The sequence below is a fragment of the Candidatus Tumulicola sp. genome, assembly GCA_036490475.1.
GTDB lineage: Bacteria > Vulcanimicrobiota > Vulcanimicrobiia > Vulcanimicrobiales > Vulcanimicrobiaceae > Tumulicola.
The window spans coordinates 343,813-459,155 of the sequence record DASXDT010000005.1; the positions used below are offsets into that span (position 1 = coordinate 343,813).

Genomic DNA, 115,343 nt, shown 5'->3' on the forward strand with positions numbered 1-115,343 from the left:
CTGGTGGAGCACCGCTCAAGTCGTTCAGCGCTACGAGCAGATTGACAACCGCGTCGCGTATTGAGTCTGAGCGACTGAACCGGATGACATTTGCTTCTAGCGGTCCGAAGAGCTGAAGACGCGCCGCCGCCCAACCCATATCATGAAACAGGTTCACTCGCTCAGGTGTCGGCGAGTGCTGGTCGGCTATCTCCAAAAGCGACGAGGTATCAACGGCCCGTAGCATTCGTTTAATCCGCGTCCTGCTTTCGGGATCGAAATAAACCGGCAGCTGCAATGAAAATAGCGAATCAAATGGCGGTGCGACGCCGGCGGCCAGCGCCAAATCAAATAGCAGCGACGCGTCGGTTATCGCTTCAGTCACCTCGTCGAACGTAATCGTGTTTCCGACGGGCTCCCACTTCGCCGTAAAGGCGCTGCACTCGCGTTGGAGACGAAGATGAACAATCCAATTCGCGAGACGGTGTCCAATGTTGTCGCTCGCGGTTCCGATTAGCTGCGAAAGCAGTTTGCTCCAAGCGCTCTCGAGACCGTCTGACGTCTTCGCTTCGCATGCTAGCTCGTAAATATACAGATACACGTAAGAAGCGTCCGCGTCGAGCCGCGTACCTTCTTCGTACCGTCGACGCCAATATCTGAAGTACGCTTGCTGGTCAAGGTCCAGCATCCCGTAAGCCGTGTAGTACATGACGCACCGTGGCATCCTGACCTCCGGTGCATCGTCACGCGGTGGGAATTTCTGCGGATCGACGCCACGCACGCTACGACTGACAGCGGTTGCTGCACGCAGCGACGTTCGAGGTTTCGGACTCGCTTTGTCCGACACCGAGCGCTGGCTCGGGTGCCACCCCGCGGAGGAGCGGCTCGGCCGCGGCGCTGGCGCCCGGGCATGCCGAACCAGCGCCACCACGATCCAGACGGCTATCCCCACCAGCAGGATCCACACGCGCTCCCTTTATTGGTCCCCCGTCTCACGACCCGCTCGGTTGGCGGCGCGATATTCAGCCGGGCCGTCGCGAGGAAAATCGGGCGCCTTCCCCGAGAGTTGACGCAAATTCCCGACGCTGCCGAACGAGAAGTGCCAGGCGTATGGCACGACACCGTGCTAGATCTGGTCACATGAGCAACTGCTCCACGGCAGCCGACCCGGAAACGCAGTACACCCGATGCGGCTGCCCGAAGGATACCGACCGACCTCGCGCCTCTATCGAGGCGCGGTGGCTGCCGTTGCGGGGGAAGGGCGAGCCTCGATGAGCGATCAGATCGTCGATCCCACGACCACGGAAGGCTCCGAAATTTTCGTCGAGCCCTGGTCGAGCGCGTACGACAGCCCCATGCAGATCGACGAGGATGCCGAGGCCGGCGGCGCAGAGATCATGCCCGAGGAAGGCTTTGCGTTTGTCGCGCCGACCCCCGCCGAGCCGATCGCGATCGCGTTCGTTGATGGCGTCCGCCGCCAGGAAGCCGCCGTTTCGACCTACGTCGACGGGCACGTCTTACCGGGAATTACCGGCGCCTATGGAGTCGGCGCGGTAATCTGCGAACCGGACAAGACGCCGATATTTTCGTCTGAAATCGTCGAGCGACTCCTCGTCTGGTCACGTGGCGGTAAGGGAACCTTACTGCCTCTGGCCGGCGGGTGGTCGTGGAAGGAGGCCGTCAGCTCCGATGCCCACCCCGGAGCGCCGATGCGCAGACTCCAGGAAATGATGCGGCAGAAGGAAGCGACCCTTGGCGACCAGCTCGCCCAGGAAGGCTATCTCGTCCTTCTGGACGGCACACTGTGGTTCGCTTCTACCTACGACAAGCGCAACATCGCTGGCTACGTCAAGACCCACCACGTCCGGCTTCTCCCCGAAGCTGAATCAAAGCAGCTGCCCGAGCTGCCCGCGGGTTGGCGAACGAGCCTCTTCCGGTTAACGCGCTCGAATCGATACGGCCTGTATCTCCGCCTAGCTCCCCGTGGTCCGTATGCTCCGCCGATGGCCGGTATCGTGCGCTTGGAATTTGCTGGGTCGTTGCCGCTCGACGAAGCTCGCGCAATGGCACACCGCTTTGCCGTTACGCTACCGCGGTTCGCCGGTGTCGCACACGCGGACCCGCGCGCGCCGCAAAACCTACAGCCCATCGGAGCGCTCGAAACTCGCCTACGCCACCTTCTCGGTGATTCGCAACTCGCTGAACGAGCGGCGCGCGACGCCGTGGCCGCCCACGCCCGCAACGGTAATGGAGAACGTCATGGAACGTAACGACAATCTTCTCGGGTACATCGATGGCTCTACTAACGCTACAACGCAGCGCTTCGAAGTGGTGCTGGCCGACCACGCGGTCGTTCAACTGGACGATCTCGTCGTCGTGCGACAAACGCTCGCCGACGGATCGGGCGAATTGACGCACTTCGGAATCGTCGTCGAAGGGGTGGGTCTCATCGAAGGCGCGCGGCTCGCCAGCGATACGCAGCGCATCTGCGGCACGAAAACAATGCCGGGCCAACGGGTTCGCAAGATCGTCGTTCAGATTCTGCGAGTGGACCCGGAGCGATGGATGCCGCCGCTACCCGGTGCGCGCGCCGAACTCGCGCGCGGTGTACAACGTGAGATGGCGCTCTTCCAGGATCGTATGGAAGAAAACCGCTTGGCGCTGGGCCTTGACCACCTCGACGAACCGGTCTACGTAGATTGGAGCTTCTTCAACGGCGACAAAGGCGGCCATCTGTCAATCAGTGGCATCTCGGGCGTTGCGACCAAGACGTCCTACGCACTTTTCGCTCTCTATATGTTGCTGGAGACGGATGCCGGTCGGCGGCTACTCGGCAATTATGTAGGACGCACTAAAGCGGTAGTGTTCAACGTTAAGGGCGAGGACTTGCTGCACATCGATCGTCCCAATCGCAAGTTCGAAGGCGACGCTCGGGCTCGCGAGATGTGGGCGGCGCTAGGCGTCGACAATCCACAACCGTTTCGCAGCGTACGTCTCTTCGTGCCCCCGCTGCCCGGTGCCGGAGACGGCCCACTAGCGGCTCGCGTCGGACATCGTCGCGACAGCGAATACACGATTTACGGGTGGACGCCGGTGGAATTCGTCCGACGTGGGCTGCTCCAGTATGTCTTTGCCGACGCGCGCGAACAAAACCAAGTCTCCTTCGTCGTCGAGCATGTTCGTGCGCTGCTCGCTCGCCACGCAGTCGCATCATCAACGCATCCGGGCGCCGTCATTCTCAAGGCATACCCAGTGGCCGGCCGCGGGCGGGATTTCGAGCGTGCCTCGGACCTGCTCAACCGCGCGGCCGCCGAACCCGAAGAACCGGGCGACACCGTCATTGAGGATTTCTCTGATCTTATTTCGGCGCTCGAAGACCGGTTCGATGATAATCTGGGTGCTCCGTGGGCCTCGGCACGTCTGGCCCCCGCTACGATCGATGCGTTCCTGCGGCGCTTGATCGCCATGAGTCGGCGCATGGGTCATCTCGTGAATCGCCAAGCGCGCACGCTTGAGCTCTCGGACACCGTCAACGTCGTCGACATCCACAGCCTGCATGACGACGCGCAGCGCTTCGTTGTAGGCTCGCTTCTCGATCAGGTCTGGCAAGAAAAGCAGACGGGCGGGCGCGAACCGCTGCGCTTCATTGTCCTTGATGAGCTCAACAAATACGCGCCGCGCGAGGGTCGCAGTCCGATCAAAGAAATGCTGGTCGACATCGCAGCGCGCGGTCGCAGTCTTGGCGTCATCCTCGTCGGGTGTCAGCAGAACGCCGGTCGCGTTGAGAGCACGATTGTCGACAACGCCTCCATCAAGGTTGTCGGGCGTCTGGACGCAAGCCACGCCGACGACTACAAATTCCTTTCAGCCGAACTACGCCAGCGCGCGGTGCGCTTTTTGCCGGGAACGATGGTGATCGACCAGCCCGTCGTACCGGCGCCGATTCCCATTGTGTTTCCCTTCCCGCCGTATGCCACGAACGTCGCCGAGGACCCGATCGGCGCGAACGATATGCCGGCCGGCATCGACCCGGTCGACCAGGTCGCGCCTTAGGATGCGACTGCTCCACACGTCTGACTGGCACATCGGCGTCGCTCACCACGGCGTTGATCGGCGTGCCGATCACGAACGGGTTTTTGCGCAAATAAAGGCGCTCGCGATTGAGGAGAAAGTCGACGCTATTCTCAATACCGGCGACCTCTTCGACAACCCTTATCCAAACCTAGACACGTTAATGTTCGGATGGTCGGTGCTGGAAGAGCTGGCTTCATTGAACGTTCCGATGATCGTCGTCTGCGGGAATCACGACAGCGAGAAGCTCTTCCAGTTGATGAGTACGATCCTGAAGAGACGCTTGAAGATTTACTTCATCGATCGCTCGACGCTTCAGGAGCGCCAGGCAGGCGTCGTTCATCTCCCGACAGCGGCCGGCGAAGTCCTCAAAGTCGCCGCAGTGCCATTCGTTAAGCGCAGCAGCTACATCCGCGAGTATCTGGAGGGCGATCCGGATCGCGCGAGCCTGAAATACGGTGATGCCGTCGGCTCTCTTGAGAAAACCGTTGGCGACTGGCTCAAAGTCGATTACGATGCGAAACGCGACGTCACGGTCTTCGCTGCTCACCTTCTGGTCGACGGGGCGCAAGTCGCCAACAGCGAGTATGAACTCTATCGTTCACGCGACTTCGTGACGTTTCCCGAGCGCATTCCGAATGCCGACTACATCGCATTCGGGCACATCCACAAACCGCAGCAGATTGGGAATTTGGAGCACGCGCGATACGCAGGGTCGCCGATTCCGATCGATTTCGGCGAGGTCGGTGATCGCAAGCTGGTATATCTCGTGAGCGGCGAGCCGGGGCGCCCCATGAAGATTGAGGAACGCACGCTCGATATCGGCAGACGCCTCATCGACATCGAGGGGACGCTCGACGACATACGCGCGAAGGCGGAAGCCTATGCCGGCACGATCGCGCGCGTAAAGGTACGCGTTACTGAACCAATCCCTCAGCTGGAGACCCAAGTCGCCGAGCTGCTGCCGGATACGGTGATCTGCAGGGTAAGTGCGCAGTTTCCGCGGCCGGATGGCGCGATCACCTTGGATGGGGATACCGGGTGTTCGGAACCTTCAATGAACGAACTCTTCGAACAGTATCTCCAGGAGCATCCCACTCTCGGCGATACCGAGCGCATCGCGCGCTACTTCCGAGAGCTCCTGTCGGATGTGGAACATGGTGATGACGGCAACGAGCGCTTCGCCGGTCTTGACGAGATGATTCCATGAAGCCCATTGCCATCTCGCTGCAGAACTTTCGCAGCTTCCGCACAAAGCGCGATCTTTCGTTCGAGGGCAAAACCATCTTCGGGTTGGTCGGTGATACCGGCGTCGGCAAAACGTCGGTCCTCGAGGCCATCACATACGCGCTCTACAACCGTTCTACGTGGGAAGGCCGCGGCGTTACCGATCTCATCGCCAAAGGCACACGGACGATGTCCGTTGAGTTCGCCTTCGAGGTCGACGGGCAGAAATACACGATCGTCCGACAGACCGGCCAAGCCGGAACCAACGCCCGCATTTGGTCAGAAGACCGTACCGTTGATACCAGCAACGCCGACGCGGTGACCGAGCAGGTACGCAAGATTCTGCACATGGACGCCGAGACGTTTCTCCACACCGTGTTGCTTCCGCAAGGGCGTCATGCGGAGTTGCTAACCGCGAAGTCGCGCAACCGAAACGAGATTCTCATGGACCTCTTTCGGCTCAAGGATCTCGCAAAGGTGCTGGAGCTGACGCGTCGTCACGAGGCCCGGGCCGAGACCGAGCTGCGCCTGTTGGGCGTGCAGCGCGCAGAGTGCGGAGCGAATCCGCATGAAGCTGAGGAAGCGACGGCGGTGGAACTCACGCGCGCGAAAGCGCGTCTTAAAGACATCTCCAAGGCGGTCGTGCGCGATACCAAACTCGAGCAGGACGTTGCGAAGATCAACGAGCAGCTCGCCGGCGAAACGCGGCTTCTCTCCACGTTCGAGCAGACCGCTTCGATTCTCGATGGGCTCGCCACGATCGCCACGAAATCGACTGAGCTTACGGCCATCGTCACCGCAGCAAGGCAACGCGCGCTGCAGGCGCAGGAGATTCTGCGAGTAGCGCAAGCCGGTGCTGAGGAACTCCGACGGGTTGAAGCCGATGCAGATACGTTGCGGACGATTCAGCGTTCGCTTGAGGCGCTAGCGGCGGCGGCTCGGACGATAGAAGGGCTTCGGGCAGACATCGAACGCCACGGCCTCTCAATCGCCCAGAACGAAACCCAACTTGCCGAGCTGCGCGATCCGATCAAGGCGAAGACCAAAGAGCGCGTCGATGTCGAACGCGCTATTGATCAGGCCGACAAACAGGCCGCTGCCTTGCGGACACGTCGTGAAACGCTCGAGACTACTGCGAAGGCGTTTCAGGATGCTCAAAGTACGCTGACGATTGCGCAGGCGAGCGTCGCAGAGACTCGAGCACGAATAGAGGGGCTTCGGGCCAAGCTTTCGGCCGCGCAGCAGGCCGTGAGCGAAGCGGCGGAGCGACGTGACACTGCCGACGACGCGGCGCAACGGCATCGTGTCGGAAACGAGATTGCGGCGATCGCCGGTCATCTGCACGTCGGCGATGATTGTCCGATATGTCATCGAGCATTGCCGAAGGCCTTCCAGACGCCGCGCAGTGAAGACCTTGAGGCAGCCACGAAGGCAGCAACGGAAGAGCGTACGGCCTTCGACATCGCGCAACGACACGCAAGTATGATCGAGGGAGAGCTCAAGACGCAACCGCCGCAGTTGGCTCGTTCCGAGCAAGCCTTGGCCGCCGCCGAAGCGACACTCGCTCACGTGCAAAACAAAATGGACGCCGCACGCGCGGAGGATTTACGAGAGCCGGAGCTGATTGCTTCCGAGCTGCGACGAGCCTTGGAAGAGACCGAAGAGCGGTTGCGCTCGTCCCGTGAAACGATATCGCAGGTCGATGGCGAGCTGAGTCGGATGCGTGGCGTCGAGATTCGCCTGTCGACTAGCATTGAGAGCGCGCGTATGGAACTGACTCGCGTACAAGAACAGCTCGACGGAGCCGTTGCTAAGCAGCAGGCGCTGCGCGACGGGATTCCACAGAAGTACCGCGCGAAAACAGCCGACGAACCGCTGAACACGTACCTCGCCTCTGTCGCAGCCCGTATAGTAGAGGCTGAGCGCGTTCGCGACCGGATTGAAAAGGCGACGATGGATGTCGCTTCGTCGGTCCAAGTGCAAAGCGAGGCCGAATCTAAATACACGGCTGAAGTCGGCGAACCGCGAGTGCGCGCCTTCGAACAACTCAAGCCGATTGCCAAAGCTGCCGGGTGCGCTGATGCTCCGAAGACTGCCGGCGGCTTGGACGCCTGGAGCTTTTCGGTTTGGGAAACGGTTCAGCTCCGAATAGCCGACATCACGAAAGGCGTGGAGAGGCACCGCAGCAACATCGAGAAGGCGGTGCTCGAACGTGCGGCGATCCGTGAGAAACTCGACGGCAAAGAGCCGCGACCTGCAGAAACCGCCGCAACGATTCACAAGACGCAAATGGAATCCGAACTCGAACGCGTACATGGATTAGCTTCGCGAGCCCGAGAGTGCGACGCGAAGATTGAACGTCTCGATCGCGTTCGCGCCGGATTAGCTGGACTGAAGGAAGCGCTCGGGGGCCGCGCACGTGCATTTCCCGCCTACGCCACCGCGCAACGACAGCAGCGACTTCTTCAGGAAGCCAACGTCATTCTACGCGAAATGAGCAAGCAGCGGTACGAATTTACCGGCGACTTCGACCTTCTCGATTACGAAAGCAACGAGCAGCGCCCATCGCAGACGCTTTCGGGCGGGGAAAAGTTTCTCGCGAGCCTCGCGCTCTCTTTGGGCGCGGTAGAGATCGCTTCAAACAGTGGCAAGCGGATCGGGGCAATCTTTCTCGACGAAGGCTTCGATTCACTTGACGTGCACCGGTTGCGCTTAGCGATGCTGGAGCTACGCCGCCGCGCCGAGAAGGGCCGAATGATTGGGGTGATTACGCACGTTGAAGAGGTAAAGGAGTTTCTCAACGATACAATTGTTGTCTCTGCGGGACCCGATGGCAGTTACTTCACCGACACCGATGCAGTCTCAGAAGACGACGGTCTAGTACAAGGCCTCGTGTCACACCTTTCGGACGGCGGACCACTTACCGCCGCTTAGAGAGGCGCGGATCTGCCCACTTGTCCGCGAATCTTCAGCGATAGCTCTGGTAGCTGTCCTTTCCAAAGGAAAATGTCGAACAGTAACCATCGTTTAGGATGGTCGCTCCGGGCATCCCAGTCATTTCGTTGAGATCCCTGTACCACATGAGCTTCGGCCAATCGGCGCTCTGTATGATCTCCAAGACCTCCTGATTAACACCGACGAATCCATGTGCTCCAAGGCTTCCCACCGCGCCCTCGGATCCAACCGAAAAGCGCCGTCCTGCGTAAATCGCGTTACCTATTGCAAGCCTCTCCTGAGCGTCATCCGGATTCAATTGAGTCGGGAACCGGTAAATGGCTTTCGGAGGAAACCTTCCATCGTGAGTCAGGATATGCTGCAGTACAGCCTGCACTATCTCTGCATGCGATACCAAACCAGCGTCCTGAAGAATGCGCTCATAATTGGACAAGACAGCCGAACGCCGCCGGATGGCCGGAATGGGGTCGACGGGTTCCTCCTGATCAAAGATTACGATTCTCGATCGTGACTCCGGGCGTGTTTTATACGGCGGTCCATACTGCAAAATTACGCCCAGAATATTTTGAAAGCCATATGCAGCTCTCGCCCCTACTTTCTTGTCGGTTATTGGCTTAATATCGTACTGCATACTCAACTTCGGACTATGCTGCCGAAGTCTCGCTTCCACTCCGACCATTCTCTTCTTTGCAACGTGTATAGGTAAGACGAAATCGGGACGCGACAGGCCGCCGCCAGCAAAAAATTCACACCTCGCAACGCGAACACTAGGTAACCGACTCGCAAGAAGAAGGGAAACGCCGCCTGCCATGTGTTCCCCTGACCACTTATGATGTTCCGACGAGTAAACGGATTGTGAACTGAAAGCCGTGTTGATCATGGGAACTGCCATGTCGACATCCCAAAACGTTTGGAGGTGCCATGCGAGTATAACCTTCCACTCATGAACCAAGTCACGTTCAGGTCGAGATTTTCCGCGAACGTACATGTAGCGTGACGCGGCTTCGATAATATCGCGGATCGTTAATGTAAGCGAGGTTGTTCCGCGCAAGGGGCCAAAGCGACCGCGAAGCGGCTTGCGGGTATCTTCTACAACGGAGAAGGTCGCTGCAGTATCCAGGTCAAGGTACACGGTGAACGCTCTCCACTTTGTCTGATGACTGGCGACATTCAGGCATTACGAGCGTCAGACCCTTGAGAAAGTGGATTTCCCGAATCCGGTGTACCCTGAAATTGGATTTCTCGAATCGAGCCCATTTACGGAACAGAGCCCTAAATAATCCTCATTTCTATTAAACCGCTCGGGACGGCCGTCAACCCGAACTGTTCGGCGGCCGTACCATCGTTAGACGCACATGAGACGCACATGGTTGCTCCCGCGCGGCAAGGCTCATTGCTGCCTTCGCTTACGTGGAACGCGATGCGTCACTTTGTGAAGACGTACCAACCGCAGCATCGGTTACCGCTGGCTCGAAAGGCAACCACCCTTTCGAGTGAAGGACATCAAAAGCCAGTTTTATCTGCCGTAACGAAAAATTCTTCTTACGTTCACTCCATTCGTAAACGCGAGCCACGACATCGGCCAACCTAGTTGCGCCTTCGCGCGTCGCAACCCAGTGCACAGTAGATAGCAACTCGAGACCAAACGGACTTTCAAAGCCTGCAACGAGATCGGCGACCCTCGCGAAGCGTTCCTTTGAGGCTGCGTCACCATCAAGGAGCTGCATCGCCTCTGGGACCGCACCCGGAACAAGCTCTAGGCGCTTGTCTGGAGCATCGCCTCCGTCGAAGTAACCCGCTATTAAGTGGCCCTCTGCTGCGTGCAAGACATGACGAAGATTCTCTGCATACGGCCCATACGGAGCTTTCGTGTATCGAAGCCGAAGCGATTGCCCCGCTTCCTGCATGAAGTACATGAGCTTATGCACCTCAAGCAACGAAATGAATGGATCAAGCAAACCAGCCAGATAGCGATCGATCAGCACTACTAGGGCGCCTCGTCCTAAGCTCATCTTAGGGACCTCTTGCGTCCGAGCCATCACGCGCGCATCGGGAGCCTCGCTAGGTTCATATATCGTGACGTGCACGCCTATAAGCGGCCTCATGGCGTCCTCTATGAGGATACGCACATCAGGCCAGTACAGACCACCTAATCCACTGCCCAGCGGCGGTATGGCAATCGAATTGATCTTACGCTGTTTTATTTCAAACACCAGCGACGTAAGCCCGCTCGCAATGTCAGACAAGCGGCTTCGTCCGCGCCAATGTCGCTTGGTAGGAAAGTTGATGATGTATTTCGGATCGGTCATGCTGCCGGTCTCGAACACAAACACTTTCCCGGGTTGGATTTCTTCGCGATTACACGCTGCCTTGTACATTTTGAAATTCTGTGGAAAAGCGTTCTTGAATTGTAAGGCTATTCCGCGTCCCATGATGCCGACGCAATTAACGGTATTCACAAGTGCTTCTGCGTCCGACTTGAGGATATCGCCCTGTGCGCACTCTATCATCCCATCGCCCCTAGTAATACCATGAGGTCTTCACCTCAATGGGTGGCCGGTGCCCGCTCAATTGTAAAGCCGAAGCGGCGCGGTGTCCAACAGCAGCCGAGTGGACTCCAATCCGCTCGATGAGCTCCCACGGAAAGGATTCCTCAACCAAAAACTCGGCTTGTTTCGCTTCCTGTGTCGCCGGATTCGACCAATCATTGGTCTTCACGGCCGTCCAGTCAATCTCACACAACTGGGCCGTATCGCAGCGATCTTCGAAGTAACGCGAGCCTGCGTTCGAAAGAGTGAACGCCCAACGTTGCCCAACCGAATTCGCCCAGCGTATCGCCTTGTTAAGGTCGCATTCGAGATGCACGATTGGTTCTTGCCCACCACGGTACGATAGGTCTGGGTGGTTTGCCCGATATATCAGGTACAACATCACCGAGCGAGGACAAAAGTAGAATGGAACGCATTCGCCAACAAAGAGCCCTGGGTGGCTACGCAATTGCAACTCATTGAGACGTCGACTTTTGATTGAGCTCATGCCAATTACGGTCCCGGATTTTGAGCTGACATTGACTACGGCGTCGGAGCACAATCGCCCGTCGTGAATTATGGATGGCAGCCGATCGACATGTACAATGTGGTAGATCTTCGGATGAGTGGCAGCCATGTATGGCCTGGATTCCGCGCGCGACCGCCCACACACTTTTGGGGGCGACGTCAGCTTCCTCGACGGAGGGCCGAACCCGACTGATCATTGTCACAACTCCCTCCGCTGTCCGGCCGCAAGCCCTCAAACAGTCTCATCCTGGCGTGCGAACATCCGTTCGCCACTAGGTACACGGCCGCCTATCCATCGCTTTCAATCGCAGATCATACACGAAGTCTCCCAGTCCGAAAGTCAACCGTTTTCGCCAGAGGTGTAGAAAGCCACGCCCGCTTGCCAGCTTACCCATATATAGTGGGTAAGTTGATATGCGAGCACAAGGAGTCCGGTGCGATAGGGAGAATTGCAATCTCCCTTCTTTCGGAAAACCGGGGCTCCGCCGACTTCGGCCGCCAAGATCCGAAGGACATTCCTGAGGATGCTTCTCGCCCAATGCCCGCAAATTTTTGAAAAGACTAAACGGCAGCGGCCCCCGGGCCGACGGCACAACATGAGCGGTACCCGCGGGGCGGTTTCCGCTCGATTGCGCGGCGATGACTTTCAGGGGCGCATCTTCTGGACCGAAGCCATGCGCATGTTCGATCGCCATCCTCGGGTTGAACGGGTTGGAATCGAGGTCTCGAGCTATAAGCACTTCGACGATGTCGTCGTGCTGTACCGCGATGGCCACGGGCGCGACTGCGACCTTGAGTTGCATCAAGCGAAATACCACGTTCGCAACGATGACACATTGAGCTGGGACGCAATGATGGACCCGGGTTGGCTCGGTGTGGCCAACCAGTCACTCTTGCAGCGCCTCCTGGAAGCGCACCGCCAGCATCGCGGTCGAGCAAATCTGTATTTCACGACGCCGTGGACAGTCGACCCCACCGATTCGCTGAGTAAATTAATGACGGGCTTCTCGAACAAGCTGAACCTCGACCTACTGTTCAACGGAAGGCCTCGATCGGTCCAGGCTAAGGTTCGGAAGAATTTGCTCGGTCATCTCAACTGCGGCGAGCAAGAGTTGCGCGCTGCCTTATCACGTTTGCAGATCCGTGACCGCGTTAAGCTCGATCCGATGCAGGCGTTTTTAGACGAACGGCTCGAGCGACATAACTTCGTTCCGGTAGGCGACTCGCCCACGAATATGTACGACGAGCTCGCACGCAAAATCATTCAAGCCGGACCCAACATCTTCAATGCGCCCGAACTGCGAGCTCTTCTCGAGAAGGCCGGATTATCCGACTCCGCTATAGCCCCCGGCTCAGGGGCACGCCTCGTCGGCATTCGTTCATTCGAACGGCAGGCCGTGTATCTCGACGAGGAGATGGACGAACTGCTCGACTTTCTGCCGTTCTTCGAGGACCGCTCCTTGCGTCGCGATTTTTCTTGGAACACTGACATTGGACCGCGCGTGCATCAGTTCATGACGCGAATCGACGACGAGCGTCGCACCGACGTCGAACTCCATCTCCATTGCAAGCTATCGATCGCATACAGTGCTGGCGCAGCCATCTCACGTAAGTCTTCAACGCGATACTCATGCCGTCAACCCGGCCATCGCGGGGTGGAGCTCTGGCGCGTTAGTGAAGGGGCTGGTGCAAGGCCGGAAGAGACGTGGATAGTGGAAGACATAACGCTGAACCACGATGCTCCCGATGTCGCGGTTGCGGTGGCTGTCAGCAACGACTCCGCCAAAGACGCTCGGCTTTACGTTGAACGCAATCTTCCGACGGTTGGGCGCCTGTTGATTCTTGAGCCAGTGAACGGCATCGGACAACGCGCCGTACGAAATGGCGCACACGCGTATGATATGGGCGAGACATTCGCTACCATGGTCAATGATAAACGCACGCCAGAGGAACGCAAGGCTCTACTTCATCTGCTGCCGTCGGTGCCCGCCAGCGTCGCGTTTACGATGGGTCGCGCCGGTAATCGCCTGGGCCCAACACAACTGTACGAGTTCGCTCTGAAACGCAATGACCCTGAGGGCTACTCGCCCTCCCTTTTACTCAACACCGCATAAAGGAACGGAAGTATAATGGAGTCCAACGAATCGTTCAAAGAATTTCTTTCTGAGATTAGACTGCCAGAGGATCTACGCGAAGAAGCTAAGCTCGCACACGTAGACTTTCGCGCGGTCGTCGAAAGCGACGAATTGCTCAAGCCAATCATCGTCGACACTTTCTTACAAGGTTCGTACCGCCGTCATACCGGCGTAAAGCCTGAGCCAGGTAAAAAGGCCGATGTCGACATTGTCGTCGTCACGAACTTGAACCGCAACGAGATCTCGGCGCGCGAGGCGCTCGACCTGTTCATTCCCTTCCTCGAAGTCCACTATGCTGATGCCTACGAGAAGCAGAGCCGTTCGTGGGCTGTGCACGTCGGTAACATCAAACTTGATCTCGTGCCGACCTCCGCACCATCCGAAACGACGCGGAAAGTCCTTGAAAAGGCGCGCGCCGTTCAGGGCGACGAATTTATGGGTAGTCTCTCACGCGAGAGCTTGAACTATGTCAAAAAAGCCGCCGGCGTTCAGGACTGGAAAAACGAATCGCTATGGATTCCTGACCGCGATGCTGCGACGTGGGACGAGACGAATCCGCTTGAACAAATTGCCTGGACCGTGGAAAAGAACGCTTACACGAATATGCACTATGTGAACGTGGTCAAGCTCGCGAAGTGGTGGCGTGCTTACAACTGTGGCGGGAAATATCCGAAGGGATATCCACTCGAGCATCTCATTGGGCAAAACTGTCCCAATGGCATCGAAAGCGCTGCGGAAGGTTTCACGCTGGCTCTTGAACATATCGTGAGTAACTACTACCTCAACCGCCTCACCGGCAGCGTGCCGCATCTAGCGGATCACGGCGTACCGTTACACGATGTCTTTGCGCGCATCACGCCGGAACAATTCGCGGCTTTTTATGACGCCGTTCAACTTTGCGCGCCGCAAGCGCGTTTGGCGCTCGACAATGACGACAACGATGCAAGCGCCGACGCGTGGTTCGCCATCTTCGGCGAACCGTTCCCAAAGCGGGCTTCGAAACAAACAGCTTACAGCAAACCAACGGCGTCGGCAGTGCTGACGAAGGGACACTTCGCTTAGGACGTGACCTCGCTGCCGCCGCCAAATCTCCGGCTGGGCATCAGTGCGCTATCTGGGATACCGGGCGTTGAGATTCTCGAACTGCCGACCTACGACGAGGAAGAGTCATTGTGGGTTCTGCGCATTCGCCTGACAATCGAAACGTCGTCGGATTTCGTTTCGGTAGCGACGGACTGGTACGTACTGATCGACTCCGAGTACCCATCCGGGCGCGCCGATTTCCATCCGGCGCAAGAAGGTGGTATTCACGCTACATTCCGGCACATGAAACGCAATCTGCCAACTGATCGAGCTTGGCAAAGCGGCGTGTTGTGCCTTGATCGCCCAGGCCGATGGCTCGGGAACGCCGCTCTATCGGGTCAGCCGAATGACGCTGTCGGGAAGCTGCGCTTTTTCGTCGGAGCCGCCTTGCGGTGGCTTGATTTTGCAGCTCGCGATGCCCTGACAGAAGATGGCGAACGATTCGAACTTCCGAGCTTCGCCGGGTCAAGAAGCTTAGAGGTTATAGGCTTCGACGAGTCGCCCGACCGGTTCACGCCGTGGACGGAACTTCTAGGTCGAGCAGGTCGCGCAAATGTGCGAAAATTAACGGATGTGGCTGGGGTCGTTGAGCAATTCACGTTGGGCGATGCCGTCGTGCAACCGTCGCGATGGGGAGTCCACGTCTCTTCCTTGACCGATTTCATGAACGCTTCATGGATCACGCTTCCGAGTATGCCAGTAGTCGCGCCTTGGGCAGCTCCGAGGACATGGGGTGAATTTCGCACCGTAGTTCGAGCGACCGGTAGCGGCCTAAATTTAGACGAGCTGCTCAAGATCGTCTATCGACGTATTCGCCAAGGCGACAACGCGGATGGTCATGTCCTGCTCGTCGGCTTTCCAATCCCGCATATCTATGACAGAGCGAACGTACAGATGCACTGGCAGCCGCTCTTATTGCCGGAAGCCGTCTGTGGTAGCAAGAGCTCGCTGAGGCACGCCCGCGACAAGCTTGTTTGGATGACGCAGCGCGCCAGAAGCCTTCACGACGATGCCGTCATTGAGTGGTTATCCAGCGAGAACTGGAGCGAAAATACATTGAGTATCCGTGGCAGGCTGCACGAACGCCTTTGCGACGCGCGCATCGCCCTAGTTGGAGGTGGCGCACTAGGTTCATCGCTCGCTGAAATGCTCGTTCGCGAAGGCTGTCGCACTATTGACCTTTTTGAGAACGATGAAGTGCAAGTTGGAAACCTTCGTCGGCATACCCTTGCGCTAAACGACATCGGGCGAGATAAGGGAAGCGCACTTGCCGAACGGCTAAACGCTGTCTCGCCATTCGCGAGAGTCCGTGCCTTCCCGCGCCTTCTCGATTCAAGCGGCCATCTCGATGAACTCCGTAGCGCGGACATCATAGTTGATTGCACCGCAGACGAGGACGCTATAGCAACGCTTGCTCGTAAGTTGACGGACGGCAAGACGCGCTGGTTCTTCTCCGGCGCTTTTGGCGTCGACGCCGAACAGCTGTTCCTGTACTCGGAATATGGCCTCGGTGTCGACGTCGGCTACTACCACGCTCAAATGGCCGAGGCGCTCGCCAGAGAGCGAAGGAAGATCGAGGAGCGCGGACTCAACGACATGCAAAATGCGGGTTGCTGGAATCCGGTGTTTCCAGCAAAATGGTCTGCGATCCAAGCGCGCGCGACCGAGATGCTCAACGCAATTGAAGCTGCCGTAATTTCCCACCCGACAGAGGAAAAGACACTGTCCATCATCCCGCCAGCCGCTGCCTGATATGCATTTTGCCAGCAACGATGGGACGTTTCAGCTTGAGCTTCCATCGGAGGTCGCGCGCTACATCCGCCTGCAGTCGACGTTAGCTAAGGCCAATGAAACCGGCGGCATTCTCATCGGCAGATACTCGGCAAACCTTTCTTTAGCAATTGTTTCGCGTGCGACTGCGCCGCCGGCAGACTCGCGGGCTGGAGCCACTTGGTTCGAAAGAGGTACGACCGGCATAGAAAAGTTGCTTACAGAAGTTTGGAGCAAAGGTTTGCATTATCTAGGCGAGTGGCACTACCATCCGCGCGGTGCCCCTTTTGCAAGTTCGAAGGACGAAGCACAGATGCGCAGGATCGCAGCTGACGAGCTTACGAGGTGCAACGCCCCTATTCTGCTCATACTCGGAGAAATTGGGGGGAGGCCCGAAATTGGGGTTTACGTCGAAGCTAACGGTTATTTGGTGCGACTCGATGTCGCGTTTAGGCGAAAAGATCGGCGTCAGTCTTATGCGAGCCGCTAGTCGAAATAGTCGTCCGAGAAGCGTCGAGCGTTATGAGCCACACTGGCGTCGATCCCACGCGACGACACTCGGGCTTGCTAGTAGAACGACGTCACCCGATTCCATGGACGCCTCGGTGACCCGAAGCCATCGCAGGCGCTCTAACCGGTTGCTCACCAGCGCGTAATCGAACGCCGAAGCCTCTCATCGATGAGTTTACCTCGACGAGCAAACCCTAGGATCGGAAAGGCGGCGACAAGCATCTCATCATCGGACCGCAAGATACCATCACTGGCAATCCAGTTAAGTATTGCCTGAATGTCCGATTCAGGGTAGTCGCCGATCCTGTCGTAGACGTGAGAGTCTGGACGATGCCCGCGTTGCTCCGGACCAATCACACCACTTTTGGGATCCCCGCACCGTGCGCCACACGGCAGGTTTCGCTGGACTATCCACTTCTGCGAGAGCTGACTCATAGGCGTCCACGGCTCAATCGATCTCGCCGACGCGGTCGTCATGCCAGTCCAGAGACCATATGCGATGAAATCTCCAGCCGCGACTCTCCCGTCCCCCATCATGAAAGTCTCAAGGAGTCTCCGCTAACGCTGGTGTTCTCAAAGCGCTCCCCACCATCTTAGACTGTAACTCACATTCGAAACCTTATTAACCGTGAAGCGCTTTCTTGCGACGTCGCGAGAGCTAAAATGGGTTCTTACGATACTCGTATTGAAGTGGACCATTAATATCGTGATGTTATCAGGTCGCCGTTGGGCGAGCCAATGTTTGAGACAACAGATCTGCTCCGCGATTCCTAACCACATGCTACAGAAAGCAGAAGGGCGCACCCGTCGGGCATCATGAACGCCGCACTCAGGCGGATACAAGCTCTATGCGCCAATGGCCATGAAGTAGAACATACCTAGTGTCGCCGCTCCCATTAACGTTACGCTGAACCAACCCCAGGCAACGGCGACACGCGAGCTGCGCCAGTCTCGCATGATCGACTCATTCGATGCGAGCTAGACAATGACCGCAATCAGTGGTACGGCGGCAACGCCATTGAGAATAGCTGACCAAAAGAGCGCCTTGATCGGATTGATCTTCAGCAGATCCATGACCACGCCGATGATAATCCCCGCGACGATAACGGCGTAGAATTGCCTGGCACGGCTGGGCTTTTCGCTCAAGCCCTCGCGGAATTTGAACGTCTCCGCCGCGACGTATGCCGAGGATGTCGCTAACACCGGAACAGCGAGAACGCCGGTCCCGACCATCCCGAGTGTGAATAACAACGCAGCGAAATTGCCAGCCAGCGGACGTAGGGCCTCCGCTGCGTCCTGCGCCGTCGCAATGTTGTGTTTGCCGTGGGCGCCCAACGTCGCGGCCGTGGTCACGATGATGAAGGCCGCCACGATATTCGAATAGATCATCCCCGCGTTGATATCAATGTGCGCATCCTTGATCGATTGTTCGTCCGTGCCCCTCCGCGATGCAACGGTCGCATGGCCGGCTTTCTTCTCTTCCTCCACCATTTCCGCGGATTGCCAGAAGAACAAATACGGGGTAATAGTCGTGCCGAGGATAGCGACCATCGTCGACAGCCACTGCGATTGAAAGTGCACGGTCGGAATCACGAAGCCCGATAGAACTTGGGGCCACGGCGGGTGCGCGATGAACGCGGTGATGACATAGGCGAAGAGAACGACGGTGAGCCACTTAAAAACCGACGCGATCATGTTATACGACAGCCAAACCTGTGCGGCGATCAACGCAATCCCAAAGAACATCACCCATACTTCGACCGGTATTGGGATGAGTAATTTCGCTGCTGCAGCCATACCGCCAATGTCGGCGCCAATATTGAATGTGTTCGCGACGATGACCAATGCCGCAAGCGGATACATGAGCGAACGCGGCAACCGTTTGCGCATCAATGTCGCCAGACCCTCGCCCGTGACCATAGAGATGCGAGCGCACATGCCTTGAATGACCGCCATCATCGGCGTCGAGATGAACGTGAGCCACAGCAACGAGTAGCCGGTCGTGGCGCCGGTGACTGAGTAGGTTGAGATCCCGGACGGATCGTCGTCCGCCGCTCCGGTGATCAGCCCCGGCCCCAGCGTTCGAAAAAAATGGGCGACCCGAGATCGCAGCCCCGAGTCCTTCATGGGGCCAGTTTCCGCAAGCTGCTTATTGGTGACGGGCGCGATGCAGCAACGGCATCACAGGGACGTAGCGACAGTAGGCGGGCCGGTCCATGCGAGATCGGCCAGCCCGCTGCCGGGTCAGTAGTCTTCGGCGTCGAGAACTGCCTCCGGCGCAGTACCGGATTGAAAGGGCGGCGCCGTTATAGGAGTGAAAGCGCTGGGTGCCTTCTTAAAGTTAAACGCATCCATCAAATCGTCCGAACGCATGTCGGTACCATGTAGAGAGCCCTTCTTGATACCGAAAGTCTTCTCCGTAAAGGCGAGGATGCTCGCGAACTCATGTTGGCGATGCGAGACATAGCCTTTCTTGGCGTACGGCGAAACGATGATCAGCGGTACCCGAAAACCAAGCTCGTAGGCGTTGTAGATTTTCGGCGGCACATGGTCGTACCAGCCTCCCCAGTCGTCCCAGGTAATGAAAATCGCCGTGCTGTTCCAGTATTGGCTTTGCCCAATGGCATTAACGACCGCGGCAACCCACGACGGACCCGCGGTACTCTTGTTACCCGGATGATCCGAATGCAAATTGTCGGCGGGCATAACCCACGAAACTCCCGGCAGATTGCCGGTCGAGATGTCCGTCAGAATCGATGCCGGCGGCGTAACAACGTTGGCGTAGTCTGGGCCGTACCGGATGTGTTTGATCGAATCAAAGGCGTGCCACCAGCCCGGCCCGAGCTGGCGCTGGTAATAGCGCCATGTGACGCCTTGATTGTCTAGGAAGTCGGTCAGCGAGGGGCGATCAAAGCACGGGAATAGGTTCGGACCACCGAGTGCGGTATGAAGATTGATGGTGGCGACCAGCATTTCTTGTGGAGAGTCGCAGCCCGCGGGCCCCTCCTTTCCATTGGGATAGGTAGGTCCACCCGCGATTTCGTCCTGGGTTTCCGGCAGCGCGCGCGCGGTCGCGCTAACGATGTATTGGTGCGATGGGTAGCTGCTCGATTGATCAGTTTCGAACATGTGATCCGCGAAGGCGTATTGCGTCGCCATGTCCCAGTATGGCTGCGCCTCGTTCGCCGGAACGTAGGAATACGGACGCCATGCGAGCTTCACCGGTTCGACGAGGTTGAATCCGTCTTGTTTACCCTTATCCCATTCAGTTAAGAAAGTCTGATGTCCGTGGCCAATGTCCCATGGAGCGGCCAGAGACTGCGGCTGCAGCTGCACCGTCTCGCCCAGCGAATTTGGACCGCTCTGTGCTATCGTCGCACCCTCGGAGATCAGACTTGGCGACTGGAACAGGTTGTCGGGCGTGCGATTCTCTTGAAAAATAATAACGACATGTTGAATCGGCGACGTTCCGGTGAACGCAGCTTTTGCACGGGCGTTCGCGGGGTTCGAGCTCGCTGGCAACGATCCGTTTTGCGGAGCGGCGCACGAAGCGAGCACTACGATCGTTACCAGCGGAATAAGCCTGTTGCGTTTCATTGATTGCTCCCTTTAACTGCCGACTACTGCGTGTCGACTGGATCGTAGTCCGGCGGCTGGCGCAAGAAGTAGTTCTTGTCTAGGCTCGACGGGATGGAGACGAATGCGCGCGGTTTGCTCTTGAAGTGAAAGAGCGTCGTTAGACTATGAGCGCGCACGTCGTTGGAGTGCAAGCTGCCCAGCTTGAACGTCTCCTCGACGTATTTCACGACGCTCGCGAACTCGAACTGCGTGCTTACGACTTGGCCTTTGGCGACGTACGGCGAGATGATCAGGAACGGTACGCGGAAACCGAGACCGCCCTGGTTGTCGATGAACGCCGGCGGAACGTGGTCGTAGAAGCCGCCCCAATCGTCCCATAGAATAAGGACCGTCGTATTGTTCCAATATTGGCTCTGGCCTACGGCGTTGACCACCGACGCGATCCATTCGGGGCCGTGATACGTGCCATTTAGTTTATGCGGATGGTCGGAATCGACGTCGCTCGGAACGATCCAGTTCATCTGTGCGAGCGTTCCGTTGCTGAGATCGCTGAAAATGTTCGTCTCCGGCATAGAGATGTTGGTGGCCCATTCCGGCCCGTTACGCACTGCGTCGATTGCGTCGAACGCGTTCCAGATATTGCCGGTATCACCGCCGCCTTTGTGTGGTGGTGAATAGTATCGCCAGCTTACCCCCTTAGCATCGAGAAGGTCACGCAACGTTCCGGTCGGGTAGGTGAGGCACGGGAACGGCCCTTGACCCGATTCGAGTTTGAGCTTAGTCGTGAGCAGGTCGGTGACGGTTCCTTTGTGTGAATCGCAGCCCCAATGGTCGTTATCGGAGGGCACGTTAACGATGCTGTGCGAGCTGTCGATCTTGCTCCAGCCCGCGATAAAGTCTTGATGTGCCGTGAAGCTCCCGCTGCCTTGCGTCTGGAACATGTGATCGCCGATCGCGTAGTTTTGCGCGATGAACCAGTACGGCTGGATCTCGTCGGGATTGGCGTACTGATACGGGTAGGTCGGCTTCGCTGGGAACTGGCCGAGGTAGGTATGGTCGAACCCATCCATCTGACAGACGCTGCCCTTGAGATCGCAGTCGATCTGATACTGGGGGCGCATGTGATTCATGTCGAGCGCAGCAAGGTGCTCTTCTTTGAGCGCGATGACCTTGCCGTTGCTTTCCTTGCCGGTCGTCGTGCCGTCAACACCGGGAAACGTAGCGAAAAAATCATCGAAGGTACGATTCTCTTGAATCATGACGATGATGTGCTGGACCGGCGTGTTGCCTTTCACGAGGTGAGGCTGCAAGTCGGCGCGTAGCGCTTGTTGCTGCGGGATCGCTGAAGTCGAGGATGCGCCACCCGCGTTACAGCCGCCGCACGCGAGTACAGCAGCCAATACAAATAAAGAAGACGTCCGTGTGCGACTATTCATGAAAAGCGTGTTTTCCGTGGCAGGTCCTTTCCCTCTCGGATATTCGGGAGCTAGTTACAGAAAAGTCGGAATGAGGTCGCACATTATAAAACACCAACGAATTTGAAATAACTACAGTCATCTTTCACGCGACTAGCAGAATGGCAGGGTCTTCTCCCAAAATAGTACCGCCGCGGATAACGAAGGCGGGCAAACACCGTCTTGATCGCGTGCCTAGGCATTTCCGTGCCGGGTTTTGGTAGCTCACGTGACGACTTTTGCATATGTTCCGACAGCAGTTACAACGGCCCCCGCGGCTCCAAGTGCAAGAGCCCATCGCCAGGGGCTGCCGTGTAGCGCACAGCTCAATACGATTCCTAGACCGCTAAGCGTCGCCAGGCCGAACGCCACTGCCAACCATTGTTCGTGAGGGAATAATCCCGCGAGTAACAGTGGCAGCAATGAACCACAGAAGGCGGCCGCACTTGATAGCGCCGCCGACGCGAGACTCTCTCGTAAGATCGCATCCCCTAGCCGGCCAGTCACGAAGCGACCTCTACTTGCGAGATTAAGTTCTTGCTCTGCATGACCCAGCTCGCTGCGTAATTCTGAATATCGCGCAACGAAAAACGCGACAGCGCCCGAGAGTAGGGCGACCAATGCAATTCGAAACGCTAGTCCGGGCGATAACTCTTCGTTCGAACTGGTCAGCCGGCCCGCGGCCAGTGCAAGTGCGGTGAGGACGCCATCCACAAGACCGAGTACAATCGGAAGCATCAACGGCTTCGCTTCACTCCCTCGACAAAGCGCCGACCAGAAACAAGTTGATCGAGGCTGTGAACCACCGCACCCGTCGATTCTATAGCGCGCACAATGGCGTCGTAGTCCAACCCATCGCCCTCAATCGTGATGTCCATTCCGACCGTCTCGACATCGATCTCTGTCACAGTGATGTTAACGGCTTCAACGTTAGGCGAGGACTCGATACCCTTTGCAATGTCGATTAGGCTAGGACGCGCGATAGCCTTGTCCACGTCGAGCACGAGTCTACGAACATTCATAATGCTTAAATTCCTTTCGTACACACTACGAGAATTCATGGAGAGTCCGACGGCCTACCAATGAGCGTCGCACCGGCTGTACTTCGGTTTTCTCCGATCGCGAACATCTCCTTAGCTCCGCCCGTGCGAAGCGATCAATCGCTCTGTTGTACGCGCGATACATTGCTAGATTCGATTGTCGATTGTAGAAAATCGTCTGCACCATTCGTTTCGAGATTGTTGCACCTTTCTGTGCCACGTTAGGACTATAATCCGGCACTACCGTCTGACCTAGGTCGCCGATGCGTGGCGGCAGCAACTTACTGGACTCGATTCCGCTCGAACCTCGTTCTAAGAGTATCTTGAGCAAGACTAGGCTACGAGCGGCTGTCGTCGACTACCCTCTTCTCGCAACCGGCCGACACACGGCTGACGAGCCGCTCTTGGCGCCATCGTGTCTGCGCCTGCTTTATGCCATCGACCGCAGCTTTCGGCGTAGAGGAACAGAGGCGGGATGCAACCGAATACCTTCGACACAGATTCGCGATGGAGCTCGCGTAAGCCCGAGAGGGATGACGGCTCCTACTTCGGTGCCTTAGCATGGAGTTGGCGAATTGTGGCTATCCTCTTAACCTTTCCGTGGCATGGTCTTGCTGAGCAGGGCTGCATGGCGCTAAGCTGCCTGCCTCCTGACTATACGCGCAGGCGCGCTGGCAAAGTGCAGAGACCGCCGTTGCAGTGCCAACTCGAGGATAGGCAGTCCTGTTGAACGGACTTGAGCCGCGCGACCGCTATGCGGAGTTGGCGCTCGATTTACTGCGCCTACTATTCGGGGACGCGTTCGCTCGCGATTTCGGTGTCAAATTATGGAACGGAACAATCGTAACCGCATGTGGACCCCTAGCGCGGTTCACGCTCCACATCAAACATCCCGCGGCGCTGCGCGAAATGCTAAGGCGACCAGTCGACCTCGGTGGAGGACGGGCTTTTGTCGCAGGTCTGATAGATGTTGAAGGCGATCTGGAGCTGGCAATCGATGCGCTATTGCAGGTGACCGCAGTCGATACCTTACGCGCGTTCCGAATAATGAGTCTGGCGCGTCGGCTTCCGCGAAGTCCAATCGCCCTATTGCGCGAGGCCCGTCTTCACGGCCGTGCGCATACCCTTGAACGCGATAGAGCGGCTATCGGATTTCACTACGATCTTCCGATCGAATTCTATCAGACGTTCCTCGACGATAGTCTTACGTACTCATGTGCGTACTTCGACGAAGGTATAGAGACTCTTGACGCCGCTCAGAGGGCAAAAATCGACCACATCTTCCGAAAGATTCGCTTGGAGCGAAACGAGCGCATTCTGGACATCGGCTGCGGTTGGGGCGGTCTCGTCGTGCGAGCTTCATCCGTGTTTGGTGCAAGGGCAACCGGCATCACGTTGAGCGAGCCGCAGTTTCAAGAAGCTCGCCGGCGTGTTGCCGCCGAAGGCGCGCGTGCTGACGTACGCCTATGCGATTATCGGGAGCTTAAGGACGAGACTTTCGACAAGGCCGTTAGCGTTGGCATGTTCGAGCATGTCGGACGCCGCAATCTCAAAACCTACTTCAAAGCAGCATTTGCGGCCTTACGCCCAGGGGGGCTATTTCTTAATCATGGGATCGCGAATCAAAATGTTTCAACACGAGATAATGCAGAGCGAAGTTTCATCGGTCGATTTATTTTTCCAGACGGTGACCTGCTGCGAATATCTGAGGCATTGCGTATCGCTGAATCCGTTGGGTTCGAAATTCGTGATGTCGAGAACCTCAGACAGCATTATGTGCGGACCCTTGCAATGTGGGTAGCAAGTCTCGAGCGCAACCGTGAGCGTGCCATTTCCGTGGCGGGAGAGCAAACGTATCGCGCTTGGAGGCTGTACATGGCTGGCAGCGCACAGGGTTTTCGGTCAGGACGGCTGGGACTTTATCAAGTTTTGCTTGGCCGGCCCGACAATACCGGCAGCCTAGACATCCCGGCGACACGACGCGACATTTACCGAGCACCTATCGAATCATTCGAGAGGAGAACAGTTTGAACCTCGAACGTTTACTATTCGCAATGAAATCGACGCGTGTAACGTTTGAACTGACTTCTGGGAAACCCATAAGCGGCGAAGTAACATTCCTCGGTAGCGACTTCGTTGCGCTTAGCATTAACGCCGAACGCGTCGTTTCGGAAATTGTGCCCTTCTCGAGCATCGCCAGCGTTCACGCGGTATCCGACGAGCTCTTGCATACGAAGCGGTGAAGAATGCGGCTCAGCCTCGTCCCGGCTGGGTCTCAGCGAGTAAACGCGCAGCGAACAGCAAGCGCCGAGGTTCGGTTAGGTGCGCTACCCATTAGACTAGATGAATATGCGGCCAAGGATATTTCTTTGCGAACGTCGCGCTTCTGAATCGCCGACGCCCGCTGACGACGGCCAAGTGAAGCATGGTGATGAACGCGGATTGATGATCGTCGCCGCCCGCGATTGGTCGCTAGTAGGTGTCTCCAGGCGTGTCGTCAGCGTGCGTCAGGAAATATCGAGCGTCCTCGCCGGCCTTAATGGGCACGAACGGGATTGGCTGCTGCGTGAAATCGAACATATCATCGAACCCATCGGCCCGTTGATCGGCGTATTTATGGTGCGAGCCGATAAACGGTAAGCCAAATGTTTCTTCGATGAACCGTGCAGTGCTCGCGATCTCGTGTTGCTGGTGTGAAACGTATCCAGCTTTTGCGTACGGCGAAACGACGATCACCGGAACACGATATCCGAGACCCTCAAACGCTCTGGTCTCGGGATCCGAGTATTGTTTCGGACGAACCGGATCGAACCACCCACCCCACTCGTCCCACATAATAATGATCGCAGTGCTGTTCCAATACTGACTCTCACCGACAGCGTTGACGATCGATGCAACCCAAGACGGGCCTAAATTACCTGGCACTTCCCCGGGGTGATCGGACTTATGCCCGCTCGGGGTGACCCACGATACATTGGCTAAATTATTGCTCGCGATATCCTTGAGGACCACCGTGTCGGGTGTAATGATGTTCGCTCGATCGGGGCCTGTCCAGATTGGATTATTGGCTTTGAACGGATCCAGGTTGCTTCCAGAGTCCGCCTCTTGCGTGTAATATTTCCATGTAACGCCGGCTGCGTCGAGACTGCCGACGATCGTCGCATACGTGAAGCACGGGAACGGTCCCGGAATTTCATGACCGGTCAACTTTGAAAATACGGCCGGCGTCGCTTGGCCATACGCCAGTAAATTGACTGTCGTTGACTTGTCCTGAGCGTTGCAGCCCCACTGCGGGCCATTGGGCACCTCAGTTGCATGGCCGGATTGACCAGCAACCATGTACTGGTGGGAAGGAAACGTTGGGCCATTGTTAGAGGAAAAAGTATTATCGCCAAGCGCGTATTCTCGGGCCATTGTCCAGTACGGTTGAATGTCGGAATGTTGTACATAAGAAAATGCCATCTGTTTGAACTTTTCGTTCTTCGAGATCACCCAACATTGCGGTTCGTTGTATGCGTTAACCTTGGTGCATACCGAACCAGAGTCTTTGTTGCCGACGATGTATCCGTCGAAGCCGTCGCTCTTGCCCTGATCATAGTCTTCGAGGAACTCCGCGTGTGAATGGGTCATTTCGTACGGCCAGGTGAGCGGTATCTCTTGAAGCTTATACCGCTTACCGTGGCCCATGCCACTTCCGGCCGATTCCGCGCCTGGAAAGCCATAGAATAAATTATTGAAGCTGCGGTTTTCCTGCATGATAACGATGACGTGTTGAATCGGTGTCGATCCGATGGAGTGACGTTCGAAGCTTCCCGTTATTCTTGGAGAGCCGGGACTCGTTTGCGTATATGAAGAATTGCAGGCGGTTAGGGCTGCCAAAACGAGTATAGAGAGCCGCTTCAAGAGAATTCGCGGTAGCACGTTGCCTCCAGTCATTATGATTTTGCATGCTACTGCGTTGAGCAAAATTCCTTTGAGCCGCTTGACTGTTGGCGGCAAGCCCTCTGCTCGGTTGGTGATCCTTCGGACTAGGTAGTTGCGAAAATCGTAAGGCATCATCAAGCGCACTCGGTGCGACGCTTGTAAGGAGCTGATCCCCGCCGTACGGGCGTTCGACAAGTCGGCCGGCCCACACAAGGAACTGTCTTGCTGCGAGCTGGTTCAAGGCAAGCCGCCCCTAGCGCACTCGAAGAACAGTCTTTTGATCGCGCAGTTTCAACGTTCCTCGACAACATTCACGTCCTATCGGTTAAGCGGAGTTCAGCGAATTGCCAGGCGCACACAAGATCCGCCAAGCGCGGCGCCGGTCAGCCCGAGGACGATAGATAGCGCAACGTAGATGGTCGGAATTAACCATCCCTGCTCAGCAAGGGTCACGCCATCGAGTGCGAACGTGGAGAATGTCGTATAGCCCCCAAGTATGCCCGTTGCGGCGAAGATTCGGACGGCCGGGGTGGCGCCCATCGCCCGCGACGCCGCGAGTTCAGCAATAATCCCGATAAGAAAACTCCCAGTCACGTTAATAAACAAGGTCCCATAAGGAAAGCCAGGTCCAAAGCGCTGAAAAAATAGCTGTCCTACGACGTACCGCAGCACACCCCCGATGGAAGCTCCGATCGCTACGAGCACGATAGCGCGAGGCTCTATCATTTTGACTGCCTCATCGCATCAAGGATGCGACGAAAATAAAATCGAACGCCCGCGGTATTCCGATCTGTCGTGAGGGTGTACCGCAGCTCGCCATCACAAATGATGGCCAACGACATGCAGTGTGGTTCGCGACTACGAGCGGCCCGTTTGTCGCAACTATTCGGGCATACTGCTCGGAATGGAGGTGACGCACAAGACGTCTATACTTTGTCATACGAGGGCGCGCACATCATGTTGCGGCTCAGCGCTTCGCGCACAGGATGCGCATTTGAATTCGTTCTAAGGTGATCAGCCCATCTGGAATCATCTCGCGTAGTTTGGGAACGGTTTCTCGTATTTTCTCCTCGGTTTCCGCAACCTCGATAAGAATTGGCAGGCTTGAGGCGCTGTCGATCACACGCATCGAATGCACGCGCTCGTGACTTCCGAAACCTTCGATGCCGCGAAGGACCGTGGCTCCGCCGAATCCGCGATCGCGCAGCTCGTCGACGATTGCCATGAACAATGGTTTCTTGTGGTAGCGCTCGCCCTCGTCGACGAAGATCCGCATTAGGGTAGCGGTCTGCATCGCGTCCATAAAAAAGCTCCTATCTGAAGGCGTGTGCTTCGTCAATAGGAGCCATCAGCCGCTAGCGGCGGGTAAAGGCGGCGCTCCATCGCCTTGAAAGAACTCTTCGCGCCCCGCGTGCCGCCACCTCGTCAGGCAGGGGATTCGGGCTTGTTGGCTGTTCGCTTACCCGAGCGCGAGAGCTTCAGGTATTCAGCGGCCTCTAGCGTGATTAGTCCTTCACCTACGAAGGATTCCAATTCGGGAATGAGTGCTTCAATTTTGTCGGCGTCATCGACGACTTCGATGAGGACCGGCAGATTTGGAAGCCACGAAAATATCTTTGCGAGGTGAATCTCACGATGTTGCCCGAAACCCTCAATACCGCGAAAGACTGTGGCGCCGGCCACGTGCTTGGAACGCAACAGCTCGACTACTGCTGTGTACATCGGTTCAATCCCATGGCGGTCCGTCTCGTCGACGAAGATGCGCAGCAATCGGCCTTGCTTGAACCCGTCCATCACCTAACCTCGTTCCGCTCGTATGATACACCCTGGGCAGCTTCTTGTCACTCAGAGCACGTGCTGAGCTCCGGTCACATTCGAGTCTGCAGACATTGCGGCCTTGGGGAGGCGCGAGGTGGGCTTATCTTCCCAGGACGTTAGTCGGCTAAGCTATTCAGGTGCTCTGTGTCGTTCATACGTTCGAGCCGAGTTCCCATTTCGGTCAACACAAGCTCGTTTAATGCGCATGGTGCTTGAGCGAGCTTCCAGTAGGACGCGAGTGGCGCGCTGAGCGCATAGAGTAACAACACGCGGATGACGGTGTCATGCGTAACGAATACGACGCGATTGCCCGGAAAGAACGAACGCATAAGTCGTAACGCGTCAGCTGCTCGAACGCCGACGTCCTGCAGGCTTTCACCTCCGGGAAACCTCACCTCGTCCGGGGCGCTATACCAGCGAGCCAAAGCATCGGGATCTCGACGGCTGAGTTCTTCAACCGTTTGCCATTGCCATTCGCCGTAGTCAATATCCGTGAGGCATTCGGCTACTTTCGATTCGAGTCCGCATAGTTCTGAAATCTTAGCAGCAGTCGCAATGCAGCGCCGTAGAGGACTTGCGTAAATAGCGCTCGGCGTGCCGGCCGCCACAACTGCCCGCGCGAGCGCGGTAGCTTGCTGCAGCCCTCGTTCTGTAAGCTCGACATCGGTGCGCCCGCGAAATCGCTCGGGCGAAATTCCTTCGACCTCACCGTGTCTCGCGAGAAGAACGGTCACGCCAAAAGTTGCAGAACGTTGAGGTTGCGGAGACGTAAAATAGCGAGGAAGTCTCGACCTGCTCGGCTCGGGAGTACTGCTTGAAATCAACGAAACGGGCCCTCCGATTCATCATTGTTTTGGGCGTCGTCAGCCTCTTTGCTGACTTTACGTACGAAGGCTCGCGGAGCATTGCAGGCCCGTACTTAGGACTCCTCGGCGCGAGTGCAGTGCTCATCAGCATCGTTGCTGGCTTCGGAGAACTGCTGGGCTACGGTCTACGGCTCGTCTCTGGGCCATTGGCGCAGCGGACAGGTCGTTTTTGGCTTATCACGATCGCAGGATATGTTCTTCAGATGAGCTCCGTTCCGCTCTTGGCACTCGCAACCAATTGGCAAACTGCTGCAGTGCTCATCGTCCTCGAGCGAGTCGGTAAAGCGGTGCGCAATCCCCCACGCGACGTCATGATTTCGTACGCCGCCAAGGAAGTTGGTTATGGCTACGGCTTTGGAGTGCACGAGGCGCTCGACCAGCTCGGAGCGTTGATTGGTCCGCTGCTTGTGGCGCTGGTCCTAGCGACGCATCATGCGTTTCGGGCGGCGTTCGTCGTCTTAGCGGCTCCGGCAGTCGTTACGATCGTTGCCGTCATCGCGGCGCGTGTTATTTATCCGCGACCGCACGACTTTGAAAGGCCCGAACGAACCCCTGTCGCTCGCGCTCGACGCGACCCGGCGCTCATTCTGTATCTGTCGGGAGCGATACTGGTGGCGGCCGGTTTTGCCGACTACCCTCTCATCGCGTTTCACTTTCAGCGGCATCTCGGTATGACCACATGGCTTCCGATCGCCTATGCTATCGCGATGGCGACGAGCGGACTAGGGTCACTGCTCTTCGGACGCCTCTTTGACCGTACCGGGCTCACTATATTAGTTCCGTTGACGATTCTAAGCGCAATATCGGCGCCGCTCGTCTTTCTGGGTGGCTTCTGGCCTGCAATTGTCGGTGCGGCACTTTGGGGCATCGGCATGGGCGTTCACGAATCGATCATTCCGGCAGCCGTCGCTCGAATGGTCCACCCAGAGAATCGCGCGACGGCGTACGGCGTGTTCACCGGCCTTTACGGCGTGGCTTGGTTTCTTGGAAGTATTGCAATCGGCGTTCTCTATTCCAGGTCCTTACCGTTACTGGTCGCGTTCTGCGTACTCGTCCAGCTCGCCGCAATTCCGTTCTTCATCGTCGTGGCACGAATTATCGACCGGCGCTCACGCGGAGAGGACCGGAATGGCGGCGGCCGAATCAGCTCGGTAGGCGATGGAGCGCCGCCTAAACCGCCGCATCGTGGCTGATGGCTCCTGTTCGAATGGAGACCTCGCTACGACGTGAGCGCCAAAATACGGCCGCCCGATTCGCTCCTCAACGCTGTGCAGTCACTGGCCGATCTCGCCTACGAACTGCACGATCCGTCGTCCGAACATCTCGCGCTCGACCTCGCAGAGCAAATCCCCGGCTCGGCGATCAATGTCGTCATTGCAGGGCAGTTCAAACGCGGGAAAAGTTCGTTAATCAACGCGTTTCTGCGCTGTGATCTTTTGCCTACCGGTGCACTCCCCCTGACAGGGGTCACGACGGCTATACGATACGGTGAATGTCTGCTGATCGAAGTCCGGATGCATGGAGAGCCGCAGGCGCGCCGCATTGCGCCGGCGGATCTTGCGCTTTTCGTAACGGAAAAGTTTAATGCAAGAAACGCTCTTGGTGTCGAGCGAGTCGACGTCTATTTCCCAGCAGACATCTTGCGCGGCATTTCGCTGTTCGATACGCCTGGAGTAGGCTCCGTATACGAACATAATACGGCAACAGCATTGGCGACCTTGCCGCGCGCGGACGCGGCAATATTAGTCGTCGGACCGGAACCTCCAATCTCGCTTGAGGAACTCGAGTACGCGCGTAAGGTGCTGGCATCGTCGGAAAAGTTGTTCGTCGTCGTGAACAAGTCCGATTTAGCTGGCGACGCCTTGGACGAAGTGTTAGATTTCACGCGTATCCAGCTGCGTCAGACCGTTTCTTGCGAGACCGACGTGTTGTCTGTCAGCGCGACGAAAGCTCGAACAGCGCAGATTGCTGAGTCGGAAGATCCCGAGTTCACCCGCCTCGAAGCGGCACTGCGCTCATTCGTCGCCCAATCCTGGCCACAGACGCGTTTAGTATCGCTTCGACGTCGATCCCTTCGTATAGTCGAACGCTTGGACGTCGTTGCGTCCTTGCGGCTCTCGATGTTGAACATGCCCACCGAGGAACGACTGCATCGGCGAGACGCACTCGAGCAATCCTTGCAGCTACTTGACGACCGCTCCCGATTGCTCGAATTGGCGATGAACGACGACGTTCGACAGCTGCGCGCAGAACTCGACGAATCCCTCGATGGTCTGTATGGCTTTGCTCTCCCGGCATTCCGCGCAAACGCGGAAGGAATGGCCGCTCTGCCGCGCGATGCTCGTGAAGGCGCGTTCGGAAAGATGCTTGAGGCCATTCTCAACGAATGGCGTCAGGAAACCCGGGCACTGGCCGATGCTGCACTGCGAATTTCTGCCGATACGTACGCACGTATGGCCTACGAAATCGAAGCGTCGATGTGGAAAGCGGGCCTGGAAGCCGCGAGCCTCGACGCCAGTTCGCTGGTCTTGGACGACGTGCATTTCGAGCCGCCCAATCTCGAACTCATCACGTCTTTCGTACCGACGACCGCCCTCGAGTTGCTCGCCGGGGCGGTCATAGGCGCGCTACCGCCAGTGCTTCGAATGCCATTGTTACGACGGCGCTATGAGCGTCTGCTGGAGCAAGAGTTAGATGCGGCGAAGGGCAAATTCCGCCACGGCATTGCGAATGAATTGGAATTGTGGCGGCGTTGCACGCGAGATGCTATCCGTTCGTCGCTCCGGACCGCGCGCGAGATCGTGCTAAGCGCCTTCGAACAACCTACGACGGATCGTCCCGACGACGAAGCCGTTCGGCGCATGGAAACCGTTCGATGCAAGCTCGAGACGTTGCGAGAATGGATTGGAACCTTCGATATCTCGATTGCAGAGGCTGCGCCATGAAACCGGAGAGCGTAGCCCGGCTTCGTGACGCCGAGCGCGCTGCGGCGCGCGTCCTCGACCACGGCTGCATCGAAGACCTAACCGAAGTCGAGCGGTTTCTCGCGCGACCGCTGCGCGAAGCTGAAACAGAGTTGCGAGAAGCCCTTGAATCGCTCGGCAGTCTCGATCCGTTCCTTCGGCGCAATGTGGTGCTGCAAGCAGCCGAGCAAACGATAGGACGGTGCTGGGAAAAGGTCTTTGCGAACGTGGCGCTCCGTTTCTGTGCGCGCTTTTCAATTTACATCGACGCAGTTGTAGCTGCTGAAGAACGCTTTTTGGCCGAAAACGGGACGGAACATCCGTGCCGGGTGAAGCCCCGCCGCATAGCGGCCCCACGTATCGTAACTCCGGATGTTCCCCATGTCACAATCGATGTCGGCGAAACAGAATCGATCGTCACAAGGTGTCTTGTGCAAGTCGAACGGGATCTCAGGGAAGCGATCGCCGCCGAAGTCGAGGATGCCCGACGACACCTGATGGATCGAGCTATCCTCAACTTAGCCCGCACGCACATTGCGACGCTCTTAGGCGCTTGAGCTAGCCTCACCAAAAATCACTCGATAGACATCGGCGCCGTAACTCGTTCGCTCCGGGGCAGCTTCGACGAGTTTGAACGTTCGCGTCCCGTCGTCCAGCCGCTCTGCGCGCAGAAAAAGGACGTCCGGTTTTCCGAAGTATGCACGTGCGAACTCGTACTGATGGCTCACAAAGAACACGCGAACCTTTGCCTCCAGAAGCGCCGTTACAATCTGGCGGGCGACCTCAGCGCCTTCACGCTCGTTCGTGGATGAAAAGGATTCGTTGAAGAGCATGACCGTGTGTGGCCCCACAGTATCGATAATGTCGCTTAGACGATGCAGCTCTTCATCCAGCTTACCGCTCGTCATTGCAGCGTCCTCTTCGCGTCGGTAATGCGTGAACAGACCAGTGCAAAGGGAGGCCTGTGCTGAGGAAGCCGAGACGAACATGCCGCACTGCATCATGAGATAGAAGAGCCCCACGCTACGCAAGAACGTGGACTTGCCGCCCTGGTTGGCCCCCGTGATGATTGCGAGATCTTTACCACCGGCATCGACTGTGTTAGTAACCACGCTGCTACCCGTGTTCAACACCAAACACGGATCGTACAGTTTCTTTATTTGGAAGACATCATCTTCGGCAGCACGTACTTGCGGAAAGCAAATGGGAACGTCCAGCTCGCGCAATCGAACAAGCAAGTTCAGGCATCCAACGTAAAACGCCAGTTCTGCCCGCAAGACGAAAAAAAAGCTCACCAGATGATCGCAAGATTGCGAGATCGCGTTGGCAACTAAGTTCAGTCCCCGATCGCGTAGCTCGGACAATGCTCGCAACCCCGCTTCGTCTCGCTCGTGAATGTGAAACGTATATCGGTTTCGATCTGCGGTGTCGAACCAACGCGCGAACCAGCCCCCGTCCGTTCTTGCAGGTCCGCGAAGCACGTAGTCCCCGGCCTTATTTCCTTCGCCGAGATGAGCGCTCATTTCCAGGCCACTTCGAAACGACATTTCGTAAAGATACCGTTCGACGGAAGAAAGATAGTCGTCGGCCAGTTCTGCGTGCAGCATCGTAAAGAGCGTCCGAAACGCCTCGGAAGTGAAATCGTTAAGATGGTCGTCGGCAATCGCGCGTAAGCTACGCAATGATTTCGCTAGGAACTGCAGCAACCCGCTGCAGCGGTATAGCAAGGAGCTCGGCGATCGGCCGAGCGAAAAGAACCCTTTGTGGGCTCCTTCAACCACGCTATCGGCCAGCGCAAAGATAGCTCGCACAACGTCTTCTCGGTCGATACAATCTTTAAGGGCGCACTGCCGGTACTCAATCGCTGCAACGTCGGTTAATGATTGCATAATCACCTTCGGGAGCACGGACGCGACGATGGCATCGCCGGCAGACATTGCGGCGAAAAGCGTGCGCAAGTCCAGATCAGCTATAGACGCGGTAGAAGAGAGCGAGGGTGTCGTCTCTGCGCTGATGTCTCGGTCGGCGAACAGCAGATGAGGTTTCACGATGGGAGTCGCTTCTTGAGAGATGCGTACGTCAAGCCGTACTTCTCGGCAATCGATTCGGCATATGAACGGCCGCCAGCGGGAGCTCGTCGAAGTTTAAACGTTCGAGCTTCGGTGTGCCCGTCGACGACTTCGCTTACCAAGCTAACGACAGACGGCCCTAGCCTCGACAATTCAATCAAGAATGTCACGCAGACGCACAGCGCGTCCAGGGCAATAATACGATCGAAGGTCTTCGTCGCCAGAGTAATCGCGTCTTCGACGGTGGTCGAGCTGAAGATCTCGTTCATGATAATGATGCTGCGTGACGTAGCGACCGCAAGAAGATCGCGTACCCGAATAAGATCGTCCTGCAATTTGCCGCGCAGCGTCTCGGCGCTTTCCACACGCTCGAAATGGGTGAAGATACGGTCAAAAATAAAGAGCCTCGCGCTGGAGCCGGGTACCGGTAGTCCCAACATGGCCAAATGATGCAACTGCCCAAACGTTCTCGCGAACGTCGTTTTACCACCTTGGTTCGGCCCAGATATAACGAAGACTCGCTCGCATTCTTCTAGATGGAAGTCGTTGCAGACGATCGAGCCTTCAGTATTGGCTAAGCTAGTGGCTAGAGCTAGGTCAAACGTATCGGTCGCATACAGGGCTTTATCTGACTCGGCGAGATCGGGGTAGCAGAGATTCAGGCCGCTGATAGCGGCTAGTTCTGATACGTGTTCGAGGTAGGCAAGATAAAAGCGGACTTCGCGATCGAATCGCTGGACTAAGGGGTCGTTGAAATCCCCGTGTTCTGCGGCAAACGTCCGTAAGGCGCCGAATTCGATTGGAAACAACGTGGCGACGCCGGCAAGGATCTGCTCTTCTACGTGGTTCAGATACGGCCGCTCGTAGAAAGTCGTTAGATGAGCTGTGACGTTTCCTTGTCGGAACTTTTCAAAGATGGCCGTGATTTCGGCGGTATAATCCGGTTGCGATTCGTATCGTCTGACCGTGACTGACCCGCTGCCGACGGTCAGATTATACTGGATTGCGCCGAGCGCTTCTGCGACGCGCTGCCCGCCGTCCGATAGGCTGGTAAATCCGTTAGAGGTCACATACTGATCGAGGTATTTCATGAGCATGGACAAGCCTTGGGATTGCGGATTGGCAAGGGCAAGCGATGCTGCTAGCTTGCGTACGCAACCGCAATACGTCTCGACCGACCGAGCGAACCATCGTGCGGTTTGGTCGGCATTTCGCAATTCGTCGGCTTGCCGAAGTTGCTCGCGCATGCTCGTCATTCCGGCGCAAAACTCGGCCACGATACTGCGTACATCCTCGCGCTCGAGATCGCGTGCGATTTCCTGACGATATCGTATTGCCGCACTCGAGGTCAGACTTTCGTAAAAGAAGGGCGTGACATCGAACTCGGGTGCGCGCTTTGCGACTGCGACGACGATCTGATCCAAGTTGAGATCTCGAAAATATGCCGGTTCCTCGGTGGCTACCACGACGTCATCGAGTGAAAGAATGCTGTGAAACTCCATTGCCGTTAGGCGTAGCGCGGCTGCGCGAAGCAACGGCAGCCTGGATGGAACGGCGGAATCCAGTGAAGACTTCGCTCACGCTGGCCCCAGCGCTCGCGACACAAGGTGCACGAACCATCGTATCCATGGACGTCAAAGCTCGCGCACCGAATATGGGTTAAAAGGCGCTCGCGATCGGCGAGCCGCCACAACCAGTTTCCGATGATTTCCACGAGCGCGAGATCTGTGACGAGCTCCTCGGGCGATGCAACCGCGGCGAAACGATACTTTTCTGGGCCTGTTCTCGCGGTCCATCCATGTTCCATTAAGGCTTTCAGTCCGGATCGATACGTCGAAGCTCGCATATCTAGACTCCACGCCGTGGCCCGCGCGACAATCATGCGATTGAGGTCACCGGCACGTGAACGTACCAACCGCGCCGCAATCGAAAGCGATCGCCAACGCGATAAATCCAAGTGTGCCGATGGTCGGAGGGCGAACATCCATAGATGCGGGCGCTCACCCGAGGCAACGCAATAATCTCTGTACCGTGCGAGAGGCTCCCGCCAAAGGTCGAGCCCGATTAAACAGGCGGCGACATCCGTGCTACTGTATGCACCGGGTGAGCGCGCGAGTGTCGTGCGTTCTTCCTGAGGAATATCGGGAAATACGTTTGCGATCGTGGCGTGCGGTTCTTGCAACGCAAGGCTCCTCTCTCTCGTTTCTTAGAGTATAGGAGCCATCAGCCGATTCGATCGGCGGTTGCGGGCGGCGCTCCATCGCCTGAACTGTGCCTTTGCCGACGCACGCATCGTCTCCTCGTTATACAGTGGTGCTCGATAGGACGCAGAACCGCGTGAGTTGAAGGCCCGCCTGAGAGCAGTGCGAGATTTTCAAAACGGCAGTTTATGCCGCTGTTATTGAGCGGTTTCGCTCGCGGCATGTAGCAGGCACAACCACCTTTCGCGGAGTCCAACAGGTCGGCAGAGGGCATAACCCGCATAGAGCAGCCCTTCACTGGCGTCGCCAACATTGCCGATCATCGACGAGGTTGTCGACCTACCCGAAAGGATTGCATCAGTGCTTTCACACGGCCGGGAAGCGGTCACAGACGGGCCCGTCGCCGTTGAACAGGTGCAGTTTTTGAGCATCCCAAAACCTTAGGGTACGCACGATCTAAAACAAGTCCGGGCGATGGAGCGCCGCCGATGTAACCGCCGGGCAGACTGGCTGATGGCTCCTACATAAATCGCAGTTTATGAGGAGCAGTTAATTGAACGTCCGGCAGCGCGTCACCCTGATGCGAATTTACCTGAGCGAAGACGTGCGCCATGGGAAGGATTTACTCTACGTAGCCATCGTCGAGGAATTGCGTTCTCAGGGTTTTGCTGGCGCTACCGTATTGAGAGGCATCGAAGGGTACGGCGGTTCCGGCGAAATTCGTTCGTCGCGGGCACGAGATACCCCCAAACGCCTGCCCGTCGTCATCGAAGTAATCGATAGCGACCACAAAGTGCGCTCCGCCATTCCAACGCTGCGAGCTATGATGTCGAGCGGCCTCATTACGACAGAGCGCGTTCGTATAAAAGTTCTAACTTTGAATCCAGGATTCGAAAACCAACACGACTTAGCCGCTCGAGGACGCCGGGAACCCGACGCGACGGTGTTCGAACTCTTTCATGAGCTTGCGCGCCACGACAGAAAACTTATAAATGACGCGGTCGGTTCCGCGCATGCCGGCTCGGATATTGCAGCCTGCCTTCTAGGGCTGAACTTGTGGCGTGGGCCGTTGGCCAGGTACCGCGATCATTTGCTCGTAACGCGCGAACGACCGCCACTCTGGGCTTTCACCCTAGGACCGTCCGCAGAGTGGAACGCTGCGCTATGGTTGACTCTCCCTATGGTCGCCCGGCTCGTCCGGACTCGTGTGGGGCGTGTTGACGAGTCCATTCGTACCCGGCCCACGGTCGATAGTACCGGACTCACTGCGGCCCTTCTCCGCGACGGTTTGCGCCATCTCAGTCAGAGCGCGTACCTCCGCAAGGGTCCAGAGGACATTCACGACTTCGCACCAATTGCACTACCGAGCGCCATCGCAACCGATCTCGCATTGGTCGACGTGATAGCGCACTGGCTTCTTAGACTTTCCGACCGGCACCATCTCTTAGCGAAATCAAGCGCCGAGCAATTCGAGATCGGCGGGTATAAAGGAGGTTGCGGTTCCTGTCGCACTCGCTGGGGATCGCAAACTCGTGACGAGCAAGCGGTTCCCCCATTTCATCCCGGCTGCCGGTGCTTCGCTAGTGCAAAGCGATGAAAAAGGCGCACGTTCGAATTGCGGTAAACCCAGTCGTTTGCTTCGCTGCGTCCGGGTCGATCGCAGGCGAAGCGATACTATGGTGCGTTTTCCCGACTTTCGGCGAGGAAACGACCTCGCATGGAAGCCTCGAGCATATCCGCGTGCGGTAGGTGCAGCCGGACGTCGCTGTGCTCGAAGGGTAACCATTCGACAGCGAAAATCCCGTCGTGACGCATTTGGGGATGCACTGCTTGGTTCGTAATCTGCGCGTAAAAGCAAACTTCCAGATAAGCCCCGCCCCAGCGTTCTGTTCGCCGCTCCGCGACGAAGGCAATCTCGCTAGTTATGACATCATAGCCGGTCTCTTCGCGAACCTCGCGAACGGCCGCCGCCTGTAACGTCTCTCCCATTCGCGGCGTTCCGCCAGGCAGGTTCAGAACCGTAAGCGCCCGCTTCCGCTCGCGTACGATCAGCAATTCGCCTGGCGCTCGCGAGACGGCGGCCGACACTCTAACGCGGTAGGTCTCAGCTTCGTTCAAGCCACTGTCGGCTGGCAAAGAAAAAGCTCCCATTCGACATCCTCGCTTTCGAATAGGAGCCATCAGCCGTTGGCCGGCGGTTTGGGGCGGCGCTCCATCGCCTCGAATACTTAAGAATTCACCTCATTTCTACCCAATCCTTCGCGATATATGCTTGCGCGCGACAGCGCTTTGCGTCATCCTAAGCATAGGCCTAAATCGGCCAGGCGTTGGGGCTCGCCGCGCACTAGACCGCTCGTCAGGATGATGGCTCCTACCACCTTTGGAGATCCACGCTGTGGAAGTTCCTCGTCCCTCAAGGTGGGCGTCTCTCACCGAGCGAGTCCGGCGCTGGCTGGATAGAAAAGCGTGCCAAGATGCCGAATCCATCGCGGCGTTAGAAGTCGAGTGTGCCGGTCTGCGCGAACGCTTGTCCGAAAGCGAACGGCGTGGGCGCGACCGGAGTGAAAGGCTTTATGAGTTGCAACGTCTGTATTCGGCCGAGCACTTTGAATATCAAGAGGCGTCGCGCAACCTCAATATCGAGCGTCTTCGCAATGCCGGAATGTTTGGCGATCGAGACATTCTCATTTCGCGTTCCAAGGAGCTCCAACGTCGCATTCGATACCTGAAGGAGCGACTACGAAAATACGAAGAGGTCGTGGATATCCATGAAGATGAAGCGCCAATTGTCATTGAAAGTGAGGCACCAGGAGCCTCACCGGCACGATAGAAAGTGACCGCAACGGCGGAGGAGTTCGCCGGCGAGTGCAACTCGCGAAAAGCCATTCGGCCAATGACTCCTGACGAACGAATACGCTGGCGTTACGTTGGGAGAACTGTTTGACCCTCACCCCTACCGCGGTCCAGGCGGCACAGGTGCTGACCTTAGTGCTGTTGTCTCCGTTACTGACTGGGTTCATCGCCCGGCTAGAGGCTGTGGTCGCCGGCAAGCGGGGGCCATCGTTCGTTCAGCCCTACCGCGATATTGTAAAGCTCTTTCACAAGCAGTCCCTGGTACCCGAGCCATCGTCCTGGGTTTTTCGGACGGCTCCATACGTAGCGTGCGGCGCGTATGCGACAATCGCGACATTGATTCCGGTGTTGACGACGTATCCGCTGCCAGGCGCCACCTTCGGCGACATCCTTGCCGGCGCGTTTCTGTTCGCGTTAGCGGGATTCGTTACCGCGTTGGCAGCGATCGACTCCGGTTCGCAGTATGCCGACATCGGTAGCAGTCGTGCGACAATGGTCGGCATCCTCGTCGAGCCGACGCTTATCTTTGTTTTCTTTTCGGTCGCATTCATAACTGGAACAGATCTGCCGTATGCGATGAACGCCGCGTTGCGCCATTCTGCGGCAAATGTGCTTCGCCCGGCCCACGTCCTGGCTACTGCTGCATTCTTCATGATGATGCTTGTCGACACCGGCCGCATACCTATCGAAAGTTCCTCCGCAACCGTGGAATTCGGGATGATCGATGACGCGCGCTGGTTCGAGCACTCAGGTCCCTGGATGGCGCTCTTTCGGTGGGGCTCATCCATGAAGCAGTTTCTGCTGTACGTCGTCTTTGTAAACGTGCTGCTGCTTCCCATGGGGCTTTCGTCAGATGGAAATGTCGGCTCCGTCGCATGGGCTGTTGTCACGCTCCTACTAAAAATGCTCCTCATTGCTGTCGTGGTGGTCGTCATAGAAACGTCATTTGCGAAACTGCGACTCTACAAGATTACGGAATTCATTGCGACCGGCTTGCTGGTGGCAGTTTTAGCCGTTTTTGCCTACGTGGTTGGGGTCGGATGAGTCTGCACGAGCTCACTGTGCCACAAGCGATGGCGGGCACGATCGCCATGCTGTTACTGCTCGTGCAGCTAGCATTGTTCCGGTCGGTCGTCATCCCGGAATTCATCCGGCTCTACGCAGTCCAGTCGTGGCTCGTTGCGGCGATTTGTCTCGGCGCCGGTATCACCGAGCACGCCTGGGATCTGATCGTCCTGGCTATCCTGACCGCCCTGTTTAAGGGACTGCTTCTTCCTGGATACATGCGCGCGCTAGTTCGAGGCATTTCGATGCGAATCGAACTGCCCGCCCGAGTAAACGTTCTGTTGTCCTTGATTATCGCGGGAGCGTTGATCGGGGTCTCGATTTTAACAGCAGTGCAGTTGCCGCTGCTGGGCGGCATCTTCTTAGCAAATGCCGACCTTGCAACAACGCTTTCAATAGTTTTCACGGGATTTCTTCTTGCGATCTTACGGCCAAATGCGGTGGCGCAAGTCATCGCCTTTCTGACGCTCGAGAATGGCTTATTTTTCGGTACGATCACCCTTGCTCCGGGTCTGCCGTTTATCATCGGCGTCTTGCTGTTGATTGACGTGCTCGCGGCGGTCGTCGTATTCGCCATTTTGGTTCGAGCGTTGGTGGGGTCGCAGGCCGCCGCATCCGTTTCGCTCTTTGAAAGGCTGCGAGGGTGAGCGCGCTATCGTGGGTTATTGTTGCGATTCCCTTGGGATTGGCATTGGCCGTTCTCGTGGTGCCCTCGCGCGCCGGTCGTTATGCGACTGCCATCGGATCGATTACGTGCGCCGCATGCATCGGGGTGCTGCTTGTGCGCATCGCCGGCGGGGAAGGCCGTTTGGACGCTCTCTCGGCGCTGTTTCTCGCTCCAGTCGCGATCGTCTACGGGTCAGTAGGACTGTATTGCCTGTGGTATGTGCGCGCAGAGCCGATCGGCGCGAACGGAGAGGAGCGCTACCGTCGCGAGTTTCTTGCGCTGACGAATGCGTTCGCTTGCGCCGAAATCGTCGTACCCCTTTTGAGCAATATGGCCGCGCTGTGGGTGGCGCTCGAAGTGACCACGATCCTAGCGGCATTACTCGTGCGTTTGCAAGGCTCAGACGCGGCTCTCGAAGCGGCGTGGAAATACCTGTTAGTTGCGTCTTGTGGTTTGGCACTCGGTTTGATCGGGGTCGTTGTACTCTACGCGTCGGGTACGGGTGCTCTTGGGAGTCATTACGCCCCGCTGTGGTCTTCCTTTATGGCGGTGTCGTCGAAACTCGATTCGAACGCATTGCGACTCGCTTTCATATTCGCGCTGATCGGCTTTGGAACCAAGATGGGTCTGGCTCCGATGCACACCTGGCTTCCCGACGCACATGGCGCGGGCCCAACGCCGACGAGCGCGATGTTGTCCGGCGTGTTGCTATCGGATGCGTTATACGTGATTCTCCGCTTCGCGGCAATTGCGAACGCCGCGCTCGGAACGGGCATGACGCAGCGCTCATTCTTCATCGTTGGACTGCTGTCGTTGTTTGTTGGTGCGTTCTTCTTGCTACGCCAACGTGACATTAAACGAATGCTCGCCTATTCGAGTATCGAGCACATGGGCATCATCGCATGCGGCCTCGCATTTGGGGCACCCTTGGCGTTGGCTGGGGCGTTGTTACACGTCGTCAATCATGCCGCAGCCAAGGCACTGGCGTTCTATGGGGCTGGCCGGTTGGCGGCACGGTACGATACGCGAGAAATAGAACGCATTCGCGGCGCAGCTACGATCTTGCCCATATCGGGAACGTTGTTTGCAATGGCGGCGCTGGCCCTGGCGGGAATGCCCCCATTCGGTCCATTTCGTAGCGAGCTAATGATCCTCTCCGGAGGTTTCTCCGGATTGGCGTGGCCGGTCGCCATCGTCGTTGTCGGATTATTGCTGGTTGCTTTCGCCGGTATTACGCGTTGGACGATCGCGATGACGGCCGGTGCGGCGCCGCAAGGCGTGCAGCGCGGTGATCGTGATCCGGCTGCGATCGCGGCGATGGTAGCAGTGTTTACGGTGGTTCTCGTAATAGGACTCTACGTTCCAACTCCGCTCGCCGTGCTCATCGCCAATGCTGGAGCCATCGTACGAGGACATCCGTGAAGGCCTCAGACGCACTCCTTGAGACGCGCAATGCGCTCGCTGCCGGTGCGCGCTTTGCGTGGCTGTTCTTCGAAGCGGTTGGGGGCGCCACGCGCGCCCATTACGTGGTCGATGATGCCGGCAAGCTGCACGATTGTGCCGGTGACGTCGAAGGAACGTTACGGTCGCTAGCCTCCGCCACGCCTGCCGCAGAATGGTACGAGCGCGAAGCCATCGAGCGCTTCGACATTTCGTTTTCGGAGCTTCCGCTGGCGGCAACGCTGAGCTACCCGGTTGCGGCCGAGGAGCTTCGCAGCTATTCCGCTTCTGCCGAGGTCTCCACGGTGCTCTATGGTCCCGTGCGTTCGGGAATCGTTGAATCCGCGCGTTGGAATGTCGGCACGGCTGGCGAAGATTTCATCGACGTCTGTCCATCGATGTTTTTCAAGCATCGCGGGCTGGAAGAACGTTTCGAGGGCACGCCGCTGCAGCTGGCGCCCTACGTGGCCGAGTACGTCTCGGGAGCAACGGCATCGAGCCACGCAGCCGTGTTCAGCCGTGCGGTCGAGGCAGCGCTCGGCATTCGCGTTCCCGATCGTGCGCGTGCCGCGCGAGCCGTACTTGTCGAGCTCGAGCGGATTCACCAGCATCTTGACTCGTTGGCAAAACTCGCCGATGATGGCTCGCTGTCGGTTGGAGCTGCCATGACATTTGCGGCGAAGGAGCGCGTTCACCGTTTGCTCTGTGAAGCCACCGGTAACCGATTCGCGCGTGGAACGATCTGCGTCGGAGGAACGCGATTCGACGCGCTCTCGCGCCTGGCCGACGCGTGCGAACGTGCGCTGGACGAGGTCCAACAGCAGGCGACGCAGACCGTCGCGGGATTGGTATCGACGCCGTCGCTCATAGATCGCCTTATCGGAACCGGTCGATTGGACGAGTCGACGATTCGTGCATACGGTGCCGTCGGTCCGGTGGCGCGCGGCAGCCACGTTTCTAGCGACGTCCGCGCCTGTGACGGCTACCTTTACACGCCGCTTGATGGTGAGGAGACGCGAGAGCAAACCGGCGATGCCGCGGCCCGCGCTCTGGTACGAGTCGGGGAAATAACACGTTCGTTCCAGCTCATCCGCAACGCCCTCGATGCTGACCCTGCCGGGCCCAGTGTAGTGGCGTATACTCCACAAGACGGATCCGCTATCGCGCGGGTCGAGTCACCGCAGGGCGAGCTATTGTATTTCGTCCGCATCGAGAGCGGTATTCTGTCGCGTGTTGCGATCCGATCTGCGTCCTTTGCGAATTGGCCAGCGTTCGTGCCTTCTCTGCCCGGAAACATCTTTACCGACTTTTCGTTTATCGAGCACTCCTTTGGAGCGATCCAGGCAGAGGTCGATCGATGAGCTGGCTGATGCGCGGTATACGAGGTGGTATTCTCACGACGCGCTATCCGTCCGGCGGCGACGAGATGCCGCAAGCGTACCGCGGCGCGATCGAAGCGTTGCCGGCAGACGTCGACGTCCAGCGTCGTGCCGCTGCGGCCTGCCTATCTGGAGCAATCATACCGAGCGAGGGCCGTGCCGTCATCGACCCAACACGCTGTTTTCAATGCGGAGAATGCGCACGCGCCTTTCCGGAGGCGTTCCAAACGACTTCCACGTTCGAGCTCGCGCTGACGGGCGGCGATCCGCATTCGATCCAAGAACGGCTCGCCAAACGGGTGCGCACATTAGGACGATCGATTCATCTTCGTCATGTCGACGCAGGCAGCGACGGTTCTGAAGAGCAGGAGCTTGCAGCAATTTTCAATCCATACTACGACGCAAATCGCTTGGGAATCTTTCTCACGGCGACGCCCCGACATGCCGATGTGCTCGTCGTGACCGGTGCTGTGACGCAATCCATGCGCGAGCCATTGCTGCGGACGTTCGACGCAATGCCGAATCCCAAAGTCGTCATCGCACTCGGAACCACGGCGTGCTCCGGCGGAATCTTTGCCGCCGCAGGCGGCGCGCCCGTCCCGGTACGCGCGGTGCTCGACGTCGATGTCATGATCCCAGGAGCACCACCTGCGCCGCTCTCGATTCTTCACGGCCTCTGGGTCGCGCTCGGTCGCTCAGATGCACGAGGAACGTTCTTGTGATTGCTTTGCTCGTCGCCTTTGCGCTGTGCATTGTCGGCATCATTCTCGTCGTCGCGATACGCGGACCGCTCGGTCGGGCGATCGGCTTTATGTTCCTTGGCGCCGCTGGGATCGCATCGCTCATATCGGCTGCGACCGCCCTTCATTCGAGTAGATCGTATGCGTCTGGCCCGCCGGATGCACACCTGCTGCTACGCATGGACGCAGTTTCGGGATTCTATATCGGTCTAATCGGAGCAATTGCCGTAATCGTTGCGGTGTTTGCGTTGGGCGGCCGCAGTGCCGACGAACGAGGCGCTGGTCACACGGCTGCGGCAAGTTCCTGCGCTGTCCTACTGGCGTCGTTAGTAACGTGCGCGGCCGGCGACGTCTTTTTGTTTCTTTTCGGCTGGGAATTGCTCGCATTGGCGTTTTTCTGGTCAATTGGATATGCAGGGACGGACGAATCCGCGCCGCGATCTGCGTACGTTACACTCGTCGTTACACATGTTGCAGGCGGCTGCCTACTTGCCGCGTTATTGACGCTCGCCCACGCTGCGGGCAGTTTCGAGGTCGGAGACGCGATTGCGGCCGGAACCCACTTTGTGGGCGCCTCCGGCGGCTTCATACTTGTACTACTCGTTATTGGGTTCGGCGCGAAGTTCGGCATGCTCCCGCTACAGGGTTGGATGCCCTACGGTTATCGAAGTGCGCCGAGTGCGGTTGCGGCGTTGATGGCTGGCGGTGCACTCAACGTAGGCTTTTACGGCATATCACGTTTCGTGCTTGCGTTCCCCCAGGCGCCTCTGTGGTTAGCCATCGCAGTGATTGCCGTCGGTTCTGTCGGCGCATTTTTTGGCATTTCATGGGCTGCTGGGCAACGAGACATGCGCGCGCTCGCTGCCTACTCAAGCGTCGAAAACAGCGGCATCATCTTTGCTGCCTTCGGCGTCGCGATAGCGGGTCGGGCGCTTCACGATCCGATGCTGATGGGATTCGCGCTGGCAGCAGCCTCAGTGCAAATCGTTGCGCACGCCGTGGCCAAGAGCACCCTATTTCTGACCATTGCTTCAGTGAATGATGCGCGTTCAAGCACCGACCTGGATAAGCTCGGAGGCTTAGCGCGCGTACTTCCGTTGACAACCCTTTCCGCAATATTGTCCGGCATGTCGCTAGCAGCGCTTCCGCCGCTTGCTGGCTTTGTCGGCGAGTGGCTCGTGCTTGAATCGCTCATGCAAGCGTTTCGTACCGGAAACGTTGCTTCCGAAGTCATTTTCGCACTCGCCGGCGCAATCATTGGCGTTGCGGCTGGCATTGCGATCGTGACGTTCACGAAGTTTGTCGGCATTGGTCTGCTTGGCGCTTCACGCTCAGTAACGCTACAGAGGGGTTTCGTTGTTCGAGCTCCGCTGCGCGGGGTGGGGTTGCTTCTCGGCTGTGCGGCGATTGTCGGAACCGGCGTGTTCGCTCGATCCTTACTTTCCACCATTGCACCGAGCATTGACTCGGCTTCGCACAGCGATGCAGTTGCCGCGATGATCGGAGTTTTCCCGTTAGTCGCGCCTGCCTTCGGTGGCTTTTCGTCGGTCTCGCCTGGGGGAATGGGCCTAGTGCTGGCAGGGTTCACGATCATGTTTTGGATCGTTTCAAAGCTATTTTCGCGGCCGGCGTCGTCAGCGACCCCCGCTTGGACATCGGGCGAGCCGTACCGCTCTTGGACGCAGTACGGCGGCACAGGTTATGCCAATCCAACCCGGGTCATTTTGGACGTCGTTACACGAACAACGCGAGCCGTCAATCCAGAGATACGTACGTACGACAGCTCGGTTCGGCCGTTTTTCGAGCTGGCATGGTATCGCTGGCTTTTTACACCTCTGTTGTGGATTGCATCCGCCGTACGAGCGACGCAGTCAGGCAGCATCGGTGCCTACTTGGCCTACATTCTGACGTTTACAATCTTAATGCTATTACTATTTCCCTCGATCCGCCATTGGTAGGTGTTGTATGTTTTCACACATTATCGTAGCTTGGGACGGTTCCGAGTGTGCTCGTCGAGCTTTCGAGTACGCAATCGAGATTGCGAAACGGTTCGAGTCGCGTTTGCAGCTCGTTTCCGTTGCGCAGCCGGCTGCTTATGCTGAAACATCCGCAGAAGTGGAAAACGATAGAGCCAAAGCGCACCGATTTTACGAAGGCAGTGCGGCCTCGCTCATCGACCTGAGCCGTGAACGAGGTGTCGGGACAGAATTGCTGATCGTCGAAGGCGGCCATCCGGCTGAGGGCGTGGTCGACACTGCCTCGAAGATTGGAGCTGATCTCATTGTCGTGGGCCGCCGCGGGCTCTCAAGCGGAATCACGCGTTTCCTGATAGGGAGTATCTCCGACCGAATCGCGCGTTATGCGCACTGCCCAGTATTGTTAATTGACAACCCGCAGAAACGATCATGAGTGTTCCGGCGCAAGCAAATGTCATCCACAATCAGAACGACGGATACTACTCAGCCGCGTAGCCGAACGTCTCCCGGGCACCGGTTCGGTTACCTCCGTGGAGACGGAAAGAAAGACGTGGCTCCCCAAACAAACGGGCGTTCGTGAGAAACAAGACTGCCCACTGAGGCTGTCACAAGATTGCTCAGTCATGCTGTTCAGGCGGCGAAAGCCCAGCGGGCACTCGGGTTGCAATAACGTTTGGAATATGAGCGCATCTTAACGAATCACTTGACACTGCACGGCGAATTTTATGGTATGTCCCGACGCGAAGCTTTTGCGGGCGAGCTCAGCGGGCTGAACGCCGCAGGCGACGTCGTACTTGATCGCGCGCATACCAAACTGCTCGACTGCTCCTGCATCGAAGTACCATCCGCGAATTCGTCGAAAAAGATACGCCGATATGGCGAAGAAGGAACAGTCCAATGCTCAGCGCATCCCGAAATCGAAGATAAGGTAACCGTGGGAACGCGTTTCGCTCCATGTCACCGGTTTGGTGAAAAGGAAGGTGGGCACACGCCGCCTTGGCGGCATGTTTAAGGGGGCGGCTTCTCCAGCGCGAAAGCTCTGAGTATGAGGTAGTCCGTCAGTAGTAGTTCGTCGCAGTTCGACGCGGCCACCGAGTGTCAGATGGTTCTGCACTCTTATCCTATGATTTAATCTGCTTGCTGGTCGCCAGTTGGGGAGAATCGACCCGACTGGTGACCAACGCTTTACTCATTCCCCGAAAATGGAGCGCACCACAACGATCGCGACGCGCGAGCAAAACCGCAGCCGTCGAGCACGAGCACTACGGCCTCGGGCCGGCCAACTGCGGAGGTCCAGACCGCGAGGTCCGCACATCGCTACCGGCGTAGGGCCACCGATGACGAACGATCAGGTCCGAGCAAACGCTTTAGGCTATTGCTACGAACGGAATAAAAGCAGCCCGGGCAATTACATCCAAACTAGTGAAATTGTCGCCGCGACCGGATTTGGGCTCGCGGAGATACTCGAAGCGCAGCAATATCTGGTCGACAAGGGACTTCTCGCCTCGCGCGAACATGGGCAGCAGATTCGGAGCTTGGGACATGGCCTCGTAGCGATGATGGCTCGGATTACCGCTGATGGATTGACTTCGTCGAACATCCTGAGGACTTTCACGGATCCCGCTTACCCGCAGCCCTAATCAACATCTTTGCACAAGGCGACGTATCGAACGTTCACGTTGCCGGCGGCAATCAGCAGAACGTCCACGCGCACAATATCGGTGCTCCGGTTGTGCAATCGTCCACGTCGTACCCGCCGTTTCCACTCGAGCAGTTACGTACGGAGTTAGCGCCGGATGCCATAGCAGTCGGCCTCGTCGAAGAACTTGCTCGGGAATTGCAGAGGCCGATGCGTGCGTGGGGCAAGATTTTGTCGCTCATTGAGACGTTTAACAATACTGTGTCGGTAACAACGGGTACTGCGACGATGGTTCAATGGTTTTTGCACAACCCCTCGATCCCAGAGCATGTCGTTCAAACGATTCGCTCGATTACTGGCGGTTGACCCATACTCGAAACCGACGGAGCAGCCGTGCAATGATGCAGTCCTTCTTGCCCGATGGACTTCTCCCACCAGCAAACTATAATCACGGAACTAGCGAAGCGATGGTGGAGATCTTCCTGCGCATCGGATGAGGATGAGAAGTGCATGGTCACTATCTGAGAAGAGGCGCTCCTTCGAACTGACGGTGCGAGCGGTCCGCGGTGCCGTTCGAGACCTGACATCCAGTCGAAGGCTGTGCACCGAGACTGGCGCCAAACGGCGGTCCCAGAGCAGTCGTGCAGCAACGTCATAGGTCGCAAAGAGTGGGACCACACTTGCATCTCCCTCGATTAGGTTAAGTGCTTCCAGCATTGGTTGTCCGCTTCGGTGCGAGACCCGCAACGAGCACGAGTCGGCGCAGATATCGAACAGCCACTCCCTGCAACCACTGACTTCCACTTTTTTCACCCTTCGTAAAATTGACGAGTGCTGCTGAGCGGCTTCATAATAATTAGCTCGAGTTAAATAGTGCCCTGGAATTTAATTACGCCCACAGCATTGATCCCGGTTGAGGAATTTTCTCCGCGGCGAAAGCCAATCCCGACGCCAGGCGCCAGTGACCTGTTCGAATCAGGCCCCGAATTTTATAGTCCAGGAAGTTCCGCCAGGTTCGTTCCTTCAGTCGTTTGGATTGTCTCGAGCGCATTTCTTGCAAGCTCGTGCCCTCCGTCATCGTGTTCGGCTGATATACAATAATGCATCAGGATCAGTAAGGCCGAAAAAGCACCACGCACCGACCGCTGGCATTGCTCAGTAAAAGGGATTCGTTGAGACGCTTGAACTCCAACGTCTCTTGTATCTTGCGCAAAGACCTGCAAGCAGCGACAAAGCTGCTTGCTGAGTGGTGGATATATGCGAGCTCTTGCGGCTAAACGTTGAGCCTGCCGAAGCATCTTGCGTGCTCGATCGAACATTCCAGCATGGCAATACCAGTTTCCGCACTCGACGACCGCCGCGATCTGAAACGGCGACATCGCCACGTTTCAGCGGTAGCGAGTTCTCTTATCGCGTCCACAGGCAGGTCTCGAAAGCGTCGATCCGTAGCTTAGGTCTTATGAAGCCGCATCTCTGGGCTGCCGCCTGTCAATGCGCCAAAGGCGGCCGAACCGACTTGCGCCGCGTACTTTGCAAGGACTCCGGCGCTACAACGCGGCGCCGGTGCAGTCCAGCTGGCTGAACGTAACAGAAGCTCATCAGGAGATAGATCTACGTTGAGCTCGCGTGCCTCGACATCAATCGTAATGAGATCGCCGTTACGCAGAAGGGCAATAGGGCCGGCACAAGCGGCCTCGGGCGCCACGTGGCCCACCATAAGCCCGTGCGTGCCTCCAGAGAAGCGTCCATCGGTTACGAGTGCCACCTTGTTCATCAAACCGGCACCAACGATCGCACTAGTTACGCCCAGCATTTCACGCATTCCGGGTCCGCCCTTCGGGCCTTCGTACATGATGACCATGACGTCACCGCTTTGGATAGTTCCATGCATGACTGCCGCCATCGCGTCCTCTTCACATGTGAAGACTCGCGCCGGGCCACAATGGTAAGAGTGCTCGCGTCCAGCAATCTTGAGCACCGCTCCATCCGGAGCAACGTTGCCTTTCAGGATCGCGAGGCCGCCGCGCGGTCTAAACGGGCGTGCCACTGTAGCCACGACGGTTTGTTTTGGCGACTCCGTCGCAAGTGCCACCGTGTCCTCGAGCGTCCTCCCATCGGCCATTCGGACCGAGCCGTGCAACAAGTTCGCATTCAGCAATCGTCGCGCAATCAGCGCCGTTCCTCCGGCGCGGTCGACGTCGAGAGCGACATGTTTTCCGCCGGGCCTGAGATCTGCAATAATTGGCGTCCGCCGGCTAATCGCGTCGAAGTCATCGATCACTAAATTAACTCCAGCTTCATGCGCGATCGCCAGTAGATGAAGCACCGCATTGGTCGAACCTCCGGTCGCGGCCACGACTGCGATCGCGTTCTCAAAGGCCTTGCGCGTGAGGAGGTTCCGCGGTCGTACGTCGCGCGCCAACAGATCTAGAACTGTAGCGGCAGCCGTCTGCGCCCACCCCAAGCGACGATCATCAGTAGCGCCGGCAGTGGCGCTACCCATGGGGGCCAGGCCGAGATGTTCGATTGCCGTCGCCATTGTGTTTGCCGTGAACTGACCTCCGCAAGCACCGGGTCCGGGACATGCGCTATCTTCAATCTTGGCCAACTCTTTGTCATCGATGGTTCCGATAGCGTGTGCTCCGATCGCCTCAAAGACATCGATGATGGTAATATCGCGGCCGCGATGACGTCCAGGAGCGATAGGCCCACCGTACAACATCACTGAAGGCACGTTGAGGCGCGCAAGCGCCATCGCGGCGCCTGGAATTGTTTTGTCGCAACCGACAAGCGCCACAATGCCATCAAACATGTAGCCCAGTCCCATTAGCTCGATCGAATCGGCGATGACTTCGCGACTCACCAATGAAGACTTCATTGCTGCGGTCCCCATTGCAATACCATCGCTGATGGCAATCGTATTGAATTCCATTGGTGTACCACCCGCTGCTCGGACGCCGCGTTTCACATGCTCGCTAAGGTGTCGGAGGTGAAAACCGCACGGCATGGTTTCAGTCCATGTGTTCGCGATGCCGATAATCGGTCTTCGCAGGTCATCGTCGGTGAAGCCAATTGCCTTGAACATGGCACGCGCAGCCGCTCGTTCTACCCCTTGCGTGATCGTTGCGCTGCGCGCGTTGAGCTGCGTCACGCGGATCCCACCGCGGGGAGTGTTGCTAAAATGCCAAGGTCGTTGAGTTGCCGTACGATCGCGTACATGTCGTCAGGCTTCCGTAACTCGACAGTAAGGTCCAGCTGCATGCACTTGGCTAGCACATTAGGAAACGTCCTGCGGTGAGATACTTCGAGCACGTTGGCGCCATTGCGCGCGACAACCTCGGAGACTCCAGCCAGGCCACCAGGAACGTCGAGCACTTCTGCGCGCAAGCACACGACGCGCCGTTCCCGCAAGCGCACGCGCGAAATGACATATGCAAGAAGCCCTGTGTCAATGTTGCCGCCTGAGAGTATAAGTCCAACGCGCGCGCTACGGAAACTGGCGCGGTGTTGGAGAAGTGCAGCGACGCCCAAGGCCCCAGCTCCCTCCGTAACCGTTTTCTCGTCCTCCAGGAGTAGGTGTACTGCAAATTCGAGCGCATCTTCATCGACAAGGAGGACATCGTCTATAAGGGCTTTGGCCATTGATAGATTCAAGTCGCCGACTCGCGCCACTGCGACGCCTTCAGCCAGCGTAGCGCCGCCTACGGGCGACGGCAGGTTGTTTAAGGCATTGTGCAATGCTGGATAAAGTGTGGTCTGAACGCCGATGACGCGAATGTGGGGATTAAGTGCTTTCGCGATCAGAGCGACACCACTGATAAGTCCACCGCCTCCCACTTGAACTAGTAGCACGTCAAGATTCGGAAAGGCTTGCAGTAGCTCAAGCCCTACCGTTCCTGCCCCCGCAACAATCACCGGATCGTCGAAAGGGGAGATAAACGACTTGCCGTTACTCTCAGCGATTTTGACCGCCTTCGTGGTTGCTTCTGAGACGGTCGACCCGTGCAGTAAGACCCGTCCACCGTATGCCTCGGTGCTGCGTATTTTACAGTAGGGGGTGCCATGGGGCATGACAATCGTGCTACTCGTACCTAGCTGCGAGGCGCTAAATGCCACGCCCTGCGCGTGATTACCGGCCGAAGCGGTGACGATCCCGTTTCGCCTTTCGCCGCGGGTCAAACTCGACAGCTTAACATGGGCGCCGCGCATTTTAAAGGATCCGGTGTGTTGCGTATTCTCATACTTCAGTACGACGTCCGCACCCGCGAGCCGTGAAAGTGCTTCCGACGGTAAGCACGGGGTCTTGAGCGCTACGCCTTCGAGCACGCTCGCTGCGCGTCTAACGTCATCTGCCGTGGGCCAATCGCTAGACAATTTGTCGTATTGCTCCTTGACTAGACCTCCGTTGCCCGGAGGGAACGCTCTCTGATTGCTGCTCTCAGTCGACTTGAGCGCGCCGTTACGCGGATTTAGCATACCCGGAACTTTAGATCTTCGTCCTGGCGCGTCGCCTCAGTACGTTCGCGCAGCCAGGGCATAAACGAACGTAATCGCGCGCCAACCTGTTCGATCTCATGTTTCCGAGCAGACTGTCCATAATCGAGAAGGCGTGGCTTACCATTGCTGTGCTCCGTCGCCCATTCACGGGCGAACGTGCCATCTTGGATCTGCAAGAGCAGGTCACGCATCGCCTTACGTGATGACTCTCCGATGACGCGCTGACCACACGAATAGTCACCGAAGCGAGCGGTGTTGCTGATGCAGTCGCGCATACCCTCGATACCCTGCGCATGTATTAAGTCGACGATTAGTTTGAGTTCGTGGACGCATTCGAAGTAGGCCATTTCCGGCGAATAGCCAGCCCCGACGAGGGTCTCGAATCCCGCAACCACCAGCGACGTAAGACCTCCGCAGAGCACGGCTTGCTCACCGAAGAGATCCGTTTCGGTTTCTTCGCGAAATGTAGTCTCTACGATGCCGGCGTGGCCGGCACCGATTGCAGAAGCATACGCAAGCGCCACATCGCTCGAATTCCCGCTAGGATCCTGGTGAATAGCGATTAAGCACGGTACACCCCGTCCCTTTTCGTACTCAGAGCGCACCAACGGCCCCGGTGCTTTGGGCGCTACCATGAAAACATTGATGTCGGATGGAGCAACAATCGATCCGAAGTGAATCGCAAATCCATGTGCGAACGCAAGGTACGTCCCTGACCTGAGGGACTCGACGATTGAATCTAGGAAGACCGCGGGTTGTTCTTCGTCGGGAATGAGGACCATTACGACATCGCCAAAGGATGCGGCTTCCTCGATTGAGATAACGCGTAGACCATCAGCGCGTGCGGCATTTGCCGAAGGGGCGGCGCTTCGCAAGCCGATGACGACTTCGAATCCGGAATCGCGGAGGTTCAACGCATGAGCGCGACCTTGGCTTCCGTACCCGATTACTGCGATCACTTTGCGCGTAGCACCTTTGGATTAGCGGTGGAACTTCTCACGGGGAATACCTCGTATCGTAAGCGATAATTTTTTCGATCTGCGAGTCGAGCAGCCGCAACGAGTCATCACTGCCACGCAGCTCGATGTGTACGTGATAGTAAGATAGGTCGCCATTATACTCAGCGGTCACGAATGTATAGGTACACCGACAACGTTCGGCGAGGTTGATGATCCGCGCCAGGGTTCGCGCGTCAGCTAGCTTCAGCAAGCGCTTCATGCTGGCGACCCGTCCATCATATGGCCGACGCTCGTTCCGGCCGGAATTATGGGCCAGACGTTTTCGTGAGGATAACACGAACAGTGCAGTAAGGCCGCCCGGGGTTCGCGGATAAAGCGACCCATGGCTTCGGCGAGATTCGAGCGCGCGTCAACACGTTTCGAATTGATATCGTAGGCCCGAGCGAGGAGCGTAAAATCGGGGTTCTCGGGCAGCTGCGTTTCGGAATAGCGGCAGTCAAAGAAGAGTTCTTGCCACTGGCGCACCATTCCAAGGTGAGCGTTGTCGATGAGCAGAATTTTCACGGGAAGGTTGTATCGCCGCAGCGTTGCCAGCTCTGCCATTGACATTTGAAAGCCACCGTCGCCAACGACCGCGAACACCGGTCTGTTTGGGTGCGCGATCTGCGCACCAATGGCTGCCGGTAGGCCGAACCCCATGGAACCCAGGCCGCCGGATGAGATGAACGATGTCATATCACGAGGTGAAACTCTTTGCGCAGCCCACATTTGATGCTGCCCCACGTCTGTAGTCACGATTGCGTCGGTAGGTAATGCCGCAAAGAATGAATCAAGCGCATCGGTTGCCGATAAATAGCGGTCCTGACTAGCATCGATTGGCAGTGATGCACTTGGAGCGAGCGTCAGGCGCAGCCATTCCGAGCCGACGTGCATTACAGTCGTCCGCAGGCGGGCGTTGAGTTGTTCGATAGTTCCGCGCAAGTCTCCATGCAGCGCAATATCCACGCGAACGGTTTTTCCAAACTCGCTGGCGTCAATGTCGGCATGGATAATGTCGCGCGCATTCGGTGCGAAGGTTTGAGGATCGCCCGTAATCCGGTCATCGAAGCGCATGCCGAGCGCAACTAGGCAATCCGTTTGCTCGATCGCAAGATTTGCACGCCTCGTACCATGCATGCCGGCCATTCCGAGAAAAAGGGGGTCGCAAGGATCCGAGCATCCGAGCCCATGAAGCGTAGCACAGTGCGGTACTCCGAGGAGACGTAACAAGGCGCGATAGGCAGCCGTGGCACCGCTCCAGCGGGCGCCTCCGCCCACCATAATCAGGGGCCGCGTTGCACGTCGCAGCGCCTCAACAGCCGCCTTAACGCTTACGGCATGCGCTTGTCGAAGATCTCCCTGCTGCGCCGCGGTATCGTTTCGGCTCGTGCCCGCGTAATCGGTGGACGCGTCCCTTGTAAATGCACGCCGTTCAAGACGCGCTTTTAGCACATCCGACGGCAGATCCACGAGTGCGGTCCCCGGCCGTGGCCCACGCGCGCTCTTAAAAGCTGCACGTAGCGCCGGTTCAATATCCTGAACGTTTCGGACCACCTCACTGCGTTTGGTGATTGCTTGCGTGATGCCGACGATGTCAATCTCTTGAAAGGCGTCAGTACCCATCATGCTGCTTCGGACTTGACCCGTGATCGCCACTAGTGGAACGTTGTCAAGAAGCGCATCCGCGATCCCGGTAACTAGGTTCGTCGCTCCGGGACCAGATGTGGCCATGCAAACGCCAGTACGTCCGGTTGTGCGCGCATAACCGCTTGCCGCAAACGCAGCTGCCGCTTCGTGTCGCACAAGAATATGCCGCACGTCGTGACTATACAGAGCGTCGTACAACGGCATAATCGCGCCCCCGGGATACCCGAAGATGACTTCAACGCCCTCATCAGCAAGAACATCGAGCGCAATTTCAGCGCCGGTTCGAGTTTTCAAAAACCTTAAACCTCCATAAAAAAGAAGAGCCTCCGCATCGGCGGAGGCTCTTCTGCTTGCTCTTCGTTATGCTTACGCAGTAGCCAACCGTCGCCGATCCTTGCAGCAACGAATAATTATGGCGACGTAAACGACTTGCGGGACGGTAAACATTTGCGCAACCTTATCACACGATGCTAGGTGTGTCAACCGCACTTACGCTCATGAACGGAGAGAAGTTGCAGTACGGTTCCGTTGAGGCGCGCGTTGCGAAGGTCATGCAGTAAGCGTAGCGGACAAACCGACAAGGGTTGTTCACGCGTTAAGAGCGGGCATATCAAGGTTGTCCAATACCCCTCGTCGCCAGAACATCATTTGGGGAAGCCCGGTTCGCGGACGATCTCCGCAATCGGCGTGCGGGTCGGCTCGGCGCAACGCAGTGCACTGATAATTTGTGCGTCGACTATCCTGACTTAGGCAATGGCGCTCCTCTCCCTTGATCGGGATTTCGCCATCATTTCCACCAACCCGTGGCGAAAGATCTTGGTAGAACAACCATGTTGGGAAAGGCATCCGCATGCGAAGTTAAGGATCACGAACCGACGTAGCAGCTTTCAGTCTCAGTAAATTGCGAACAAAGACCGATTCAGGCTGATCCTTGCGATAGTCAGCCGTTCCAGAGCACTATTCCGGAACGTCGGGGCTGATAGCGGAGCCAATTGGCTGCTCCAAGTTGGTAAGGCTGGCGATTGGACTGCCACCAGCCGGGAAGTTAAAGATGTTCGCTCGGGAATTTACCGAGTCGGGCCCAAGCAGCCGCGAGCCTTTGATCGTTGCTTGGGGAATATCGCACAGGTTAACCTTGCAGCTCATGACGACCGAGCTAGTAACTTTATACGTTGTCGGATCAACGAGATAGAACGTCGGCGGAAGAGTGACCTGGTCGCCCACCACCATTGTCTTTGTCTTACCTGACCACGCCACAGTGCCGGGGCCGAGAATGGTCGCGCCTCCGAGTGTGATCGGCGTCGCCTGCCCGTTGCTCGTGTCGAGTGCGACGAGGCCCGCGCGATAGCTTCGGGTTATGCCAGAAACCCACACGGTGGACGTGTTGTTAACATAACCGACGAAAAAATCCTGATAGAGGCCGGCGTTGAATTCGGTCGGGCTTCCGGTGCCTCCGGGGTAAACGATAACGTTACCGCCGGCACTAGAGCTAGGCCCATACAAGTTTGAAACAGCGAGATCTCCCGTCTTCCTGTTGATCGCGCAACCGCCGGGGTAGCCATCAGGATCTTTCAGCGCTTTTATGAACGCGCCGCTGTGTGAGTACACATCGATGGTAGCGGTTTGGAGGTTTGCGATGTATACGTTTCCTTTTCTATCGCTACACATGCCTGAGGGATTGCCGAATTGTTCCGGCGGCGAAGCGAGCTGGCCGATGTACGTACCTGTCGGATAGGCATACATTTGGACTGCGTTCGCTTCGCCGTCGCTGATAAAGGCCGTTTTGGTGTAGCCACAGCAGTTCGGCTTGATCGCGTGCGTATGTAGACGGACGCTGCCATGGTGTACTGCGACCTTCGCGAGAAGTACCGAAGTCGAGAAAACCTTCCCGTTAAAGAGCGCCTTTATAACACTGGGCTGCCCGGCCGCTGCAGGAGCTAACTCCGAACTAGCGCCGCTGCCGCAGCTTGTCAGAAGCGCAACGGCGGCAGTAAGGCAGACTGCATACTTGGTCGGTTGAGAGATATTCATAGTGCTGTCCCTTTCTAGCATTTCAAGTCTGCCGCGGCCAAAGGAAAGGACGCGAAAACACCTAGTCCTCAAAATGCAAGCTGTGGTTATGCTTTTTAAAAGATCGTAGAAGCCGTGAAAATCCGTACTAGAGTTGCAACCGTTGGAAGCACGAGCACGGGCGTGCCTTATTAACGCGCAAGTCTCTCGGCCTGAAAGGTCCCACGGTCTCGCGGCTCTTGGCGGCGTTGCTGGAAGATCGCGTTCGAAGCCATACAGTTCACGGTGCTCAGTCCGGATTTTTGAAGTCCTTTCCACTTATAGCCCACGCCTCACGCTTCTTAGTAGGAAATGAACATTTACTCAAAACCAACGCGGTCAAACGACAAGCGTGGCTGCAATCGTGCGGAGGAAAGCGGCCGGTACAAGCGCCCGACGCCCTCCATGAATCAATTTTGGATGTCCAAAAGGACTGTCTGTCAAGGCTATCTCGTCTGGTCTCCAGCACTGAGGACCACACCTTCGGGGACCCAACCGGAAGGTAGCACGACCCGTTTCCCAGGTTGCGGGCTTCCACCCACTGGATATGCCCACGTATCGACCACGTCATTGTTAACATCAGCGCCGACGACGCCCTTCGCTCCTGTCTTCAGAAACGGTTGCACCACCTGAATACCGTACTGTCCACTAAGAGTGGTTGCAATGCCATTCCCCGTTAGGGTTCTACCCGAGAGTGTTGCCTGGTACAGGACAGGCGCACCCGACTCGCTCTGTTGATCGCCCACTATGAAGTTTTTGCCATCGAACATTACTGCGCCGGCACGGCTGATGGTAAGCTTTTTCATTATTAGTGAGACCAATGAAGAGCCGCCCATCGGAAGTTCATCGACGGCGGTCGTGAACGGTGGATAATATTCACCAGGTTCTTCAGCCTGGACCAAACAGTTGCCCTTCTTGTCATAGCCGGGAAAGTAGACGTACCAATTATTCGGTTCCGAGTACGTGGTCGACTTGCCGTTGTGGAAGACTACCAACTGTCCCTTGCTAGTAGCCCCGCTGATTATGCCCACCGCTAGATCGCCATTAACCGGATTAATCGCGCAGCCGACTGGAGATTCGTTCGGGATATCGAACGTCGCGATCGGCGATACGCCTCCATGCGCATATTCTAGGACATTGCCAGGATACGAGTTGGCGATGTAGACGTTCTGAGCCTTATCTACACACATGCCTGCAGGTCGCTCCAGTCCCGTTATTGTTCCGATCAAGGTCTTCGATGGGTACTTGTACATGCGTACGACGCTGCTATACCAGTCCGAGACGTACAAAAGCTCGCTCTTCGCGACGTTTTTCGCCATCGATGATTCGAGCTGACCGCTGCTGATCCCAAGTTGAACCCCGGCGAAGCGACCTGCTTTCGCTTGATCTCCGGTGATCGCGCTCTGTACGGCTATGGGGGTTGGTGGTTCGCTCCCGGCTCCATTGCTGCAGCCCCCAAGCATCCCCGCAACCAGCAGCGAGCCCAGTAAGCATTCCCTTGACCGTGACTCCTTCATGAATTAATACTCCCTACTTCCAAGACCGGCGACGCGGAAACCTCGCCCTAAGCGGACGCTCCGCGATTGTATAAACGTCGTAAGGACGGCGTCAAGGGTAAGGTGAGAAATTGGAGGGCTGTGAGAAAACAACTCTCACCGAGCAATCTCGTCTCTCAGGTCGCGAGCCTCCTTGGCATAGCGAGAGTCGCTCATAATGGAAGCCGCGGCCTTGTACGCGTTGTATACGTCCATACGACTTCCACTATGCTCTTGGATATCTATGCATGCCCGGATTCGTTCTTGGGCTAACGGCTTATCGCCGATCGCATCAGCGCCAGATGCGATGAGGCATTGCAAGGCCCCATCTAGACGCGTCAGGCCAGTCGCGGAGGCAATTGGCTGAGCCGCACCTGCAACTTTGAGACTTGCCTTGAGGCGGCCACTCTTCGCGAAGTATTCAGCAAGCAGTATTCGAAAGAATATCCAGTGATGGCTACGCTCGGTGAACCTATCGTTGAGCCCGATGAGCAGTGTTCCGACATGAGGCCATAACGGGGTGTTGAGCAAAGCAGCAGCGACGGAGAGACGAACCCAGCCTTCGAGATAATGACCCCCAAAATCTTTGGACAAGCTCGAAGCCTGCTTCGAATATGCCAGAGCTTCTTCCGCGTTACCAACCATTGAATTTACAGTCATGAGATCAGCCACGGCAAGCACAATACTGGAAAGAGACTTGCTATTGCGAGCCAGTTCGAGAGCCTCGCGGTATGCATCAATTCGGCGAGCGATATCGTTACGCTCGGATACATCGGGCGCAATCCACTGGTGTCGACACTCGAGGCGAACCGCATAGCTTTTGAGAGGAGACGAAGCTGGCAAAGCAGAGGCACATTCCAGGGCGCGCATCGCCAAAGTCTTCGAACGATTGAAATTGCCGACAACCTCGTATTGGGCGCTACACTCCATCAAAGATTCTACGATCACTGCTGTACGCGAAGGGTCGAGCACGAGCGCGGCCGCGGGGGCATCATTCAACGCATCCTGTGCGATCTCCAGTGCTTCCGCCGAATGTGGTCCGTCAAAGGTTAGTCTGGCGAGACCAACCTTTATCTCGCAACGAGCCAGCGCAGCTTCGAGAGCGTCTAGCTGGCTGGGGAAGTTCAATAGTACTGCGGCATCATCAAGCGACGACCGAGCTTGAAGTGGGCTACCGCATTCTCGGTGAACAGCTGCAGCGATGCATAGGGCTCTTATTTTGGCTGACGCGGATGCACGCACCGCAATGTCTTCACAAAGTCGCAGGGCTCCCGCAAAATCGCCGATCCAGAATCGCTGTTCGGCCACACCCAATCGCGCATTAGCAAGATCGCTCGCGACTTGGACTACAGGACGGGGCGACGATCCGGCTTTCGAAATTATCGCTGTGATTCGCAGACACAGGCGAGCCTTGTCGCGATAATATTGTTGAACGGACAAACCTAGCTTGCTCGCCGCCACTCGATACGTTTCCCGACGAGCGTAGAATTGCTCGAACAACAGTCTGTTCCTCCGAGCGCGTTGTACTCGCCCCGTCGAAAGATCCTCGCGCTCGCATTCAACGGCCGCGGCTCGAATAGCGGTTCTGATACGCACCAGCGCATTGTTCGCGCTGTGGGTATCTTTAGTCGACTGCGTATCGAAGTATCCTTTAGTAATTGGGTTTCGTTGCAGCTCTTCAGGATGGTCTAAGTTGCGAAAAAGATGCTGCGTTGCGGCTCGAATAGATCTTGTAATATTTGCGCGGGGCATCTCTACCTCTTGATTTCTGTCACACTTTACTGACCAGTTCATTCCCTCGTAAAGGGACGATTAGGATCGAGCCACCTGTTCCATTCTTGCGACCTTCAGCTCCAGCCAATCCGCGTATAGAGTTCACCGAAGCGGTATCGCTTACATCCAGGTACCGCGAACCGTTCCATCCTTCCCCAGTTTGAAGCAGAATCGCCGTGGTGTAAGGCAACACTGAAGCATAGCCAAGCGACCGGCGTCGCTGCTACGTCAGTTCAGACGCTTCGCACGCGCGGAAAAGAATGCGGCGTTCTGATTTGCCAACGGCGTCGATGAGTCCGTGATGCGAATCGAAGTCTCGCGATCGACGCTCGCGCGGTCGACTCGAAGGATCGACCCGAAACTCGTCACCACCCAACGGCCGGCATCGTGCGCGTGTCCGCAACTCAGCAAATCTTTGCGCGGAGCGTACGAACGGTTCTGGCTACGTCATGGTACGCGAATGCTAAACTTCCCTTCCGGCAGTTCGGACGGCGTTCTTCGTGCACGCTGGACATGCTCGGGCATGTTGCGCCATGTCGCAATCGCTCGCGCGGCGCACTCACACACGAGTAGGCAACGGTAGAAGAACGTCCACGTCGTACCCGCCGTTTCCACTCGAGCAGTTACGTACGGAGTTAGCGCCGGATCCCATAGCAGTCTGCCTCGTCGAAGAGCTTGATCGGGAATTGCAGAGGCCGATGCGTGCGCGGGGCAAGATTTTGTCGCTCATCGAGACGTTTAACAATACTGCGTCGGTAACAACGGCTACTGCAACGATGGTTCAATGGTTTTGCACAACCCCTCGATCCCAGAGCATGTCGTTCAAACCATTCCCTCGATTACTGGCGGTTGACCCATACTCGAAACCGACGAAGCAGCCGCGCCATGTTGCAGACCCGCTTGCCCGTTGGACTCCACTCGCGAGCGAAACTATAATCGCCGAACCAGCTCAGCGAGAGAGTAGAGATCTTGCCTGTGCATCAAAATGATGATGAGAACTGCATAGTTCCTATGGGAGGAGGCGCTCCTTCGAACCGATGAGTGCGAGCGGTCCGCGGATTGCCATTCGAGGCTCTTACGTCATCTTGTCCGGCTAATACGCATAATGCATCAGAATCAATAAGGCCAACAAAGCGCCACGCACCGAAACCGCAAGCATTCTTCGGCAAAACGGATTCGTTGGGATGCCCGAACTCCGAGTTGTCTCTAGCATCTTGCGCACAGTTCACGCGAGCAGCGACTAGGCCACTTGCTGAGTGCCGGATGTATGCGAACCTCTCACGGCGTCGAGCCTGCCGAAGCTCTTGCGTGCTCGATCGAACACTCCAGCATTGGCAATACCAATTTGCGCGCTCTAGGCGCGGCGACGTGGAACGGCAGAATTGCCACGCTTCAAGGGTAGCGAGTCTCTTATCGCATCCAGAGATGCGCCTAGAAAACGTCAACCCAATAACTTCGGCCATACGAAGCTCGTCGATGCTTCTCGATACATCTCGCCGTCGAGGAGGGCACAACAACTCCGCTGACTTGCGCTATCCTGTAACTGTCATCTTGGGGCCTTTCGAACGCCATTGCGCCCGAGTTAATGTTGGTTCACGACGGAGTTGAAGATCGCTGGCGTAGGCGGCCTCTATCGGCGGCGCCGATACCGGCCTTATGGTCTTCGGCTGTATTCGGCTCGCACGTCGGAGCGTTGATCCTCGAAGTGCAGTCTATTTTCCCTTCCTCTGCTTTACTGAGAGAAACTAGTCCTCGCCCCAGCCCGCGCGGTCCCGATCTACTGTGCTCGCGTCGGCCCTGGGACGCCACCATATTCCCCGATAGCGGAAGGCAGACGCTGCCGCCGCTGCCTCCGATGAGGTAGTTTAAGTTATGCGCGACTTTGAAGATGTTCGAACGGCGCCGCCAAGCCGCCTGATGCTTCAAGCAAATGCTGTCCGCAAGGGAGCCGGCGTCGAGTCGTTCTTCGTGAAGGAGATGACAACATCTACTTTTCTAACCACGGCGCCGATAATGTCAATATTAACCACTAGGCTCAGGCGGCTTTCCAACTAAAACTCCATGCCGCCTAACCTACGTTCAAGGCGTAGCGCATAGCACGAAGAGCGGTGAATGAGACGACTGCCACGATCCGTCAAAGGTGATCGTGGCCGCTGTCATCGTTCGGCGCTATGGTGCGCGTTGCTCTTTCCTAGGAGTATTTTCGTTAAGCCAACAGCAACGAGTGCACGTCAGCCGGCCTACCCGAAGATCCGCTACGTCTGTGACAAATGAAGGTTCTGGGTCACGTCCAAAATATGCGCCAGTTCGCACTCCGTTTTCAACCTTAGCGCAAGCTTTTTGGGAGTGGGCACGCAACCGAAAGTGCCCTAGAACTCGTAAGGCGTAGTCGCGAACCCTGACACGTTGTTGAATCCGTTCGCGATGATGTATTGGTATTTCCCCGATGGCCATGCGAAGCGGAGAACCTGATTATACTGAGTCCAATCCGAAGAGAACAGGAGCTTCGCCTTATAATTCAGCGCGAAGTTGAACGGTTCGCCGCCGTCCGGCATGGTGATCGATTCGGACGGTTTCGTCTTTCCCGGCGGAAACACAAGAATTGCAGACGGATAGACCTGTTGTGCCACAAGGATATCTCCGACCGGATCAACTTGAATGCCACCCCCAAATTGGAACGCGAGCTTGAGTTCCGTACCGGTTTTAGCGTTTGGTCTATATTTCTTCACAAAACTGTACGGAACGTTACCTTCGAGGACGTCGTACATCACGTAGAGGTTCTGCTGCTTATCGAACGCGACGGACAGTGGCGCGCCGCCATCGAAATCGGACAGGCGATACTCCTTCTTTGGGTTACCTTTAGGGTACACGGCAACCCAACCGTTGTAATCTCCATTGAAGTCCGCAGTGTATATCGTTCCATCTTTGGCAACAGCGACATCGCTCGGGGCATCGATATCGGTGGTAAAAGTGTTCGTCGGTGATGTCGCGCCTGGCGCATACATCTGCAGCTCACCAGGAATTGTCTTATCCCCGTCCTGCGCGCTCTCATCGGCGACGTATAAGTTTCCTTTTCGATCGGTTGTAAGGCCGCCGGGATACGCAACTCCGTCGGTGATCGTCGCGATCGGCTTTTGGCTCTTGCCTTCCTGTTGAAAGACGTCAATCGTGTTCTCGCCTAGATTGGAAACGTAAACGATTTTCGAACCGGACTCCATAGGGTACGGGCGCCCCCCGTTCACATCTTTCGACGCGTGCAGCGAACCGAAAGGTATCGAAGCGCCGTATGCACCAAGCGGATACATGTGCATATTAAGCATCGGTATGCGCGACGCAGACGAAGGAGAACTTGGGCCGGTAGTTAGTTGCGGGGCTGAGCCAGCGCCAGCACAACCTGCGAATAGCGTCGCGACGATTGCGACGCCTGCAGTACGCGAAAATCTGATGGTCATAAGAGCGCGGTCCTTTCGAACGGAATATAAGTTCGCTATTTGCATGAGAGGGACCAGCCCGCTTGTCCTACTCAAGAAGAGAACAACAAAAAGAAAATGCCTCCCTAGGCAGCGATGCGGAACTTCACTCGACTGAGGCATATGTGCCTCGACATTGTACAAACGTCGCAAGGACGGCGTCAAGCGCAATGTGAGAAAGCGGGATACTGTGAGAAAATGACTCTCACCGATCAATCTCCTCTCTCAGGTCGCGGGCCTCATTGGCGTAGCGGGAGTCGCCCATAATGGAAGCCGCAGCCTTATACGCGTTGTAAATTTCCAGAAGACTGCCACTTTGCTTTTGAATATCTATGCTTGCGCAAATCCTCTCTCGAGCTAAGGCCTTCTGACCCATCGCGTCAGCGCTCGAGGCCATGACACATTGCAAGGCTCCATCTAAACGCGTCTGGCCAGCGCTGGATGCGATCGGCTGAGTTTCGCTTGCAACCTTGAGGCTGGCTTCGAGGCAGCCGCTCTTTGCTAAGAAATCGGCAAGTAGTATTCGATAGAATATCCAACGGTGGCTTCGTTCGGTGAACGTGCCATTCAGTCCAATCAGGAGTGTTCCAGCAAAGCACCGGTGCGGGGTGTCGATCAACGCTGCGGCAACACACAGGCGAACCCACCCTTTGAGGTACTGGCCTCCAAAATCTGCGGACAAACTCAGAGCTTGCTTCGAATACTCCGATGCCGCTTCTACGTTACCAATCAACGCATTTATGGTCACGAGATCAGTCAACGCAAGTACGATGCTAGGAAGAGAACTGCTTTGACGAGCCAGTTCGAGGGCGTAGCGGTATGCGTCAACTCTGCGGACCACTTCGCTACGCCCAGGCACGTCGCGCGCAATCCATTGGTGTCGACATGCGAGACGAATCGCATAGCTTTTAAGGGGGGACGATGCTGGCAAAGAAGAGGCGCATTCCAGCGCCCGTTTCGCCAGTCTATTCGAACGAATGAAATTTCCAACAATCTCGTGTTGTGCGCTGCACTCGATCAAACATTCTACGATCACTGCTGTACGCGAAGGGTCGAGCACGAGCGTGGCCGCGGGGGCACCATTCAACGCATCGTTCGCAATCTCCAGGGCATCCGCCGAACGTGGCCCTTCAAAGGCTAGTCTGGCCAAGCCAACCTTCACCTCGCAACGAGCGAGTGCGGCTTCGATAGCGTCTAGCTGGTCGGAGAATTTCAGTAGTACTTGGGCATCATCAAGCGACGACCGAGCTCGTAGTGGGTTACCGCATTCTCGGTGAACAGCTGCAGCGATACATAAGGCTCTTATTTTGGCTGATGCGGATGCACGTGCCGCAATGTCTTCACAAAGTCGCAGGGCTCCCGCAAACTCGCCGACCCAGAAGCGCTGTTCGGCCACACCCAGTCGCGCATTAGCAACATCGCTCCCGCCTTGGAGTATAGGGCGGGGCGACACGACGGCTTTCGAAATGATTGCTGTGATTCGCAGACACAGCCGAGCCTTGTCGCGATAATATTGTTGAACGGACAAACCTAGATTGTGCGCCGCCTCGCGGTACGTCTCCTGACGAGTATAGAACTGCTCGAACAACAGTCTGTCTCTCCGAGCGCGTTGTACTCGTCCCATCGAGAGATCCTCGCGCTCGCATTGAACGGCAGCAGCTCGAATAGCGGTCCGTATACTTCCCAGCGCGTCGTTCGGCCTTTGGGTATCCGTGGTCGCCTGCGTATCGAAGTATCCTTTAGTAATTGGATTTCGTTGCAGCTCTTCAGCATGGTCCAGGTTGCGAAAAAGATGCTGCGTTGCGGCTCGAATGGATCTTGCAAGATTTGCGCGGGGCATCTCTACCTCTTGATTCCTGTCGCGTTTACAGAGGAACGGTTAGAATTGACGCACCTGTTCGATTCTTGCGTCCTTAGGTTCCAGCGAAGCCGCGTTTTAGAGTTCACCGAAGCGGTATCGCTTACATCTACTATGCAGTGGACCGTTTCGTCCTTACCCAGCTGAAGCAGAGTCGCTGTGGGGTAAGCCAGCATTGAAGCATAGCCAAGCGACCGGCCTCGCTGCTATGTCAGTTCAGATGCTTTGCACGCGTGGGAAATAATGCAGCGCCCTGATTTGCCGATCATGTCCATGGTCCGCGATGCGAATCGACTTCTAGCGCGATCCGCGCTCGCACGCGGTCGACTCGAAGGATCGAGCCCGAAACGCGTCGCCACCCAACGACTGGACATTGTGCGCCTGTCCGCAACTCAGCAACTCTTCGCGCGGAGCGTACGAGCTGTTGGGTACGTCATGTGCGCGAATGCCAATGTACCCTGCCGGCCAGCTCCGGGCCGTTCGGATGGCCTTCCTCGTGCACGCTGGACATGCTCGGTGATGTTGCGCCATGTCGCAATCGCTCGCGGCGCACTCACACACGTGTATGCAACCGTAGAAGAACCTCCACTCTTTCGGTCTTCGCTGGTAGACTCACGAATTTCTAAAAGCATTCGAGCGACAAAGGGACCTCCGATATCGCCTATGCTTTAGCAGATTGATTGCTTCGCGTCGTTGAACTGAGGACTACCACAGTCTGCGGTCCTCGTGTCTGGAGGTCGACCACAACTCCCATACGACATGCGCTAACTCGCTGTTTTGTAAGTAACGCCATTCCGCACGATCAAAAAGGAGCGGCGACTCCATTATAACTCTGCGATACGCGTAAAGCGAAACGTGCTAAAATCTTCGTCGCTCAGGGACGTCGTCGATAGAAACGGCAATGGCTTCGCATGCCGGTCTTCCTCGGGCAATGTCGTACCGGCATAGTCGGCGGCAACACGATCGGCGATGGTGATTGTCGCGAGATCTATGCCGTCGAGATCACGATGTAACCGCAGCATTTTATCCCAGCTTGGACTTGATCCTAGCGCGGCCCACTTCAAAGCCGTCTCCAACGAGATGCCAAGGAGGCGCGCGAGCATCGGCGCCTCGATATTGCGCAGCAGTCCCAGCATCGCGCTCGTTCTAATATCCCGCCATTTTAGTTCTGGCGGGATCGCGCTTCGCATTGCCGTTATCCTCAACGGCCGACCGGCGAACTCCGAACTCGCAAACAAGTAGGGGTTTGCTGGATCGCGTTGCGGGCGCTTGGAAAATTGACGTCGCAACAAATCCGGAACAGGCTCCGGTAACTGAAGCCAGACATCCCCGAATCGTATCGTCTTGAAATCAACGCCGATTTGAGAACGGTGGATTTCAGCAATTCTGCTGAGCATCTGTGCATAAAAGCCGCCGAAGATGAGCACTAGACGGGTCCGAATGCTCAGGCTCTCGTCAGTTAACGCGCGACCCAGCACCTGCGATATTCTCTGTTGGTCCGTTGGCTCGCGGGCTGGCGCGCTGGCCCGGCTGCGGGCCACTGTGAGTCGGTCGCTACGCCTGCGCGATCGATTAAGCCATCGGACGAACGGACGTAACTGAGCTCGCTTTCCGAAGCTGCCGGCCTTGACAAAATCATTGTATTGCCCTTGAGTAAGGCCTGAAAGCAACGCTCCGGACGCCCGCAGGTATTGCGAAAGTGCAACAAGCGCTCGCAAGCATACGCGGCTGTTTCCAAACGTAGGATCGACTCGCTCTTCGTGCTTGGCCCTTCGTCTGGTCAACGGTAGCAGCCAGAACGAAACATACTCAACGATAACACGACGATCAGCCGGCTGAATCTCACTCGTTTGCTCGCGTACACGCTGCAAAAAGCGATCAAAGTCAAGGTGCAATGGTAACAATAGTCCGCATTGCACGAGCGCGCTTCGTAACATCCCTATGGCTCGTCGCCGAGGCCAGGTGTTTAGCGTGGCGTAACTCATAGGCAGTTGACACAACCCTTCAAGGATATCTGCGTTGCGTTGCGTCCACTCTCCAACAACTCGCGCAATTTTCGGTGCGAGCCAGAGGTCCAACAATGGCGCCAGGTGCGGATAGGGCTTGAGTATTTCGATTAACAGGTCTCGCCCAGGGTGGTAGCACTTGTCGCAACGATCGCCCGCGCCGGGCGGCCCTGGAATCCCTACTTCATTGCAAACCGAACAAAGGATCCGCGAGCGCGAGTCCCCGCCGCAGCGCTTGCATAATCTCTCGCGCTTAAGCCAGGCGAGTTCTCCGCACGAGGCGCATCGTCTCCGGCGTGCCTTATACGGCACTGCGCGGCAGTCCAGGCACAAGGACCGACGCTTACCGATTGGCTGCTTGCACCGCACGCATGGAAACCAATCCGTATATCGCGCGCGATAGCAGCGGCCGCACAGATCGACGACGTTTTGCCGCTTCGTTCTTTTGCCACAGTCGCGACAAACGATGGGCGGTCGAGGATAAATCTTGCGATAGCATCGTTCGCAACGCCTGTCGCTAAACTGCCTGCGCTGCTCGCCGCAGTCGCGGCACTTCACCGTCTCGGGGCTGCGCCGGTGCGAGTTGTTATAACACTGTTTGCACAAGCCCTTCGCGCAATGCGGAAGGCGCTGCTCGCAGTCCGTGCAAATGATGAAAGGCCTCATCTAGGTCAATCGAACTCGAGTTACCGGAATCGCCGGCTGGGTTTTCTTCTTTACGCGCGGCTTCGGCGCCACTGCGTCTTCACTTCCAACACCGATGATGTCGCCGGTCGTACAATCAAAAATGGCGCAAAGCGCCATTAGCGTAGCCATTGACAGTCGCTCCGGCAAACGCTTGACCAATCGAAAAACCTGTTCGCGCGAAAGATCGACGCCCTGCTCGGCCAACTTCGGACGCAGGACCGACGTCTCGTTCCAGCCGCGTTCTGCCATGAGTTGCGGCAGTCTCCAGTGCATCTGTTTCATGGCTTCCAATACTCATCCGGAATGGCATCGGCGACGGCCGCAATGTCCGCGGGATCAATGAGCGGCTTGAGCATCTGCGCGTGCGCGTGGCGCATCACCGCGTTGAGAAATGGATCGCCCAACGAACTCGTATACGTCGCCATCGACCCAAGGTGCGTGTGGCCGACCTGCAACTGAATGAATTTTGCGGGATAACCGGCTTCGATCAGATGCGTCATGTAACTATGCCGGAAGCAGTGGATCTTGAACTCCGGACCGATGCCCAACTCGTCGCGGATCTTCGCCCAAATGTCGTCAAGCGCCGTAAGGCTGAGGAAACTCTTGCCGTTCTTCTCGCTCGGGAAAAGTGCCGTGGACGCGGAATCTCCCAGCAAGCGGGGACGAACGAAGTGCACGTACTCGTGCAGCACGCGCACGACCCAATCGAACTTCGGCACGGTACGAACGAACCGGGTCTTGGGGCCGCTGCCGTTGCTGCCTTTACCGTGCCGTATCCAGATGCCGGCATATTGTCCGTAGTCTGGAAATTCGGCCGACGGCGAGAAATCATGCGGGTTGACAAGCAAACGACCTTCGGTATTACGGATCCCGTAGGCGTAAAATAATTTGAAAATTGCGGCATCTCGAGCGGCAGGCGCTTTAGATTTGCCTTTAGCCGCCTCGATGCGGTCGTCTAGATAATCGAAAATCTGCGTGAGCATCGCTCGTGAAAACGGCAATCGCTTCGTTTGGCGACTTTGAGAATCGGCGCTGCGTTTGATCGAGTTGAGCGAATCGAAGATCACGATCGGACCACGCCCAAACTGTTGCTGGCATTGCAGCGTCCATGGGGCATGAGGATCCGGGTAGTCGGTGTCGCAGACGTACTCGCAGAAACGACGTACCTGTCCTTGATATCCGCCAGCCGTGGTGAGCTCGAGCTCGCGGCCACCCTCTAGTGACGGCAGCCGCCAGAGCTCGTCGATCCAAATTTCGCCCATGGCGCGCGTCCATTGCCACGGATACGGCGCTTCGAAATGCGCGTCGGCCCAGCGCGAAAACCGTTGCACGACTCCAATGGTGAAGCTGGCATCGTAGCCCCGGGAGCCGCATCGCGCGGCGAAGCCGCGAATCATCGATTGGAAGACTGCTTCGCCGGCCACGGCGAGGCTGATCGGCACGACCGGCGCGACGATTCTTAGTGCAGTGGCGGTACGTCCCATAAAACACCCCTAACGCCGGCCCGCAGGCCTCGCTCTACTGTTGCATCTATCGAACATACGTTCGATAGTCGGGCGACGTTGCCTTGTTGCACCCGATGCAACACGTGATTGTTAGATGCAACGGGCGCCCGAGGGCGCCGCTGCGAGCGAAAGGGAGCGGCGAGAGGGACAGCGCCTGAACGCGCGCTGTCAGTCCGCCTCGTGTACGACCCTGCTAGGCCGCCTGGAGCCCGCGTATGGGCATTAACAACTGACTGAGCTTGCGCAGAAGCGACGTCATGTTGTTGCATTTGAATAACCGAGGGAAGTCCGCAAATTTCGGATATCCCTTCGTTCGGATGTTCACGACTGTCGTAAGAATATCCGAAGCGTTAGCCATTAGAACCGTTCGGATATTCGCAGATCGAATTCTCCGATACTCGGGAGACACGTAAACTCTACGTTGACATGCTTGACGCGACTCCGATTGTGAACTCTGAGTTTGGATACTTACGCGTTGCGCCGCCATAAGCGTTGCAACAAGATCCAGGAACCGTGAGGTTTCGGGACAATGGCGCAAAATTATCACGATGATTTTACCAATGATGCGCGAAGATTAACGTAAAGTCTTTTACGTTTTCCTGTGACACTGGATGCAACAGATGGCCTTAACCACACGCTACTTACTTTCGGCAGGTGGACCTGGAACTACTGCTTTCAGGAAACTGGAAACAGTAGTCTAATTCTCTAACGATGCAGCCTACAGCGTGGCTTTATCTGGTCGTGTCGACGTCTCGTCAAGCTGAAACGCTTGGGGAACAAGAAGCGTGGGCGACCGCAGCCGCAAATGCACACGGCTGGGCGATAACCCGCACGTTTCAGGGAACGGCAAGTGGTAGAACCGGCCCACGCAAACTGATTCAAGATCTGCTGCAACAACTCCGGACAACACACACGGCACAGCGTCCGGCTCGCGTCTTGATGACGCGGCTGGATCGCGTTGGACGGGGCGACACCCTGCAAATACTGGTCGCTATCGATGAGATTATGCGTCTTGGCGCAACGATTCACACGCGCGAAGACGGCGATGTGATCATCCGCACCTCGTCGGATATTATCAAGCCATTCTTCCGAGCTCTTACAGGCGGCCTAGAGAACGAAGCGCGCGCCGACAAGGCTCGAGCCGGCCACGCCAGGCGAAAATCAGCTGGATTGCACGACGGCCACGCTCCTTACGGGGTCGTTCTCATCGAGGGGCGGCCCCGTCCGTTCGAACCCGCCGCCACAATCGTCAGAACGATATTCAAGCTGCGGGCGCAGGGCCTTGGTCTTCGTACAATCCGCAAACGCATATTGGAGCAACATCCGCCCCCGAAATCGCTAAAGCACGGGCGGACCAAGACAATATCGTGGGACAAATCGACAATCGCGATGATGTTGAAATGCTCGACGTATCGCGACGTTGTGGTTCCCGCCGACCTATTCGATCGCATTTCCGTAGTACAGCAACCGGATCCACTATTTGTAAAATCGGGCGAGGGAACATGGCCATTGGCTGGGGCAATCGTCTGTTCGTGCGGTCGAAAATTGTCCGGGCGAATGTCCGGCAGATCACCTGCCAGGCACCGCTATTATGTCTGCTACGATCACTCGGACGGCAGACAGCCGCATTTTCGCGCGGAGTACGTTGAGGCCGCATTCGCTACGATCCTCGAACAACTCGTGGCATCGAGCGAACTTCAACGGACGTATAAATCACCAAGGATCTTCGCCAGAGCCATGCGCGAGCGCGTACGCGACCTTGAAGCCGCACTGCGTGATGCCGAAAGCCGGCGCCGCAACGTGCTTGGTCATGCGGAGCTATTACCACCCTCGTCGGAATCCGCTACTGCGCTATTCGACCACTTGAATGACGTAAGTACTCGTAAACTCCGGTTGGAACAGGACCTCGCGGAGGCGCAGCGCGACCTCGCTCAAGCTGACGTCCTGCGACGACAAGCTGCCGATGCCGGCGAGATCCTTCGCACCCTGCCGGCGATGTGGGCGACGTTGGGACTCGACGATCAGCGCAATGTCGCACGGGTGCTGTCAGAAATCCTCGGCGGCATTCGTCTTGAAGCGATCTCGACGAGCAGAGACATTAAATTCGCGGACCCACCGGCCGCACTCACAACTGTCTACGTCTGCTTGCAGATGTAATCGTCGACGCCGAGTTCGAATCCGACGACACGGTCGACTTCGTCGCAACGGCCGGTCAACATCACGATCGGAAGACTCGGTCGTTCGCGTTTGAGCGTGCGCGCGACTTCGAAGCCGTCGATACCGGGCAATCCGATGTCGAGGATCAAGAGATCGGCCAACGTGCGCGCTCGCCGTAACGCTGCCGGCCCGTCGGGTGCGGCAGCAACGAGAAAGCCTTCGCGCTCGAGATGATGCGCGACGATGTCGCGAATGGCGGTTTCGTCTTCGGCGACGACGATCGTTTGCACGGGCACGATAGCGACAGTGCCCGTTACCGCTTACGAGTTAGACATCTGCCAGTGGCCCGAATTCTGCCGCGTGCAAGCGTAGCGTGCGATAGATCGTCGACGCCGCAAAGCCTAAGCGTTCGAGCTTACGCGCCAATGCGGGATACGAAGCTGCCGGCTGGCGTCGCTGCAATGACGCCAGCGCGATCGAGCAGCGATCCGATTCGCTGCGTTCGAGTTCGCCAACGGCCTGCGTGGCCGCGTCGCGCTCGATCCCCTTTCGGACTAACTCGCCAACGAGTCGAGCGTCACCCAGCGCGGCACGCTTGGTCTCGACGTACAACCGCGCGTACAGATGGTCGTCGACGAAACCATCGCGCTTACAGCGTTCGACGGCTTCGCGGACGCCGTCGCCCGGAAAGCCTCTGCTCTCCAGGCGTTGCCATAACTGTGCTTCGGTAAGTCGACGGCGCGCGAGTAGGCCGAGCGCACACGCGTACGGCGTCACGAACGCCTATGCTTCGACGGCCGCGGTCCCGTTCGGCGAAGCCACCTTCAAGAGCGCTTCGCGGATCTTGGTTTCCAGCTCTTGAGCCATATCCGAATGCTCTTCTAAGAATGCCTTCGCGTTTTCGCGGCCTTGACCGATACGTTGATCGCCGTACGTATACCACGAACCGCTCTTGCCCACGAGGTTTTGATCCAATGCGACGTCGAGAATCGAGCCCATCTTGGAAATTCCGCGGCCGTACGTGATATCGAACTCGGCCTGCCGGAACGGCGGCGCGACCTTATTTTTGGCCACTTTCACGCGCGTGCGCGCGCCAACGACGTCTTGACCGATCTTGATGGTTTCGAGCTTACGAACGTCGAGACGAATCGACGCGTAGAATTTGAGTGCGCGACCGCCCGACGTCGTTTCGGGGCTTCCAAACATGACGCCGATTTTCTCGCGCAACTGATTGATGAAGATCATCACGGCTTTACTGCGCGAAATCGCCGACGTGAGTTTGCGGAGCGCTTGCGACATCAGGCGCGCTTGCAGACCGACGTGCGTGTCGCCCATATCGCCCTCGAGTTCGGCCTTCGTAACGAGTGCTGCGACCGAGTCGACCACGATCACGTCGACCGCATTACTGCGGGTGAGCATCTCGGCAATGTCGAGAGCCTGTTCGCCGGTGTCGGGCTGCGAAACCAATAGGTTGTCGAGATCGACGCCCAATGCAGCCGCATAGTTGGGATCTAATGCGTGTTCGACGTCGATAAAGGCCGCCGTCCCACCGTTCCGTTGTGCTTCCGCGATTGCATGCAGCGCCAACGTGGTCTTACCGCTGGATTCGGGACCGTAGATTTCGACGATTCGTCCGCGCGGAAGTCCGCCGACGCCAAGTGCCAAATCGAGTGCGATCGATCCGGTCGGAATGACCTCGAAGGCCATGCGCTCTTGGAAATCTCCCATGCGCATAATCGAGCCTTTGCCGAACTGACGCTCGATCTGCGCGAGCGCACTATTGAGTGCAACGTTCCGTTCGTCCGATGATGCCATGCTGATCCTCCTACGTTAGTGTTGTCGCAATATGGGGCGGCGCTTAACCAGATTCGCATTGGATAGTGCCACCTGGGTGGCATTGAGGACGCAGACCGTCATGAATGTGCTCCGGCCGGTGCCTCATCGAACAACGCCTCGATGAACTCTGCGGGAACGAAAGGCGCGAGCGCGTCGGCCGTCTCTCCGAGGCCGATGAACTTGACGGGAATTTCCAGTTCGTCGACGATGGCGACCAATACACCGCCTTTGGCCGTCGAATCCAACTTGGTGACGATCAGACCGGTGAGTGGCGCGGCGGCGTGAAACAATTTGGCCTGCGAAATCGCATTTTGTCCGGTCGTTCCATCGAGCACCAAGAGCGTTTCTGCCGGAGGCTCGCCGACTTCGCGCTCGACGACGCGGCGAATTTTTTTCAGCTCTTCCATCAGGTTGATCTTGGTTTGCAAGCGTCCCGCCGTGTCGATCAACACGACGTCGACGTTACGCGCTTTTCCGGCGCGAACGCCGTCGAACACGACCGAGGCCGGATCGGCGCCTTCGGCTCCGCGGATTAATTCGCTGCCGCTGCGATTGGCCCAAATCGCCAACTGTTCGGCCGCTGCGGCGCGAAAGGTATCGCCGGCAACTAATAGCACGCGTTTGCCTTGTTTGCGTAGGCGCAGCGCCAATTTTCCGATCGTGGTCGTTTTGCCGCTGCCGTTGACCCCAACCACCAGAACGACCGCCGGCTTTCCGCCCAACTGTAGTTCGGCCGACGGAAGCGTGAGAAAGCGTTCGACGTCTTTTTGGAAGCGCGCGACCACACGATCGGTGGTTTTCCACGCTTCTTGTTTTGCGACGGTTTGCAAACCGGATACGATTTTCTGCGTCGTGGGCACGCCGAAATCGGCGACGATCAACGTTTCCTCGAGCTCGTCCCAAAACTCGGGCGTCAACGGCGTACCCGGCCGGCCCAGCCGCTGTACCGCTGTAAATGCTTCGCGCGCCTTGCCGAGCGATACGCGAAGTCGCGAGAACCAGGTCACGGCCGTCCGTCTTCTTGGCTAACTATCGAACTCCTGTTCGCTAGTTTTGATCTTTTTGGTTCAGCAGCGGGCGGCGCGAACCGCAAATACGAGCGCTTGGCCATAGAGACACGCTTTGTCACGCAGTGTGCGCACGGCGTCGTCTTTTTGCAGCGCGTCGGCGAAGCGTGGGAAGCGCGCCAACTGCTCGAACAGCACGGCGTAGCGAGCCGGCCGGCGCTCCATGAAGCGCATCAGCTGCACGCGGTGGACCAGCCGGTGAACGAACTGCGAACCGACCCGTCCGGCATAGCGTGCCGCTGCCCGCACCGGATCGGACCGGTCCGCATTCAGCGCTTCCGCCGCCAGCCGGCCGCTCATCGCGGCTTCGTAGATGCCTTCACCGTTGGTGGCGTCCACCAACCCGGCAGCCGTGCCGCCGAGCAACACGTTGCTGTCGCAAAAACGCGGCCGTGGATCGCCGCCGTATAGCAAGTGGCCTTCTTCTTTCACCGAGACGACGGTGCGGTGCGAGTACAGCCGCGCGCGCACGCGCTCGGTAAATGCGTCAAGTTCTTCGCGCAGTTCGAGCCCGGGAAGTTTGCCGACGAGCCCGAGGCCGATCGCCAAGTGATCGCGTTTAGGGAACATCCACGCGACGATCTGCCGTCCGTCGCGGGCGGCATAGTAGTGCAGTTCCAACGTCCTGTACGCGATGTCGACGGCCGGCGCGTCGAGATAGACCCGATATTGGAGCGTCGTCATGAGACCGTCGCGCCAGCGGTCGTATTCTAACCGTGAAGCCGATTCCGATTCGGTACGCACGCGATCGAGATTCACCGTGGCGCCGGATGCGAGGAAGACGTTCCGTGCCGCGATCGTGCGACGTTCTCCGGCACGAAGATCGGCATATTCGACGACGGCGCGTTTACCATCGCTTTGGATGGTCCGAAAGAGCGACTGAGTTCGGATATCGGCGCCCTCACGTGCCGCTAAGGCGGCCATCGTCCCGTCCAGCTCTTCGCGCGTCGTGGTGTGGCCCGGTCCAAACATGACTTCGTGCTCGCGGCCGTTCGTATCGAACAAGGCCAGGCGCGGCGTATCGAAGTGGACGATCTCCCGCGGCAGATCGAACTCTTCGCAAAATCCCGGACGTAGACCGGCGGCGCAAACCCGCTTGGCTCCGACGACGGCGTCCTTCTCGAGGACGACCGTTTCGAGCCCCGATCGGGCGGCTTCGCGTGCTGCAGTGGCCCCGGCCGGCCCGCAACCGACGACGAGAAGATCTACCGTTTCCACAAGCGCGACGTTCGTCGTCGGCGTGCGCGGTCCGCCAGCTTGGCCGCGTTCGAAAAGGACTCACTCGCGACATCGCAGTAAGCAGGCCGGTCGGCTCGCCCTCGAGCCTGACCCATACACTTTACCCCCGCTCTACTTTTTAAGGACAGGAATGACGGCAGATACGGCGATCGCGGCCGGTTTGATCGGCGGCGCCCTTGCGGTACTCTACGGAATCGCGCTGACCTTCTGGGTGCTCCGGCAACCGGCAGGCAACGAAAGGATGCGCGAAATCGCCGGGGCGATCCAGGAAGGCGCCATGGCCTTCCTCCAGCGGCAATACATGACGATCGGCATTGTGGCCATCGTGCTCGCCATCGTAATTTGGTTCGCACCAACGCTCGGTCGCGAAGCCGCGATCGGGTTTTTGATCGGCGCCATTTTATCGGGCGCGGCCGGATTCATCGGTATGATCGTGTCGGTACGTGCCAACGTCCGCACGGCCGAAGCGGCCCGAGGCGGCATCAAACCGGCGCTCAACGTGGCCTTCCGCGGAGGCGCCGTCACCGGCATGCTGGTTGTCGGCCTCGGCCTTCTGGCGGTTTCCGGTTACTACTGGATTCTGCTGCAAGTCAACGGCGGCGATCAAAGCACATCGCTGAACGCGATGGTCGGTCTCGCTTTTGGCTGTTCGCTGATTTCGGTGTTCGCGCGTCTCGGCGGCGGCATTTATACGAAGGCCGCCGACGTCGGTGCCGATCTGGTCGGTAAGGTCGAAGCCGGCATCCCCGAAGACGATCCGCGCAATCCGGCCGTTATCGCCGACAACGTCGGTGACAACGTCGGCGACTGCGCCGGTATGGCCGCCGATTTGTTCGAGACCTACTGCGTCACGACGGTGGCCGCAATGTTGCTCGGCAATCTCGTTTTCGGCGCGACCGTGCCGAACGCGACCACCTTCCCGCTGTTGATCGGCGCGCTGTCGATCGTGGCTTCGATCGTGGGCACGCTGTTCGTCGGTGGCGGTAACATTAAAAAAGATCGCATCATGGGCTCGCTGTACCGCGGTATGGCCGTCGCCGGCGTGCTCTCGATCGTCGGCTTCTGGTTCATCTCCCAATACGCGTTCGGCAGCGCCGGCAGCATCTCTCCGCTTTCAGTATTCGTCTGTGCGGTCGTCGGTGTGGTTATCACCGGTGCGATTACATTCATCACCGAGTACTATACGGGCACGCAGTTCCCGCCGGTACAAAACATCGCGAAAGCATCCGTGACCGGTCACGCGACCAACATGATCGCAGGCTTGGCCGTTTCGATGCAGGGCACGGCGTTGCCGGCCATCGTTCTCGTCCTCGGCATTTTGGTGAGCTACGCGTTCGCCAATCTCTACGGCGTCGCGGTTGCCGTTATGTCCATGCTTTCGCTAGCGGGTATCGTCGTCGCGATCGACTCGTTCGGACCGATCACCGATAACGCTGGTGGTATCGCCGAAATGGCCGAACTACCCGAAGAAGTTCGCAATGTGACCGATCCGCTCGATGCGGTCGGCAACACCACCAAGGCCGTCACGAAAGGCTACGCCATCGGTTCGGCCGCGCTGGCCGCCGTCGTGCTCTTCGCAGCGTTCTTGCAAGAACTCATCAAAATCAAGTGTCCGGGTGCGACCGTCGGGTCGTGCGTCGACGACGTACGCAACTTGTTCGCGATCGGCAATCCGTACGTTTTGTGCGGGTTGTTCATCGGCGGTCTCTTGCCGTACTTGTTCGCATCGCTGTCGATGGAAGCGGTCGGGCGCGCCGGCGGCGCGGTCGTCGAAGAAGTCCGCAGACAGTTCCGCGAGAATCCCGGCATCATGGAAGGAACCGTTCGTCCGAACTACGCGACGACGGTCGACATCGTGACGCGTCACGCGCTCAAGGAAATGATCGTGCCCGCGCTGATTCCGGTCGGCGTACCGGTCGTCGTCGTCTTGCTGGCCGTATTCGGCGTACTGCCGGGTAGCACGGGGGCACAGATGATGGGCGGCATCTTGGTCGGTTCGATCGTCACGGGCTTGTTCGTCGCCATCTCGATGACGACGGGCGGCGGCGCGTGGGACAACGCCAAAAAGTACATCGAAGACGGACACTTCGGCGGCAAAGGTTCGATCGCGCACCAAGCGGCCGTCACCGGCGACACCGTGGGCGATCCGTACAAAGATACGGCCGGTCCGGCGATCAACCCAATGATCAAAGTGCTGAACATCGTAGCCTTGCTGCTGGTCGGTTTCCTGGTCCGGTAGCTCCTCGCGTACGTGAACGTTAGCGTTGAGGGCGCGCAGAGCGTCCTCAACGTTGCTTGCCGTCCGTAAGTACCGTGTGCTTTTGCGCCCGATAGGTATCGTCTTGGCCGCGCTTTGTATCGCCGCCACTCCGCCACCTCGAACACCCATGCACCTTCGCTAAGCAGTAGAGCGAACGTGCTTGGAAATCTCGAGGGCCAGTATTACATCGCCGGAACTCCGCGGATTTCGCAACCGCTGGCCGGCGAGATGCGTGCCGATCGCGTTTCCGGCGTAAGCATCGCAGTCATCGACGACTATAGGATTTCGTGGACGAGCGCCGCCGGCTTTCGCGACGTGTCCGGAAAAGCGCCGGTGACCGAAAATACACTGTTTCAAGCTGCGTCCATGAGCAAAGCAGTGGCGGCCGCCGGTATTCTGCGGCTCTTCGAAGTCAAGCATCTGTCTCTCGACGCCGACGTTAACACGCTGCTTCGTTCCTGGCACGTTCCCATGGTGCCGAACGTTTCGGGCACGGTTACGATGCGCCGGCTGCTAAGTCACAACGCCGGCGTTAACGTTCACGGTTTCCAGGGCTACGATCGTGACGCAACCCTACCCACGCTTTTACAGGTACTCGATGGCAGTTCGCCGGCAACTAGTGAAGCGATTCGGGTCACCAGCGTTCCAGGCTCCAAAACCGAATATTCCGGCGGCGGAACGACGATCGCTCAGCAGGTAGCAATCGATCTCAGCGGCGAGCCATTTGCGACGTTCATGCAGCAAACGGTTCTCGCGCCCCTCAATATGCGGGCCAGCACGTTCGACCAGCCGCTGCCAACAGCGTCGCAAGCAAACGCAGCCAACGGTTACTACTCCGACGGCAAGGCGGTGCATCGAGGCTGGCACGTGTACCCGACGATGGCGGCCGCCGGGTTGTGGACGACGCCGACCGATCTTGCCAGCTTCGTCATCGCAATTCAAGATGCGTTGCGCGGTCGAGGTAAACCACCCATCGACGCAACCGTCGCTCGCGAGATGACGACCAAAGCATCACAAATATTTGCGTTAGGTCCGGCCGTAGGATCGGGCTTCTTCTGGCATGACGGGGCGAACGAGGGTTTTCAGGGTACGTTCATCGGCCTCACCACGGGCGGCCGGGGAGTTGTCGTCATGACAAACTCGGATAACGGCATTCTGCTTGCCAACGAGATCGTTCATTCAGTCGCCAGAGTGTATCGCTGGCCGGTTCTGCAGCCCGAGCCTAAGACGGCTCTTTCGTTGAAGCAAGCGCAAATGCGGTCCGTGACCGGAAGCTACGTAGCGAAAGCGAGCGGGTTCGACGTTAGTATGCAAGTAACGATCGAGCGGAATGCAGGCGCGTCCGCGCTTTTCTTGCGCAGCTCCCTCGATAAGATACCGACGAAGCTCTATGCCGAGGGACCGTTACGCTTTTTCACCCTTAACGGCGCATCGCTCGTATTCGTTCGTGACGCCGCCGGCCACGCGATCTCGCTGCAAACCGCCGGCATGACGTTGCGCCGCCGGCCGGGACCCTAACCCTGCGGACGGGTTTTTCACGAAACTTTAGCCTTTTATCCCTGTCGGGCCAATGCGCTTCAGGCCCATTTGTGCCTACAATACCTTCATGACGCGGGCACTACCACGTAGCTTGCGCGGCGCATTGTGCGTCGCTGTTTTCGCTTTAGCCGGCAGCCTTCCGGCGGCCGCCGATTCGCAGCAGAACCAGCAGCAAGATCAGATGGAAATGCAGATCGGGCAGCAAGAATGGACGCAGTTGTCGCAACGCGGCGAGGTCGTTCAATCGTCGGAGTATTATCCGGAGCTGCAGCAGGTCGCACAGCGCGTCGCCGCCGTCGCGGATCCGCAGTACTTTACGCCCTTTCATTTCGTTCTCGTTAACGAGAACTCGCCGAACGCAATGGCGGCGCCGGGCGGAAACGTCTACGTAACTACTTCGTTGATGCGTTTCGCGCAGAACCAAGACGAACTCGCCGCGGTCCTATGCCACGAGGTGTCACACGATATCCACCACGATGTCGTGAACGAACAGCAGAAAGATCAGCGGTTGCAGTCGCTGTCGAATTTCGCAAACATCTTCGCGCCCTTCGGCATCCTGGGAGCGGCGGCAACGGGTGCCGTCGGTTTAGGTGCCGGCGCTCAATCCAAGAGTTACTCCCGCCAAGCCGAATCGAACGCCGACCATATGGGCGCCTACACGTGTGCGCAGGCCGGCTTCAACCCATACGGCATGGTGTGGTTGTTCCAACGCATGGAATCGATGCCGAAGCAACCTTCGGGCGGGATGTCGAGCATGGAAATGTTTTCCGACCATCCTACCGACGGCCACCGTGTCGCCGATCTAGAAAACCTATTTAAGAGCGACCCCGCGACGTTCGGCCACTTCGATCCAAACGAATCGACAGCCGAAATGTCGCACGCGACCGGCGGCCGAATTACGCCGGTGCAGGGTTACGCCCACGCGCCGAGTCGACCGCAAATCGGACAATCGGCAGCGCCAAACGCGCAATACCCGCAGCAATATAACGCCCCGCCGCCGCAACAAAATGGACAGCCGCAACAGTACGGCGCTCCGCCGCAACAATACGGCGGTCCGCCGCAACAACCGCAGCAGTACGGCGCGCCGCCGCAACAGTACGGCGCTCCGCCGCAGCAGTACGGCGCGCCGGTACCGACTCAGCCTCCGGCGACGCCCTCGCCGGGAACTTCCGGTGGCGCCGGCGGCGATGCCAACTTGCCGGCGACTTCTTCTCGATATTTTCGCGCAATCATGATATAACTCACGACGATAAACGAGATAGCGAACGCGAGGGCTCCGTCGCCGACCGCGCCCGTCAGAGAACTATGATGCGGCATCAGCAAACGAACCGCGCTCCGCAGTCCGAACGCGACGAGGAATATGGCGATCGTGATCCACGACGATCCCAAATACATGACGCCGGGTCGATCCGTCGGCCGAACGTCCGTGTGAATTCCGCGAAGAATCCCGAACGGGACCCCCACGATCGCGCCGACGATCATTCCGACCGCGACTTCCCAAGCCGGCGTCGGCTGCATTTGCTCCGAACTGTAGATGACGAGAACCGCGACGAAGACGAGAATTAGCGGCTGCATCCACATGCGGGTGACGCTGATTCGTTGCGGACGGATCGAACGCACCGCCAGGAGCGCAACCACAATGACGAACGGAATCAGCTGCATCCACGGCGACGGCGTATAGTCGGATTGCATCGAGCGGAGCGCTCCTTTCAAACAATAAAAAACGGGAGCGATCGCTCCCGTTTCTATCGTGACGCGGAAGCGAGAACTACTTGATCTGGACTTTCGCGCCGGCCTCTTCGAGTTTCTTCTTGATCGTCTCGGCTTCGTCTTTGGCGATGCCTTCCTTGACTGCCTTGGGCGCACTTTCGACGAACGCCTTGGCTTCGGTAAGTCCGAGGCTGGTCAGTTCGCGAACGGCCTTAATCACTTTGATTTTTTCCGGTCCGGCTTCGGCGAGGATCACGTCGAACTCGGTCTGTTCGGCGGCCGGTGCAGCGGCGGCTGCGGCCGGAGCGGCGGCAGCCGGGGCAGCGGCGGATACGCCGTACTTCTCTTCGAGCTGCTTGACGAGGTCGGCGAGTTCGAGGACGGTCAGTTTATCGATTTGATCGATCAGTTCGGCTAATGCCATGACTGCAGGGTCTCCTTAAGCGTTGGATGCCGCGGCTTTTTGCTCGCGGATTGCATTGAGCGCGCGGACGAGGCCGCTTTGATTGCCGCTGAGGACGGTCAAGAGACCGCGGATCGGCGAGGCGATGGAGCCGACGAGGCGAGCCAGTAGCTCGACGCGAGGCGGAAGTTTGGACAGTATGTCGACCTCGGCCGCACTAGCGATCCGTCCGTCGATCCACGCAGCCTTAACCGAGAGCTTTTTCGTGGCTTCGGAAAAGGTGCGCAGCGCTTTGGCGGGCGCAACCGGATCGGATCCGGCAAATACGATACCGGTTGGGCCAGAGAGGTACGCGTCGAGTTCTTTTGCAACGTCGGCGCCCGCGATGCGGAACAGCGTGTTCTTGACGACGGCGTACGAGTTGCCGTCCTTGCGCAGCTCGCCGCGCAGTCTCGTGATATCCTCGACCGTGAGGCCTTGATAATCCGTCAAGAACAAATTCGGAGAGCCGGCGAGGCGCTCGCGCAGCTCTTGTACTGAAGTTTCTTTACGTGCGGTTGGCATGAGCCGTCTTTCTGGACCGAAGAAACAAAAAAGCGCTCCTCCAATCGGAGGGCGCCAACGGAAGCACCACCCGAATTTTGGGTGTGGTGCGCGGTCGTGCGTCCTCGGCAGGTGTTCGGTCGTCTACTAGCACAGAGCAAGCGTACGGCCGGACGATTAAGGCGCTCGCGCCACCTACGGTCTTTGGAGCCCTCGGTACTGTAACATACGTCGCGTGATGCCGCAAGACGTATTGACGAAAGGACGAACCATGTCGACCTCATGTCGCAACCTTCGCCGCGAACAATTTTTAGGGCTCACCGGAGCCGGTTTAGGATTGGCCGCAATCAGCGTGGCTAGCCCGGCGAAAGGCGCGGGCGGGCCGCCGCCGTCGGCTGCCGATACACCGCAAGAAGCGCTAGCACTACTGCGCGCCGGCAACAAACGGTTTTACGAGGGAACGGGCCACACGGAATCGCTCACCGCGCGGCGCGTCGAGTTAACCGAAGGGCAAGCCCCGTTCGCTGCAATTCTCGGCTGCTCCGATTCGCGCGTGCCGGGCGACACGGTTTTCGACGTCGTCCCTGGCCATATTTTTAGCGTCCGGATCGCCGGCAACTATCTTACGGAAGGGGGGCTCGGTTCGCTCGAGTATGGCGTGGCGGTGTTGAAAACGCCCCTAATTCTCGTGCTTGGGCACTCGGCATGCGGCGCGGTCGACGCAACGATCAAGTACGTCCGTGACGGAGCTGCCGTGCCGGGTCAAATCATGAGTATCGTGCGTGCGATAGAACCCGCGGCCAAAGAATCGCGCCAAGAACCGGGGGATTGGCTGCATAATGCGACCGCGCGCAACGTGCGCGATAACATGGCGGCGATCAAGCAGCGTTCGTCGATAATTGCAGACGCCGTCCAAGCAAAGCAGGTCGCTATTGCGGGCGGCGTCTACGACTTGCATTCGGGAAAGGTGACGTTCTTCTAAAACGTCACCTCCAAATTAAGCGGTCGCTTTGATGCGGTTGGGATCGACGCGAACGCCCGGTCCCATCGTGCTGGTCAGCGTCACGCTGCGCAAATAGGTTCCTTTGGCAGCCGCCGGCTTGGCGCGCACGATCGCATCGAGCAGCGTCGATACGTTTTCGAGCAAGTTCGCTTCGTCGAAGTTGGCCTTGCCGACGATCGTGTGAATGATGCCGCTCTTATCCAACCGGAACTCGACCTTACCAGCCTTGATGTCGCGGATGGCGGCGCCGATGTTGGCGGTCACCGTACCGGCTTTTGGGTTCGGCATTTTCTGCGCGAGAATACGGCCGAGCTCGCGCCCTACTTGCGCCATCATATCCGGCGTCGCAACGGCGATATCGAACTCGGTAAAGCCGCCCTTAACGCGATCGATTAAATCCTGATCGCCGACGATGTCCGCGCCGGCCTCTTGCGCCGCCTTGGCGCTATCGCCTTTGGCAAACGCGATCACGTTGACAACCTTGCCCGTCCCGTGCGGCAGCAAGACCGTGCCGCGCACGTTCTGATCGCTCTTCTTCGGGTCGACGCCTAAGCGAATGTGCGCCTCGACGGTTTCGTTGAACTTGGCGTTGGCGTTCTTCTTCACCAGTGCGACGGCGTCGGATGCGGTGAACGCTTCCTTTTGGTCGAACTCGGTCGTCAGCTTCTTGAAGCGTTTTCCGTGATGTTGCGGCATTAGGCTTCGACCTCCACGCCCATCGAACGGGCCGTTCCGGCGATGATGTTCTTGGCGGCGTCGATATCGTTGGCGTTGATGTCGGGCATCTTTACGTTTGCGATGTCTTCGAGTTGCTTTTGCGTCAGCTTACCGACCTTGTTGCGGTTCGGCTCTTTGCTGCCCGATTCGATCTTCAGCGCCTGCTTGATCAAGAACGACGCCGGCGGCGTCTTGGTAACGAACGTAAACGTCCGGTCTTCGAACACCGTGATCTCGACGGGAATGATCATGCCTGCCTGCGATGCGGTACGTTCGTTGTACTGCTTGCAGAAGTCCATGATGTTGAGCGAGTACGGTCCCAGGGCGGGACCGATCGGGGGAGCCGGCGTCGCTTTGCCGGCGGGAATCTGCAGGCCGATTTTGCCTACGACTCGTTTTGCCACGTACGTTTCTCCTTAACGATGCGCCCTTCAGCGCTTCTGCCCCTCAAAACGTCCGCGAGCCGGGGTCGTTCCCGCGAACACATCTGTAGCGGCCCGTGCGGCGCTAGACTTTCTCGACTTGGAAGAACTCCAGCTCGACCGGTGTTTCGCGGCCGAAGATCGAGATGAGCGCGCGCAGGCGTTCTTTCTCGGGCGTGATCTCGTCGACGACGCCGGTGAAGTCGAAGAACGGTCCCGATGTGACCTTGACGCGATCGCCTTTCTTGAAGTCGATCTTGAGTTTGGGCGCCTCGATACCCATCTGCTTGAGAATCGTCTTGACTTCTTTATCCGGCAGCGGCACGGGCTTTTCGCCCGGTCCGGGGCTGCCGACGAAGCCGGTAACGCCTTGCGTGTTGCGCACCACGTACCACGACTGGTCGTCCATCGTCATTTCGACGAGGACGTAACCCGGAAAGACTTTCTTCGGGGTGATCTTGCGCTTGCCGTCTTTAAACTCGACTTCGTCTTCCATCGGGACGAGCACGCGAAAGATCTTGTCTTGCATGTTCATCGAGTGAATGCGGCGCTCGAGATTGGCTTTGACCTTGTTCTCGTACCCCGAGTACGTGTGCACGACGAACCAGTTGCGGTCGTCCTTGGCACGCGGCGAAATCGAGACGGGTTCGGCGGCCTCAGGATCGTCGACGGTGGCGTTAGCGCCGGCGTCGTCAGCGGCGTCGGCAGCAACATCGCCCGTGGCCTCGACGGTCTCCGCGGTTGTAGTCACCTCGGCGACGGTATCGTCAGACGCTCCGGCGAGGTCGCCCATCTGTGCGTCGTCTACGGGCTGTTCCGAGCGAACGTCCGTCGGTTCTGCGAACGGATCGTGTCCGATTTCAAACATCGTTGTTGTGGCTTACTATCCGATCGTGGGGTGAATCCAGGTAAATAGGGCGCCGAAGAGTTGGTCCAAGGCGAACGTGAACAAGCCGACGCCGACGACCAGCGCGATCGTCAGCACGGTAGCAGAGATCCACTCTTCGCGAGTCGGCCACGTGACGCGGCGCATCTCGGTGATGACGCCACGTACGAAGTCTTGACCCGCGATGCGTGAGGCTGCTTTTCTTTGATCGTTCACCAGAGCATGTCTCCTGAAAAACTGGCAGGGCGGACAGGACTCGAACCTGCAACCGGCGATTTTGGAGACCGCTGCGCTACCAATTGCGCCACCGCCCTACGTGCGCCGTAGACTACTTCGTCTCGCGGTGCGCGCGGTGGCACCGGCACCAGCGGCAATACTTGTTGCGCTCGAGCCGGTCGGTCGTCTTGGACTTGTTTTTCTGCGTGTTGTAATTTCGGCGCTTGCACTCGGTGCATGCCATTACGATCATTACGCGTGTTTCTTTTTTCGCCATCCGTCCATCTCAAAACAGAACAAAACGGACCGCGGGGTCCGTTCGACCACCCATGCTAACACATGCCGCGCGGCGCCGCAATGGTGCGCCCGGCCAGAATCGAACTGGCAACCTTGGGCTTAGGAGTCCCCTGCTCTATCCAGTTTTGAGCTACGGGCGCACGAGGGCGGCTGACTTCTCAGAGACCCTACGGCGCGCCTGGTAGCGAGCCACGATCAGCCGGTCGAACGCCTCGAGCGACTCGACCGGGGTCACGCGCGGATTTTGCAGTTCGGTGGCCACACGCGTCCCGAGAGGTCCGCCCATCCACACCTCGACGGCGTCCGGCAACCCCGCCGCAAGCTCCTCGCAATAGGCTCGAGCCAGGGCCGGCCGCGGCAGCGCCCCCGATATGCCTGCCACGACCGCGCGTGCCCGCGTGGCGGTCGCGGCCGCAACCGCCTCGGAGGCCGGAACGCGGGTCCCGAGATCGATCGTCCGGATACCTCGCGCGCCGGCCAGCATTGCGGCCAACGCGGTGCCGAAGCCGTGCGGTTCGAATGGCGGGGTCACGAACAGAATCGGCCGGGCGGTTCCGCTCGTGCCGGAAGAGCCGATCGCGCTCCGGACGAGATCGGACAGCAAATGTTCTTGCCACACCTCGGCCCGTCCGCACGCCCACTCTTCCCCGATGCGCCGAAGCGCTGGGGCAAAAATCTCAAGAACGAGCTCGCGGGCCGGCACGAGACTCGCTGCCGCCCTCAAAATTTGCACCGCTCGGGCAGCGTCGCCCGCGCGCGCCGCATCGACCAACCGCTCGACGGTACGCCCGGCGCCTTCCTGACGCTCGTTCGGGCCGCCGATGAGGGCGCGGATTTCGTCGTCCTGTAGCCGGGCGAGGGTTCGGATCGGATGGCCGAGCCGCGTCGCGGCACCGGCCAGCGCAAGCCGTGCAACGTCTTGCTCGGAGTAGGTTCGAGCACCGGTTGCGTCGCGAGCGGGAGCGACCATCTGGTATCGGCGCTCCCACACCCGGATCACGTCGGGCGAGAGATGCGTCAGGCGGCTGACAGCTGCGATCGAGTAGTTCACGTGACCGGCCGACCCCGCCAGCGCAAGGCACCGCGCCGGCCGAGCACCAGCGCTCGAATCGCCCCGATGGTGGCCACCGCATGCGATACCGGCGCGAGCGCGACCGACAGCGGCGACTCACGCATGCGCGCGGTCTGCAGCGCGCGGGCGGCGACGATTGCGGTCAATGCGACGGCCGCCGGAAGCCGGGCGCGGCGGGCGAAAAGCGGCGCAATCGTAAGCAGAGCGTGCCATGCTGCGTAGGTCGCGCAAACGCCGGCACCGGAACCGAAGAGTGAGCGCCCGAGGCCGTCCCAGCCGGCGCGCATCGACTCGTACCCGTCGACCGCAAGAACGTGGGCGCCCGAAGCCAGGGCAACGCGATAGCCGCGCATCCCTAACCGCCGCGCCAGCGCGACGTCCTCGACGATCGTGCCGATCCCGGCGTGTCCGCCGCACTCAACGTACGCACGCCGGTCGACCAGCAGCGCTTGTCCTGTGGCTGCGGTGCAGCGCGGATCGCGCCAACGCCACATCGGAAGCGCCTGTAACAGCAACTCCGGCACTAACGGCGCGAGGAGCGAATCGGCGACGGTGCGCGCTCGCACTCGTGGCCACGCTGAAACCGCATCCGCATCACATTCGCGGGCGCGTACCAGCAGCGCTCCTGCCGCGCCCGCTTCGAACGTTACGTCGGCGTCCGTGAACAATAAGAACGGAATATCGCAGCGGTTCGCGCGCTGCGCGGCAGCAGAGAGCGCCGCGCTCTTCGATCCGTCCGCCCCCGGCGCCAGACGCGCGAGCCACACGCGCGGATTCGCGTCCGCGAGACGTTCTAAAACGATCTGCGTTGCGTCTCGCGACCGGTCGTCGCAGACCGCGACGGCTTCGATTTCGGGCTGCGCCAACAATCCATCGATGCACGCTGTAACGGTTTGCTCCTCATCGCGAACGGCGAGGCACGCCACGATCGAACGGTCGCGACCGCGCGCCGCACGCAAGAGTGGGAAAAAGCGCAGGTTCACGCATTCCACTGCCAAACCGGCGATCGCGACGATCGCGCCCACCCACGCCGTTATCGTAACCACCTTCATCGGACGAAGCGGTTACCGGCGATTGCCGCCAAGCGCGCGCTAACGACGTCGGGACCACCCGATGCCGGATACAGCGACCGGCGGCCGTGCAACGCGCGTCCGGCAGCGAGGTCGGCATCGATCCGCTGCAAGGATGCACGGACAGTCGCTAGTACCGTCGATCCGGCATTCCTGTCGCACGCGTCGATCGGCGGCGCGAATTCGACGAACGCATCGGGACGTTGCGCTTCGACGAATGCTAAACGCACCGCGCACGCTACGACCGGCTTGCCGGCCGCACGCGCGGCGTGCAGATAACCTGGATGGAATCGCCTTGGGTCGCCGTTTTCCAAGCACCCTTGCGGATAAATCCAGACGCCACCGCCGCCCGACGCACTGCGAGCCGCAACATCGATCGAGCGAACGCAGTCGCGCGGAGAGTCGGCATCGATCGAAAACGCTCCGCCGTATCGAAAGAACCAATATCTGCGCAACTGTTCTTCGGTCATCATCACGAAGAACGGAACGGCGGGTGCGATCGCGCGTTGCACTGCGTACGGAAGAAAGCCGTCCCACCACGACGCGTGATTGGCGACTGCGACGAATCCCCCGTCGGGAACGGCGACGTCCTCGCGTACCCAGACGCCGCGGAACGAACGACGCAATAACCATTGCAAATAGCGACCGAATGTGATATCGAATCCGCGCAACGGGCGCGCCTCGATCATGCGGCGTCGCCCATCAGCCGGCGAGCGGCCATTCGGCCCGAAAGCAAGACCATCGGCACGCCGGATCCCGGATGCGTTCCGCTGCCGGCAAACACGACGTTATCGAACCGCGGATGCCGAATCGACGGGCGAAACGCCCCCATTTGGTCGAGCGTGTGATCCGGGCCGAACGCGGCTCCGTGCGCCAGTCGCAACTCGCCGGCAAACTCACGCGGGCCGCGGGTTCGAACGAACTCGATATCGTCCCTAAGCGCACCCACTTGCCGTTCGATCGCCGGCAGTACCGCGTCAAAGAGCGCGGCTTCATCGAACTCCGGAAGCGCCAGCGCGTTGGGAACCGGCGCGAGCAACGTTAGCGCACTGCAACCCGGGGGTGCCACGCCGGTATCGTCGACCGCCGGATTACACGCATAGACGAGCGGCTCTTTGGGTATTTCGCCGGCATCCAGCTCCGCATACGAACGCCATGGATCGGACGGTAGAAACACGCTGTGATGAGGTAACGCGACCGCACGGCGCACGGCCACGTACCACAACATCGCGGAATGACCGTACTTCACCCGTTTCGTCCGCGACGTGCCGAACAACGATGTTATCGCCGTTTCACGATCGGCCGTCACCACGACGCCGTCGGCCTCGACCGTGCGGTTCTTTAAGACGACGGCCTGCGCGCTACGCCCGGCCGTGCGCACTTCGCTGACCACGGAGTCGAACTCGAAACTCACGCCTGCGGCGGTGCACGCTTCAACCAAGGCGTCGACCACGGCTGCCGTGCCGCCTTCGCAATACCAAACACCGCCGACGGCTTCTTCGACTGCAAGCATCGCGTAAAGTGCCGGTGCCCGACGTGGCGACGTACCGAGATAGAGCGGTTGGAAAGTCAACGCATCCACGACGTGCGACGACCTAAAATATCGCTGCGCGAACGAACGAAGCCCTCCGACCGCCCACGGCGAAAATCGCCCCGGTGCGAGGAGCGTGCGGACGAACGAACCGGTCGTGTGATCGACGTCGAGAATATTGGCACGCGAACGAACGTACAAATCGTGCACCCGCGCGAGGTAACGAAGCGCCGGCGCGTTGTGCAACGGACCTTCGAAGCGTGCGATCTGCGCTAAGAGTTCCGCCAGATCCGACGACAGATCGAACCGCTCGCCATCCGGCCAAAACACGCGATAACCGGGTTCTAAACGGCGCATACCAAGCCGTTTGAAACCGGCTTCTCCCAAGGTCGCGCGCAGCACGTCGGTCATAACCAGGAGCGTGGGACCGGCGTCGAACCGATACGCCCCATACTGCAAACGTTGCGCGCGGCCGCCGGCCGTCGACAGCGCCTCGAGGACGGTTACCTTGGCTCCGCGCCGCGTGAGTTCGAGCGCGGCAGACAAACCGGCCAGACCGGCACCGACGACCGCCACGGATTTCACGCCCGCGCACCGAAGGCGCGCTCGATGGCGTGGCTGATTACGCTGCACGTCGCATCGGCGGTGCTGTGGCTCGGAAACTTCGCGATTACCGGCGTCTGGGCGTTGCGCGCGTTTACGAGCCGCGATCGCAACCTCGCCGCATTTGCAGCGCGCGAAATTGTATTTACCGACGCGGTCTTCACGCTCGTCTTCGGTAGTGCGGTCGTCGTAACAGGATTGTTGCTCGCGCAGGCATTGCACCTCGACGTCGCGGCCACGCGTTGGCTGCGGGAGGCGCTGATCGCGGTGGCCGTTTCGGGCATCGTCTGGATCGCGGTGCTGGTTCCGATCGAAATCCGTCTCCTAATTTCGACGCGCCGCGGTAATCCGGCGCGCAATCTGTTCGTCGCGTGGAACGTCGTCGGCTGGACGGTAACGGCCGTGCTATTTGCGGTCATTTACTTGATGATCGCCAAGCCGGTATAGGCGCTAACGACGCACTTCGCAGCCAAGCCCCACTTGGCGGCACCACCCACGAACGCCCGTCCCGCTCGGTCGAACCCGCGCCGCTCGATTCGCGCGAGAATACCCTCGTAAAACGTCGCCGCCATCAGCAGCGCGGCCCGCGATCCGTCGTTTGGAACGCGGCGAACCAACGCACGCCCGGCGGCGTACTGCCGTCGCGCGTGGGCCGCGACCGCACGCATCGCTTCGGTACCGCCGGCGCCCGGGAACTCGCGAAGCGGCAGATAGTTTCTCCCCTGTCGCTCGTCGTCGTCGACGTCGCGCAGCACGTTGGTGAGTTGCATGGCGACGCCCAATCGCTCGCCCAGCGCCAATGCATCGGCCCCGGTTGCTCCGAGGATCGGAACCACGCTTCGCCCGACGGTTCCGGCCACCGCGCGTGCGTACGTTTCGAGATCGTTCATGGTCGCGATGTCGACCGTTCCGAGGTCGCTTTCGCATCCATCGATCAGTTCGAGCAACGGCCGTCGATCGATTGCGTAGCGCATATATGCGCGCGCTAACGCGTCAAACCACGGCTCCTCGCACGCATCCGGACCGCCATGCAACGATTCCACCGCCGTACGAAAAGTCTGTATTCGCGCTCGCCGCGTTGCGTTGGAGGCATGTCCTTCGTCGGCAGCGTCGTCGACGCAACGGAAAAAGGCGTATAGCGCTTCAATCGCGTCGCGTTTTGCGGGCGGCAGCAACCTCGTGGCAAAATAAAAGCTGCGGGCGTGATGCCGCATGACGCTACGACAGTAGGCGGCGCTTCTCTCGCGGCTCATGCTGGAATCTCCTCGCAAATACGCTCGACCGTCTGCATCGCGCTTAACGTTACCAATGGCAATCCGGTCGCGGGCCGCGTGCTCGCGCCGGCAAAATACACGTTACGTAAACGACGGTGACGCGTGTCGGGCCGCAACGGACCAATCTGTAGTAAATCGTGGGACAGCCCGAACGCCGAACCCCGAGAGCAGTTCAACTCTTCGAGAAAATGCTGCGGCGTGCGCACGTCCATCCAGCGAATTCGCCCGCGTAGGCCGGGAAAGCGACGGCGTTCGATCGTTTTCAGAATTCCGTCGACCTTCTCGGCGGTTTGTGACTTCCAATCCGTCGCGCCGTCGGCGTTAGGGACCGGCACCAAGACGTACAGCGCTTCTTCTCCGGCCGGCGCCATCGACGCGTCCGTCGCGGACGGCGCGGCCAAATAGATCGCCGGGTCGCGCGGGAATCGCCGCCGAGCGAAGATATCATCGCAGGTCGCGCGCAAGTCGGCCGGCATTAAAAACTCGTGATGCGCGACGCCGTCGTACGAGCGTTCCAAAGCGGCGTAGATCAACAATGCCGAAGGCGTATGACGCATCCCGGTCGATCGATGCCGTGGTTCGTTAAGCAACGACGCGTACACGTAGGGCAAGTCGGCGGAGAACAGCGCCACATCGCACGCAATCTCTCCGCGGTCGCTCGTGACGGCGCGCACGCCTCGGCCGCCCTCCACCACGCCGCGCACCGTCGTCGAATACTCGATTTTGGCACCGCACGAAAGCGCCAGACGTTCGAGCGCTCGGACCAGCATGTAGATGCCGCCGCGTGGGAAGAATATGCCTTCGCCCATCTCGGTGAAGAACAGCAAGCGATACAGTTCGGGCGACGCATATGGCGACATACCGAGGTACATCGTTTGGAACGACAACGCGGCGGCCACAGTACCGGATCGAAACGCGCGCTCGGCAGTCCGTCGCAATGAGCGAAACGCTCCGGACCGAACGAGTGCAGACAGCACTGCCGGTGCGAGCAGGCTTCGGACGCCGCGCATACGCGTGCCGACGAGATGCCGGCGTGAAACATCGTATGCGAGCGCGCAACCCGCGAGGTAATGCAGCAAACCGCCGGAGCTTCCGGGCTCGAATCGTTCCAGCGCATCGATCGTTTCCGGCAGCGACGATCCGATCGTCAGCGTGCGGCCGTCCACGAAGTGCAATCGATAGTTGGGCGACACGCGTTCCAACGGGACCTCGCGGTCGAAATCCGCGCCGCACGCGGCAAACGCCGACCGGAACACATCGGGCATAAACAGCAGCGTCGGGCCGAGATCGAATGAGAATCCGTCCCGCTCCATGCGGCCGGCCCGCCCGCCCGGCGACGCCGAGCGCTCGACAACGGTCGTTTCGTATCCGGAATAAGCCAGTAGCGCGGCCGCCGTTAAACCGGCGACTCCCGCACCCACCACCAACGCTTTTTTCCGTCGGCTCACAGCCATGGAGACCTCATGGATCGCTTCTTGTCCATGTTTTGTCCAAGGCAAACGCCTCGGCCGATAAATGGGTATCAGAGCCAGATGCTGATCGGAATGACCGGATCGACGGGATTCATAGGAAACGCCCTACGCCGGCACGCCCACGCTCGCGGCTGGGTCGTGCGGCCGATCTCGCGCGATCCGCGACCGGCCGACGTCGAAAACCTCGATGCGGTCGTCCACCTGGCCGGCGAGCCGATCGACGGCCGATGGACTCCGGCCAAGAAAGATGCGATCGTACGGTCGCGCGTCGATACCACCCACAAGTTGGTCGAAGCGATGGGCCGCGCGACGCACTCGCCAAAGGCGCTGATCGCAGCGTCGGCCGTGGGCTTCTACGGCGACCGCGGAATCGAACCGCTGGACGAACGCTCCGCGCACGGTACGGGATTTCTCGCGGCCGTTTGCGTTGCGTGGGAACGCGAGGCGTCGCGAGCGAGCGCGCTTGGCATTCGCACGGTCATTCTTCGTACCGCGGTCGTGCTCGGTCGCGACGGTGGCGCGCTCCCGCGTATGGCCGCCCCGTTCCGTTACGGCGCAGGTGGGCCACTCGGCAGCGGTCGTCAGTTCGTGCCGTGGATTCACATCGACGATCTCTGCGCGCTCTATCTCGCCGCCATCGAAAAGGGTTGGAGCGGCGCGTTCAATGCGGTTGCGCCCGACTACGCAACCTCGGCAAGATTATCCCAAGCGATCGGTGCCGCGATTCGCCGCCCCGCCTTGGCGTGGGCGCCGTCACCAATTCTTCGGCTCGTACTGGGCGAGTTCGCGACGACGTTGCTGGCGAGTCAGTTGGTGTTGCCGTCGCGAGCGCAAGCGGCGGGATTCGAATGGGTGCACACACGGCTCGAGTCGGCCGTTCAATCGCTCTTGGCCCCGTCGCGACAAAGCCGGCTCGTCCGCACGCTACGTCGCCGGCAGACGATTCACGCCCCGATCGCCGACGTGTTCGCCTTCTTCGCTCGTGCAGAAAATCTCGAGGCGATCACACCGCCTGCGCTGCGATTCGAATTAGAATCCCAATCGGGCAATCTCGCGGCGGGTAGTTCGATTCGCTATCGCCTGCGATTGCACGGCGTCCCATTTGGATGGATCACGCTGATCGCAAAGTGGCAGCCGCCCCACGAGTTCGTCGACGTGCAGTTGCGCGGTCCGTACGCTCTATGGGAACACCGGCACACGTTCGAAGTGCGTGACGGCGCGACCATCATGCACGACGCAGTCGATTACGCGTTACCGTTGTATCCGTTCTCAACGATCGTCGAAGGCTTCGTGCGGCGAGACGTCGAGGCGATTTTCGATTTTCGTGCGCGCATCATTCGGCAGCGGTTCGGAGCGGCATAACGCCGTGGCAAGCCGCGCGGTTAGCGCGGCGGTAACGAGCTGGTCGTCTTCGGGAGCAGCGCTTTGGTTCGCCAATCGAATCGGATTGCGAGCAACCGGATCGCGGTCGTTAGCGCGATCGCGATCCACGCCGCGGTCTCGACGCCGGCATGTGTCAAGCCGGCGATTCCGCAAAACACCAGCGCGCCGGCGAAGGCGACCACTGCAAGCAGTTGTCCGGGCAACATCCAAATTTCGTTGACCAGCACGTCCCGCAATAGACCGCCGCCGCAACCATTGACTACACCGATGAAGATGGCCGCCGGATAACTGAGTCCGGCTACCAGCGACATCTGCGCGCCGACGCATGTGTACGCGCCCAAACCGACCGCGTCGACCAGCGACGTCATCGCGGTAAAACGTGCCGACGGCGTCCGTCCGCCGGCTCGTATGGCGATCCAGCCTCCAGCGATCGCGCCGACCACTACGGTCAATAGGTACGCTGGCTGGCGCACGGCTTCGGGAGGGCCGTGCTGCAAGAAAATGCCGTCACGTAACAGACCGCCGCCTAACGCCGAAACGAATGCCATAACGAACACGCCGGTGACGTCGTACCCCTTGCGAACGCCCAAACCGGCACCGGTGATCGCCCAAATAAACGTCGCGCCGATATCGAAAAACGCCGGCAGTTGGAACTGCTGCGCGCTCACCGTCCCGAGCGTTTCCAGTTAGCCAGCCGCGCGAGATTCACGGCGATCGAGTTCGCAGCGGTCAATACGAGCAGCGATCGCGCGATGCGTTCTAAACTTGGATCGCCCCAACGAAACACGTGTTGGTATTCGTTATAGATCAGTGCAATTAAAAAGATGCCGCCGCTGAGAAGCGTCGGGCGCAAAATCAGCGTACCGGGCTTCTCGCCCGTTCGCACGTCGAATGCGAAGCCGCGCGCGATGCCGAGCGCGAGGCCTACGACTCCGGCGACGATCATCCACTGAACCGAGCGTGCGTCCAACGAACCGTGGGTCAGGATCGCACGTGCCGCCAGCAACGTATACGCAACCGGCCAAACCCATATGGTGCGCAGCGGCTGCACGCGCTCTTTTCGCTGCACGAGATACGCCAGAGCGATCGTTAGCGTGGCAAGCGCGATGAAGATCGTACTGCGGACCCAATCGACCGTCATGAGCGGTTGCTTCAAGGGGCAGCCTGGCCGCTACCTGCGCCAACGTTGAGGGGTTTACGCCTCTACGTCGTACTCGATAGATCGTCGTTATCGTTCCTCGAAACGCCCGGAGGTTTCATGCAGGCATCGTTCGGCCGCGCGCGGCAGCCGGCAAGCATCGCGTTCGCATTGGCGTTGGCCGCGTGCGCGGGATCCGGCTCCGGCTTGCCGTCGGCCGGAACGCAAGCACCGATCGAGGCGTATCAAGCCAACGTCCGGCCGCGCATAAGCGGTAAAATTCAGCATGTCGTCATTATCATTCAAGAAAATCGCAGCGTCGACAATCTCTTTCAAGGTTTACCCGGCGCCGACACGCAGTCATACGGTTACACGAGCAAAGGGAAAAAGGTCAAGCTGATTCCGAGGTCGCTGGCCGACGAGTGGGACATCGATCACAGCGCGCGATCCTACTTCCAAGCCTGCGACGGTCAGGGATCGTTCCCCGGAACGCATTGTAAGATGGACGGTTTCAATCGCGAATCGCTGGAATGTCAGGGCCTCGGCCCGGGACATTGCCCGGCCGGCAATCCACAATACGGATACGTGCCGCATTCGGAGTCGAAGCCGTATTTCGATATGGCGCAACAGTACGTCTTCGGTGACCGCATGTTTACCTCGGAGTTCGACGCCAGCAGCTTCGTATCGCATCAATACATCATTGCCGGCCAAGCCAACTCGACCGTCGATTATCCGACGAACCTGTGGGGATGCGATGGCGGTAAGACCGACGTGGTCAACACGATCGATCAGCAACGCGTTATCACCAACAACTATATTCCGGTATGTATGGATAGTCAGACGCTCGGCGACGAATTGGATGCAGCGAAGTTGAGCTGGGGCTATTATACGGCCGGCGTGTACGGCGACGGCAATATTTGGAATGCGTATCAAGCCATCAAGCACATACGCTATGGCCCGGATTGGAAAGCCGACGTAATTCGTCCGCAGACGCGCTTCCTGAAGGACGTCGCAAACGGCCAACTCCGAACCGTGAGCTGGGTGACGCCAACGTGCGAGAATTCCGATCACGCCGGTTGCGGCAGCTCGACCGGGCCATCCTGGGTGACGTCGCTTGTGAATGCGGTCGGCGAGAGCACGTATTGGGATTCGACCGCGATCTTCGTCTTTTGGGACGAGTACGGCGGCTGGTACGATCACGTGCCGCCCAAAAAAGTCGACTACGACGGTCTCGGGATCCGCGTGCCCTTGTTGATCGTTTCTCCGTATGCAAAGAAAGGCTACGTGTCGCACGTCCAGTACGAGCACGGCAGCATCTTACGTTTCGTCGAGGATCAGTTCGGTCTCGGGCGATTGGCAGCCAGCGATTCGCGCGCCACGTCGCCCGAGGCCGACTGCTTCGATTTCAAGCAGAAGCCTCGGGCGTTCGTGCCGATTAGCGCTCCGCACGATGAAAGCTACTTTCTAACGCAAGCGCTCGATCCGCGGGCGGTCGACAACGAATAGCTGCGGGCTACTCGTAGTCGGGCGGTCGTCCATCGTCGATCTGCTGCAAGAAGAACTTGCGGTTCTTGGGTGCGGCGATCGGAACGAACTTGCGCGGCGCCTGATTAAAATCGAAGGCGTCAGACGCGGGCGAGTTTGCGCGCGTGTCGCTCGCCGATAGGCGGGGAAGTCCGAAGACGTCTTCGGCAAACTTCAAGATGCTGCCGTGCTCGTATTGCACTTTCGAGACGTAGTTCTTCTTGGCGTACGGCGAGATGACGAGCAGTCCGGTACGAATGCCCAAGCCATCGTAATCTTCCATCGGCGGGGCAATCGGATCGTAGAGTCCGCCCCAGTCGTCCCAGAAGACGAAGATCGCGGTCGAATCCCAAAACTTACTCTCGCCCACCACGTTGACCAGCGACGTCACCCACGACGGTCCGAATCCGCCGCCACAGTTGACGTGATCGGAATCCACGCACGTCGGCGTGATCCAGGTGACGTTTGAAAGTATGCCTTTGGGGACGTCGGTCAAGAACTGCTTTTGCGGCGTGATGACGTCGTTTTTCCAATCCGGCCCGTTGTAGATATGTTTGACTGCCTGATAGGCCGACCACTCCCCGCCGCCATCGTCGCCGGTGATGGAGCTGGTGTAGAAACGCCACGTAAGCTTGGCCGCATCCAGCTCGTCACCCAGCGTCGTATAATCGAAGCAGGCGACCTGCTGGGGTCCGTAGGTGCGTTTTTGGGTCAGCGTGCTAACGGTGTCGCTCGAACCGCCTTTGCAACCCCAATAGCCATAGGGAAGATCGACGCTGCTCTGCGCTTGTCCGGCGATGATGTACTGATGCGAGACGAAGCTTTCGTCGAGTTGCGACGTAAAGAAGCGCGTGCCGAGCGTCCACTCGTGCGCCATGTCGAAATACGGCTTCGAATCGGTATGCGGCACGTAGACGTATTCGGGGTTGGCCGGTCCGCCGAACGACTCTTCATTATTGAATCCATTCATCCGGCAATGCGTTCCGGGGAGATCGCCTTTGGGCGCGTTGCACGCCGCAAACATCGCCGCTGCGGAATGGTCGATAACGTATTGCGTCGCCAGGCTGACCGGCTTCAACTGGATCGTCTGTCCCGTGGAGTCTTTTCCGGACGGAACCGTATCGGCACCGGGGAAACCCTGGAACAAATTGTTCACCGAGCGGTTCTCTTGAACGATGATGATGACGTGTTTGATTTTCCCGGAGCCGCTCGACGTCGGCGGCGAAGCAATGTTCCCTTGTCCGGCGAAGGGCACTGGGGATGGAGAGTTCGCCGAGCATGCGCTCAACGAGATTGCCCCGGCCAGCACGCCGCATAACGCGAAGCGTAAATACATTATGAATCCCCTATATTCGTACGAGATAAGAACGATGGAGCAACGTACGCGGGGCGGACTCGGTGGTCCTGGACCCGGCTGCAAGCGTACGCGCTCCGGTAAGACAACGCAGCGATGAAGCGCTTCGTCGCCGCGGCCGCCCTCGGTGTATCGGTCGGATTGCGCTCGCAGACTGCTTGGGCCGTGCTTTCCATAGCAAGGCGACGCGGCGCTCGGTCCTTCATCTCTGCGGCGTGCGCGCTCGGCGAATTTGCCGCCGATCTCTCCCCGCGGGCTCCCGACCGCACGACGCCGCTGCCGTTGATCGCGCGTCTCTTCGGGGGCGGCCGCGTCGCGTATGCGATTGGCAAGCCGGGATCGCGCGTCGGTTACGCGTTGGTCGGTGGCGTGTTCGCGCTCGGCGGCGCATTCGCGGGGTTAGCCGCGCGGCGCGCCGCGGCGGAGGCGATCGGACCGGTCCCGGCTGCAGCAATCGAAGATGCCGTCGCAGTCGCGCTCGCCGCGTGGGCGGTTTGGAGCCTTCCCGAATGATTCCGGCCATCCGTCCGGGGCAAACGTTCGTCGGACGCCGCGACGAACTCGACTTTTTACAAGAAGCGTTCGAACGCGCGAGCGAGGGACGCCCAAGTTTCGTTCCGGTGGAAGGCGACGCCGGCATCGGCAAATCGCGTTTGATCGATGAGTTCACTGCCGCGTTGGGCGATGGCGCGACGGTAGCACGCGGTTGGTGCAGCGAGCAAGTCCGAAGCCCGTATCTCCCGTTTTTCGCGATGCTCTCGGCGGTCGACCAACGCGCCGCCGCACGCGCCTTCGATCCGCATCGGGATCGCGGCGACATTGAGGATAAAGCCGCTTTCTTAGCCGCCAGCGCCGGCATCCTACAACGCGTCGCGCAAAAAAAGCCGCTCGTCGCCGTGGTCGAGGACGTTCAGTGGGCCGACTCCGGTACGCTCGAATTGCTGTCGTATTTAATGCACGGACTCGGCGAAGCGCGCGTGTTGGTATTGGTGTCGATGCGCACCGAAGACGCGGCGACCAACGCCGGCCTCGCGGCATTTCGTTTGCACGCGACGCGCAGCCGCGTGGCGACGATTCGCTTGCGCGGCCTTTCGCGCAACGAGATTCGTTGTTTAGTAACGGCGCGTCTCGCGCATCGTTTGCCGAATGCCGGCGTCGTCGGACAGATCGAGCGGCTCTCCGAAGGCAATCCGCTTTTTGCCGAAGAGCTTTCGAACATCGCCGAAGACGGGCGCTTGAATCTCGCCACGGATTCGCCGGTGTCGGTCGACGCCGTGCTCAGCCAACGCTTTGCCCCGCTCTCAGAACGCGACCGCTCGTTGTTGGTTCGAGCGGCGATCGTCGGTCGCGAGTTCGACGCCGCTTTCGTCGCCAACATCGCGGGCGTCACGATCGAGACAGCGCTGGAGACGTTGCAACGAGCCGTCGAGGCGCATGTCGTGGTGACCGATTCCGTTAACCCGAACGGTTTCCGATTTCGGCATGCGTTGATCCGTCAAGCGTTGGCCGATCGACTGGTGGTCGGTTTGGCCGCTCCGTTGCACGCGCGCATCGCGGCAGCGCTCGAAGCATCCGATCCGTCGAACGTGGCCGCCCTCGCCTACCATTGGTCGAAGGCGCGCGTTGCCGATAAGGCGCGCGCGTATAACGAACGCGCCGGAGAATCCGCCTGGAACGTGTATGCGTATCGCGACGCGATCGGCTTCTACGCGAGTGCCTTACAATGGGAATATCCGGCGGGCGAAGAACGCGCGGCAGCGTTCGAACGCTTCGGCACATTGCTGTACATCGAGGGCTGTGGTGAGGAGCCGGCCTCATGGTTCGATCGCGGACGCCAGGAATGGGAAGCGGCAGGCGATTACGTCGCCGCAGCGCGCGCGCTTCTGCGGACGGCCGATCAACATTGGGTGGATGCGCGCACGGACGAAAGCATGGCAGCGGCGCGCACGGCAGTCGAGCGCCTCGCGCCTCTGCAGCGTCCGGCCGAAGCACTAGAGGCACATCTGTCGCTGGCGCGCTTTGCAATCACGTTGGGCGACGCCGCCACCGCGCATGTTGAGTTGCAAGCGGCGCACGGGCTCGGTGGGTCGCTCGAGATTCCGGCCAACGCCAGTTTTTATGAGATACGCGCCGAAGCCGGCGCCGCGCTCGGGAACTCGGCAACGGCGTTGCTCGACTGTGCGACCGCGTCCCGCCTGGCGCAAGCCGGCCGCAATAGCGAAGCGATCGTCCAGATCGAGAACAACTGCGCGTTGGTCGCGGCCGAACTCGGCGCGATCCCAGCGGCGATCCGGCGCCATGAGATCGCTCTGGCCGAGGCTCGGCGCACAAGCATGCCGTGGCGAATCGCCTACTCGGCGCTCAATTTTGCGCAGACCTTAACGCTGTCGGGCGACCTGCGTCGAGCGCGCACGGTTGCGTGGGAAGCGATCGAAAGTGGCGTCACGACCGCGACGTTTCGCACCAAGGCAGCGGCTGTCGGAATTCCGCTGGCGTTGCTGCTAAACGACCGCCGCCTTCTCGACGCCTGCGCCCGTGACGAAGCGCTCGAGCTTGCGCGCCGTTCGGGCGAGGTGCAACGTATCTCCGCCGTCGGCGCCGCGTTCGCAGAATTACGCTCCGCCCAGGGCGCGCTCGAGGAAGCGCGCCGGATCGTGCGGGATACGATCGCAGCCATCGAGACGATCGGAACGCCGCACCGTTGCGTCGCCCTGGTGCTGCACGTCATCGCGAACGGCGGCCAGGTCGAGCGCGACTGGGCCGGCGCCGCGCTGCAGCGGAGCTGGACGAGGCCGGCGGTACTGCGTGCGTGCCGCCTCATGCTGCATGCCGCCGTCGAGCCGAGCGGTTCGCCTCGCGCGGCCCGTAGCGCTTCGTCGGCGGCGGCGCAGTTCGGACGTCTCGGCTGGAACCTAGCGCGGGCCCGCGCGCTCGAGATGGCCGGAAACGCGGGTAGCGCGTATGCAGCGTATGTAGCGATGGGCGATGTCCGCGACGCCGACCGATTGGCACCGGTCGCGTGCGACGAGAGCAAGTCCCGGGCCGATAGTCTGAGCCCGCGGCAGCGCCAGATCGCCGAACTCGTGGCCGAAGGAGTCACCAATCGCGTCATCGCCCAACGGCTGAATATCAGCGAGCACACCGTCGAACATCATCTGTCGAGCATTTTCGCGCGTTTGGGCCTGCGTTCGCGCGCGGCTTTGGCAGCTCGCGTGGGGAGACTGCCACCGCAATAGCGGAATCCCGGGATAGCGTTCGGCCGCCGCTCTCCGTATAATTCGCGCAAGACCGGAGGAGGAGCACGATGGTCAAGCTATGTTTGGTGGCGCGCCGTTGGATTGCCGCGGTGATTGCCGTTTCTTGGGTACTGTGCGTTCCCGTCAATGCCGGTACGACCGGCAGTTTAGCGGGGAGCGTCGTCTCGTCTGCTAACGACGAACCCATCGCCGGTGCCGTCGTGCGGATGACGAGCCCGTCCCAGGTGGCCTCGACCCACACCGACGCCAGCGGCCGGTTCATCTTCCTCTCTCTGGCACCCGACACGTACGTCATAACGATCGACCACACCGGCTTCGAACCGCTCTCGGCCAGCGGCCTGAGCATCTTTGCCGATCAAGCGCAAACGCTGTCGTTCAAACTCAACAAGAGCCTAAAAACGATCGCTACGGTTCAATCGCGCTCGTCCTTGAGCGAAGTGCGGCCGGGAACGATCACCGACGTGTATTCGGTCAATCCGGCGGTCACCAAAGCGGCAGCACCGATCGGCGGCGGCGGCGGACTGAACAACGTGTACTCGGCGATCGCCGCCATGCCGGGCGCCTACGTGCCCAACGGCCAAATGGGCGTCAACCAGACGGTCTACATTCGCGGCGGTTACTACGACCAAATCGGCTACGAATACGACGGCGTTCCGGTCAATCGCTCGTTCGACAACTATCCCGCGCATTCGGCCTCCACGCTCGGCCAACAAGAGCTGCAGATTTATGCCGGCGGAGGCGGAGCGAGCGCCAACGCTACCGGCTTGGCCGGGTTTATCAACCAGGTCGTCAAGACCGGTACGTTTCCCGGCTACGCCAACGTTTCGGGATCGGTCGGCTCACCGACGTTCTATCACGACGTTTCGTTCGAAACCGGCGGCGCGACGCCCGATCGTCTCTTCTCGTACTATGTCGGGGCTAGCGGTTACAATCAAGATTTTCGCTATCTCACGCAGTACAACGGCGGCGACCTCATGAGCGATTTTCCGTACGGCGCCGGCCCAAGCAATCTCACGACCGAGCTGGATTTTTATCCGGCGGTATACCCGACGTGCAATACGAATGCGTCGTACACCAACCCGGCGGCCAAGTTTCTGAGCGACGATCCGGGCTGCTTCTCAGCGTTCGGCTCCAACTATAGCGAAGTTTCCTACATCGCGGGCCGCGAGATCGTCGCGAACATGCACTTCGGTATCCCGCATCACAACGACGCCGGCCGCGACGACGTGCAAGTTTTGTACACCTCCTCGGCGCAGTTTCGGCAATATTATAGTGGCGTCGACGACGGTGGCTTGCCCCTCGCCCAAGGACTGCTGCAGCAGTGCGATTTCTCGCATTGCGCACCGCCGCATTGGCCGGACTATTACACCTTTCCAGGTGGCACGCAGTTCCTTGCGCCGGCAAAGACGCAACAGATCGCCTACCTCTTTCCGGGCTCGCCGACCGACCGCTGCGCGAACGTCAGCGGCGTCCCGAATGCTTGTAATATTGGGGATGGCGACTACGCGCTGTTACCCAACGATTATCGCGACGGCCGGTGGGACACCGCCAACATTTTCAAACTACAGTATCAGAAGAATTTCGGAAGCAACGCCTATCTTCGGGTCTTCGGCTACTCGTTCTATTCCGATACGAATCGCAGCGGCGCGAGCCGTCGCGGTATCGGCAGCGGTTACGGCGCCACGAACTACGACTACGAAGTCGACGGGCACACGCGCGGCATTCAAGCCGACCTTGGCGACCAGATCAACGCAACGAACCTATTGAGCGCGAACCTCAACTATATCACTTCGACGACGTTGCGCTTGAACAACGATAACTACTTAAATACGGCGAGCCAACAAGTGAGCAACTTCACCAACGGTTCGGAGTGTTTCGCCTTCGAAAATGGCAACGTCGGCAAGGAGCATTTCAGCAAAGGCGAGGTGGCGCCGTGTAACGCACCGATCACGCAAGGCACGTTCGAAGATCCGTCCGGAAGAGGCAACTGGAACGGCAACCCGTGCGCCACCGGAAACGTTGGCGCGAGTTCTCCTGCCTGCAAGGCGGGCGCGCTGTTTCAGCTCACCTACACCGGCAATCAGGGCGAGCTCAATCAAGTCGTCCCGCAGTTCGTCGATGCCTCCATATCGGATGAATTTCGCCCGAACGATAAGCTCGACATCAGCCTCGCCCTCAAATATGCCGACGATCAGTTCACACTCGATAACACCGATACGCCCGGCAAGAACTTCTGGTTTGCGGCCGCGCAACGCGAGTTTTGCTACAATCCGCTGACGTTCGAACCGGTTCTCAAGCCGGAAGCACCGCAGAACGACTCCATCATCGAACCGTACGTCGGGTTCGTCTGCCCAATTGACAAGTCGAGCGGTACGCCGGTGCAGACGGTTCACCCCGATGGCAAGAACGGCCACTTGCTGCTTTCGAACCAATACCCATCGACCTACGTACAAAACTATTGGCAGCCGCGGATCGGCCTCACCTACACGGTCAACCCAGACACGGTGTTGCGCGCGTCGGCCGGACGCTACGCACAAGAGCCGCAAAACTACGAAGTGCAGTACGACAGCTTGGAAGAGAATCTCGCATCCGAGATCCTCGGCTTCTTGCCGTACGGCTTCACGACGCCGTTTCACAACGCGCAGGCGCAGTTTTCTAACAACTACGACTTCTCGTACGAGCATCATTTTCACGGGACCGACACCTCGGTAAAAGTAACGCCGTACTATCGCTTCGCGACGCAGCAGCTCGATGAAAACATCTATATTCCGACGCTGCTGGCGTCGCCGGCGCTCAATGCGGGGACGCAGATTAGCTACGGCGTCGAGTTTCAACTGGCCAAAGGTGATTTTTCGAAGAACGGTTTAGCCGGCATCTTCTCCTACACGTACCTCTACACCAAGGAGAAGTGGAACGACTTTCAGGGCATCGGCGTGAACGCCGTCTCGCCGTACAATCAATACATTCAGGAATACAACGCGTTGACCAAAGCCGGCGGCGGCGCTCCGTGTTACCGCGACAATCGCAGCGGACGTCCCGCGCCGAACTGTCACAACAACGCGATCGCTAACCCGTACTACAATATGGCGCCGCAGCCGCTGCTCGATCCTAGCGCCTGGTACGTTACCGGACTCGATTATCCGTACACGTCTCCGAACGTCTTCGCGCTCGTGCTCAACTATAAACACGATCGTTTCTCCATTACGCCTGCCATGACGCTCAACCAGGGGGCCGCCTACGGAGCGCCGTCCGACGTCCAAGGACTCGACCCGCGCACGTGTACGGCGACCCAGAGCAGCATCGGCATTCACGGCGTCAACCCACACGCACCCGACTACACCTCGTGCGGATTGGCCGCGACGCCCAGCGGCTCGCTGTACATTCCGAATCCCACGACGGGCACGTTCGATTCGTTCGGCCAGTTCACGCAGCCGTGGCAGTTCAACATGGGGCTGCAACTGCACTACGATTTCTCGCCGCGCGTTGCGGGCAACGTGACGATCGCGAATTTAGTCAACGAATGTTTCGGCGGATCGAGCACGACCTGGAGCCGGCAGTACGCGCCCAGCTCCACCGTCTGCGGCTACTCGCCCAACATCTTCTACGATAGCAACTTCTACAACGGCACGGGCCCGAACGACAAGGCGGCCAACGGCGTCGCATTCAATCCGTATTTCTCGCAGCCGTTCATCCCGTCGTACGGCGACAACAACTCGTTCAACTATCCGCTACCGATCAATCTGTACTTCCAACTGCAGCTGAAGATCTAGAGCTTCACCGTGCTCCGCCGCTGCGTCGCCGCCTGTTCGGTCCTGGTTGCCCTCCCGTTGGGCGTGCGTGCGGCAGCGAACTTTTCGGTGCCCGACATCGCACGAATCGTCGACGTAACGCAATCGGCGATCGCGGCCGATGGACGGCACGTCGCATTCGTGGCATCCCGCGCGGTGCTCGAACGCAACGACTACCGCGATGAACTCTGGGTCTACGATCGAACGACTCGTACGTCGTTGCGCTTGGCGACGCGACACGACTCCGTTTCGGGGCCGGCATGGTCGCCCGACGGACGTTCGATCGCCGCGATCGCCGGCGATGCGAACGGTAGCGACCAACTCTACATCTTCGGGCTCGACGGCACCGAACGGCGCATCACCGCGGGTTCGACCGGTGTCGTCACGTTCGCTTGGCGGCCGAATGGACGATCGATCGCATTCGTGCGCTCCGACCCCGTGCCGCAGCGCACCGGCGCGGCAGCCTATGCCGATGCATTTGAAGTGACCGACAACGACTATCTCGCGACCGCGCGTCCGCAACCGCGCCATCTTTGGCTGGCGCAAGTGCGCGGCGGCGAACGGCGCCTGACCGAAGGAACGTGGAGCGTCGCCAACTCGACCCTGTCGTGGTCGCCGGACGGCGCGGAGCTTGCGTATCTGCGCGTGCCCAACGCGATCCACGGCATATCCGACCGCTCCGCCGCCTACGCCCTCGACCTAAAGAGCGGCGTTTCGCGCGCGCTAACGGCGCACGACGCGCACGAGGACCAAGTCGAGTGGTCGCCCGCCGGCCAACGCTTGTTGTATCTCTTTCCGCGAGACGGGGATCCGGCTTCTGCCACGACGGTGCGGACCGTCGACCTTTCGACGCACGAAGGCGACGCGTCGTCCCAGCTCGACCGGCACGTCGATACCGCCGCGTGGTATCCCGACGGGCGCGGGATGCTGCTCAAGGTGTACGACGTAACGTCTGGTCCGCTGTATGCGCTCGACGAACGCGGCACGCCACGTAAATTACCGCTGGGCGACATCGTCGATGCATCGATCGACTCGGCACAAAGCGTCGCACGGGACGGAACGATTGCTTTTACCGGCAAGACTGCAAGCCTTCCGGATGAGTTGTATGTGTTGCCACCGGGTGCCTCGAGCCCCGAACGAATCACGCACTTCAACGATACGCTCGCACAACGGAACTTGGGCCGCGCCACCACGGTACGGTGGACGTCGAGCGACGGTTTCCAAGAAGCCGGCGTCTTGACATATCCGCCGGACTATCGGCCCGGCCGCACATACCCGCTCGTGTTGCGCATCCACGGCGGCCCGGCCGAAACGTCGCTGGCGGCGTTCGAACCGTTCTATCAAAGCGCCGCCGCGCGCGGCTATCTGGTTTTCGCGCCCAACTACCGCGGTAGCACCAACATGGGCAATGCGTTCGAACGGGCGATCTTCAATGACGCCAGCGTTGGGCCGGGTCGTGACGTGATGGAAGGGATCGCCGCTGTGGAACGCCTCGGAATCGTCGACGCATCGAAGCTTGCCGTTTCGGGTTGGTCGTACGGAGGACAGATGACGTCGTGGATGATCTCGCACTATCCCATTTGGAAATGCGCGGTCACCGGCGCGGCGGTCAACGATCTGGTAGTCGACTACACGATCGCCGACGATATCGACGCCGACCGGGCCTCTTTCTCGGATTCGCCGTTCGTCGGGGATCGGCTCGCCGCGTGGCAAGCGCAGTCTCCCATCTCGTTTTTTAAGAACGTTCGCACGCCATTGCTGATGCTCGGCAACGTGTACGACGTGCGCGTTCCAATCGTCGAGCAATACGAGTGGTATCACGCGTTGCGCGACAGCGGCGTGCCGGTAACGTTTTATGCCTATCCCAGTCGCGGGCATCTTCCCAACGGTCCGGTGCGGTTAGCCGATGCATATGAAAGGTGGTTAGGGTGGTTCGACCGGTATCTCGCGCCGTGAGCGCCGTTCGTTTGACGGTGCCGGCGATCGTCGCAGGCGTTCTCGGTTTTCTAGGCGCTCCGGCGGCACAAGCACAAGCTCCCGCGGCCTCGCCGTGTGCGATGACCGTTTATCCGCGAGTGGGGACGTACGTGCGTACGCCTCGACTGCACGGGCCGGGACTCGTATTAGCGGGCGGCGGCGCCGAAGAAGCTCCGGAGGCCGTCTTTGCGTGGATGCGGCGCACGATCGCCGGAACGGACGCCGGTAGAGCCGGTAACGTAGTAGTGCTGCGCGCGGCATCGGCCAACGAATACGACCCGTTCTTTTATAGCGACGGGCGCTTCGCATCGGTGCAAACGGTACTGATTCCGCCCTGCGCGGCGCGCGCCGATCTGGATCGGGCCGCGAAGATCGTCGACGGCGCCGACGCCGTCTTCTTCGCCGGCGGCGATCAAGCACATTACGTCGTGTGGAAGGGCAGTGCACTCATTGCGGCCGTCAAACGGGTCTATGCGCGCGGCGGCATCGTCGGCGGCGGCAGCGCCGGCTTGGCGATTCAAGGCGCGGTGGTGTTCGATGCGGTCGCCGGTGACCGCCTCAACGCCGACGTGCATACAGCCGATGCCGTCGCCAATCCGTTCGAACCGCGCATCAGCTTCACCACCGGCTTGTTTTCGTGGCCGCCGCTGCGCGACACGATGACCGACACGCATTTTGCCGTACGCAATCGCTTCGGACGCACCGTGGTCTTTCTCGCACGTATCGCGACCGACGGGCTGATGCCGGGGGCGGCGACGATCTATGCGTTGGGAATCGATCAGGCTAGTGCGGTCGTCGTCGATGCCCGCGGCGTTGCCACGCTGATCAATGCGACCGGCGGGCGCGGTGCGTATCTCGTGCGGGCGCCGGGCAGCGCAAAGATACGGAGCGGCGTGCCGTTCGTCTACCGCGTCGAAGTCTCGCACGTGCGACGCAACTTCGAAACCTTTAACCTCGCAGCCAAGACGACGTCGGACCCGTGGTCCGAAGTTCGAGTGAATGCATCCGCAACGATGTATAGCCGGGATCCGTACGATCTGTGAAACGAGCGATCGCGCTTCTGCTGATCTGCCTGGGGCTCGCGGCGTGCTCGCGCCACGATTCGCATTACACGCGCGCAGAGCTCGTCATCGCGCAACAGCACGAGCCGATGTCGCTCAACCCCGCACTCGAAAACGGCACGTCGTCGATGGAACTCGGTCTGCTGATTTTCCAATATTTGGTAAAGTTCGACGACCACTCTCGGATGATCGGCGATGCGGCCATCGAACCGCCGACGCTTCGCAACGGCGGCATTAGCCGCGACGGATTGACCATCACGTACCACCTCCGTCCCGGACTGCGATTTTCCGACGGCAAGCCGCTCACCGCGGACGATTGCGTTTGGTCGATTCATGCCATCCAAAATCCCGCCAACAACGCTCAGTCGAGGTATGGATACGACCGCATAACCTCTGCCGAGGCGCCGAATCCCACCACGCTGGTTCTCCACTTGCGATCGCCCTTCGCGCCGCTGACCACCTTGGTTCTCGCGCCGCAAGGCTTTCCAATTTTACCGCGCCACGTGTTACAGAACGAAGCCAACTTCAATCACGACACGTTTTCGCTTACGCCGATCGGCTCGGGCCCGTACGTCGTGATGCGATGGCTTCACGGCGACCGTTTGGAACTTCGCTCGAATCCGTTCTATTGGCAGGGCAAGCCGCGCATCGATCGCATCACGCTGCGCTTCGTAGCCGACGCCAATACGGCCATTAGCCTGCTGCAGACCGGCGAAATCGACGGCTATTTCGACGACCAGGACCTCGGTAATTTCCCACAGTTGCAGCAGCTCCCGCACACGTACATCTCGAGCTATCCGATTAACGGCGTCGGTGCGATCATCTTTAATACCGCCGATCCGGCAACCGCCGACCCGCGCGTGCGGCACGCCTTAGCGGAAGCGCTCGACATCCCATCTCTGGTGTCAAAAACCTACCGCGGCGCGTATTCCAGCCGCGATGCCGCTCGAGGGTTGTTCATGTGGGCCTACGACCCGCATGCCTATCCCAACGTACCATACGACCCGAGCGATGCATCCAAACTGCTGGACGCCGCCGGCTGGCGCACCGGCCCGTCGGGTGTGCGCGGGAAAGACGGTCATCCACTCGACATTCAGTTGATTATCCAAGCGCAAACGCCCGGCGATCAAATCATCGGCAATACGGTCGCGGCGGAAGAGCGCGCCATCGGCGTGCGGGTGTCGATCAAACAGTTCAACGTGACGCAGTTCGTCGCTCCGGCGGGTATGGGAGGACCGGTATACGGCGGTCATTTTCAAATGGCGCTCTACCCCTTCTTGAACGGTGACGATCCGGACACGACCGACCAGTTCGCGTGCGACCACGTGCCGCCCAACGGCTACAACAAATCCCGGATCTGCGATCCCGCAATCGACGCGCTGCTCTCCGCCGGCCGCCGCACCTACGACCAGACCGCCCGCAAGACGATCTATGCCGCGCTACAGCGAGCGCTATATCGCGAACTTCCAATCGCAATGCTGTATCAGCGGCGGCAAATCGGCGCGTTTACCGATCGATTGCACGGGCAGACGACGTCGTTTTCCGGAGCGTTTTGGAACGTCGGGCATTGGACGCTGTCGCAGTGACGGTTCTTCTCGACGGTGCGCCGGCAATCGCCGTAGTGCGTGGTGACGGCATCGAATCGGTCCATCGCGTCGCTTCGTGCGTTGCCGACGATGAGGGCCACATTCTCGACGCCGTCGGAGCGGTGGACGTCCCGGTTTTCCTGCGCTCGTCCGCCAAGCCGTTCATCGCCGCGGCGATCGTGCGCGCCGGCGTGGCCCAGCAATTCGGCCTCGATCAACGTGAGATCGCGATCGTCGCCGGTTCGCATAACGGCGAGCCGTTCCACATCGACGCCGTTCGCTCCATGCTCCACAAGATGAACCTGCCGGAAACGGCATTGCAGTGCGGCCCGCATCTTCCCTACGACGAAGCGTCGGCGCACGCGTTGTTACGCTCGGGCGCGTCTCCGACCGCCATTCACAACAATTGTTCGGGCAAACACGCCGGCATTCTCGGGCTGTGTCTAGCGATGCAAACGCCGATCGAAACGTATTTGGAGCGCGATCATCCCGCCCAACGCGCGATCTTGTCGTTCTGCGCGCGCATATGCGGCATCGACACGTCTGCGATGACGATGGGCGTCGATGGTTGCGGAATCCCGGTTTTTGCGGTACCGCTCACGGTTGCCGCCACCGCCTTTGCGCGCCTCGCCACGCTACAACGCATCGATCCGCAAGACGCGCAAGCGCTGAAAACCGTGCGCGACGCAATGATGGCGCATCCCGAATACGTCGGAGGAACCGCCGAATTCGATACCGACCTGATGCGCGTTGCAAAGGGCGACGTGACGGCGAAGTCCGGCGCGGAAGGCGTGCACGGTTTGGCCGCATTGCGCGCGCGCGTCGGAGCGGTGCTAAAAGTTGTCGACGGCAACGGGCGAGCGGTGCCGGCCGCGACGATGGCACTGCTACGGCGAACGCAGATTGCAGGCGATGCACCCCTACGGGCGTTGCAATCGTTTGCGGAGCCCGAGTTGCGCAACCGCGCCGGACGTATCGTCGGCGCGCTGCGTTCGCTGCCCGAACGCGAGCCGGCGGCCTACGAACTGCTCGAACGTCAAGCGCGTGCGCTGCTCGAAGGCGAGCGCGACATCGTCGCCAATGCGGCCAATATTGCCGCGTTCGTGTACGACGAACTTCCGGATATCAATTGGGCGGGCTTTTACTTCATGCACGACGACGGCACGCTGGTGCTCGGGCCGTTCGGCGGAAAGCCTGCGTGTTCGCGGCTAGCGGCGGGACGCGGCGTCTGTGGAGCGGCGGCCTCCCAACGTCGCACGTTGGTCGTCGACGATGTGCGCGCGTTCTCCGATCACATCGCGTGCGACTCGGCGTCGCGTTCCGAAATCGTCGTGCCCTTCTACGATGGCGACCGCGTCGGCGGAGTACTCGACATCGATAGCCCGTCGGTCGGCCGTTTTAGTGAAGCCGACCGGCAAGGCATCGAAGCGCTGGCGCGAGTGTTTTCCGAAGCCGCTTACGGCTGAGGGGGAGGGGGACCGCCGTCGGGCGGCGCGCCGTTCGGCGGGGGGCCGTTCGGTGCAGCGCCGTCAGGCGGCGGAGCACCTTGCGGAGGACCACCCGGCCAGCCGTGCGGACCGCCGCCGCCGTGCATCATTCCCATTCCCGATTCGGGAGCGAGCGCCATCAGCAGGATGCTACCCGGGTCGTTCCGGCTGGGCCCGGGAGTGCGCATCGGTCGCGGTGAGCTCTGCGCGCCCGGCATTTGTTGTGCCATTTGCGACTGCATTTGTTGATGCAAAGCGAGGCTTTGTTGCTTGAACGAATCGCGCGCCGACAGGATTGCCTGGCGTTCGGACTGATTCAACACCCCGTCGATTTGCGCGGCAGCTGCGCGCGGGTCGGGACTGGCCGAAACCGCCATCGTGCCGATAATTCCGGCGATGGCGTTGCGATGATCGGTCGATAACGCGGACAATGCGTGCGAGCGGAACTGCCGCCGCAACTGCATCTCCTGTTGCATAAACGCACCGAAGCTACCGTGTTTCCAAGCATGCGAGGAGGTTCCGGACGGGGGCGGGCTCGGGGGAGTATCGGCTGCGGTAACGGCCACCGGTGCGATGGTAAGCGTCAGCGTCAGCGCCAGCAAGAGGTATCTCATGGGCGCATTGTAGGATGCCGCGCCGTAATCTTGCCTGAGAAACGTTCAACCGTTGCGAATCGTGTTAAGGCGCTCCCGTCCATGCGGCGCGGCGAAATCGAGCAGCGGCCCGATCGGCACGATGCGCGTCGGGTTGATCTGCTCGTGCGTCGCATAGTAGTGCCGTTTGATGTGGTCGAGGTTAACGGTTTCGGCGACGCCGTCGATTTGGTACAAATCGCGCACGTAGCCGCTGAGATTTGGAAAGTCGACGATCCGTCGCAAATTGCATTTGAAATGGCCGAAATATACCGCATCGAATCGCACCAGCGTTACGAAAAAGCGCCAGTCGCATTCGAGCGGTTGGTCGCCCAGCAAATACCGGCGTTCGGCCAAGCGGGCATCCATGGCATCGAGCGTTTCGAACACGCGATATGCCGCGCGTTCGTACGCGCGTTGCGAAGTCGCGAAGCCCGCCCGGTAAACGCCGTTGTTCACCGTCGCGTACAGCACGTCGTTCAAGCGGTCGATCTCGTCGCGCATCGATGCGGGATACAGATTCAATCCAGAGTCGCCAAATGCGTCGAACTCCGTCTCGAACATGCGCATGATGTCGTCGTCCGAGTTGCTGACGATTCGGTGCGTCTTCGTGTCCCACAAGACCGGCACGGTCACGCGGCCCGCGTACGACGGATCGCTCGAGGTGTACGCTTGGCTCAAGAAGTGCCATTCGTTGACCGGATCCGGTTCGAAGAAGCGCCACCCACGTTCGTCGCGAATCGGATCCACAATCGTCATGCCAATCACATCTTCGAGCCGCTTCAACGTTCGAACGATGATCGTCCGGTGTGCCCACGGGCACGCCAACGACACGTATAGATGGTACCTTCCGGATTCTGCCGGGAATTCGGAGGCCGGATCGGCGCGGACCCAGCCTCGGAACGCATCGTCTTGACGCTGAAACTCCCCCGAATTGCCTTGCTCGTCGGGAAACTGCGCGGAAACCGTCATAGTCTCCGTAACCGCGTCGGGTTGCTGATGGTCGCAGCCTGTCTGGCAGCCTGCGCGCGTCACACCGTGGCTGCCGTAACGACACCCTCCGTCGACGTAGTCCTCGGCGTGCCCGTGTATCCCGGCGCCCAAGCCGACGCCGGCGGAAGCTTCACGACTAAGGAGGGCCGGTCGGTCGCCGCATTTCAGACGACGGATGCGTACGACCGAGTCGTTGCGTTCTACCGCAAACGCCTGCCGACCGGATCGCAAACGATGTCGGCCGCTACCGGCGACGGCAAGGCCGCGGAGTTCGAATACGCGCGCGGCAACTGGCACATCACCATCGAGGTCGCGTCGTCCAAGCCGGCCGAAACCGACGTGCTGATTAAGCGGTCCCGGACGCCTCGCCGGGCTGGAACTTGAGCGATAACGAGTTGATGCAATAGCGGGTTCCACGCGGTCCCGGACCATCGTCGAACACATGCCCAAGATGCGAATCGCAGGCTTTACAGCGGACTTCGGTGCGGTGCATTCCGTGGCTGTCGTCGTTGAGCAGCCGAACGTTCTCGAGTTCTCCGGGATGCGTGAAACTGGGCCATCCGCAATGCGACTCGAACTTCGAATCCGACTTGAATAACGCCTGACCGCAGGCGCCGCACATGTAGGTTCCCTCGTCGTTGACGCGCAGAAGACTGCCGCTATTGGGCGCCTCGGTGCCGCCCTCGCGGAGAACGTGATAACGCTCGGGTCCGAGCTCTTCGCGCCACTGCTGTTCGGTTTTTTCAATCATACACTGCTTAAACCGCGAGGGGCGCGCTTCGGGATGCACGCCAGGCCGTGCCGGATGGCACCTCGGCGGCACTTCCGGTTGCATGGCCGAGAGCAGGCAGGCCCAAAGAGATAGCCCATGAGAGATAGCCCATGTATGTAGCGCGATCGGCACAACAGGTTTTGAGCATCGCGGCCGCGGCCGCGCTTCTGGCGGGTTGCAGCAACGGCGCAACCCCGCAACTCGCTCCGGGAGCGAATTCGGCGGACGGCGCGACCGGCATCCTGCATAACGGCCGCGTTGTTTCAACCTCGATCCTCGACCCGAAGGTCGCGCTCCGCAAGAGCGATATCTCGAAGTCGCACCCTCTTCACGGAAAGATCGACGCCAGAACCAAGACGTTCTGGATCAGCGATGCCGGGGACGACGCCGTCCAGATCTTCACTTTTCCCTCCGGCACCTATCTCGGCTCAGCTCCGCAGCCGCCGGAAGGTTTCTCGGAACCGCAAGGCATGTGCTCGGACAAGAACGGCAACGTGTTCGTTGCCAACACGGTAAACAGCACGATCGACGAGTACGCCGCCAACGGTACGTTCGCGAAAGCACCGTCGGACCCGGGTGAGTACCCCGCC

The 115,343-nt window shown here is 58.9% G+C and carries 90 protein-coding genes, 2 tRNA genes and 5 riboswitches (2 of these 97 only partly in view); of the genes, 37 read left to right on the plus strand and 55 right to left on the minus strand.

Annotated features, from left to right (window positions below):
• On the minus strand, positions 1-946 hold the 5' portion of the coding sequence (locus tag VGF98_05290; GenBank protein ID HEY1681029.1) for a TerB N-terminal domain-containing protein. 551 nt of this gene lie to the left of the window's left edge; the window shows 946 of its 1,497 coding nt (coding positions 1-946); its start codon is at positions 944-946; its stop codon lies off the left edge, out of view.
• Positions 947-1,250: 304 nt separating this feature from the next.
• Between VGF98_05290 and VGF98_05295 the strand changes: the two genes are divergently transcribed.
• Genes VGF98_05295 through VGF98_05310 form a run of 4 tightly spaced genes read left to right on the plus strand, consistent with a single transcriptional unit; the run spans position 1,251 to position 8,211 of the window.
• Complete coding sequence (locus VGF98_05295) at positions 1,251-2,249, plus strand: hypothetical protein (GenBank protein ID HEY1681030.1); 999 nt, start codon at positions 1,251-1,253, stop codon at positions 2,247-2,249.
• Complete coding sequence (locus VGF98_05300; GenBank protein HEY1681031.1) at positions 2,239-4,032, plus strand: ATP-binding protein; 1,794 nt, start codon at positions 2,239-2,241, stop codon at positions 4,030-4,032. The genes VGF98_05295 and VGF98_05300 overlap by 11 nt, the downstream gene beginning before the upstream one ends.
• 1 nt (position 4,033) lies before the next feature.
• Positions 4,034-5,260: an exonuclease SbcCD subunit D gene (locus VGF98_05305; protein HEY1681032.1), complete on the plus strand. Its 1,227-nt coding sequence runs from the start codon at positions 4,034-4,036 to the stop codon at positions 5,258-5,260.
• On the plus strand, positions 5,257-8,211 hold the full coding sequence (locus tag VGF98_05310; GenBank protein HEY1681033.1) for an SMC family ATPase: 2,955 nt from the start codon (positions 5,257-5,259) through the stop codon (positions 8,209-8,211). Before VGF98_05305 ends, VGF98_05310 begins: the two co-directional genes overlap by 4 nt.
• A gap of 34 nt (positions 8,212-8,245) precedes the next feature.
• Here the strand turns inward: VGF98_05310 and VGF98_05315 are convergent, their stop codons facing one another.
• The 3 genes from VGF98_05315 to VGF98_05325 form a co-directional block, all read right to left on the minus strand.
• Entirely contained in the window at positions 8,246-9,364 is a 1,119-nt protein-coding gene (locus VGF98_05315) for a hypothetical protein (GenBank protein HEY1681034.1), read from the minus strand.
• A 274-nt stretch (positions 9,365-9,638) separates the two neighbouring features.
• The gene (locus tag VGF98_05320) at positions 9,639-10,691 is read right to left on the minus strand and encodes a macro domain-containing protein (protein ID HEY1681035.1); all 1,053 of its coding nucleotides are present in this window, start codon (positions 10,689-10,691) and stop codon (positions 9,639-9,641) included.
• A gap of 61 nt (positions 10,692-10,752) precedes the next feature.
• On the minus strand, positions 10,753-11,397 hold the full coding sequence (locus VGF98_05325; protein ID HEY1681036.1) for a DUF4433 domain-containing protein: 645 nt from the start codon (positions 11,395-11,397) through the stop codon (positions 10,753-10,755).
• A gap of 487 nt (positions 11,398-11,884) precedes the next feature.
• Here VGF98_05325 and VGF98_05330 point away from each other — a divergent pair, with 487 nt between their 5' ends.
• From VGF98_05330 to VGF98_05340, 3 genes are read left to right on the plus strand one after another with little or no spacing between them, the layout of a single operon-like run.
• The gene (locus tag VGF98_05330; GenBank protein HEY1681037.1) at positions 11,885-13,402 is read left to right on the plus strand and encodes an SAVED domain-containing protein; all 1,518 of its coding nucleotides are present in this window, start codon (positions 11,885-11,887) and stop codon (positions 13,400-13,402) included.
• A gap of 15 nt (positions 13,403-13,417) precedes the next feature.
• Complete coding sequence (locus VGF98_05335; GenBank protein HEY1681038.1) at positions 13,418-14,485, plus strand: hypothetical protein; 1,068 nt, start codon at positions 13,418-13,420, stop codon at positions 14,483-14,485.
• A 3-nt stretch (positions 14,486-14,488) separates the two neighbouring features.
• Entirely contained in the window at positions 14,489-16,258 is a 1,770-nt protein-coding gene (locus tag VGF98_05340; GenBank protein ID HEY1681039.1) for a ThiF family adenylyltransferase, read from the plus strand.
• Between the two features lie 1,506 nt (positions 16,259-17,764).
• Here VGF98_05340 and VGF98_05345 read toward each other — a convergent pair.
• From VGF98_05345 to VGF98_05360, 4 genes are all read right to left on the minus strand, one after another.
• Positions 17,765-18,913, minus strand: coding sequence for an Nramp family divalent metal transporter (locus tag VGF98_05345; protein HEY1681040.1), 1,149 nt, complete (start codon positions 18,911-18,913; stop codon positions 17,765-17,767).
• Positions 18,914-19,030: 117 nt separating this feature from the next.
• Positions 19,031-20,383, minus strand: coding sequence for an alkaline phosphatase family protein (locus VGF98_05350; protein ID HEY1681041.1), 1,353 nt, complete (start codon positions 20,381-20,383; stop codon positions 19,031-19,033).
• A 23-nt stretch (positions 20,384-20,406) separates the two neighbouring features.
• Entirely contained in the window at positions 20,407-21,801 is a 1,395-nt protein-coding gene (locus tag VGF98_05355) for an alkaline phosphatase family protein (GenBank protein HEY1681042.1), read from the minus strand.
• 755 nt (positions 21,802-22,556) lie between these two features.
• Positions 22,557-22,880: a DUF211 domain-containing protein gene (locus VGF98_05360; GenBank protein HEY1681043.1), complete on the minus strand. Its 324-nt coding sequence runs from the start codon at positions 22,878-22,880 to the stop codon at positions 22,557-22,559.
• Between the two features lie 705 nt (positions 22,881-23,585).
• Between VGF98_05360 and VGF98_05365 the strand changes: the two genes are divergently transcribed.
• The gene (locus tag VGF98_05365; GenBank protein ID HEY1681044.1) at positions 23,586-24,890 is read left to right on the plus strand and encodes a cyclopropane-fatty-acyl-phospholipid synthase family protein; all 1,305 of its coding nucleotides are present in this window, start codon (positions 23,586-23,588) and stop codon (positions 24,888-24,890) included.
• A gap of 441 nt (positions 24,891-25,331) precedes the next feature.
• Here VGF98_05365 and VGF98_05370 read toward each other — a convergent pair whose 3' ends face one another.
• The 5 genes from VGF98_05370 to VGF98_05390 form a co-directional block, all read right to left on the minus strand.
• Positions 25,332-26,762: an alkaline phosphatase family protein gene (locus VGF98_05370; GenBank protein ID HEY1681045.1), complete on the minus strand. Its 1,431-nt coding sequence runs from the start codon at positions 26,760-26,762 to the stop codon at positions 25,332-25,334.
• Between the two features lie 357 nt (positions 26,763-27,119).
• Positions 27,120-27,509 (minus strand): fluoride efflux transporter CrcB, encoded by a 390-nt coding sequence (gene crcB / locus VGF98_05375; protein HEY1681046.1) that lies wholly within the window; start codon positions 27,507-27,509, stop codon positions 27,120-27,122.
• A 241-nt stretch (positions 27,510-27,750) separates the two neighbouring features.
• Positions 27,751-28,086, minus strand: a complete 336-nt coding sequence (locus tag VGF98_05380) for a DUF190 domain-containing protein (protein HEY1681047.1) — start codon at positions 28,084-28,086, stop codon at positions 27,751-27,753.
• A 29-nt stretch (positions 28,087-28,115) separates the two neighbouring features.
• A riboswitch (Fluoride riboswitch) is annotated at positions 28,116-28,179 on the minus strand.
• Positions 28,180-28,208: 29 nt separating this feature from the next.
• Positions 28,209-28,577 (minus strand): DUF190 domain-containing protein, encoded by a 369-nt coding sequence (locus tag VGF98_05385; GenBank protein HEY1681048.1) that lies wholly within the window; start codon positions 28,575-28,577, stop codon positions 28,209-28,211.
• Positions 28,578-28,717: 140 nt separating this feature from the next.
• A complete protein-coding gene (locus VGF98_05390; protein HEY1681049.1) occupies positions 28,718-29,335 on the minus strand; it encodes a histidine phosphatase family protein in 618 nt (205 codons plus the stop codon).
• 1,277 nt (positions 29,336-30,612) lie between these two features.
• Positions 30,613-30,676, plus strand: a riboswitch (Fluoride riboswitch).
• Positions 30,677-30,693: 17 nt separating this feature from the next.
• Here VGF98_05390 and VGF98_05395 point away from each other — a divergent pair.
• Together VGF98_05395 and VGF98_05400 are read left to right on the plus strand one after the other, a co-directional pair.
• Complete coding sequence (locus VGF98_05395) at positions 30,694-32,412, plus strand: dynamin family protein (GenBank protein HEY1681050.1); 1,719 nt, start codon at positions 30,694-30,696, stop codon at positions 32,410-32,412.
• Positions 32,409-32,987: a hypothetical protein gene (locus VGF98_05400; GenBank protein HEY1681051.1), complete on the plus strand. Its 579-nt coding sequence runs from the start codon at positions 32,409-32,411 to the stop codon at positions 32,985-32,987. The genes VGF98_05395 and VGF98_05400 overlap by 4 nt, the downstream gene beginning before the upstream one ends.
• On the opposite strand, the gene VGF98_05405 is transcribed toward VGF98_05400, so the two are convergent.
• Complete coding sequence (locus tag VGF98_05405; GenBank protein ID HEY1681052.1) at positions 32,976-34,478, minus strand: hypothetical protein; 1,503 nt, start codon at positions 34,476-34,478, stop codon at positions 32,976-32,978. The genes VGF98_05400 and VGF98_05405 overlap by 12 nt on opposite strands.
• Complete coding sequence (locus tag VGF98_05410; protein ID HEY1681053.1) at positions 34,475-35,965, minus strand: hypothetical protein; 1,491 nt, start codon at positions 35,963-35,965, stop codon at positions 34,475-34,477. Before VGF98_05410 ends, VGF98_05405 begins: the two co-directional genes overlap by 4 nt.
• 741 nt (positions 35,966-36,706) lie before the next feature.
• A riboswitch (Fluoride riboswitch) is annotated at positions 36,707-36,773 on the minus strand.
• A gap of 388 nt (positions 36,774-37,161) precedes the next feature.
• Positions 37,162-37,230, plus strand: a riboswitch (Fluoride riboswitch).
• A gap of 23 nt (positions 37,231-37,253) precedes the next feature.
• Here VGF98_05410 and VGF98_05415 point away from each other — a divergent pair.
• Entirely contained in the window at positions 37,254-38,297 is a 1,044-nt protein-coding gene (locus tag VGF98_05415) for a DUF190 domain-containing protein (protein ID HEY1681054.1), read from the plus strand.
• A gap of 77 nt (positions 38,298-38,374) precedes the next feature.
• On the opposite strand, the gene VGF98_05420 is transcribed toward VGF98_05415, so the two are convergent.
• On the minus strand, positions 38,375-38,881 hold the full coding sequence (locus VGF98_05420) for an NUDIX hydrolase (GenBank protein HEY1681055.1): 507 nt from the start codon (positions 38,879-38,881) through the stop codon (positions 38,375-38,377).
• A riboswitch (Fluoride riboswitch) is annotated at positions 38,865-38,929 on the minus strand. Its footprint overlaps the gene before it by 17 nt.
• Before the next feature lie 166 nt (positions 38,930-39,095).
• On the opposite strand from VGF98_05420, the gene VGF98_05425 reads away from it, so the two are divergent.
• The 9 genes from VGF98_05425 (at position 39,096) to VGF98_05465 (ending at position 48,460) form a co-directional block, all read left to right on the plus strand.
• A complete protein-coding gene (locus tag VGF98_05425; GenBank protein ID HEY1681056.1) occupies positions 39,096-39,530 on the plus strand; it encodes a hypothetical protein in 435 nt (144 codons plus the stop codon).
• A 110-nt stretch (positions 39,531-39,640) separates the two neighbouring features.
• Entirely contained in the window at positions 39,641-40,597 is a 957-nt protein-coding gene (locus tag VGF98_05430) for an NADH-quinone oxidoreductase subunit H (protein HEY1681057.1), read from the plus strand.
• Positions 40,594-41,265 (plus strand): hypothetical protein, encoded by a 672-nt coding sequence (locus tag VGF98_05435; protein ID HEY1681058.1) that lies wholly within the window; start codon positions 40,594-40,596, stop codon positions 41,263-41,265. The genes VGF98_05430 and VGF98_05435 overlap by 4 nt, the downstream gene beginning before the upstream one ends.
• Positions 41,262-42,707 (plus strand): proton-conducting transporter membrane subunit, encoded by a 1,446-nt coding sequence (locus VGF98_05440; GenBank protein HEY1681059.1) that lies wholly within the window; start codon positions 41,262-41,264, stop codon positions 42,705-42,707. Before VGF98_05435 ends, VGF98_05440 begins: the two co-directional genes overlap by 4 nt.
• Positions 42,704-44,086 carry a hypothetical protein gene (locus tag VGF98_05445; GenBank protein HEY1681060.1) on the plus strand — a complete coding sequence of 461 codons (1,383 nt, stop codon included), beginning with the start codon at positions 42,704-42,706 and terminating at the stop codon, positions 44,084-44,086. The genes VGF98_05440 and VGF98_05445 overlap by 4 nt, the downstream gene beginning before the upstream one ends.
• A gap of 8 nt (positions 44,087-44,094) precedes the next feature.
• Positions 44,095-44,826 carry a hypothetical protein gene (locus VGF98_05450; GenBank protein ID HEY1681061.1) on the plus strand — a complete coding sequence of 244 codons (732 nt, stop codon included), beginning with the start codon at positions 44,095-44,097 and terminating at the stop codon, positions 44,824-44,826.
• Positions 44,823-46,802, plus strand: a complete 1,980-nt coding sequence (locus tag VGF98_05455) for a proton-conducting transporter membrane subunit (GenBank protein HEY1681062.1) — start codon at positions 44,823-44,825, stop codon at positions 46,800-46,802. Before VGF98_05450 ends, VGF98_05455 begins: the two co-directional genes overlap by 4 nt.
• 7 nt (positions 46,803-46,809) lie before the next feature.
• On the plus strand, positions 46,810-47,253 hold the full coding sequence (locus VGF98_05460; protein HEY1681063.1) for a universal stress protein: 444 nt from the start codon (positions 46,810-46,812) through the stop codon (positions 47,251-47,253).
• A gap of 904 nt (positions 47,254-48,157) precedes the next feature.
• Positions 48,158-48,460, plus strand: coding sequence for a hypothetical protein (locus VGF98_05465; GenBank protein HEY1681064.1), 303 nt, complete (start codon positions 48,158-48,160; stop codon positions 48,458-48,460).
• 1,449 nt (positions 48,461-49,909) lie between these two features.
• Here the strand turns inward: VGF98_05465 and ilvD are convergent.
• From ilvD to VGF98_05525, 12 genes are all read right to left on the minus strand, one after another.
• Entirely contained in the window at positions 49,910-51,610 is a 1,701-nt protein-coding gene (ilvD, locus tag VGF98_05470) for a dihydroxy-acid dehydratase (GenBank protein HEY1681065.1), read from the minus strand.
• Positions 51,607-52,935: a threonine ammonia-lyase gene (gene ilvA, locus VGF98_05475; GenBank protein ID HEY1681066.1), complete on the minus strand. Its 1,329-nt coding sequence runs from the start codon at positions 52,933-52,935 to the stop codon at positions 51,607-51,609. Before ilvA ends, ilvD begins: the two co-directional genes overlap by 4 nt.
• Positions 52,929-53,915, minus strand: a complete 987-nt coding sequence (gene ilvC, locus VGF98_05480; GenBank protein HEY1681067.1) for a ketol-acid reductoisomerase — start codon at positions 53,913-53,915, stop codon at positions 52,929-52,931. Before ilvC ends, ilvA begins: the two co-directional genes overlap by 7 nt.
• A gap of 255 nt (positions 53,916-54,170) precedes the next feature.
• The gene (ilvB, locus tag VGF98_05485; protein ID HEY1681068.1) at positions 54,171-55,895 is read right to left on the minus strand and encodes a biosynthetic-type acetolactate synthase large subunit; all 1,725 of its coding nucleotides are present in this window, start codon (positions 55,893-55,895) and stop codon (positions 54,171-54,173) included.
• Positions 55,896-56,558: 663 nt separating this feature from the next.
• Positions 56,559-57,632, minus strand: coding sequence for a hypothetical protein (locus VGF98_05490; protein ID HEY1681069.1), 1,074 nt, complete (start codon positions 57,630-57,632; stop codon positions 56,559-56,561).
• 464 nt (positions 57,633-58,096) lie between these two features.
• Positions 58,097-59,167, minus strand: a complete 1,071-nt coding sequence (locus tag VGF98_05495; GenBank protein HEY1681070.1) for a hypothetical protein — start codon at positions 59,165-59,167, stop codon at positions 58,097-58,099.
• A 135-nt stretch (positions 59,168-59,302) separates the two neighbouring features.
• Positions 59,303-60,979 (minus strand): hypothetical protein, encoded by a 1,677-nt coding sequence (locus VGF98_05500; protein ID HEY1681071.1) that lies wholly within the window; start codon positions 60,977-60,979, stop codon positions 59,303-59,305.
• 2,348 nt (positions 60,980-63,327) lie between these two features.
• Positions 63,328-64,644 (minus strand): hypothetical protein, encoded by a 1,317-nt coding sequence (locus tag VGF98_05505; protein ID HEY1681072.1) that lies wholly within the window; start codon positions 64,642-64,644, stop codon positions 63,328-63,330.
• Positions 64,634-66,016: a hypothetical protein gene (locus VGF98_05510; GenBank protein ID HEY1681073.1), complete on the minus strand. Its 1,383-nt coding sequence runs from the start codon at positions 66,014-66,016 to the stop codon at positions 64,634-64,636. Before VGF98_05510 ends, VGF98_05505 begins: the two co-directional genes overlap by 11 nt.
• Positions 66,017-67,110: 1,094 nt before the next feature.
• Positions 67,111-67,764 carry a hypothetical protein gene (locus VGF98_05515; protein ID HEY1681074.1) on the minus strand — a complete coding sequence of 218 codons (654 nt, stop codon included), beginning with the start codon at positions 67,762-67,764 and terminating at the stop codon, positions 67,111-67,113.
• A gap of 1,194 nt (positions 67,765-68,958) precedes the next feature.
• Positions 68,959-69,261: a helix-turn-helix transcriptional regulator gene (locus tag VGF98_05520; GenBank protein ID HEY1681075.1), complete on the minus strand. Its 303-nt coding sequence runs from the start codon at positions 69,259-69,261 to the stop codon at positions 68,959-68,961.
• Positions 69,258-70,463, minus strand: a complete 1,206-nt coding sequence (locus tag VGF98_05525; protein HEY1681076.1) for a tyrosine-type recombinase/integrase — start codon at positions 70,461-70,463, stop codon at positions 69,258-69,260. The genes VGF98_05520 and VGF98_05525 overlap by 4 nt, the downstream gene beginning before the upstream one ends.
• Positions 70,464-71,195: 732 nt before the next feature.
• Between VGF98_05525 and VGF98_05530 the strand changes: the two genes are divergently transcribed.
• Positions 71,196-72,641 carry a recombinase family protein gene (locus tag VGF98_05530; protein ID HEY1681077.1) on the plus strand — a complete coding sequence of 482 codons (1,446 nt, stop codon included), beginning with the start codon at positions 71,196-71,198 and terminating at the stop codon, positions 72,639-72,641.
• Here VGF98_05530 and VGF98_05535 read toward each other — a convergent pair.
• The 5 genes from VGF98_05535 to VGF98_05555 form a co-directional block, all read right to left on the minus strand.
• Entirely contained in the window at positions 72,620-72,931 is a 312-nt protein-coding gene (locus VGF98_05535) for a response regulator (protein HEY1681078.1), read from the minus strand. The genes VGF98_05530 and VGF98_05535 overlap by 22 nt on opposite strands.
• A 37-nt stretch (positions 72,932-72,968) precedes the next feature.
• Positions 72,969-73,418, minus strand: coding sequence for a regulatory protein RecX (locus VGF98_05540; GenBank protein HEY1681079.1), 450 nt, complete (start codon positions 73,416-73,418; stop codon positions 72,969-72,971).
• A gap of 6 nt (positions 73,419-73,424) precedes the next feature.
• On the minus strand, positions 73,425-74,456 hold the full coding sequence (gene recA, locus VGF98_05545; GenBank protein HEY1681080.1) for a recombinase RecA: 1,032 nt from the start codon (positions 74,454-74,456) through the stop codon (positions 73,425-73,427).
• Between the two features lie 98 nt (positions 74,457-74,554).
• Entirely contained in the window at positions 74,555-75,484 is a 930-nt protein-coding gene (gene ftsY, locus VGF98_05550; protein ID HEY1681081.1) for a signal recognition particle-docking protein FtsY, read from the minus strand.
• 60 nt (positions 75,485-75,544) lie between these two features.
• Positions 75,545-76,762: an NAD(P)/FAD-dependent oxidoreductase gene (locus VGF98_05555; protein ID HEY1681082.1), complete on the minus strand. Its 1,218-nt coding sequence runs from the start codon at positions 76,760-76,762 to the stop codon at positions 75,545-75,547.
• A gap of 151 nt (positions 76,763-76,913) precedes the next feature.
• On the opposite strand from VGF98_05555, the gene VGF98_05560 reads away from it, so the two are divergent.
• The 3 genes from VGF98_05560 to VGF98_05570 all read left to right on the plus strand — a co-directional run bounded on the left by VGF98_05560 (position 76,914) and on the right by VGF98_05570 (position 81,822).
• On the plus strand, positions 76,914-79,022 hold the full coding sequence (locus VGF98_05560; GenBank protein ID HEY1681083.1) for a sodium-translocating pyrophosphatase: 2,109 nt from the start codon (positions 76,914-76,916) through the stop codon (positions 79,020-79,022).
• 177 nt (positions 79,023-79,199) lie between these two features.
• On the plus strand, positions 79,200-80,561 hold the full coding sequence (locus VGF98_05565; protein ID HEY1681084.1) for a serine hydrolase domain-containing protein: 1,362 nt from the start codon (positions 79,200-79,202) through the stop codon (positions 80,559-80,561).
• Positions 80,562-80,649: 88 nt separating this feature from the next.
• A complete protein-coding gene (locus VGF98_05570) occupies positions 80,650-81,822 on the plus strand; it encodes a M48 family metalloprotease (protein HEY1681085.1) in 1,173 nt (390 codons plus the stop codon).
• Here VGF98_05570 and VGF98_05575 read toward each other — a convergent pair.
• The 3 genes from VGF98_05575 to rplJ all read right to left on the minus strand — a co-directional run bounded on the left by VGF98_05575 (position 81,720) and on the right by rplJ (position 83,259).
• Positions 81,720-82,274 carry a hypothetical protein gene (locus tag VGF98_05575; protein ID HEY1681086.1) on the minus strand — a complete coding sequence of 185 codons (555 nt, stop codon included), beginning with the start codon at positions 82,272-82,274 and terminating at the stop codon, positions 81,720-81,722. The genes VGF98_05570 and VGF98_05575 overlap by 103 nt on opposite strands.
• A gap of 76 nt (positions 82,275-82,350) precedes the next feature.
• On the minus strand, positions 82,351-82,716 hold the full coding sequence (gene rplL / locus VGF98_05580) for a 50S ribosomal protein L7/L12 (protein ID HEY1681087.1): 366 nt from the start codon (positions 82,714-82,716) through the stop codon (positions 82,351-82,353).
• Positions 82,717-82,731: 15 nt separating this feature from the next.
• Positions 82,732-83,259 (minus strand): 50S ribosomal protein L10, encoded by a 528-nt coding sequence (gene rplJ / locus VGF98_05585; GenBank protein HEY1681088.1) that lies wholly within the window; start codon positions 83,257-83,259, stop codon positions 82,732-82,734.
• A gap of 250 nt (positions 83,260-83,509) precedes the next feature.
• Here rplJ and VGF98_05590 point away from each other — a divergent pair, with 250 nt between their 5' ends.
• The gene (locus VGF98_05590; GenBank protein HEY1681089.1) at positions 83,510-84,220 is read left to right on the plus strand and encodes a carbonic anhydrase; all 711 of its coding nucleotides are present in this window, start codon (positions 83,510-83,512) and stop codon (positions 84,218-84,220) included.
• 15 nt (positions 84,221-84,235) lie between these two features.
• Here VGF98_05590 and rplA read toward each other — a convergent pair whose 3' ends face one another.
• The 11 genes from rplA to crtI (VGF98_05645) form a co-directional block, all read right to left on the minus strand.
• Positions 84,236-84,937: a 50S ribosomal protein L1 gene (gene rplA, locus VGF98_05595; protein HEY1681090.1), complete on the minus strand. Its 702-nt coding sequence runs from the start codon at positions 84,935-84,937 to the stop codon at positions 84,236-84,238.
• Positions 84,937-85,362: a 50S ribosomal protein L11 gene (gene rplK, locus VGF98_05600; GenBank protein HEY1681091.1), complete on the minus strand. Its 426-nt coding sequence runs from the start codon at positions 85,360-85,362 to the stop codon at positions 84,937-84,939. Before rplK ends, rplA begins: the two co-directional genes overlap by 1 nt.
• 103 nt (positions 85,363-85,465) lie before the next feature.
• Positions 85,466-86,017 (minus strand): transcription termination/antitermination protein NusG, encoded by a 552-nt coding sequence (nusG, locus tag VGF98_05605; GenBank protein ID HEY1681092.1) that lies wholly within the window; start codon positions 86,015-86,017, stop codon positions 85,466-85,468.
• 246 nt (positions 86,018-86,263) lie between these two features.
• Positions 86,264-86,482, minus strand: a complete 219-nt coding sequence (secE, locus tag VGF98_05610; protein HEY1681093.1) for a preprotein translocase subunit SecE — start codon at positions 86,480-86,482, stop codon at positions 86,264-86,266.
• Between the two features lie 22 nt (positions 86,483-86,504).
• Positions 86,505-86,580: transfer RNA gene (locus VGF98_05615), tRNA-Trp, on the minus strand.
• A 14-nt stretch (positions 86,581-86,594) separates the two neighbouring features.
• Positions 86,595-86,759: a 50S ribosomal protein L33 gene (gene rpmG, locus VGF98_05620; protein ID HEY1681094.1), complete on the minus strand. Its 165-nt coding sequence runs from the start codon at positions 86,757-86,759 to the stop codon at positions 86,595-86,597.
• Between the two features lie 81 nt (positions 86,760-86,840).
• A tRNA-Arg gene (locus tag VGF98_05625) sits at positions 86,841-86,919 on the minus strand.
• On the minus strand, positions 86,910-87,830 hold the full coding sequence (locus VGF98_05630) for a MerR family transcriptional regulator (GenBank protein ID HEY1681095.1): 921 nt from the start codon (positions 87,828-87,830) through the stop codon (positions 86,910-86,912). Before VGF98_05630 ends, VGF98_05625 begins: the two co-directional genes overlap by 10 nt.
• Positions 87,827-88,903: a glycosyltransferase family 2 protein gene (locus VGF98_05635; GenBank protein HEY1681096.1), complete on the minus strand. Its 1,077-nt coding sequence runs from the start codon at positions 88,901-88,903 to the stop codon at positions 87,827-87,829. The genes VGF98_05630 and VGF98_05635 overlap by 4 nt, the downstream gene beginning before the upstream one ends.
• The gene (locus VGF98_05640) at positions 88,900-89,610 is read right to left on the minus strand and encodes a lysophospholipid acyltransferase family protein (GenBank protein HEY1681097.1); all 711 of its coding nucleotides are present in this window, start codon (positions 89,608-89,610) and stop codon (positions 88,900-88,902) included. Before VGF98_05640 ends, VGF98_05635 begins: the two co-directional genes overlap by 4 nt.
• Positions 89,607-91,037 carry a phytoene desaturase family protein gene (gene crtI, locus VGF98_05645; GenBank protein HEY1681098.1) on the minus strand — a complete coding sequence of 477 codons (1,431 nt, stop codon included), beginning with the start codon at positions 91,035-91,037 and terminating at the stop codon, positions 89,607-89,609. The genes VGF98_05640 and crtI (VGF98_05645) overlap by 4 nt, the downstream gene beginning before the upstream one ends.
• Positions 91,038-91,061: 24 nt before the next feature.
• On the opposite strand from crtI (VGF98_05645), the gene VGF98_05650 reads away from it, so the two are divergent.
• Positions 91,062-91,502, plus strand: a complete 441-nt coding sequence (locus VGF98_05650) for a DUF2269 family protein (protein HEY1681099.1) — start codon at positions 91,062-91,064, stop codon at positions 91,500-91,502.
• Here the strand turns inward: VGF98_05650 and VGF98_05655 are convergent.
• Positions 91,475-92,308 carry a phytoene/squalene synthase family protein gene (locus tag VGF98_05655; GenBank protein HEY1681100.1) on the minus strand — a complete coding sequence of 278 codons (834 nt, stop codon included), beginning with the start codon at positions 92,306-92,308 and terminating at the stop codon, positions 91,475-91,477. The two genes, VGF98_05650 and VGF98_05655, sit on opposite strands and share 28 nt — an antisense overlap.
• A complete protein-coding gene (gene crtI / locus VGF98_05660) occupies positions 92,305-93,777 on the minus strand; it encodes a phytoene desaturase family protein (GenBank protein ID HEY1681101.1) in 1,473 nt (490 codons plus the stop codon). The genes VGF98_05655 and crtI (VGF98_05660) overlap by 4 nt, the downstream gene beginning before the upstream one ends.
• Positions 93,778-93,873: 96 nt before the next feature.
• On the opposite strand from crtI (VGF98_05660), the gene VGF98_05665 reads away from it, so the two are divergent.
• The gene (locus VGF98_05665) at positions 93,874-95,163 is read left to right on the plus strand and encodes a TIGR01777 family oxidoreductase (protein ID HEY1681102.1); all 1,290 of its coding nucleotides are present in this window, start codon (positions 93,874-93,876) and stop codon (positions 95,161-95,163) included.
• A 20-nt stretch (positions 95,164-95,183) separates the two neighbouring features.
• On the opposite strand, the gene VGF98_05670 is transcribed toward VGF98_05665, so the two are convergent.
• Both VGF98_05670 and VGF98_05675 read right to left on the minus strand, forming a co-directional pair.
• Positions 95,184-95,852 carry a TRIC cation channel family protein gene (locus tag VGF98_05670; GenBank protein HEY1681103.1) on the minus strand — a complete coding sequence of 223 codons (669 nt, stop codon included), beginning with the start codon at positions 95,850-95,852 and terminating at the stop codon, positions 95,184-95,186.
• On the minus strand, positions 95,849-96,325 hold the full coding sequence (locus VGF98_05675; protein HEY1681104.1) for a hypothetical protein: 477 nt from the start codon (positions 96,323-96,325) through the stop codon (positions 95,849-95,851). Before VGF98_05675 ends, VGF98_05670 begins: the two co-directional genes overlap by 4 nt.
• A gap of 117 nt (positions 96,326-96,442) precedes the next feature.
• Here VGF98_05675 and VGF98_05680 point away from each other — a divergent pair, with 117 nt between their 5' ends.
• Entirely contained in the window at positions 96,443-97,828 is a 1,386-nt protein-coding gene (locus VGF98_05680; protein ID HEY1681105.1) for an alkaline phosphatase family protein, read from the plus strand.
• A 7-nt stretch (positions 97,829-97,835) separates the two neighbouring features.
• Here VGF98_05680 and VGF98_05685 read toward each other — a convergent pair whose 3' ends face one another.
• Complete coding sequence (locus VGF98_05685) at positions 97,836-99,182, minus strand: alkaline phosphatase family protein (GenBank protein ID HEY1681106.1); 1,347 nt, start codon at positions 99,180-99,182, stop codon at positions 97,836-97,838.
• Between the two features lie 114 nt (positions 99,183-99,296).
• Between VGF98_05685 and VGF98_05690 the strand changes: the two genes are divergently transcribed.
• The 7 genes from VGF98_05690 to VGF98_05720 all read left to right on the plus strand — a co-directional run bounded on the left by VGF98_05690 (position 99,297) and on the right by VGF98_05720 (position 112,335).
• The gene (locus VGF98_05690; protein ID HEY1681107.1) at positions 99,297-99,713 is read left to right on the plus strand and encodes a hypothetical protein; all 417 of its coding nucleotides are present in this window, start codon (positions 99,297-99,299) and stop codon (positions 99,711-99,713) included.
• On the plus strand, positions 99,710-102,436 hold the full coding sequence (locus tag VGF98_05695) for an AAA family ATPase (protein ID HEY1681108.1): 2,727 nt from the start codon (positions 99,710-99,712) through the stop codon (positions 102,434-102,436). The genes VGF98_05690 and VGF98_05695 overlap by 4 nt, the downstream gene beginning before the upstream one ends.
• Positions 102,437-102,504: 68 nt before the next feature.
• The gene (locus VGF98_05700) at positions 102,505-106,227 is read left to right on the plus strand and encodes a TonB-dependent receptor (GenBank protein ID HEY1681109.1); all 3,723 of its coding nucleotides are present in this window, start codon (positions 102,505-102,507) and stop codon (positions 106,225-106,227) included.
• 9 nt (positions 106,228-106,236) lie between these two features.
• On the plus strand, positions 106,237-108,201 hold the full coding sequence (locus tag VGF98_05705) for a S9 family peptidase (GenBank protein ID HEY1681110.1): 1,965 nt from the start codon (positions 106,237-106,239) through the stop codon (positions 108,199-108,201).
• Complete coding sequence (locus tag VGF98_05710) at positions 108,198-109,265, plus strand: hypothetical protein (GenBank protein HEY1681111.1); 1,068 nt, start codon at positions 108,198-108,200, stop codon at positions 109,263-109,265. The genes VGF98_05705 and VGF98_05710 overlap by 4 nt, the downstream gene beginning before the upstream one ends.
• A complete protein-coding gene (locus tag VGF98_05715) occupies positions 109,262-110,869 on the plus strand; it encodes a peptide ABC transporter substrate-binding protein (protein ID HEY1681112.1) in 1,608 nt (535 codons plus the stop codon). The genes VGF98_05710 and VGF98_05715 overlap by 4 nt, the downstream gene beginning before the upstream one ends.
• Positions 110,866-112,335 carry an asparaginase gene (locus VGF98_05720; GenBank protein ID HEY1681113.1) on the plus strand — a complete coding sequence of 490 codons (1,470 nt, stop codon included), beginning with the start codon at positions 110,866-110,868 and terminating at the stop codon, positions 112,333-112,335. Before VGF98_05715 ends, VGF98_05720 begins: the two co-directional genes overlap by 4 nt.
• Here VGF98_05720 and VGF98_05725 read toward each other — a convergent pair.
• Together VGF98_05725 and VGF98_05730 are read right to left on the minus strand one after the other, a co-directional pair.
• Positions 112,326-112,970 carry a hypothetical protein gene (locus VGF98_05725; GenBank protein HEY1681114.1) on the minus strand — a complete coding sequence of 215 codons (645 nt, stop codon included), beginning with the start codon at positions 112,968-112,970 and terminating at the stop codon, positions 112,326-112,328. The genes VGF98_05720 and VGF98_05725 overlap by 10 nt on opposite strands.
• Positions 112,971-113,015: 45 nt before the next feature.
• On the minus strand, positions 113,016-113,960 hold the full coding sequence (locus tag VGF98_05730) for a glutathione S-transferase family protein (protein ID HEY1681115.1): 945 nt from the start codon (positions 113,958-113,960) through the stop codon (positions 113,016-113,018).
• Between the two features lie 27 nt (positions 113,961-113,987).
• Here VGF98_05730 and VGF98_05735 point away from each other — a divergent pair, with 27 nt between their 5' ends.
• Positions 113,988-114,365 carry a hypothetical protein gene (locus VGF98_05735; GenBank protein ID HEY1681116.1) on the plus strand — a complete coding sequence of 126 codons (378 nt, stop codon included), beginning with the start codon at positions 113,988-113,990 and terminating at the stop codon, positions 114,363-114,365.
• On the opposite strand, the gene msrB is transcribed toward VGF98_05735, so the two are convergent.
• Positions 114,328-114,732 carry a peptide-methionine (R)-S-oxide reductase MsrB gene (gene msrB / locus VGF98_05740; GenBank protein HEY1681117.1) on the minus strand — a complete coding sequence of 135 codons (405 nt, stop codon included), beginning with the start codon at positions 114,730-114,732 and terminating at the stop codon, positions 114,328-114,330. The two genes, VGF98_05735 and msrB, sit on opposite strands and share 38 nt — an antisense overlap.
• 131 nt (positions 114,733-114,863) lie before the next feature.
• Between msrB and VGF98_05745 the strand changes: the two genes are divergently transcribed.
• A protein-coding gene (locus VGF98_05745; GenBank protein ID HEY1681118.1) for a hypothetical protein crosses the window boundary here: on the plus strand, positions 114,864-115,343 show its beginning. It continues 570 nt past the right edge of the window; 480 of the gene's 1,050 nt are visible here — the first part of the coding sequence; it begins with the start codon at positions 114,864-114,866; its stop codon lies beyond the right edge, outside the window.

Bases quoted from the DNA above. Each gene is read 5' to 3' on its own strand.
- VGF98_05295 (HEY1681030.1), top strand. From the start codon at position 1,251: ATGAGCGATCAGATCGTCGATCCCACGACCACGGAAGGCTCCGAAATT.
- VGF98_05300 (HEY1681031.1), top strand. From the start codon at position 2,239: ATGGAACGTAACGACAATCTTCTCGGGTACATCGATGGCTCTACTAAC.
- VGF98_05305 (HEY1681032.1), top strand. From the start codon at position 4,034: ATGCGACTGCTCCACACGTCTGACTGGCACATCGGCGTCGCTCACCAC.
- VGF98_05310 (HEY1681033.1), top strand. From the start codon at position 5,257: ATGAAGCCCATTGCCATCTCGCTGCAGAACTTTCGCAGCTTCCGCACA.
- VGF98_05325 (HEY1681036.1), bottom strand. From the start codon at position 11,397: ATGGCTGCCACTCATCCGAAGATCTACCACATTGTACATGTCGATCGG.
- VGF98_05330 (HEY1681037.1), top strand. From the start codon at position 11,885: ATGAGCGGTACCCGCGGGGCGGTTTCCGCTCGATTGCGCGGCGATGAC.
- VGF98_05335 (HEY1681038.1), top strand. From the start codon at position 13,418: ATGGAGTCCAACGAATCGTTCAAAGAATTTCTTTCTGAGATTAGACTG.
- VGF98_05345 (HEY1681040.1), bottom strand. From the start codon at position 18,913: ATGAAGGACTCGGGGCTGCGATCTCGGGTCGCCCATTTTTTTCGAACG.
- VGF98_05350 (HEY1681041.1), bottom strand. From the start codon at position 20,383: ATGAAACGCAACAGGCTTATTCCGCTGGTAACGATCGTAGTGCTCGCT.
- VGF98_05355 (HEY1681042.1), bottom strand. From the start codon at position 21,801: ATGAATAGTCGCACACGGACGTCTTCTTTATTTGTATTGGCTGCTGTA.
- VGF98_05360 (HEY1681043.1), bottom strand. From the start codon at position 22,880: ATGAATTCTCGTAGTGTGTACGAAAGGAATTTAAGCATTATGAATGTT.
- crcB (HEY1681046.1), bottom strand. From the start codon at position 27,509: ATGATAGAGCCTCGCGCTATCGTGCTCGTAGCGATCGGAGCTTCCATC.
- VGF98_05380 (HEY1681047.1), bottom strand. From the start codon at position 28,086: ATGGACGCGATGCAGACCGCTACCCTAATGCGGATCTTCGTCGACGAG.
- VGF98_05385 (HEY1681048.1), bottom strand. From the start codon at position 28,577: ATGGACGGGTTCAAGCAAGGCCGATTGCTGCGCATCTTCGTCGACGAG.
- VGF98_05400 (HEY1681051.1), top strand. From the start codon at position 32,409: ATGAAACCGGAGAGCGTAGCCCGGCTTCGTGACGCCGAGCGCGCTGCG.
- VGF98_05420 (HEY1681055.1), bottom strand. From the start codon at position 38,881: ATGGCTCCTATTCGAAAGCGAGGATGTCGAATGGGAGCTTTTTCTTTG.
- VGF98_05435 (HEY1681058.1), top strand. From the start codon at position 40,594: ATGAGTCTGCACGAGCTCACTGTGCCACAAGCGATGGCGGGCACGATC.
- VGF98_05450 (HEY1681061.1), top strand. From the start codon at position 44,095: ATGCGCGGTATACGAGGTGGTATTCTCACGACGCGCTATCCGTCCGGC.
- VGF98_05460 (HEY1681063.1), top strand. From the start codon at position 46,810: ATGTTTTCACACATTATCGTAGCTTGGGACGGTTCCGAGTGTGCTCGT.
- VGF98_05465 (HEY1681064.1), top strand. From the start codon at position 48,158: ATGACGAACGATCAGGTCCGAGCAAACGCTTTAGGCTATTGCTACGAA.
- ilvA (HEY1681066.1), bottom strand. From the start codon at position 52,935: ATGCTAAATCCGCGTAACGGCGCGCTCAAGTCGACTGAGAGCAGCAAT.
- VGF98_05490 (HEY1681069.1), bottom strand. From the start codon at position 57,632: ATGAATATCTCTCAACCGACCAAGTATGCAGTCTGCCTTACTGCCGCC.
- VGF98_05495 (HEY1681070.1), bottom strand. From the start codon at position 59,167: ATGAAGGAGTCACGGTCAAGGGAATGCTTACTGGGCTCGCTGCTGGTT.
- VGF98_05500 (HEY1681071.1), bottom strand. From the start codon at position 60,979: ATGAACTGGTCAGTAAAGTGTGACAGAAATCAAGAGGTAGAGATGCCC.
- VGF98_05520 (HEY1681075.1), bottom strand. From the start codon at position 69,261: ATGAAACAGATGCACTGGAGACTGCCGCAACTCATGGCAGAACGCGGC.
- VGF98_05525 (HEY1681076.1), bottom strand. From the start codon at position 70,463: ATGGGACGTACCGCCACTGCACTAAGAATCGTCGCGCCGGTCGTGCCG.
- VGF98_05530 (HEY1681077.1), top strand. From the start codon at position 71,196: ATGCAGCCTACAGCGTGGCTTTATCTGGTCGTGTCGACGTCTCGTCAA.
- recA (HEY1681080.1), bottom strand. From the start codon at position 74,456: ATGGCATCATCGGACGAACGGAACGTTGCACTCAATAGTGCGCTCGCG.
- VGF98_05560 (HEY1681083.1), top strand. From the start codon at position 76,914: ATGACGGCAGATACGGCGATCGCGGCCGGTTTGATCGGCGGCGCCCTT.
- VGF98_05570 (HEY1681085.1), top strand. From the start codon at position 80,650: ATGACGCGGGCACTACCACGTAGCTTGCGCGGCGCATTGTGCGTCGCT.
- VGF98_05575 (HEY1681086.1), bottom strand. From the start codon at position 82,274: ATGCAATCCGACTATACGCCGTCGCCGTGGATGCAGCTGATTCCGTTC.
- rplL (HEY1681087.1), bottom strand. From the start codon at position 82,716: ATGGCATTAGCCGAACTGATCGATCAAATCGATAAACTGACCGTCCTC.
- rplJ (HEY1681088.1), bottom strand. From the start codon at position 83,259: ATGCCAACCGCACGTAAAGAAACTTCAGTACAAGAGCTGCGCGAGCGC.
- VGF98_05590 (HEY1681089.1), top strand. From the start codon at position 83,510: ATGTCGACCTCATGTCGCAACCTTCGCCGCGAACAATTTTTAGGGCTC.
- rplA (HEY1681090.1), bottom strand. From the start codon at position 84,937: ATGCCGCAACATCACGGAAAACGCTTCAAGAAGCTGACGACCGAGTTC.
- rpmG (HEY1681094.1), bottom strand. From the start codon at position 86,759: ATGGCGAAAAAAGAAACACGCGTAATGATCGTAATGGCATGCACCGAG.
- VGF98_05635 (HEY1681096.1), bottom strand. From the start codon at position 88,903: ATGAAGGTGGTTACGATAACGGCGTGGGTGGGCGCGATCGTCGCGATC.
- VGF98_05640 (HEY1681097.1), bottom strand. From the start codon at position 89,610: ATGATCGAGGCGCGCCCGTTGCGCGGATTCGATATCACATTCGGTCGC.
- VGF98_05650 (HEY1681099.1), top strand. From the start codon at position 91,062: ATGGCGTGGCTGATTACGCTGCACGTCGCATCGGCGGTGCTGTGGCTC.
- VGF98_05655 (HEY1681100.1), bottom strand. From the start codon at position 92,308: ATGAGCCGCGAGAGAAGCGCCGCCTACTGTCGTAGCGTCATGCGGCAT.
- VGF98_05665 (HEY1681102.1), top strand. From the start codon at position 93,874: ATGACCGGATCGACGGGATTCATAGGAAACGCCCTACGCCGGCACGCC.
- VGF98_05675 (HEY1681104.1), bottom strand. From the start codon at position 96,325: ATGACGGTCGATTGGGTCCGCAGTACGATCTTCATCGCGCTTGCCACG.
- VGF98_05680 (HEY1681105.1), top strand. From the start codon at position 96,443: ATGCAGGCATCGTTCGGCCGCGCGCGGCAGCCGGCAAGCATCGCGTTC.
- VGF98_05685 (HEY1681106.1), bottom strand. From the start codon at position 99,182: ATGTATTTACGCTTCGCGTTATGCGGCGTGCTGGCCGGGGCAATCTCG.
- VGF98_05690 (HEY1681107.1), top strand. From the start codon at position 99,297: ATGAAGCGCTTCGTCGCCGCGGCCGCCCTCGGTGTATCGGTCGGATTG.
- VGF98_05695 (HEY1681108.1), top strand. From the start codon at position 99,710: ATGATTCCGGCCATCCGTCCGGGGCAAACGTTCGTCGGACGCCGCGAC.
- VGF98_05700 (HEY1681109.1), top strand. From the start codon at position 102,505: ATGGTCAAGCTATGTTTGGTGGCGCGCCGTTGGATTGCCGCGGTGATT.
- VGF98_05725 (HEY1681114.1), bottom strand. From the start codon at position 112,970: ATGAGATACCTCTTGCTGGCGCTGACGCTGACGCTTACCATCGCACCG.
- VGF98_05730 (HEY1681115.1), bottom strand. From the start codon at position 113,960: ATGACGGTTTCCGCGCAGTTTCCCGACGAGCAAGGCAATTCGGGGGAG.
- VGF98_05735 (HEY1681116.1), top strand. From the start codon at position 113,988: ATGGTCGCAGCCTGTCTGGCAGCCTGCGCGCGTCACACCGTGGCTGCC.
- msrB (HEY1681117.1), bottom strand. From the start codon at position 114,732: ATGATTGAAAAAACCGAACAGCAGTGGCGCGAAGAGCTCGGACCCGAG.